Raw genomic sequence first — 114,234 nt, forward strand, 5'->3', positions numbered from 1 at the left:
CGCCCATTGTTACATGAATGCTTATGAAGAACTAAATGACCAAGCTCATGAGCCGCGTCAAAACGACTTCGTTCTGGAGTTTTCATTGTGTTCAGCAGAACAAAAGGTTTTTCGTCCATCCAAAAAGAAAAAGCATCCACCTCAACGCAATTTTCAGCAAGTGAAAAAACCCTAATACCATTGGCTTCAAGCAAGTGAACTATGTTGGATATCGATAGTTCACCTATCCCCCAAGCTTCCCTAACCGTTCTGGCGGCACGTTCAGGCTCTGAATAGCCATCGAAGCTACTGTCAGGAACGTTAGGTTTTGGTAGCTTGAATTGCCCGTCAATCCATGCCGATAATTCCTGTGCCAACTTCCCAGCCCCAAGAGCTGAATCACGTTTTTGCGCACTTAATTTTGTCATTGCGCGAAAACTGACTGCCTCGGGTGTTAACGAAGGAACATCCCGATCGAGGAAAAACTCGATGGGATATTCTAAGACAGCAGAGATTCTCTCCATGCTATCGCTTGCGATCGCATCAAAGATACCGGCTTTTTCATAGTTAGAAATTGTCTTGCTGGTTAACCCAGCCGCTTCAGCTAGTGCTCTTTGAGTCAGGCCTCTTCGTTCTCTTGCTATACATAAACGCTCTGAATTAAACATGTTGCATATTTAGCCTGTTTTCAAAATGTCGAGATCGATGTCAGGTGTAAACTGAGGAGCATCACCTTTCCGAACAATTGGATCCGGTTGATGGATATCAAGAATCAAACGAGTAGAGAAGCTGTTAACAACATTCTTGTTATTGTAAGAAACAGGTCGAGATAGCTCTGCACGAATGCCTTTCCGATCAAACTCATCCAGATCATATAACTCGTAAAGTAAAAACCATAAGTCCCTTCCGATTTTATTAGGAAGTAGGGGAATAATATCGCCTTCCGGCAGGTCTAAATCTAGCTTGATCTGACTATCGCCCAGCGTTAACTCCCCCTGACCCGGGTTGTTATTATGGATTAACCCCATAAGCTCGCGAGTAAAGTCTCCCTTCTTCATACGTGACTCAGGATAGCCATGAACAAAGCCAGTCTGGCTGCAACCACGGCAAAGGTAAATTGCCACCTTATCGCTGACAGTCAACTCTACGTTTCGCAAAGACAATCGCGAATATCCTTTGGATGCTAGAATTTCACGGGCTGCACTTACACCTTCACCGTAGAAATACTGCCCCCGAGAAGTTGCGGGGTGGTTTTGTGTCGTCGAATAGCGACCAGACAAGCCACGCTCAAGGATAAGCGCAAGATCGCTTTGGCTAAGGTTCATCGGCTGCAGGTAAGATTCGACATCATTCGGATCAGCCAATACAACGGTTTTTGCGAGATTATGCGAGTACATCGGTAAAGGCTCCATCTTCATTTTCTCTTTTTTATACCTCATTTGAGGGGTGAAAACAAGAAAATAACTGGATGAATCAACAGAGGCGCAAGGCACGTCGTTTTGAGCTACTTCCGCTTTACTATCTCTTTTGATGGTTTAGCATTCGCCTCTGGCATAAAGCTGTCTGTCAGATTTGGTATTGCCCTGAGCTACAGAAGTTTTAGATCAAATCTGAGCCAACAGAGCATAGTTCCTCTGGTGAAATTCTATCCTTCCCCATCAACGTGAGAATCCTCTTTATCCTCAGTTTACGCGCCTTTTTCTCACCAATCTCCTGATAATACTCATCACGCCGCTCCTCTACCACTTTTCGAAACTTCTTCAATAGTTGATTCAGTGTTTTCATATCTGTAGTGGCGGCTTCAGCTTGGATTTTTTTATACATAAACATAACGTGGAACTCATCAATCATCAGTTTTCTCCTATTGTCGTAAGTGTTTTTATCTGCCCCTTACGGGGTAAATATATCTTCAAAGGAAACTACAAAGATTTATGAACAAATAAATACGAATGCCTTACCAACAGATTAGAAATAACCTTAAGATCAACTTCGTCAATATTTCCATTATTTCCTTCTTTCTGTGTTAAACTCTCAAAGTTATTTTTAATATGCATTATCACGCACATGATAGTTGCACTCATAAAATCATGATCACTAATATACTCTCTTATATCCCCATCGTGATCATTTTGTAAACTGCTCCAACTTGCCTCAAACGATCTTTTAGCAAGATCAAGGAACAGTTTTGTAGATTTGTTTTTAACTTTATTATCTTTAGACATGATTAACTCTCACTTTTATATGATTATTTAATATTTAGTTTATTTTCAGACCCAAGAAGGGGCCAAATAGATTTACATATAGGCTAACACTAAGGCTTTGGTATGCAATGTCATTACCTCCATTCTCACCCCTTCGAAATCGATAAGATAGCGCTTATTTTTTGCTACACCCTTTTTAGCTCGTTCTATTACTTGGTCATAGACTGTTTCCATATGATGATTATCAGTAAGTAAATTAAATGCCTCTTTGGGCCCTTTTTTGACTATATCCCAATAAATACGGTAATACTCTTTCATCGCTGATAGTAGAAACATCTCAGTAGCGATCCTATCAAAACCATTATTTTTCTTATTCATATATTTTTCCTTTTCTTTGTTTAAAGTGTAAAATACCCTGCATTATTAATGCATAAAATATTTTAGTTTTTATTTTATAGTATTGTAAAAAACACAGCGTTTAACATTTTACATAGAACCTCCTCATCGTATTAATAGTGTATTTTCCATTAATCAGCATGTTTACGTGAAAACTGAATAATATTTTCAATCCATTCATCGATTTCACTTTCAACAAAAGCTCTGGCTCTTATTCCGATCTTTATCGGTTCGGGGAATACGCCCTTGCTAATAAGTCGATAAATCCATGCTTTACTATATCCTGTTTTATTCATCACTTCCGGCAGGCGAATAAGTCTTCTTGTTGTCATATATTTCTCCGTTGTTGTTTTGATGAATGTAGTATCTGCAGATCGCTTATGACGTTCAACCCTCGGAAAATCAGAATTGAACCTGAATTGATCGTTTTTTATACAAATCAGTATGAAATGGTGGGAGAGCTGTCACTGGGCGGGGTGTAGAGTGATTTAGCAAAAAGTGCTATTTATTTTGCTGTTTTAAAGTATTTTATAATTTTCATATTAATCAATTAGTTAATAAATGTCAGTTTAAATTCTGACTTAATTCTTATCTGCTTTAGCCAAGAAAAAGGGCTATGCCCGTTAAGACATAGCCCTTCTTTCATCAGCAGTTATCCTTACTCACGCCGATTAAACGCTCCCTGCACCACATTGCCGCCTTTCTCAAGGCTTGCCATGTAGTCAGCATACCATTGCAGCATCTCACGTCTACCATCTAGGTATTGCGCATGGTTGTAGGTGCCACGGATAGCATTCTTATCCACATGCGCCAGTTGGGTTTCAATCCATGCGGTGTTATAGCCCTGTTCATGAAGAACGGTGCTCATGGTATGACGGAAGCCGTGACCTGTAACCCGGCCTGTATAGCCAATTCGCTTAAATACCTGATTGATACTGGCTTCGCTCATGGTCTTACTTGGGTCATTGCGTCCCGGAAACAGTAAAGGAAATTGCCCCGTCATTGCTCTGATCTGTTCGATAATGGCTAACGCTTGGGTAGATAGCGGGATGATATGAGGGCGGCGCATTTTCATGCGTTCAGCAGAAATTTCCCATAGCGCTTTCTTGGTATCGATTTCTGACCATAACGCACCGCGCAATTCACCTGTTCTCAGGCCAGTAATGATCAGCAATCTTGCTGCCAGCACCATCAGTTCACTACCAGAGTAGCCAGCAAGGGCTTTAAAGAAAGCAGGAAGCTCTTCAGTGGTCAGGAACGGGTAATGTGTAGATTCATGCCCCTGCATGGCACTGGTGAGATCAGGCGCGGGATTATACTCGGCTCTGCCTGTCACGATGGCATAGCGAAACACTTCGCCGCAGCGTTGACGCACTTTCTTGGCTTTTTCGGTTGCTCCTCGGTCTTCCATCTTTTTCAGCACGTTCAGTAGTTCCAACGGCTTGATGTCTGCAACAGGACGTTGACCAATGAACGGGAAGACGTCTTTGTTGAAGGCTTCAAGAATGTCAGAGGCATACCCTGCCGACCATTTCTTCACTTTCATGTTGTGCCATTCGAGCGCAATTTGCTGAAAGGTGTTTTTGACTTCTTCGATGTGGGCTTGTTTGCTTTCTTGCTTAAACGCACTCGGATCAACGCCATTAACCAGCAGCTTTTTAGCATCATCTCTTTTACTTCTGGCATCGGCTAAGGTAATGGTCGGGTAGACACCAAACACCACACATTTTTCTTTACCTGCGATCCGGTATTTCATGCGCCAGCTTTTAGTGCCGTTCGGGAACACCTCCAGATACATGCCCCCACCGTCCGCTAACTTGTAGGGTTTATCTTTGGGCTTGGCAGTCTCTACCTGTCTGGCATTGAGCTGCATTTGGGGGCATCTCCTTTAGACCGAACACGATATGCCCCCACCGATGCCCCCAACTCACCGTAGATTTCTGTGAACGCGAGTATACGAGCAGAGACAATAAGGGCCGTAAAACCGCGTATTATAAGGGTTTAAAGGGTGTTTGAGTAGACTTTGGGAGACGTTAAAATAAGTAGGATGGTGCCGATAATAGGAGTCGAACCTACGACCTTCGCATTACGAAAGCGAGCCAACTTCAAAATGAGCACAAGCATGAGTGCATGAAAGATATGACGTTAAATAAACCAATAAATATCAATAAAATAAAACATAAGTCACGGTTCAACGTCTAAATAAAATGTGTTGTCTTTGAGATGTCAGAAAATATCATGAACTCTCAAAATCCTCTAAAATCCACGCAACTGCGTGGATTTTTCATATTATCTCAAATTGATTTTACAAACGCTTCATAAAGAGAAAGCGTAAGTAACTTCCTCCACACGATCTACATCCTCACAAGAGAAACACCGAAATCATAGCGACCATAGCAAGTTATAAGTAAGCATTTATAGAAATCCTGAAAGGAATTTTTAAGGTGCATAGTTCAATACGGTTGCTCCAATAAGTGAGGGTAGAAGTGGTATTCGCCATGCTGCTATCCTACTACGCTTAACGAATACGACTGTTTCTTCGCATTCGCAACAACCATCTGGCATTACTCAGCCTGATAAAGACGTCCCTCGCCCGACCTCGCCTTCCGCCACACTTCATCATCCGTAAGTTCAGTCTGGATGAGTTCAATCGGCACGCCAGCATCGTTGATCATCGCAACAAAAAAACCGTCGATCGGCTCATAGGGCCCAAGTATAACCTCCTCATCGCGAATGGCCTCCAGGAGATCGGCCACCTTAAATGCCACATGTGGCACAGTGCGGATCAGATGATGCAAAGGTGAATCGGCTTCAAAACGGTGCCACTGCACCCGGAACTGGCCTGGGTTATCGGCGGTGTACATGCCGGCACGTTGACTGTAACTGCCGTCTTGCAGGCCATCACTGACTGGAATCCCTAAGTGGTGAAAATCATACTGCAGGTGTTTTTTCAACGTTGTACTCCTGAGGGTTAATGTCTGTCAGACAGATAGGGTAACAAGCCAGTAATGATCAGCTGCATTTTCGCGCCATCAGACTCACCCGATGGCGCGTCAGCCCCATTTATTGAGGCAGAGCCCGAATCAAATTCCCATCACATACTGCGCGATTTTGAAATAAATGATGAGCCCTGTGCCGTCAATAAAAGTGGCAATAAAGGGCGCAGAAACCACCGCCGGATCAACACCTAACTTTTTCAGTAACATCGGTATGATTGACGACACAATCGCGCTCCACACAGTAATGGCCACCAGCGACAAACTGACAACCAGCGTGACCTCTGCGCCAACGCCCATCATCCATGCCCGTATCCATGCCGCAAGGCCGATAGTGGCCGCGATCAGCAGGGACGTGGAGATTTCTTTGCGCAGCACTGCACCTAGCCTTGCCAGACTAACCTCCCCTAACGCCATGGCCCGCACCAGGGTAGAGGTGATCTGTGTGCCGCTATTGCCGCCGGTGCCAATCAACAGAGGAATAAAAAAGGCGAGCGCAATTGCCGCCTCAAGTTGATCTTCAAAGGCTTTCAGGACATTGCCTGTATAGGCCTCAGCCACAAAAAGCATCAGCAACCAGACGGCTCTTTTTCGCCAGAGCGCCCACGGACTGGTTTCAAGATAAGGTTTGTCCAGCGGCAGACTGGCGCCCTGACGCTGTGCATCTGCGGTGTTCTCATCCGCAATCAGGCGTGCAATCTCCCGTTCACCCAGCACACCAACCAGCGTATGGTTGGCGACGACGGGCAGGATATCGATATTCTCCTCCATCAGAATATGAGCAATATCACCGCGACTGTCATCCGGCGTCACTTTCGTGAAAGCATGACGCATCATGACACCAACCGGTTTATCTTCATCATGGCATTGCAATAATGTTTTAACCGCAAGCGTGCCGCGTAAATGGTAATCGCGCGCGGTAATAAAGACTAACGAGGGGATCTCATTTGTTTTTAACTGCGACAGAAAATAAAGCTTCGCTTCTTTTACCGTCAGTGTGTAGGGGAGCGTAATAAAATTCGGGTTCATATACTGCGCAACGGAGGCGTCATTTACGCCGTCAGCATTGAGGCGCGAACCGGTAGAAAGATGCTGTATTTTTTGCATTGAAGTGTCCCTATATCGGCTAAAACGTCATCAGCGAATCGTACAGGGGCGTAACCAAAGAGGGAGTGAACGTAGGCTATCTCCGCGTCCAGGTTTTAGCACTATACAACGTATCTGATTCATTAATCAGAAGTTACCTTGGGCTGAACCTTAATCCGATAAAGCCTGTCTTAACCTTGGGCATCTCTCGATGTCGTCAGATCAGTAACCTGTGTTTGTATAGGAGCCTCGCCAAACGAGATACTGTGTACTTAAAACGCGGCTAATATAGAGGGAGAATGCTGATATAAAAAGAAACAATCGATTCTTATTGAGAATACGTTTAAGGAATTACAAAAATATAAATAAAATTACTTTACATTAATATTCTTGGTGGACAACCATAGAAATCACTCCTTTATGAATAGTTCAGCGTAATCAGTGACGCTTCCTGTGCCATTTCATTTCCCAACCCAATGAACATTCGTCAATAATCGTTGCTAAAACGTGGGAGCCTGTACCTGTGTTTACCCAGATACTGTCTTAGCCGTTTATCAGTAACGTCATTTAACGCATGCACGTCTCCATTCTGCAGGGATGAATCTTTGCTAAAAAGGCTCAGGAGAAATTTCAGGCACACAGCCAGCTTTCAGACATAGTCGCTATGTTTAAGACCGATCCCTTAACACCTGATAATGGGTACAGCCAGCCCATACCACCGCTTTTCCTTTGCACCCTTTTTACACCTCGCCATTTCTTTTTTACGCCACTTTTACACGCCGGGCGTTTTAATCAACGGCACCGGGTACTCATGGCCCATGCATAAGGAAGTCGTTGATGAAATGCGTTAATGCGCCCTTTTCTCTGCCTGTCAGTGGCAATGCCGCCTTAGTCGAGCTGGCTGAGCAGCAACGTCTTCGGCTGATGTCACCCCGTAAATGGTTCAGAGACGCAATTGAGGTCAACACCGATCCGGCCAGGCTTAACCCGCGGCTGATTGCTCAATGGCTGGGGGCGACGATCCCCGATGCGCGCCTTCTGACGCTGGCGTTGAACAGCAGTCTCTGTTTTGGCGTCTACCGCAATGCACGACAAATCGGCTTTGCACGCGTCATAACCGATATGGCCGAAACCTGGGTAATCCAGGATCTGTTTATTTCGCCAGAATATCGCTTTATCGGTCTGGGATCCTGGCTATTGCGCTGCTGTCTGTCGCATCCAGGTGCCTGCGGCTGCCATCGTATTATCGCCCTGAGTGAATCCGCCCCGGAGTTTCTTCAACACAACGGCTTCATCTGTCATCCCTCACTGCCGGGTATTTACGTGACGCCGCCTCAGTATCACGGCGTTGACTACCCAGCAGGCTCCGATATCACACGTAGACATTAAGCGACTATAACGATGAGCAGCCTGCTTCAGTTTCTCATTCGGCCTCAATTATCCAGCTGTTGGTCGTTAAGCAATGCGACTGACGAACCCCTGTCTCACAAGGAAAACACCATGTCAGGTCTTATCCTGGTATCACATAATCATTCTCAACGTTCCACGCTTACTGCGATTTATGAAGGCATTCTCGCCCATCAAGGTGGGCTCTGGGTGAGCTGGGATGGCCAGACCGCAGTTCTGCCATCGGATATGGCAAGACCTCTGTCATCTCAGCAGAAAGATCACTATGAAACCCTGACCTTTCCCCTGACACCCGGCGAGGCGAATGAGGGTTATCACAATTACGTTCATAAAGGACTCTGGCCTGTTTTCCACCAGCGCCCGGATCTGGCTCGTTTTTCCGCTGACGGCTATCGGGAATATAAAAATATTAATGAGGCTTATGCGCGTGCCATTTGTGAGCACGCCCTGCCCGAGGACAGAATCTGGATACAGGATTATCATCTGCTGGGTTGCGCCCGCTATCTTCGCGAAGCCGGTTTGACCAATCCAGTGGGCTTTTTTCTGCATCAGCCTTTCCCATCGGGCAAGATGTTTGAGGCCATTCCCGACTGGCGCTGGCTCACCGAATCCCTGCTGTGCTGTGACGTGATCGGTTTTCAGACAGTACAGGACATGAACAACTTTATTGTCTGGCTGGAAAGTGAATTCCGTACAGAGCGTTTAGCTGGCGACAGTTTTCGGGTACAAGGCCTTATTGTCCGGCTCGGCGTCTTTCCTGTGGGGATTGACCTTGACGATGCCCGCTGTCTGCGCGACAGCAATAGCTGTGCCTTCATGGAAATGCAGTGCCGCGAAAACTTGCCAGAAAATACCGTACTGAGTGGCGGCCATCTTGATGACAGTGCCGGGCTGCCTTACCGAATCAGCGCCGTGGAAGTGCTGCTGCGCAAACATGCTGTTTACCAAAAAATATCACCCTGTTGCAGTTGGCTCCGCCCTCTGCCGGGTATGCGCATCGCGCGCCGGAAATCAGTCACACCTTAGAAACCCTGTGCGGCGAGTTTAACGGCGTGCACGGCATGATGAACTGGTACCCGGTGAACTGTCTGACGCATGCTTACAGTCGGCAAGAGCAGGCGGGAATCTATCGCGCTTCCCGTGTTGCGCTGGTGACCCCACTGATGGCGGGCATGAGCCTGATGGCGAAGATGTATGTTGCACTTCAGGATCCCGATAACCCTGGCGTGCTGATCCTGTCGCAGTTTGCAGGCGCAGCAGAGCAAATGGACGGCGCGATAATCGTCAATCCTTACGATCCCGATGCGATGGCCGATGCCATTCATAGCGCACTGCTGATGCCGGTCAGGGAACGGCGTCATCTTCACGCGCGTCTGATGAAGGGATTGCATTTGCACAGCAGTCATCGCTGGTCTCAGGCATTTTTGTCCATGCTGAGCGATCAGCCCGTGATGCCCGGGCCGGTTGTCGCAACCGCCCCCTCTTTGCGTCTGAACAGTAGTCGGGCCCGATACTGACGTTACCGTCCTCAGTAAGCGGCAGGTCTGCATCGCCTCTGCTTTGCAGACCGGGCTTTTAGCTGCAAGACAACGATGAAATAGCCTGAAAACGGCTCAGCCCTGAGCCATTTTCATCAAGCTATTGAATCGCAGCCGCTGGTACAGCGTGGTGATAACGGCTGAGGCGTGCGTTAATGAGAAGCCGAAAGGGTTTGCAGCACTTTCAGCTCGGCCACCGCTTCCTGCATGGCATCCATTCCCGCTGTTAAGGTGCGCAGGCTATCCAGCTGTTTCGCCATACCTGCCCGCTCATGGCGGGTGCGGTCGCTCATCGCCGCTATGGCATCGGCTGCGTGGATACTGCGCTCTGCCATGTCCGTGGCAGTTTGCACGGTGTTTGTCGCCACATTGCGAATGCGGGAAATCGTGCTGACCGCATCGTTGATATTGCTTGCCGTGGCTTCCGCCTGCTCTTTGGAGGATTGCGCCAGACGACGCACTTCTCCGGCGACAACCGCAAACCCCCTGCCCGCCTCACCCGCACGGGCGGCTTCAACAGCCGCATTAAGCGCCAGAATATTGGTCTGGAACGCGATATTGCTAATGCCATGCGTAATGACGTTGATGCCATTGGAGATCGACTCCAGATCGTCCAACCCGTCGCCTAAGCGGCCCTGTGCCTGCTGGCTCTCTTTGGCGATATCGCTGATAGCGCGGATGCTGCTCTCGGCCATCGTCAACGCCTCGCTCTGGCTCTGGGTTGCCGCCTCAAGCACCGGCAGTGCCTGGACGATAGGCGCTAACTCCTGCTGATAATTCACCACGCGCGCCAGCACGCCGGACTGCACCCTGTTCAGCGCCTCCCAGCGACGCAGGGCGCGCTGAGCGTAGTGAGCCGCATAGCTGGCATATTCCACCGGGAATTGCGCCATCGCATTGACGCTGTGATTAAAGAACACCAGCGCAGAGAGCGTCTGGTTGATCGGCACGCCGAGAATCTCACCAAAACTGGAGAAGCCGGCGGCCGGGATCCCTTTAAAGAAATGCGCATCGTGCAGCTTATCGGCATTCCCTACGCGACGCAGTATGCAATCGTTCATCAGAATCGCTGCCGGTTTGCCGTGGCGTTGGGTAAAGGCCTGCCAGTCACGCTGCGTGGCCTGTTTAAAATCGGTTTCACGCATTAAGTAAAGCCGATCGCCAAATTCCAGGTCGCAGAAAAACTGTACACTCTGGCTGTCCATTTTCGCCACGGAACGAATAAAGAAGGCTTCGCCTACCTTGACGGCAAATGTCAGACCTTTAAGCCGCTCGCTGAGCTGCTGTTCGTTGCAGCCAAGATGTTCGGCCAGCGCCTGGGTGAATGGCTGCTGCTGTCCCTGCGCGTTGAACACCGACGTCAACGTACGCTTCACCGGATCGGCCTCTGCAATCAGCCAGCTTTTATTCAGCGGTTCGAAATTCTGGCTTTTGAAGGGTGCGAAGGATTTACCCGCTGCCATTTTGCAGAACACGATAACGGCCTTGCCCTGCAGCACACGACCGCCGACACCCATCCATGTGCCGTCAAAGGTTGCACGTCCTCCTGCGGAGCCACCAATCGCCAGGCACGGAAAGCGCCCGGTGTTATACCAGGCCTGCATCAGAAAGCCTTCTGATGCGGACAGTCCGTCGCAGTAAATCATAGCGAAGGTGCGATCGGCAGAAAGCGGCATGCGCAGCTTCAGTGCGGCCAGTTCATGCTGAATGGCGCTGATGCGATCGGTCGCCGTGTGCGCGTCGTGAAGATGCAGATCGACAATGTGCGTTTCATGCTCCGCTATCAGGTTGCGAGGCAGCCAGAGCCAGCTGCCCTCTTGTCCGTCTCCCTTGCAGTAAGTTGTCTGCTTGCCGCTGGCGCTGAGCGCCCCGTTCGAGGAGAGCGTAATGACGGTCAGATCCGCCGATGTTAAACGTTGCCATGCCTGACTGACCTTCTGAAAATCTGCCTCTGGCGGTACAAACGTCAGCAAAATACCCGCAGCACGTTTGCTAAGGCCTGCAGCAGAGAGCGATGCAGGTAAGCTTTCACAGTGAAAGATCCCGTCGGTGGGCTGAGCTGCCCCTGCAAAACGGGAACCGGTTAAGCTTCTGGTCATTGTCTTAATGACAGACATATTGTTATTTCCATTGTAATTAAAAGGAATGCACGTACTGGTGTTTTAAAAAAGAGGGCCAAATGCTGCGCCGGTATGACCAGCACGCATGAGCCCTCTTCAGCCCCAAAAATGAGCTGAGCATGCGTTATCGACTCACGCGGCCATAGCTTCAGCGATTACCGGGATTATTATTAGCGATGCGTGCGGGTAAGCGTTTGCGTTTGATGTCCGTCAGGTACAGAGAAAGTTTGCGCCAGTTTAAAAGAATGAACGTCGGCTCAGAGCGAGAAGTGGTCTTTTGTTAATTTTCCAGAAATGAAATGGGTATGCTTTGACTTTCCGCCTTGATGAACACCTTCACAACAGGATGGACAAGATGAAACAGGTCAGGATTTATACACTCAAAGACAGTCAGTCAGCAGAAATTTATTTTCACAAACACTGGCCCCGACACAGGGTTTCTCTTTCTGCTTTTGACATTTATGTCAATGATGTCTATCTGGGAGAAAGCTGTCAGGTCATTGCAACAGTGACCTATCAGGATGGAGCCGATATACAGGCTATCAATCAGAAATACATGAGCAGCGAGGCGTTCATATCAGACATGAAAGGTTTCGACATGTCTTCAATCCTCCGGGTGGACGAAATCACCATTAAAGAAACACTTTTCTGACCACGCGACGTTCTCAGTCAGCTGAGGCGTTCCCTTTTTAGCCTCTGAAATTTGTACACCGCAACTCAGTCGCCCTTATTGCGGTGTTCAGACAGAAAGCATTTGATCGGTTCACTTCTGGCTGTGAGTTCAATCAACGGATGAAACACATTGGTCGAAACGATCTCCGGGGAATTCAGAGCCTGGCGCATTTCCCGGCCTTTCGCTGAGCTGCCTGACAACAGGGTTTAATCTTTGCCAGGGGTGAACAGATGCGTCGCTTCCTTTTGGAAAGTGTTGTCTGAGCGATCTGTTCGTCATTTCATTTGAGCCACATCGCGCGGGAGCTTAGGGATCACAGACCTAAATCTGGATGTCTGTATCTACAGTAAATCGGGTGCGGCGGGTTAGTTCGGCGCTCCGATCCCGTGTTTATGTTTTATAACGCTCGAAAGCTTATTTCCGGGCTTGTTTCATGAGGGCAGATATCACCGTTAAGGTCTTGTTGTCTCTGATACAGGTGGGGATTACTAAGCGGGAGTGGCGTTATGAGAGGGTAAGAATACTGGTGGTTTTAAGCCCTCACCCATTACCTGGCCACTTGCAGCAGTGGCCAGGTACGTTAATGATTACTTAATATTGAAATCAATCCATTCACCGCCCGCATCAGCAGATTTGACGCAGTGCTCTACCCAGTTCACACCGATCTGACCGGCGTGCACATCGGGATACCAGAATGATTCCAGGAATTTCGCGTCGCCACGATCGGTTGCATCCATTGCAATCGCAAAGCGGCGATAAAGATTAGACCATGCTTCAAACAATCCTTCCGGGTGTCCACCCCCGATGCGATCGTCAGCCAGAGCCTGCGAACTGAGATAAGGCATTCCGCGTTCAAGGATCCGAACAGGCTCCCCCTGGATTTCATAGCGAAGCTGGTTAGGTTGCTCATCCCACCACTCCAAGCTTGCCTTCGAACCCACAACACGAATTTTCTGACCATGCATAGAACCGCAGTTCACCGCTGAGCACCACATAGAACCCACCGCACCGTTGTCATATTCCATCAGCACATAGGCGTTATCTTCCAGCGGTGCGCGGGATTTGACAAAGCTCTGCCGCGAGCACAGCAACCGTGTGATGCTCAATTGAGGCAGCATTGTTTCAGCCAGAAACAGCGGATGGGTAGCCAGATCGCCCAGAACATAACCTGGCCCGACATATTTAGGGTTCACGCGCCATCGGGTGGAAGGATTGTCCAGTTCTACTGCTTCTGCATGAAAACCGTGTGCGAAGGACATGTTAATGATACGGATATCACCGAGCAGCCCTTCCTCGATCATCTGCCGCGCCTGCAAAATTAATTGATGCCCTGCATATCCATATGTGACACCGATGATTTTTTTATGGGTTCTGCATAACGCCGCAAGAATGCTTGCTTCCTCGCCGGTAAAACAGAGCGGCTTTTCGCAAATCACATGCAAACCGGCTTCCAGTGCAGCTTTGCATATAGCAAAGTGTGTATTGTTTGGGGTGGCAATTGAGACAGCTTCAATGCCATCTTCACGACTCGCCTCTTCCCGGAACAGGGTTGCATAATCGGGATAGCATCGATCTTCTGCAATACCGAGTTGAACACCAAAGGCTTTACCTCGTTCAGCATCAATATCTAATACGCCTGCCAGTAAAGTGAATGCGTTGTCTCTTAAGGCTGCAGAACGATGAATATAACCAATCTGGCTTGTGCCACCTCCCCCAACCATTCCCCAACGAACAGATCTGTTAAGCGGTTTTAGTCCGTTAATCATAATGTTATCTCCGGTTAGAAGCCGACTGATTTTAGCCACTTAAGACTTTCGATCACATCGTGTAGACTGCCATCAGCCTGGCGTGGATCGCGTTCCTGCTCAATCGTGATCCAGCCTTGATAATTCAAGTCGTTAAGGAGTTTCTTAATTGCGGGATAATCAATTGCCCCTTTGCCAATGGGGCACATTACGCCTTCTGCGCATGCGGCAAAGAAATCCAGTCCACGCTTGAGTACATCTTTATGGACACTTTCGTTCACATCTTTGAAATGAATATAATCAAGGCGATCGAAATAACTCTCAAGCCAGCTTACAGGGTCCATGCCAGAATAATAAAGGTGCCCTGTATCCAGACATAACCCAGCAACTGAATGCGGTATATCCTCAGCAATTTTGATAATTTCATCTGAGAACTCAATACATCCCCCCGCATGCGGATGAATTACCGGACGAACACCGTATTCACTCCAGGCCAGAGAACTTATTTCTTTAATATGTGAGACCATGCGCTGCCAGTCATCAGCACTCAGGCGAGGTGCTTTATCTGAATGTCCGGCATAACGAGCGCGTTCTTCATTACCAAAATCAATAATCACCAAATATGGCGCGGGATAATTAGAGCTGTGATCTTTGACCGCAGTGGGTATTTTAGAAAGATTTCGACACAGATTATGCGTCAACTCAATCATGTTATCAAAATTACTGTCACTGACTAAATCATCAAAAATTGTACCCGCCACGATTGAAAGCGAGGCCTTATTTAAGGATTCCGTCAGTTTGACCGGATCCGTTGGTAAATATGTCCACGGTCCGAGTTCAATACTTTTATAACCCGCCTGATTTGCCTCACTGAGAACTTTTTGCCAGGGCGGCAGAAACGGATTTTTAGGATCATCAACTCCCCAACTGCAAGGTGCATTAGCAATATGAATAGTCATAATTACGTCCTTACTATATTAATGTTTTATATCACTGGTCGTGACGGATACAGAATTTTTATTGATAAGGGCATTCATGAGTTCTTCGACTTTCTCGAGTGCCACACCTTTTGTTTCCGGAATGTAGCGTTTTACGAACCACCAGGATATCAGGCAGGATACTGAGAACAGCAGCAGCGGGAATCCACCGTGGAATTTTTCACGCAGCCATGGATTATCATTGATAATCGGGAAAACCTGGCTAATGATAAAGTTGGATACCCACATTGAGGCATAAGCGATCCCCATGCCCATTGCGCGAAGGCGGTTAGGCAGAATTTCGCCCACCACGGTCCAGGCGATTTGCGACCATGTTAAGCCAAAGATGAACATGAAGCCTAACAGGCCGATGATTGAGGCATAGCCTTTAATACCAAAATAGAAAGTCAGGAAGGTAAGCGCGAGACAGATGAAGGTGCCGAAAGAGCCAATCAGCAGTAAAATACGGCGCCCGACACGATCAACGAAGACAATACCGACAAGCACGCCCAGGAACTGCAACGCCGCTAGCCAGGTGACCATAAACATGGCTTCTTCCATGCTGCTTGTGACATTCATCAACAAGGTTGGCCCAAAGTACTGAATAACGTTGATGCCGGTGAACTGGTTGAATACGGCAATCATTGACGCAATGATGATGAACATCTTCGCGTTACGTGTTAACCCCTTAATCGAAGGTACATTTTTTACAGATGTCGTTACTGAATCAGTATTAAAAGATGCTTTGATTTCATTAAATAAATTCGAAGCATGCGTAGGGTTGGAGATGCGAGTCAAGGTTTTCATCGCTTCGGCATCACGATTTTTCATTATATTCCAGCGAGGAGACTCCGGAATAAAAGCCATAAACATTAAATACAGGAAGCAAGGAATAACACCAAATCCAAGCATATAACGCCAGCCAACCGTCACCAGCCAGATTTCATCTGCTCCTTTGGCGATCAAATAATTGACGATCAGCACCAAAACCTGTCCACCAACGAAAAAGACCATATTCATTGCGACAACGCGGCCACGATAATCCCTTGGTGCAACTTCCGTCATATAAATAGGTGACACAACCGATGCCAGTCCAATGCCGAATCCGCCCAGAATACGGAAGATAATAAACATCGTGAAGTCGGTGGCTAATGCCATACCCGCGACAGAAACCAGCATAAAGAATACTGTGATAGTCAGGGCTTTTTTTCTGCCATAATTATCGGCAAGTTTACCGGCGAGCCATGCGCCTAATACGCAGCCGATAACGATACTTGATACCGCCCAACCGGTCTGCGATGGCGTTAAACTAAAATGTCTGTTGAGAGGCTCAATAACACCTGAAATAACGGAAGTATCATACCCTTGTAACAGGCCACCCAATGCTGCCACGGTGCAGATCGCCATAACATAGGCGAGATTATATTTCTTCTCTTTCGTACTCATACGGTTACCTTTGCGTTTAATTCACACAGTTTGACTGAGTGAAGTCATATAATGACTGTTTTGAATTTGCGTAGATAATGAAATAGAAACGTAAAAGACAAACAATGTTAAACTGTCATTCTTAATATGTAGCCTCCAGAAAATCAGGCATGGATACGCCGCACACAAAAAATCCCTCCGGCGCTGATATCATCTTTATGATTGACCTAAAAGTTCTCTTTCGATAATCCTGCGCGTTTCGACGGCCTGTGAGTTCATTTTTTCCGGATATCATAATAGTGATGCGGTAATAATGGATTCATCACCGACTTCGAATTTTCGATTTGCAAAATTCATTTCACGTAATACGCGAAAAACCCACTTCGCCTTCGCCAATGCCCCTATGCTGGTGAATTGTGGCATTAACATCTGGCGGATTAACGATGAAGGAAGAGAGTTCCATCACGTACTGATTCAGTGCACGTTTATACTCACTCATCAACGCTCTGGAAGCTCGGGGATGTTTACAGAACGGGTTGATACGCGGATGCGGGAATTGTTCAATATATTTATAACCCCACTCAGAAACCTGACGAATCATGCCGGTTATTGATAAATGCTTAATGACGTCAACATCAAAAGCGACTTTCATTATCCCTTTCTCCTTCTGAATAAATCAGTAGTGACAGGCCTGGCCATTTCTTTTCGCCAGCATATCGGCAATAGCGCGAATGCTCTCTTTTGCGATACCCGGCTTGGGCACCAACGACATGCCCTCCCCTCTCTTTTCGTGACTGACAGACAGCGATGCCCCCTCGCTCTCCTCCAGGCGCCCGACCTGAACCCAACACATATCCCTGCCCAAAAATAGCGAAAATGCCTTTAACGAATGTCTTCGCGTTGCCATCTACTTCAATGTATTGATTATCAATGAACCGAACGCATGCCTGGGCCATAGTCAATCTGATGGTTTCCATTCGATCCGCCTGCCAGTTTCAAGGTTGTTCACCAGCGAACGCAGGTAAGGAATGGCATGCAGGTAATGGGTTAATGGGATTATGAAACAAACAATCGAAACATCAACACATTTAAAATTCATCTTTCATTTTTGGGAAGACGATCTCAAAAAGGAACATTTAAGCCGTAAATGCTCTTTACATGAAATATTTATTTTTCAATCAAAAAAATTACATACGCATGATTTATAATGAATATAAACCAACAAAAAGGCAATTGCAGACGGGTAATGAGTGATTTCAATTACATGCAGCAGTAAAATTTTAAATCCATTTAATTTGAAAATGGAATTTTAAATCTCTAACATTCATGTTGAACATCGTGGTTTATCCCTCTTTTATACACAGTCGAAGGTATCCCGTTATGGTCAGGAGACCAAAAAAATCAGATGTCATTTACCCTGGCCGTATCGCTGTAGAGCCCGACGGACAGCTAACTGGCGCTTGTCTGGAAGACATAAGTACATTCTCTAACGCTTCAGGTGGCTCTTCAGGCAACGCCGCTTATGGCACAGCGATTCAAGGGCTGCGCTCAGGCATGCTGGCGATCGCCCTGCGACTCACGCGTAAGCCTGTATTTGACCCTGATCTACATTCAGGGCCATTCAGTAAAAAATCATTTTTCTGGTGAATGCCAATGCGTTTATCTACGGCTGTATTCAACGATCGCCAGTCAACCTTGCACGTGTTACGTATCAGTTTCGCCATGTTTTTTGCCTACATGACCATTGGGCTCTCCCTGACGGTCGTTCCTCTCTATGTCCATAATATTCTTGGTTACAGCGACACCCTGGTTGGATTAGTCATGGGATGCCAGTTTGTCGCAACGCTGCTGACGCGCGGGATCGCGGGACGTAATGCAGATGAACGTGGCGCAAAGCAAGTGATGCATATGGGGTTGGCGGTTAGCACACTTTCCGGCCTTATGCTGCTTGTGGCGGACAGGGTCGCTCACTTTCCTTTCCTGACGTTATTCTTCCTTTTTGCCGCCCGGATACTGTTGGGCATCAGTGAAAGCCAGATCCTGACAGGGAACCTGGCATGGGGGCTGGGTTTGAGTGGCGACAAAAAAGGGGGCCGAGTCATGTCATGGAACGGGATAGCCACATATGGTGCTCTGGCAGCAGGCGCGCCTTTTGGCCTTTATCTCTTTCACTATTATGGATTTTGGGCAATTGGCCTTTGTACCGTCATGCTGCCTGTTATTGCCTTTACGCTGAATGCTGCCGTTCCCGCTGTCATCCCCTCACATGGCGTTCGCCTGCCTCTGTGGTCCGTTGTCGGCAAAATCTGGCGTCCAGGGCTGGCTCTTGCACTTCAGGGCATTGGTTTTGCTGTTCTCGGTACGTTTGTCTCCCTTCATTTTAACCAGCAGCACTGGGCGAACGTGGGACTGGCATTAACAGCGTTTGGCGCGATGTTTATCGCTGTACGCCTCATTTTTAGTCATTTCCCGGACCGGTTTGGCGGCAAAACTGTCGCAATTTTTTCGCTTTTAACTGAAAGCCTGGGGTTGCTGACATTGGGTACAGCATCCACACAAATGCTCGCTTTGATTGGAGCAGGCATGACCGGTGCCGGATGCTCTTTAATCTTTCCCTCGCTAGGTGTTATCGCCTTGCGTCATTCTCCTCCGCAAACAAGAGGAACGGCATTAGGTGGCTATGCCGCTTTTCAGGACATCGCCTATGGGCTTAGTGGCCCCCTTGCAGGTTTCATCGCGGTTGCAGCCGGTTATCCGATGGTCTTCCTGTTGGCGGGTGGATGTAGCATTGCGGGCGTCATTTTTGTAGCCCTTTTCATCAAGAATGAATGAGAAGCATGAAAATTTTTCTCATGACAAACCTGCTGTTCAGTAAGCAAAATCCAGGAGATCGGGGCATGTTTAACCTGTAACGCCAGAAAAGGCAGATTAGGTTTGATACTTGGCATCTCAAGGCAGGACGTTAACAATGTGAATTTTTAACGTGGCAAATCATGCATAGCGGGCCTGGCCTGGACCCGCCAGAAAGTAAGTTACTTAGCTAACAGAGGAGGGACAGACGGGACTTCCGGCGCATTATCAATATCACGTTGAGTCATCCGGAAGGCTTCAGGATAATGTTCCCGCTCTGTTCTTCGGGCTGGCTCTGTATTGCGCCATGTGTACAGGCAATGCTGACACTGATGCACCGTCCATATCCCCTCAACTGGGGATGTTGCCATGATTTCAATGTGTTCATCAGCACAACGTGGACAAATCATACTTTCTCCTTAACCGCGATTTGATAACAGGGACGTTAACTTCTCAACCCAGATTGAAGTTTCTGGCAGGTCTTTTACCGGCTGACTGTAGTGGCCGCGGGTATCCGGTGCCACGGGAGTCGTCGCATCGATCACAAGTTTATCCGTGATTCCCGCAGGGCTGGAACCCGGGTCCAGTTCCAGTACGGACATGTTTGGCAGTTGAACGAGATCGCCTTGCGGATTGACCTTTGAAGACAGCGCCCACATCACCTGAGGCAGGTTAAAGGGATCGACATCCTCATCGACCATGATCACCATCTTGACGTAGCCCAGACCATGCGGGGTTGTCATCGCCCGTACGCCTACAGCACGGGCAAATCCACCATAACGTTTCTTTGTAGAAATAATGGCCAGTAATCCGTGTGTATACATTGCATTTACAGCCTGCACCTCAGGGAAATCCGCTTTCAGCTGTTGATACAAAGGGACACAGGTTGCCGGGCCCATCAGATAATCAATTTCGGTCCAGGGCATTCCCAGATACAATGACTCGAATATTGGCTTAGTGCGGTAGGAGACCTTATCAATCCGTACAACGGTCATATTGCGACCGCCGGAATAATGGCCGGTGAATTCGCCAAACGGTCCTTCAATCTCACGTTTGCGCCCTTCTATCACGCCTTCAAGAATGACTTCCGATCCCCACGGCACATCAAAGCCGGTCAGAGGCGCGGAGGCGATGGGGTACGGGCTTTCACGCAGCGCACCTGCCATCTCATATTCTGACTGGTCGTATTTCAGCGGCGTGGCGCCCATCAATGTAATAATGGGGTCATTGCCCAGCGTAATCGCCACTGGCAGATCGTCGCCGCGTTCTTCGGCCTTATGGAGATGAAGTGCAATGTCATGCATCGGCACGGGCTGTAGCCCGAGTTTACGTTTACCTTTCACCTCCATCCGGTAAATGCCGACGTTTTGCTTACCGAAATGTTCTGGATCAAGCGGGTCACGTGATACTACGCAGGCCTTATCAAGATAGAAACCGCCGTCGCCGTCGTTCAGGCGGAACAGGGGAAGGATGTCGAAGAGATTGATCTCTTCACCATCAACGGTATTTTCTGACCAGGGCGCATTGTCGCGCCGCTCTGGTGCCACAGGAAAAGTGTCCCAGCGACGAATGAATTCATCTATCTGCTGTTTCACTGGGGTATTCATTGGGAGGCCCAGTGAAATTGCATGGTTTTGCCAGGAACCAATAGTGTTCATCACAACATGAGCATGATTGAACCCCTTTATTTTGTTGAATGAGATTGCCGGTGCGCCTTCACCAATTCGGCCTGTAGCATTAGCGGCCGCGGCAATATCAGGTTCGGGTAAAACCTCTTCATCAATCTCAAGAAGCTGCCCCTGCTCGTCCAGAGCCTTAAGGAAGCTACGTAGGTCATCAAAAGCCATTATTTACTCTCCATACTCAGGGATTTCTTAGAATTGTTCAGGCCTTTCCAGCGATTTGCCTTTGGCGAGGCAATCCCAAACTGGTCGAGAACACGAGAAACGACATGATCGATCACATCATCAATTACTGCGGGGTGGTTATAAAAAGCGGGCATGGGCGGAACCATGGATACGCCAAGACGGGAAAGGGCTAGCATATTTTCCAGGTGAATGGTGCTGAGAGGCGTCTCTCTGGGGACCAGCACAAGTTTTCTGCCTTCTTTAATGACGACATCAGCAGCCCGTCCAATAAGGCCTTCCGCGTATCCCATGCGAATTCCCGCTAAGGTTTTCATACTGCAAGGAATAATGACCATCCCATCGGTGTGAAAAGAACCTGACGAGAGAGTAGCGGCCTGGTCGGACGGGCCATACACAACATCAGCCATGCTCATCACCTCACGCGATGAAAAAGGCGTTTCGAGTTCAATTGTGGTTTTAGCCCACTTGCTCAAAATCAGATGAGTTTCAACCTCTTTGATTTCCTGCAAAATGCTGAGCAGAGCCACCCCTAAAGGGGCACCTGTTGCTCCCGTCATACCGATTACAATTCTCATCTGACTTCCTTGCAAATAACGTTCGTGTACGAATGAAATTAACGGTAATCTACTCAAACCCATAAAGTCAATTGATTTCCATGGTTACTATTTTCAGTGTGACCTTTTGTATCTGGTGATAAAGAATGTTTAACGGTGGGATAATGATTTAACATTAACTAAACACGAGGATGACGGAGCCAGAGAAAAGTTAATATGAACAATGACTTGAGCAACCTTTTCTTCCATTTGACGAGGCAACTTCTACAGGAACATACCGCCCTGTGGCAGGAAGCGATGCCCTTTCTGACAAAGCAGCAGTATGCTGTTCTTTCAGCCGTTCATGCTAAACCGGGAATCGAACAACTGGAATTAACAGAGGCGGCGTTAAGTTCGAAGGCTACGCTGGCAGAATTGCTGGTTCGCATGGAACATAAAGGTCTGATACAACGTGAAGCAGGAAAAAAAGACAAACGTCGTAGATTTGTTACGCTTACCGATCAGGGCGAAGAGATGCTTAACACTGCATCACCGATTGCTGAAAGCGTTGATTCACATTTTCTGAACAGGTTAGAAGACCATGAGCAAAAGGAAATCATAAGCCTTCTTAAAATCATGTTAAAAAAACAGGCTTCCTGAAAGCATCCCGTTATTCTTCAGAAACAGATTTAATGGCAGGGTTGTGTCTTGATCGGGCATGACTCGCGCAACGCTGAATAAATCAAAGGTCGGCGGGTCACTGAAATGACAGAGAAAACAGCGCTGGTTGACGGGGCGAAGCAAGAAACCGTCTGAGTGCTCATCTTTGCCCTGACTAACACGCACTTTAAGGATTTCAGCATGACCACTTTTCATCAACTCAACGCCACCAGCCTGAATGGTCAACACATCTCGATGGCCGACTATGCTGGCAAGCTGGTTCTGGTGGTAAATACCGCCAGCCATTGTGGATTCACTCCACAATATGCAGGTCTTGAAGCACTCTACAAAAAGTACGCTGCGCAGGGGCTGGTGGTGCTGGGTTTCCCTTGCAACCAGTTCGGTAAGCAGGAACCGGGCAGTGCCGACGACATCGCGCAGACCTGTCACATTCACTACGGTGTGAGCTTCCCCATGTTCGAAAAAGTAGAGGTTAACGGCCCCGGAACGCATCCGCTATTTCGTTACCTGAAAGCGGAGTTACCCGGTGTGCTGGGTGAGCGGATTAAATGGAACTTCACTAAGTTTTTGATCGGACGCGACGGCAAACCACTCAAGCGTTTTGCACCCATCGCTACGCCGGAAAAAATGGAAGCCACCCTCCTGGCGGCACTTGAAAGCTAACCAGGGAGGTCAAATTTATCCTTGGCCATTTTCTACAAACTGATGCTATCCAGACTGGATTACCCTTTACTGATCGCTCGCAACGTCTTTTAACGCTATAACGTTGCTCATTACGCAAAGAGCCGGTCGCTTAATAAAAAGCACGCCCTTCTCTTGGGCAGGGATGGCAGGGATGTTGCTATATCCTGTCCTCAGCGCGCAATACCGGTATCCATTCATTTTTAATGCCACTATCCAGCACTGAAGCGTAATCGGCCAGGCGCGACGATTTTCGCCTTTACCACGTGTTACTTGAGGCAAGCGGATGAACATTGACTGGCACAGCGCAGAACTGACGCGCATGACGATCGTGGATAAAAACTATAAAAATACGCAAAATGTGCGCCGCTTTATGGTTGCACAGTGCGGAGAGCGTTTCCGGTTCGATCGGGAGTTTATGGCCTGGATACGCAATGACATTCCCAAAAATCTGGGAGAGGTGGTGGATGAGTGGAAGCGCAGAAAGGCTGGCTGACACTCACAATCTGTTCATCCCCTCTCCTTTTTGCTTTCGGGCATCTGTGCCGGCACCGTTTACGTCCGCATCTTGTGCCGACGCATGAAAATAACGGCCAGCAGGCGTACGCGGCGGTTATTTTATTGCGGCTTTACAGAGCCAAGCCTGACAGGGTGACAAAAAAGGCCCGATCGCCGATCGGGCCTTTGCTCATACACAGGTCATTCACCGAATGTCTGAGGCCGTTATTTCGACAGCAGTTCTTTACGGATGATTTCTGCACCGGCGCTGAGGGCACTCAGCTTGCCCCGGGCAACCTGACGGGATAACGGCGTCATGCCACAGTTGGTAGAGGGATAAAGCTTATCGGCATCCACAAACTGAAGGGCTTTACGCAGCGTATCGGCCACTTCTTCAGGGGTTTCGATCGCGTTGGTTGCCACATCAATGGCCCCGACCATCACTTTTTTACCGCGAATCAGTTCGATAAGATCCATCGGCACGCGAGAGTTTTGGCATTCCAGCGAGATGATATCGATGTTCGACTTCTGCAGTTTAGGGAAGACTTCTTCATACTGACGCCATTCAGTTCCGAGCGTCTTTTTCCAGTCGGTGTTGGCTTTGATGCCGTAACCGTAGCAAATGTGCACAGCGGTCTCGCACTTGAGCCCTTCAACGGCGCGTTCCAGGGCGGCAATGCCCCAGTCATTCACCTCATCGAAAAACACGTTAAATGCCGGTTCGTCAAACTGGATAATATCGACACCCGCCGCCTCAAGTTCCTTCGCTTCCTGGTTAAGAATTTTGGCAAATTCCCAGGCCAGTTTTTCGCGGCTCTTGTAATGGTTGTCATACAGCGTATCGATCATGGTCATGGGACCCGGCAGCGCCCATTTGATCTGTTTATTCGTTAGCTGACGTAAAAATTTGGCATCTTCAACGAAGACCGGCTTCTGACGGGCCACTTCACCCACCACACTCGGCACGCTGGCATCATAACGATTACGGATTTTAACGATCTCGCGTTTTTCAAAATCCACACCGCTGAGGTGTTCAATAAAGGTGGTCACAAAGTGTTGGCGCGTTTGCTCACCATCGCTGACGATATCAATACCGGCGCGATCCTGATCGTCCAGAATCAAACGCAGTGCGTCTTTCTTGCCATCGATTAATTCTTCATTTTCCAGTTTCCAGGGCGACCACAGTGTTTCAGGTTGCGCAAGCCAGGACGGTTTTGGCAGGCTTCCCGCCGTGGAAGTCGGTAACAAAGTTTTCATAACAGGTAACCTTATACTGAGTTAATCAAAGAACGTAATTAGCAGACCATTGCTCAAGAACATTTTTGTAGGGTTTGATGAAGTTCTTCTCGGTAAACTTCCCTTGTTCAATAGCCAGATGGCTACGCTCTTCTCGGTCGTAAACAATTTGCGTTAAAGAATAATCCCGATGGCTCAGGCTCGGTTGATATTCAATACCAGCCGGCGAGTTTGCATTATAGATCTCAGGGCGATAAATCTTCTGGAACGTTTCCATCGTACTGATGGTGCTGATGAGTTCGAGATTAGTGTAATCACGCAGCAAATCACCCGTAAAATAGAACGCCAGGGGCGCAACGCTGTTTTCAGGCATAAAATAGCGCGCATGTAATCCCATCTTGCTGAAGTATTTATCGGTCAGCGAGTATTCATCCTGCTGGTACTCAATGCCCAGTACCGGGTGACGGTTGCCGGTGCGGACATAGGTGTTTTTGCTTGAAACACTCAGGCAGATCACCGGTGACTTGCTAAAATTCGCCTTGTAAGCCTCTGATTGCAGGAAGCATTTGAAGATATTGCCATGCAGCTCGCCAAAGTTTTCCGGGATAGTAAACACCGGATTATTTTTGTTGTGCTCTGACAGCAAGACGCTGAAGTCATAGTCACGCACGTAAGAAGAGAAGTTGTTCCCCACAATGCCTTCAATACGTTCGTCGGTTTTTTTATCGACGATACTGGTTTTCAATATTTCGATAACCGGGAAAGCATCGCGATTATTTTCCACATTGATATTCATCTCTACGGAAATGATCTCAAGCTCGACAGAATAACGGTCCCCTTTCGGGTTATCCCAGTGCGCCAGGGAATTAAAACGATTATCCATCATCACCAGGGCGTTACGCAGGTTTTCCTGGCGGTTCTTGCCACGGGCCAGGTTAGCGAAGTTGGTCGTGATGCGCGTGTTTTCTGACGGATTGTAATTCTCATCAAAAACACTGCTCTTAATCGTAAAGGTGAAATTGTTATTCATCGTGTCTGGATCCTGAATTCTGATGTAAAAACTGCGTTATTTGCCAGACCGGTCTGCTTGTCTCGTCTGCTTCACAGTTTTTAACGCGCCTGCAATCAATAAGCATATTTTATGCCAGAGTCGTAACATGAGTGAAAGCGACTTAATTTCACATTAACATGAGCCTTCTTCATGGTGGTCCTTCCGTTGCTGTACGAACCCCATGCCCACACAGTGGCTGGTGGGCATGGGGAGCGCAACGTGCAGAGTAAAAAAAGGCCTGCCGGGCTGACAGAACGCGGCAAACATTCGGCAGGCCGCCTCTCTCCTGCCCTGTTCCAAACGCTGCCAGATGTCAGCACCTGCCATGGTCATGCAGAAAGACAAGACGCAACAGGATGGCCAGCGGTTATTTCTTTTTGGTGAGCATCGACTTTAGATCGGCAAAGGGATTGTAGGTGGCGGCCCCCACATCATCCTGCGCATCCTCGCCAGCCACAACGGAGGTGCCGTACTGATCGGCTTCCGTATACTTTGAGTGTTCGTGATCATGGCAGTACAGGCACAGCAGCTCCCAGTTACTGCCGTCTGGCGGATTATTGGTGTGGTCGTGATCGATGTGGTGAACCGTTAATTCCCGCAGGTTTGAATAAACAAACTCCCGCGAGCATCGCCCACAAACCCACGGATAGATTTTTAATGCTTTTTCACGATAGCCACTTTCCAGCCGCGAGTAGTTTTTGGGGATCAGAGCCATGACCGACGTTACCTGTATGATGAGAGTTTTTCACTTGTGATTGCAGCAGGCTAACCTGCTTATCGGATGACTTCAAGTTGTATGCTGGGTCCGTTTTTTGCCCGTTTTTCCCGCCGCCTACCTGTTCCGTTCAGCGCTAAAGCCAGAAGCACATTTCCTGTCTGTTGAGCAATGCCAGGGTGCGATAAGGTTATGTGTGCTGGATAAAGGGATAGAACCAGAAGCCGGTAACCAGGCCTCCTTATCGGCCTGTTAAAATGCCAGGCCTGCCCTGAATGATTTCACCTGTTCCGACACAAAACGTGCATGTTATTCTGCACAGACATGCATTGTAAGCATTTCGCTTAACGTCAGCCTTCCAGCTTTGGAGCGTCCCAGACAGAATAAAAAATTCGTTCATGATTTCAGGCCTTCTCTAAAGCCGTTTTCCCTTTGAATTTATGGAGCAGAAATGAGAACGCAGAAACGTTGCATGGGTTATATCGCCATTGTGGTTGATGACTACGATCGGGCCATTGAGTATTACACTGACAAGCTGGGCTTTATTCTTGTTGAGGACACACCGCAGCCGGGTAAACGTTGGGTGGTCGTCACGCCGAATCCGGAAAGCGATTGTCATCTCCTCCTGGCACGCGCCTCAAATGACCGTCAGGCAAGCTTTATTGGTAATCAATGCGGCGGCAGAGTGTTCCTGTTCCTGCAGAGCAATGATTTCTGGCACGACTACCAAGCCATGAAAGCGAAAGGTGTGACGTTTTGTGAGGAACCCCGAGAGGAAGAGTATGGGCTGGTTGTGGTATTTGAAGACCTCTATGGTAACCGTTGGGATCTTTACCAGAACAGGTAAACCAAAACGACGGGCCTGTAAAACAGGAAACAGAGGTTCACAGATAAGGGCTGCCATCTGCCCTTATGACGCGATTACCCATACTCAATGCGGTGGTTCAGTTTCCTTAATCGCTGGACATCGATGACAGGGGCCATAAATATGGATGTCTACCGATCCCAGAGCTTCGGCAGATAAAGGCATTATGGAAGAAAAGCTAAAATTTATGATGTTGGCGCTGGAGTACTCCCGCCAGGCATTACCTGAATGCAGACCCAATCCCCCTGTCGGATGCGTGATCGTTCATGACGGCGAGGTCGTTGCTAAGGGGTTTACACAACCGCCAGGCCAACACCATGCCGAGATCGACGCGATCGCAAAACTTACCTTCCCCATTAGCGAATGTGAAATATATGTCACGCTTGAGCCCTGCTCTTTTCAGGGCAGAACGCCTTCGTGTGCTTTGACAATTGCAGAGCTAAAGCCAAAACATATTTATATTGCCATGGACGATCCGCACCCTAAAAACAGGGGCGCGGGACGCACTATTTTAAAAAAGGCAGGCATCAGCTTTACATCAGGCATCGGAAAGCAGGCGGTCGAGAAATTTCTTTTCCCCTATCTGGACACCTCTTCGTCATAAACATCACTTTTAGCGACGCATTGGGATATCAGCGGGACGTTATCCCATCATCATCCCGACATTTTCGTCGTGATGGCACTTACCGCCCGGCCAGAACGGCCCGGCTTCGTCCGTAGCAATAATCTGTTCTGTGGGCACGCGCAGCTATTCTGGTTAGTGCATGAACGGGCAAATAAGCGGATGCCCGCACGCTTGTTAATTTTCCCGCCCCCCGCCGCTGACTGGCAGAAAAATCGCGAGATGAATGTTATGATTAACCCATTCTATTCAGTCACAAAAGACACAGGTGCTAACCCTGAGGGCAAGATATGAACAACGAAGTCTCACTGAAATACTATGACATTGCCGATGAGTATTCGTCAGAAACGGAAACGCCGGTAAGCGAATCCGAGCGTGACGCCCTGGCACACTATTTCCAGTTGCTGATTGGCCGTTTAATGAATAACGAAGAAATCAGTGAAGAAGCGCAGAAAGAGATGGCCGTTGAAGCGGGCATTAATGAACAACGCATTGATGAGATCGCCACCTTCCTGAATCAGTGGGGCAACGAAGACTAAACCCGGTAAACGCTGCCCGCTAAAGCACCTGTACCGGAGCACAGGTGCAGGCGATAAACACTATACCGCGTGTTGACTATAGGATGCGGATTCCGCTTCCTCATCGGTAATGTTGGGTTGAGAAAAGCTCGCTTTAACGCCCCAAAAGTAGCAGGCCAGAGACGCGACAATAATGAGGATCATATCGAGTGGTGCGTCAATCATACCGCTTCCGCCGTAGGTACCCAGCATAGAAACCACCATGACCGCGATGTAATAAGCCAGCAGCCACCAGGCGCACTGCAAATCCTGACTGAACTGGTTGCTCTTTTTGCCAAAGATCGCGTAAGCGACCCAGGCAACAATCAGAATCGGAATCAGGATCTCATTAACAGACCAGCCGCTCCAGTAAATCAACAGCGTACTGGCAACAAACGCCAGCGGGCTGAGAACCGCCGCAACGGGCAGAAGAAACGGACGCTGCATATCGGGCAGGTGTTGACGAAAAGCGCCCAGGGTTATCGGGCCGGGCATGTAAGTAAAAACGGTTGCCGACGTCACCGCGCCGATTAAACCGCCCCAGACCTGAAACTCGGAAGGCAATGTCCAGGCGATGGCCAGCAACAGCGACAGCCACAATGCACCGCGCGGTACGCCAGATTTTGCATCCACTTTGCCAAACACTTTAAACAGATGGCCATTACGCGCCCAGGCAAACAGCACGCGCGCGGCGCCGGCCAGGTAGATGTTGCCGGTCCCGGCCGGGGAAATCACCGCGTCGATAAGAATCAGGTTAATCAACCAGGTCAGCCCCAGGCTGCGCGCCAGGTCGGCATAGGGAGACTGGAATATCTGCTTCAGCCCTGCCCAGCCATGTTGTGACAGCAAATCGGTCGGTATCGCCCCCATGAACGCATACTGCAGGGCCAGGTAAATCACGAAGCTGACAGCAATGGCAATACCGATTGCCAGCGGCACGTTGCGCTGTGGATTTTTAGCTTCACTGGCAAAATCAACCGCCTGACGAAAGCCAAGATAGGCAAAGACGATCCCTGCCCCCGTCAGTGAGCTGAAAACGCCATGAGCCCCACCCGGCGGTGAAGGTGGAACATCAAGGTTCGGCGCATGGAAGTAAAGCAGAAGTGTCACGATGGTCAGCAACGGCACGATAAATTTGAAGGTGGTGACAATCGTGTTCACCCGCCCAAAGAAGCTGACGCTCCAGTAGTTGAGCAGAAAAAACACCACCAGCAGCCCAATCTGCACGCCAAACCCTAACCCCGTTGGGCTGCCGTCCTCATGCCCCAGTGCGGGCCACCAGTAGATCGCATACTGACGAACGGCCTCAACTTCCACCCCTGCGGTGCTGGTATAGGCCAGCAGCGAGCTGACACCAATCACGAAACCAACGATGTTGCCGTGCGAATAATTGGGATAGCGAACAAAACCGCCGGCGCGCGGTAGCGCTGAGGACAGCTCGGCGTAAACCAGGCCAATCATCAGAACGATCACGGCACCCAGTACCCATGCCCAGCCGGTATGGCTGCCCGCATAGCCGGAACTGTTAAGGGCGGCATATAACCAGCCCGAACCGATCATTGAGCCGATGCCAAGTAATGACAGATCGACCAACCCTAATTTCTTTTTAAGTCCCGTAGATGCCATGCTATGCCCCTGTCTGATTATTGGATGTTGTAGGTGGGAATAAAGCATATTGTGTGCCAGCAATATTTTGCTGTCGTAATCGTTTATGTAAGAAACATTCCAGATCACATAACCTGCCAGATAAGGGTTTCAGGAATCCGTTTCAACAGAAATATAAAATATCCGTCGGCGTGAGCAGCGATGTTAAGCATGAGATCAGGGTGCAACGCGCACTGCAATGATCCAGAAAATATATAGCGACGCTATTTGAAACATTCCGTCACCAGTGCAAAAGTTGTGACATATATTCAGGGGGCAGGTCGTTAGCAACGCCTTTCGTCAGTTGAATGACGCCACGCAAAATAACGCGACGTGAGTTTCCCCGTCATCCCTTTGCTGTCAGGGCCTGCGTTGCAGTGATGGAGGAGCATCGAGATGTCAAGCAGACTGCGTAAAAATGCGGATGAGGTTGGCCTTTTTCACCTCACACCCGATATTTCAATGCGTTTTCCCATCTGGTGTTTTATGAATAAAAAAGAAAGTTAAAAAAGAGAAGGGTCATCAGACATTCAGCGTAATGATGCTGCTGCGCCCTCTGTTAATGATTATGGCAATAAGAAATCATCGTCTGAAAAAGGTGCCCTCTGTCTCCTTGCTCTTTTTAGTTCAAGGATCAGGAAAAGCACCCTATATTCAACTTGAGGCTATCCGTTACTGTAAACGCTTTTTTATACTGCCATCAGTCCACAATAAACAGCGTCGCCCCTTCTCTGGTGGTTGATCGATGGGCTTCGGCATCGTCGGCAACCTGATAACTCACGCCCGGCGTTAATACAAACGTGCGTCCATCGTCCAGCTCTGTGACCATTTCGCCTTTCAGGCACAGAAGAATATGCCCTTTTATACACCAGTGATCGGCCACGTAGCCGGGGGAATAGTCGACCATTCTGACTCTGATATCGCCAAACTTTGCCACGCGCCAGAGCGCAAACCCGCTATCACCCGGATGCCGTTCTGCCTCTATCTGTGCCCAGTCTGTTATCCCGAAAGGGATATTTTCCATTTTCATTTTTCAGGCCTTATTGTTGCGCTTCGCTGACAGTTAGGTGCGTGGGCGAGAAACGGCACGCCAATGTATTATTCCGGATCAGTAGACGTGATTTCGTTATTTAAGGCAACGGGCAACGTAAAATCGGGAGGTGTTAATCTGCGGCGTCAAAGGCCAATGTGATATTCGGTCAGAGAAGTCAAATTTTATCCGGGTAAAACACCGGCCCTTTTTAATTACAGGTCGCACACCCGAATACCTGTCCCCGCCGCACAGTCGAGGCACAGAATGTTCAGCTGAAGATGCGTCGGATAAAGCCATCGTTTTTAACCTGCGCCCGTTTATCACAGGAGCCAGCATTCGCGTCTGTTTCAGCCACCGCGTCCCGTAACCGAAAGTAAAAGGCTTGTGGGTTACGGCTAAGGCTTTTTCATCCGTTACCTTCCCTGTTACCTCCCTCACCTGTAACTTGCCCGGATGCACTCTCGCGCATCCGGATTATTACGCGCGGCGCTTAAGACATCGCCGTCCAACGCTTTTTAAGCAGAAAAGCGGAGGCCTTAGGTTTACGGTCTCGGGTAAATACGCCCTTTTTATTTCCCCCTACCCGAATAATGCCCTGCGAGGTGGCGAAGTCGGCAAAGTTCCACACGTGCTCCCCGACGACAAAGGGTAAGCGATCAAAGACCTTATGGTACATCTCAAGGAACGCGCACTGGTACTCTTCAGACCACATTTCGTTATAGACGGAATGAAGGCCCGACAGCGTATCAGTCCCGTATTCGGTGATGATGATGGGCTTTTGATGGCGATCGTGCCAGGCGGTAAGTTCCGCTTCCAGCGTTTTCTCCGCTGCCGTCAGATCGGCGGGATTTTCATACCAGCCGTAATATCGGTTCAGGCAAAGTACGTCAAACAGATCGCTGATCTGGTCTTCATCCAGCGAGGATTTCGTAATATTAACGCAGCAAACCGGACGGCTGGGATCCCGTTGCTTTGTCGCCTCAACCAAAGGTAGAAAATAATTCCGGCTGGCGGGTTCACGTGCGTCCGGCTCATTCGCGATACTCCACATCACCACCGAAGGATGATTTTTATCCCGGTCAATCAGTTCATGTATTGCCTCAAGATGCGCCTGCTGCGTGACCTCGTTAAGCGCGTCGGCGCAAAACAGTTTTTCTGGCCGGGCAATGTTGCGAATCATCGGCAGCGAAACGTTAAATCCGACCGCCGGGGTTTCATTAATGACCACGATGCCGTGCTCATCCGCCCAATCGAGCATCTCTTCTGCATAGGGATAATGCGCGGTTCGGTAAGAGTTGGCTCCTGTCCAGGACATCAATGCATGGTCGTGCACCAGCAGCACATTGTCGAAGCCTTTGCCGCGGAGATCGGCATCTTCATGTCGGCCAAATCCCTTGAAGTAAAAGGGCTGGTTATTAATAAGAAAACGGTCGCCCTTCACCTGGACAGTCCGAATCCCCACCGGCAGTTCATAACAGTCGGTTTCGGCATTAACGATCAACCGGTACAGGTAAGCCTTACCGGGCTGCCAGAGCACGGGCCGACTCACCGCCAGACATCCTTCACGTCCCGAACCTTGCGCAACCGGCGTTCCCTCATGATCGATTAACTGACAGGTCACATTACCCGGTGCGTCAATGCGGTAATGCACCGCGCCCGAAAGGAGATCGTCGGTGAAATCCGTATGTACCTCAATGTCCCTAATAAACTCGCGCGGCGTGGTATAAAGCCAGACGTGACGATGAATGCCCGCATAGTTAAAGAAATCGTGGAAATAGTGCTGCTTCAACCGCCCGTCCTGCTCGGCAACCACGCCCGGCGGAATGGTGTGCCACGACAGCTCGTTGTTTACACACACCGTGAGACGTACGACGCGTTTCGTCGCCACATGGGCGGTAATATCGCATTCGAATGGCGTATAACCGCCCTGGTGGAACAGAATCTGTTCGTCGTCCAGCCATACCGTTCCACGATGCGTGACAGCGTCAAAACGCAGCACCACGCGCTGCTCATGCCAGCGATCGGGAATGCGGACCTCGGTCTGGTACCAGACATCGCCCACATGCGAGCGCACCTCCTCATCGGCGAACTGATCGTTATAGCTTCCGGGAACCGCCACTTTGCGGGCACCGTTAAGACGGCCTTTCCACCACTCATCGGTCAATCCGCGCCTGTCTGCATCACGTTTAAACGTCCATAAACCATCGAGTAATTTAGCTTCACGTGACGCCGTTTCAATAGGTTTTAACATCTGACCTCCCTTCTGTTCGTTAAAGCGCAAAAAATATTGGTTATTTCAACATAAAGTCGTACTGTATTCCGGCTTTGACATCCCAGTAATAGAGGTTATTACCCAGCGAACTGCCGTCCCTTTTTTCTTTAGCGACATCCGACGCCACATACATTTTCAATCCTGATAGCGGCCCTTCCTGTACGTTATAGAAAACACCGGCGAGAATGCCCCGTCCCTTCATCCGGATGGTTCGTCTTGTATCTTCATAACCGCGGGTAATCAGAGGGGCGAGCATGACGCTCAGGTTTGGCTGAAAGAAATAGTGTGCGCCGGCCTGTAGAGAAAACATATCTTCTTTATTTCTGTCGATACTCAGGGAGTTGGGATAGCCGATATCAGTATCAACATTCGAACCAATGCCGTTCATTGCATGAGTGACAATTCCTACCGCGCCAAAAAAGCTTATTTTGGGCATGCTGTAGGTAACCTGACCTGAATAAACCTGAGTATTATTGTGATAGCTCTGAGTACGTGATACGCCATTTAACAACGCATGAAACGCCAGCAGTTCGACTTTAATTACGTTGTTATTTTCAAGGGGAAATTTCTTTTCAATCATGGCCTGATACTGAGAAGAAACATCCTCCTGCCACGCGCCGCCAAGAGCATAAAGGCTGTTTTCATCACGCCAGCTGCCGGCCAGAAATGAACGTGCCCGCCGGGTGTCGTAACGACCGGTGGCGGTGTTATAGATCCCTTCATTGCGGACCCCGACTGCCGCATCCGGCCAGAGAAAAACGCGTGTGCGATACATCGCCCACAGATCGATATTGTCGTCTGGCTGATAACGGCCCAGCACGCCTTCCGATAGCGTTGGCATGGTTCGGGTGGATCCAGAGGCAATCAGGGGAATACGATATGGCAAACTGCCATAGCCGTTATCAGTACCGAAGCGACCTATTTTAAGGTGGATATTATCCTGAGGTTTTAACTTTACTGCCCCCGTCACCAGGCCAAAGCTGTCGTGGTCGGCAAGATAGCCGCGTGTACTCCATTGTTCTTTGGCACCAAGCTTATAAACATAATAAGCTCCGGCTTCGATACCAATTAAATCTGAATAATAGTGCGAGTTTGCATCAATCATGGCGCCCTGAACCCAGCCATAAATATTTTCTTCGTAATTACCTGCACTGGGTCGATCGGCGCGACGAAAATCATTTTTCAGTCGAATGCGTAACGCATCTTCATCATCGTTAATGTCTGCGGCCTGGAGTAAGGGTGAAGTGAATGCCAATAGTAATAACGCTATTGTGAGTTTTTTAGTTTTCATAATCATTTTCTTTTTAGAGAGCAGAGGTAGGGTTATGTTATTAATTAAATTATATCGGCAGGTTACTCCCGTTTATTTTTCTGTTCTGTTTACACCGGGCAGCCTCAGCAGACAACCACCCTCAGAATCTTATTTATCAGGCAAAATGTGCGTACGCATTAAACCGGTTTGCCTGCGCCCTCTTTTTCCAGCATATAAGACGCTGTATCTGCTCTTTTGAAAAAGGGATACCAGACAATTATCTGCACCGCGACCAGCGCAACCTGTAATACCGCAATTTTCCAGCTGCCTTCCATAATGCCGCTTAAGATAATGGGCATGCCCGTAATGGGTGTAATCCCGGCAACGCGAGGCACAAGACCGATATAGGTTGCTACATAGGCAATGACCAGGCTGATGGCGTTCATAAAGATAAAGGGAATAGCAAAACGGAAGTTAAATACCATCGGTGTGCCAAACACCAGGGGTTCACTGATGCCAAACAGCGCGGGAACCGTAGTGAGTTTGCCCAGCGTTTTATATTGCTGGCTTCGGGCAAAAAACAGCATGAGTAACGTCAGACCAATCGCACTGGCCGACATGGTATAGGTGCTGACAAAGGCCCGCCCGGTGATGTTCGGCAATGACTCACCGGCAGAGTATGCGGCCAGTTGCATTGCATCCATCGCGGTAAAAATTGGCAGCACGACGGAGTAGATGACCATGGTGCCGTGGATCCCGACAAACCACAGCAGCTGCGCCAGCGTCCAGAGCAGAATGATGGAGACAATATTTCCTCCCATGCCCTGAAGCGGAATTTGCAGGAAGGTATAGATAAACTGATGCATGTTTTTGAACGGCGTGGCCGTAAAAATGACCGACACGGCAGCAAACAAAATTAATGAGACGAAACCAGGGATCAGGCTACTAAAACTGCTGGACACCACCGGCGGCACGCTGGCAGGCATCTTAATAGTAAACCCTCTTTGTTTAATAAAAACGTAGACCCGGGTTGAAAGCAAGCTGACCACAATGGCGGTAAATATGCCCGTTCCACCTAACCATTGCATAGGAATAATGGGCAAGCCGGTTTCGGCGAAGGCCACCGGCGTCACGATGAAGAAATTCAGCAACGCCAGGATTCCGCAGAATAACGCATCTTCGTCATGTTGCCTGGCATAACTTCCCGCTATCGCGACCCCGAATATCACAGCAAGGAAGTTGGTGGTGAACATAATGATCGTTTTCAGTGCGGTGGCAATCCCTACACTGGCAATAAAGGCGCTATAGGCCGGAACGGGTAAATTCAGGAACAATGCGGCAAATGCACCCAGTATCGTTATCGGCATGGCACTCATCATGCCGCCTGTAATGCCGTTTACCAGTTTACTGCTCTGAATGGTATTAACTACAGGATTAATTTTATTGGTTATCGTCTTTCGGTCAAATTTAGGCATAATGATCCCCTGCCAAATTTATTTGGCTATGCACCTGATGTTTTATTCGTGGTTTACTTTAATAAAGCGATCGCGTCTGCCAGGACTTTTTCACCATTCATCATTCCGTAGTCCACCATATCGACCACGGCGACGCTAATGCCCTGAGGTTCATACTTTTCGCGCAGGTCATCTTCCAGATAGGATATTTGTGGCCCGAGAAGAAGTACGTCTGTCTTTCCGTTATGCGTTTTGAATTTTTCTTCAGGCATCGCAATAATGCTCACGTCGATTTGACGCTGTTTGGCACTTTGCTGCATTTTTGCCATCAACATAGAGGTGGACATTCCAGCCGCGCAAACTAATGTGATGTAGATCATATGTATTTCCTTATCGCTATTTATTGTGGATGAGTTTATACATTTCAATCATTTCGATGGCGATATCTCGTGTTGTCATCGCACTGATTAAATGATCCTGACCGTGGACCATAATAAGTGAAACGGCACAGGGGTTCTCTTCACGAGCCTCCGCCTGAATCATTTCCGTCTGAAAATGGTGAGCCTTTTGTAAAAATTCACTGGCTTCTTTTATCCGCAATTCTGCCATTTCAAAATCGCCCAATCTGGCCGCTTTCATGGCCTGCATGGCTTTACTTTTCGCGCTGCCGCCGTTGACAACTAACTCAGTGATAATATCCTCAAGACTAATTTCCATCACGTTACCGCTCCGTTTTCTGATGATTTACGTTCATCTTAATCCTCACCCTTTTCTCTCTCCAGCGGGAAATTTACCATATTGAACATGGTAAATTTTGCCTGTCGCTTACAGCGCGTCACTTCCTTTAAGCAGATCCATGATGACGTCAAAGGTTGGGTTATTAAGCAGTTGTTGTATCGCGGCAGAATCAAACAGCAACTTTGTTGTCAGTTGATAAAAATGGCCGACGTCGCTGTCTTCATCGGCAGAAATCGAGACAAGGAATACCACCTGTACATCGTTGTGGCCCCACCATACCGGGCGCTCTAATATTCCGATGGCGACAAAGCTATTTGGCGTCATCACCTGGAAGGGATGCGGAATGGCCACAAGATTACCAAAGTCGGTTTGCCCTAATGCTTCCCTTTTCATCACCGCATCATAAAAGCCGGCGGGCAGCGGAAAGGTTTTTTCCGTGTGCTGGCACAATATCCTCAGCACCTCTTCTTTTGTAGATGCGCTGATATTGGTCAAAAAAAGTTCGGGCCGATAGTATTTATATAAAAAAACATGATTATTGCTTTCAAATACTTCACTGCAGGTTGCGATATCTTTGCTTTCAAGAAACTGTGTGACTTCGAAGACGGGCACTGGCACCTCTGTATTCACGGGAACCGTTGTGAAAATGTAATCAATGTTCTTGCCGGCAAAGTCAAAGCTCCCCAGTTCCCAGGCGGTACATTCATAAATGTGCTCTACATAGTTTCCAAACGCCTGTCTGTATTTATACATGAATAACTGCGTTGTGCCTTTTCCCGACGCACATACGATGATGATATTTTTCTTCTCTATTTTTTTATCTTTTTTCATCCGCGCCAGTTCAAAGATGATGGCAAAATAAGCAATTTCATCGTCAGGAATCCGGGTGGCATAATGTTCAGACAGTGCAATACAGGCTGTGGCCGCCAGAGTATAGGCAAAGGCATATTCTTTTTTAATTTCATGCAGCAGTGGATTACTGAGTGGAATGTCGAACTGCATGCGGATGTCCAGCGGAACCAGATGTTGATTTAACGACATGCGCAGCTCAAGGTTATCCATGAAATCGATGTTGAAACTCTTGAGCAGAATTTCCAGCATTCGCCCGGTCAACTCGTCGATCTTGCGCGAGATAACGATATTGACGCCGGATTTTTTACCTGGTGTGGAAGAGAGCTTGGCGCCCATGTGCAGGGCAATATAAGAAAATTCGTTTTGATTCAGCGGGAGGCTTAGCGCTTCCTCAACCTGTTGCACGATCAGCCCTGTCGCCTCAATAACCTCAGGCTTGACCAACATGCCTATTCTTTGGTGATCGATGGAAACGGCATGACCGTGCTTTGTTCGGTACACCGCAATAAAAACATGTGAAACCAGATTTTCCAGTGAGACTTCGGAGATGCTTAAGCCACAGCGGTGCAGCACGGATAAAACAATTTTACCGATTATCTTCAATCCCTGCTCTTTCTCCCCCTCTACATTCATAAAATGATTAAACCGGATAAGGTTATTGGCTATACAAGTACGTTTATCAAATTCATTTCCCTGAACTGCAATACCATAGTTAGGCCGACGGTCGAGTATGAGTTGATGCAGATGAAGGATGTCCTCGACTTTTTTCAGGTCCGCAGTCATCGTATTGCGGGAAACGTAACAGGTTTCACACAGGTCATCTAATTTAATATAGTTCTCGCGGCTCAGCAGATTAGCCAGAATAAAAATCACTCTTTCATTTGAATTGGTCGGCCGCTGTGCGTTGCTGCCTTTTTCCAGCGAGGTTGTCAGGCTTTGAAAGTCTTCCTGGTTATAAACCACCAGCTGATAGCCCATGCTGGATTTGGAATGTATTGAGGCACCGCGCGAAGTCAGGATGTCATTTAACGCTTTTAACCGGGTCCGCACCGTTTTTTCACTCACATTCAGCCGACCCGCCAAATCGCGTGCTGTATGAAAATCCTGGTCAAGCATTTCATTAAAAAGGACCGATAATTTACTGTACATACCATCCCCTTTATAATAATTATCTGCATCCTGATAATTTTATCATCGCCGATTTGCCAACTCCACCCAGGTGGTCACCATTTGAATCTGGTAAGCAATTGGGTTAAAAGCCTTTTTTTTAGATGCGAGTCACACATTTGCTATGCGTGCAGCAAAACATGGCATCGGTGAAGCCTGATTCTCACGCCTGTCATTATGCGAATTCAGCCTGAATCCCGGCGACAAACACCCGGACAGAATTCAGCCCGAATACGCGAATTTGGCGTATGCTTTAATTTTGACGGACACAGAGGTTATTGTCGGAGAAGTGATAATCAGGATATTTAACCGTTTTATCTCATTATTTTTACTGCGGCCGCAACCCAATCAAGTCCGTTATTAAACAATTAAAAGAAAATAGTGCTTAAATATCGAATGCGTGCGATTTCAAATTAAAAGTCGCGTATTTCAGTCACGTACGGATACCTGTTGACGAAACTGCCAGGATTTTTTTACGCCACCGCTCCGCTGGCGACGTGCATTACTATCCTGGCCGCTATTTGCTGACAGGCACCCTTAGTCGCGCAGGGTAAGCTTATTCCTGCGCCTCGAGATTTATTACATGGCTTCGGTCACCGTCGAAAAAGCGCACCACGTTTTCGAACGCGGTGCCGAAATACAGGCTGTAGCTGTCCTTCTCGACATAGCCAATGTGCGGCGTGCAGAGCACGTTGGGCAGTGATAACAGCGGATGCGCGGGATCGTATACCGGCTCCTGCTCGTAAACGTCCAGAGCGGCAAAACCCGGGCGGCCCTGGCGCAGCGCACTCAGCAGCGCATCGGCGGCCACCAGCTCAGCCCGGCTGGTGTTGACGAACAATGCATCGGGCTTCATCTGCACCAGATCGTCGCGCGTGATATTGCCCTCGGTTGCTGCCACTAAGCGCTGATGAACGGTTATCACGTCGCTGGAGGCAAAAAATGCCTCACGGCTGGCAGGCACCATCACTCCCTCCTGCTGCGCTTCCTGCCTGGCGCGATCGCTGCCCCAGACCTGCACCCGCATACCAAATGCCTTTGCATAAGCCGCAATCCGCTTGCCAATTTTACCGTAGCCCAGGATCCCCAGCGTCTGGTTACTCACGCCCTGCCCCAGTTCTGCCTGCCAGTGACCGGCGCGCATGGCGTTAACGGCCTGAACGAACTTTCTGCGGGCTGCCATAATCAGCAGCCACGTCAGTTCAGCCGGTGCGACGGGCGAGCCGACGCCCTCGACAATCGCCACACCCGCCCGTGAGCAGGCCGCAATATCGATATTGCGGGCGACCTTACCGGTCTGACTGATGAGCTTTAGTTGCGGCGTGCGCTGTAAAAAGGCCTCGTCAATGGTGGTGCGCTCACGGATCAGGATCAAGGCCTGAGCCGTCGCCAGCGCCTGTTCTGCATCAGGATCGAGGCTGATATCCCCAACAGCGGTACAGGTAAATTGGGGATGGCATTGCAGGCAGTCGAGGCCTGCCGTGGCCTGATGATAATCGTCGGGAATACAAACCTGTATCGTCATGGGATCGCGCGCCTTAAGAATGGAGTTGGCTTGTTGCCGTCGGCTGAATAACCGCCCTACATCATTAAAACAGCCTCTCGGTTACGTCAATGTCCTTGTGCAGAATGCGCGCCATGCCGCCCGAGGCAGTGCGAAGTGTGCGCCGGACGATGTCATTCACACCTCAGCGATTGCTCGCCCTTTCCCCGTCACTTATCTCGCTCTAAAACATCGCAAAAAAGTCGAATAAAAAGTCGAATAAAAATCCGCATACGCACGTTCACTCATCATAAACCTGAAGTAGAGAACGAAAGCCATGATTCACACACAACCCAAGAAACCCCGACAGCGCTACGACGGAATGACCCTGGTGCTGCACTGGATTACCGCGGCCAGCGTCATCTTTTTGTTTGCCAGTGCGCACATCTGGGAATGGCTGGAGCGCGGGACACCGCTCCGGAAAGGCTTACAGTCAGTGCATATTTCCTGCGGGATCGTGCTGGCGCTGGTCATGGTGATCCGTCCGGTCTGGCGGCTAATGAGCCAACGTTCGCCGCGTTACGCGATGCCCGCTGCCGCCGTTTCACGTCCGGCGAAATTCCTTTCTCACTGCGTTCACGGTGCGCTCTATCTGCTGCTGTTCACGCAAATTGTGCTGGGCTTTATGTTTCGCTGGGCGCAGCAGGAACCCTTTGGCTTTTTTGGCCTGTTCGATCTGAGCGGATGGGTGCATGTCGATCCTCTGCTCAAACATGCTCTGGGTGAATTACACAACAATGTCGCCTGGGCACTGATTATTCTGGCCGCGTTCCATGCTCTGGCCGCCCTGTTCCATCACTATTTTCTCCGCGATAACGTGCTGCGCCGCATGCTGCCCGTTCGCCCCTCTCGTTAACTGGAGCACTACCATGAAAAACACCGCTTCACTGCTGCGTACCCCAGGCCGTAAGCTGCTGGTTCCGGCCCTGCTGTTCGTTATCCACGTCGCCCCGGCACTGGCCGCAGGCGATGACAGCACCAACAGTAAAATTCCGGACTGTCCGCGCGGGCAGGTTTACGACAGCAAGACCAAACAGTGTGTTTCCGACAAAACGGCGCGCCTGAGTGACGAAGACAAGACAAACTATGCCTATCATCTGGCGAAGAAAGGCGACTATCAGGCCGCGCTTACCCTGCTGGATAGTCTGAAACAGCCCGACACCGCAGAAGCCTGGAATTACCGGGGTTATGCCACCCGAAAACTCGGGCGTACCGACGAAGGGATCGGGTATTATCAACGCTCGCTGGCGCTTAACCCGCGCTATGCGAAAGTGCGCGAATACCTGGGCGAAGCGTGGCTGATTAAGGGCCGTCCCGACCTGGCAAAAGTGCAGTTGAAAACCATCGCCAGCCTGTGCGGTACAGGATGCGAAGAGTATCGTGATTTGCAGGCCGCCATTAATGGTCATCCGGAATCCTGATACCTACGATGAGGACAGTCACATCACGACCAGCGAAGTTCGCCAGCAGCTTGCTGCCCATCTGACGCGCCTGTGGCGCTACGGGCTGGTGCTGTCCCGAAACCACGACGTTGCTGAAGAACTCGTGCAGTCTACATGCGTACGCGCGCTCGAAAAGAGCGCGCAGTTTACGCCGGGTACCCGGATAGATCGCTGGCTGTTCTCGATCCTTCACTCTATCTGGATTTCCGACCTGCGCGCCCGCCGCGTGCGGTTAGGACAGGGCTTTGTTGAAAGTGAGGAACTGCTGGCGCCTGACACGCGGGAACGTGATGATGAACGCCTGCATTTTCAGAAAATCATGCAGCGCGTCAGCGCATTGCCAGAAGCCCAGCGCAATACCGTCTTTCTCGTCTATGTTGAAGGATTTACCTATCAGGAAGCCGCAGAGACGCTGGCCGTACCCATCGGCACCATTATGAGCCGGCTGGCAACCGCGCGTTCGGCGCTGGCAAAATCGTTCGATGCTCAGGCTTCTGCGCAGGAGAAACGCTCATGAACACGCTACGCTTTGCGCCCCCCTTCAGCGACGAAGCGCTGGTGGCCTGGCTGGATGGCGAAATGAACCCTGATGACGCACGCAGGCTCGAATTACTGCTGGAAACCGATGCTGAACTGGCTGAACGCATCGATGAACTGATGAAAAGCCAGCTCGACTTTGACACGGCCTTTGCGCCCTTACTGGATAAGGCCCCGGAAGCAAAAATGCAGCGCCGGCTCGACGCGTTGTTAAACGCGCCAGCGCAGGCACCCGCCGCCGATGTTGTCGCTACCGCGACATCGGGCATTAGCCGTCGTTCGCTGATTGCAGCCTCGCTGAGTTTTCTGATGATCGGTTCAGGCCTCGGCTACCTCGCCCGCCCGGCTAAAACCAGGCTGAGTGAGAGCGAGAAGATTCGCGATCTTGAAGCCCAGTACATGTCGCTCTACAGCGCAGAAACGCTGCTGGATGCGGATAACTCCCCTGCCGCGTTACAGCATGGCCTGGCCCGCACCGCGCAGGATATTGGCCTGCATCTCAATACGCAGCAGCTTTCCCTGCCGGATGCAGAGCTGAAGATGGTGCGCATGTTGCGCTATGACAGCACATCTATCGCGCAAATTGCGTGGATCCATGCGGAATATGGCCCGATGGCGCTATGCATTTCGCCGGACGCCCAGCCTGCCTCAACCGGGCTTCAGCGCGAACAGCGCCATGATATGCGCCTGGTCTGGTGGCACCACGGCGGCTATCAGTTTGTCCTGATTGGCCGCAACCCGGACGAAGCACTGGCAAGCAGCGCCAGCGCCCTGAAAAACGCCCTTAGCGCTTAACGGCGTGGGGCGCTTTCAAGGCACATGACTGGCCTCTGCCTGAATATCAATCTTGATCGTCACCGTATCATCCACCAACGCGGTGAAGCGATCCATATGGTAGGCCGAGCGGGAAATCGTGGTCATGGCATGTAGCGCGATCCGTTCATCGCGTTGCGCCGTGCGGTCGTGCTCTTCCATCGTGGCTTCCAGAATGACCGGTCGCTGAACGTCTTTTACCGACAATGAGCCAAAAATCCTGAAATTGCCGTTGCCCTGCGCCACGATCCGGCTGCTGGTAAAGACGATATTGGGATAACGGGGAGCATCAAAAAACATGCTGCTTTTTAACTGATACGTCAGCAGGTTGTTGGACGCGATAAGCGTGGTGACCGGAATAGTGACCTTCACACGATTATCCATTTCATTTGCCGGATTCAGCGCAACCTCGCCGGTTACGCCCGTTAATTTCGCATGCGAAATACCGCCAAATGCGTGCCATGACAGCCCTATCGCGGTGTCAGGTGTGGAAATCGTGTAGTAAAGTGAAGCCGCGTGGGATAACGGATTCAGCAGCAACCCAGCAACCAGAATAGATACAGCGCGCGTCATAACGGGATTCTCCAGTAAACAGACAACGCATTAACGCGCCAGGTAGCCACTTTATTCGATTAATACTTACAGTTATATAACATTTGAACGGATGTGGATCCCGCCTCATCGCTTTGATGTGGAAGCGGGTAGCTTGTGCGGCTAAGACAGACTCGGGATGCCGGGTGCTGATGATTTTTTGCGGGTGCGGCCTGATGACCGGCATTCTGCTTGTAGCGTTCTGGAAAACGGTTTTTTCTGCTGTCAACCTTGAAATAAGACTGTCTGCTTCTGGCACAAAGCAAATGAGCATGTCGGGTCCGCAATAAGTGACAAGCAGACAATCGCCGTTTTTCTACACTAGATAACGGCTTGTACCTGGTCGCGTATTGTTCAACAGGGAGCAGGTAACCTGTACGGCTGTCGCTGTGAATGGCTCATAACGACATGATTCAGACCGCACTCAGTTGTGCTTTTTCCTTAACAAATCCCATCGCACTTACCGTGAAGAAATAAATAAGCAATTTTAGATAGTTAGGTGCTCAATTTTTGCAACCAGCAGGTAATGTCATGATCTTAAGTGCTAATCACGTCGGTTTTTCAGTCAAAAATATTGAAGACGCATTATTCGTCTGGACCCATATTCTTGGAGGGAAGTTATTACGCGAAGGGAACATGTCTGGACCCATTATTGATGAAGTCACAGGCGCAAGGGGAGCGGATGTACGAATGGCTTTGCTTGAACTGGCTGGTATGAACATTGAATTACTGCAATACAATAACATTGAACAGCCAGAAGCGCCTTCAGCACCCTATATCCCAGGCTACGCGCACCTGGCGTTTATGGTTAAGGATCTTGATACGCTCCTGAGCAAAGTAACGGACTATGGCTGGAAGACGCCAGGGAAACCCCAGACAGTCTCATCAGGCCCCATGCAGGGAACCAGAGTCATATATTTACAAAGCCCTGATGGTCAGACGCTTGAGTTGATGGAACGCAATCAATGAAGTCTACATGTCATGACCCGTTACCTTCTTATCAGAGCAGTGCTGTTTGCAACGTGCGCTTGGTGGCACAGAGCGGACTGACCTGCTCCCTGTAAACTAACCTACCATGATGCAAGCAGCGTCCGCTCCTGGCACAGAGCGGACAGGCTAATTGAGCTAAGGTCCGCTATGAGCGAAAAGCGGACCTTGAGCGATTACAGCTTATTTATCGACGTACTCTATATCTGACCTGCAAGATAAAAAACCACCAAAAATATATATGTTTTCCCGAATGTATAGTTGCTCGATACCCCCTACTTAGCGATACTGCTCACTGTTTGTTAAACAGGAGTTGTAATGCTTCAGCTTAATCCTTTACAGCTTTTCAAAACTCTTTCTGACGAAACACGGCTCAGTCTGGTGCTCTTGCTGCGGGAAAAGGGAGAACTTTGCGTCTGCGAACTCACATCTACTCTCAGAGAATCTCAGCCAAAAATTTCCCGTCATCTTGCACTACTCCGGGACGCCGGTCTGCTTATCGACAGGTGTGATAGCAAGTGGATTCATTACCGGCTGTCACCTCATATGCCCGTCTGGGCGGCAGCTGTAATTGAACAGGCTTACCTGTGCCAGCGGGATGATATCCTGCAGCTCAGCCAGCAGGCTGAGCGGGACAATGTAACCACCAACGGCAAGCCAATCTGCATTTAAATTTTTTAACTATTCATATGTGTTTTCCCATATGTATATTTTTAAGTTCTCTGCGCCAGGCCTGACAGGTGCAGTATTAAAGGAGAGTATATGTTTCTGGCGGGTGCGATTTTTGTTCTGACGCTGGTACTGGTTATCTGGCAGCCGAAAGGACTGAGTATTGGCTGGAGTGCCGTTGTCGGGGGCGCTCTGGCGCTAATGACCGGCGTGGTGCATATCGGTGATATTCCTGCCGTATGGCAGATTGTCTGGAATGCGACGGCCACGTTTATTGCGGTCATCATCATCAGCCTGCTGTTAGATGAGTCCGGCTTTTTTGAGTGGGCAGCACTCCATGTTTCCCGCTGGGGAGGCGGCAGAGGAAGACTGCTGTTCACCTATATTATTCTGCTGGGCGCTGCAGTGGCATCGCTGTTCGCCAATGACGGCGCGGCGCTTATCCTGACGCCAATCGTTATTGCCATGCTCCTGGCGCTGGGCTTCAGTCCGGCTGCCACGCTGGCATTTGTAATGGCAGCGGGCTTTATCGCTGACACTTCCAGCCTGCCGCTAATCGTGTCGAACCTGGTCAACATCGTCACGGCGGACTTCTTTAAGCTGGGCTTCAGTGAGTATGCTTCCGTCATGGTGCCGGTGAATATTGCTTCCGTGGTGGCTACGCTGGTGATGCTGCATCTGTTTTTCCGCAAAGAGATCCCGGCAACCTATGACCTGGCGAAGCTGAAAGCGCCAGCGGAAGCTATACGCGACATGCGCACCTTTCGGGCCGGATGGTTTGTTTTACTTCTGCTACTGGTCGGATTTTTCGGCCTTGAGCCCCTTGGAGTACCGGTCAGCCTGGTAGCAGCGGTAGGGGCGTTTGTTCTCTGGCTGGTTGCCCAAAAAGGACAGGTTATCGACACCCGCAAAGTGCTGAAAGGCGCGCCCTGGCAGATAGTCATTTTCTCGCTGGGCATGTACCTCGTGGTATATGGCCTGCGTAACGCCGGCCTGACGGATTACCTCTCTGCTGCTTTGAACCGTTTTGCTGAGCACGGCGTCTGGGGTGCCACACTTGGCACCGGCTTCCTGACTGCGGCACTCTCTTCCGTAATGAACAACATGCCTACCGTGCTGGTTGGCGCGCTTTCGATTGACGGCAGCACGGCTCAGGGTGTGGTGAAAGAGGCAATGGTATACGCCAACATCATCGGCTGCGATCTCGGCCCGAAAATCACACCCATCGGCAGCCTGGCGACACTGCTGTGGCTGCACGTGCTGGCTCAGAAAAACATCACCATCAGCTGGGGCTACTACTTCCGCGTGGGCATTGTGATGACCCTGCCGGTACTTTTTGTGACGCTGGCGGCGCTGGCCCTGCGCCTGTCTTTTCAACCTTAACCCCGGGGCTGCGTCTGTGCAGCTCCTTAACGGAGTACCGTTTATGACTGATATCACTATTTATCACAATCCGGCCTGCGGAACGTCCCGTAATACTCTGGCGCTTATCCGTAACAGTGGCGTGGAGCCAACAGTGATTTTGTATCTGGAGATGCCACCATCCCGCGACGAGCTGAAAAAGCTGATAGCCAGTATGGGTATCAGCGCACGCGCCTTGCTGCGCAGCAATACAGAGCCGTATGAGCATCTGGGGCTGGCAGAAGACCGGTTCAGCGATGATGAACTGCTGAATGCGATGCTGGCTCACCCCATCCTCATCAACCGCCCGGTGGTGGTGACGCCACTCGGCACAAGGCTCTGTCGTCCGTCTGAGGCAGTTCTGGACATTCTGCCTGACGCGCAGCAGGGAGCATTTACGAAAGAGGACGGCGAAAAAGTCATTGATGAACACGGAAACCGTATCAGCCACTGATTTTTCAGTGCGCTGCCGGCAGGAAGGGAGTCGCAAAAAAAGAAGCCGGCATCTGCCGGCTTTTTCTCATATGCTGCGCTGATTAACCCGCTCAGACAGCTGCGCGGCACTCTCCTTCCTTTCGCTGTAGCGATCGGTCAGGTAGCCACTGCGCCCGCGCGTCAGCAGAGTGAACTTCATCAGCTCTTCCATTACGTCCACCATGCGGTCGTAGTAAGGCGAAGGCTTCATGCGACCATCTTCATCAAATTCGGCCCAGGCTTTTGCCACAGATGACTGATTCGGAATAGTGATCATACGCATCCAGCGCCCCAGAATGCGCATCTGGTTAACGGCGTTAAAAGACTGCGAGCCGCCGCTGACCTGCATGACGGCCAGGGTTTTTCCCTGCGACGGGCGAACCGCACCTGACGTCAGCGGTATCCAGTCAATCTGCGCCTTCATGATGCCGGTCATAGCGCCGTGACGCTCCGGGGAGCACCATACCATGCCTTCCGACCAGAGAACCAGTTCGCGCAGTTCCACAACTTTGGGATGCGTTTCAGGGGCATCATCAGGCAGCGGCAAACCGGACGGATTAAAAATTTTGACCTCTGCACCCATTGCCGTCAGCAGCCGGGCGGCTTCTTCCGTCGTCAGCCGGCTATAAGATCGTTCCCGCAGCGAGCCGTAGAGCATCAGAATGCGGGGCGGGTGCGCCACTTCTGCAGCCCTCAGCTTATCTTCCGTCAGCGGCACGTCCAGGAGTGAAGTATCAACATTTTTCAGGGTATCGTTCATGTTATTCACAATGAGGTCTCTTCATGAGTCGTCGCGGGTGACAGGCTGCAGCTTCTGCCTGCGCAGCATTCCTCTGTAAGAAAGGCCATCAGTTGTTCAAGCTGCGTATAGCAAGGTCTGCAAAACAAGGTACGGCTCTGCCGTTCCTGGCTGATCAGGCCCGCGGACATCAGCGCCGAAATATGATGACTGAGCGTGGAGGGCGGAATACCGAGGCGCTTCTGCAGAACACCGACTGGCAGGCCGTCATGACCCGCTCTCACCAGCTCCCGGTATACGCTAAGACGGGTCGGGTGCCCCAGCTCCCGAAGCGCATTTGCTGCTGTTTTTAAATCCATGCGCCCTCTTTAAACTATATTTCCAGAATAATAAAAATATAATCAGCGTCAAATATTTTTACCCGGAATGGATGGCTCGCCCTTATCCCGGTTCGGTCCAGCAGAGGAAGGATGACGACGCCAGATCACTATGGAAATCGCCGTGATGAACAGGGTAAGGATGGCAGATAAAAGCAGCGTGCCGGGTGTGCCGTATTGCTCCAGCAGTATGGCGTAAACTGACGGCGCGAGCGCCGCGAGCAAAAAAGCGGGTGACAGCAGTAAGCCTGTTTTACGGGCATACTGCTGCGGATCAAACAGCACAAGAGGCAGGACGGCCTTAATGATCGTACTCAGTCCGTTTACAGCCCCGTAACTCAGAATAAAGATGGCTGTAGCCACCGGGGTAACATTCCCTGCAAGGCCAACCAAAAAGCATAATGGCAGAATAATGCCGGTAAACAGGCTCAGACGGATCGCTGAAGTATGTGCACCGGAAGCCACGTCCAGCAGTCTGGCGCTCACCTGTCCCACCCCCCACAACATACCCGCTACGGCGGGCATACCATAAGCGGCCAGTATCTGAGGAAAATGAGCGGACACGCCGGTGGAAACAAAGGTTATCAGCGCTATCAACGTGGCGTACCACAGGCCGCTGATGAAGGCTTTCCGGTCTTCTGCTGGTCCGATCGCCTGAAGAGCGGGCTGCCCGGTAACGGGAGGTTGACGCCGATAACCTGCCGGAACGGTGGTCAAAAAAAGCAGGCTGACAATGCCTGCACAGCCGTAAACGATAATGGCATGCCGCCAGTCGGTAAAGTGCAGTAGCGCAGCGCCAGCAGGCCAGAACGCGACTGACGCGAGACCACCCAGCAGTGTGACCAGGGTGATTGCCCGGCGGGCCTCTGCGCCTGCAATTTCTACAAGCAGCGCAAATGCGGCATCATACAGGGCAAGTCGCATGCCAGCTCCCATCAGGAGCCAGACGGCAACCCACGATGTTGTTGAATGGGTAAAAGCCATCAGAAAACAACCGAGGACTATGACGAAGGTTCCCGCCATCATCACCGTGCGCCCGCCGGTACGTGCTATAAGGGGGCCGGTAAGTGGCGAGACAAGCCCCATAACAAGCATGGCAATAGTCAGCCCGGAGAATGTCACAACTGGTGACCAGCCTGTCTCCGACATGATGGCGGTCCCGAAGACCCCCGGCATATAGAATGTGATACCCCAGTTGATTAGCTGCGTCATGCCAATGCAGAAAATGGTGCGGCCTGTCAGATGCCCGTCAGTCAACCCGTGCTCTCCGGAAATGTGGCGTCGCCCTGCCCGAGCGTACGCTGCAGGATGACCGTATCAAGCCAGCGTCCGTGCTTGAAGCCCACAGATCTGAGCGTTCCTGTAATGCTGAAGCCTGCCGCGCGATGCAGGGCAAGAGAGGCGCTATTTTCGCTGTTTCCAACTACGGCCACGAGCTGGCGAAAGCTACGGTCCTCTGCCCATGTGACCGCACTCAATAACAACTTTTTTCCGATCCCCTGGCCCTGAAAGTTGGGGGCAATATATACAGAATTCTCCAGGGTGAATCTGTAGGCACACCGTTCCCGGTAGAGTGACAGGTAGCAGTATCCGCGGACATTGCCGTCCTCAACAGCCACAAACCAGGGCAGTCCTGCTGCACGCACCTTTTTCAGGCGGGCTGTCATTTCAGCCGGATCCGGCGGTTCAGTTTCAAAAGTGGCGGTGCCATGCAATACGTGATAAGCATAAATCTGCTGGATGGCAGGAATATGTCGTTCATCTGCTTCGGTTATTTCCATCGGTACGGCTCCTTCTGCGGTCATAAGCAGAGACTAACCGGAATGAATAATTTCAGACAGGCAGCAGGACTTATCAGCGGCATAAGGAAAATTTTGGCATGGCAAACCTGAACCTCGATCACCTGGCTACTTTCAGACTGGTCGTCAGCCGGGGCAGTTTCTCCGGAGCGGCTGAAGCACTTGGTCTGTCGCAGCCGGCAGTGAGCCTGCATATAAGACAACTGGAGCAGGCGCTTCAGGTCCGGCTTATTGAGCGAACCAGACGGGGAGTAAGGCCCACGCCAGCCGGGCTGACTCTCGTTGAGCACAGCATGAAAATTGATGCAGTGGTAAGTACAGCAGTTGAATCGGTGTGCCAGCATTCTGATGAGATAACCGGCACTGTTACTGTTGGCACAGGCGCAACGGCCTGTATTCATTTACTTCCCCCCTTACTACAGCAACTGCGGCAGGCCCATCCCCTGCTGAAGGTGGACGTACGCACAGGTAACACTTCCGATATAGTGCGGGGCGTGGAGGAAAATCGTATAGATATTGGCCTGGTGACTCTGCCAGCTACAGGTAAAAACCTGAGCATCATCCCGCTGGGTCCGGATGAGTTTGTTGTCATCATGGAAAAGGATGCATCAGAGCCGAGTGCGAAAATATGGAATCCGGGCGCTTTGCTGCCGCTGCCGCTGATTATCTTTGAACCGGGAAGCGGGACACGCGCCCTGATTGACCAGTGGTTCCGGGAGACGGGACATATTGCCTGCCCGGTCATGGAGCTTGGCAGTATCGAAGCTATTAAAAGAATGGTCCGTGCCGGTCTTGGCTACAGCATTGTTCCCAGAATGTCCGTTGCATGCATTGAGGAAAGATCGGGGCTCGATCTTTACTCTGTGACGCCCTCTCTTCACCGGACTCTCGGGACAGTCATGCGGGAAGACCGGATTGTAAGCAGAGGTATCAATGAAGTGCTGAAAAACCTAAACAGCAGTTTTGCAAAAAAAGAAATCAGATAAATATTCTTCGATATCTAAACCGGACAGGTCTACTCTCTCCGGCGAAGTATCACTACAGCTTTTACCAGCTACCAATGTCCGCTTTTGGCACAAAGCGGACGTTCTAACTTAGCTGAAGGTCCGCTGAGAGCGAGGAGCGGACATTGATATGTGGTCTGTGCTATGTGGATTGTTCTTGCTTCACTGGCGGGAGAGATATCCTCGCCTCCGAAATCAGTTTTTCCACTGCTTCCAGAGGGATATTCTCTTCGTAGCAGATCAAAAAGAATTCGTGTGTAACATCCGAATAGAAAACTTCAGCAATTTGCCGTAAAGGAGATGTCTCGCGGACAGATAATTCCAGAAACATGCCATCACGTAATATTTCGCTTCCAAAACTCAGTTCAAATTTAATTTGAGACATATTATACGAACTCCTTCTTTTCAATCACGCAAAACATTTTGCGTTAGTGATATCAAAAACAATTTGGTCAGGATACAGCGGAATAATATTTCGATCACGTTAATCTCAACTATAAAGCCATTCTATGAGTAATCCTGAAATCGTCATAACACGCCAACGTCCGCTCCTTGCACAGAGCGGACTGATATCATCTAAATATCCTCTATGAGCGAGAAGGAGACATTAGAATTTATCCCGTCGCAATGAAAATGACTACGAAAGTCTTGGATATTCATATTTCAGACATCTGAAGATGCATATTTCTTACATCTCTCAACGGACACTCTCATCCTTAAATAATCCATTAATTATTATGAATTTCTTGTCATACTCTCTGATTGCTGATGTTGTGCAGTTTTGTTCCTTTACATGAAAATATATTGCAACATCAGCATTATTCTGATTAATAATCCTGGGTTTCGATACATCATATTCAAAAGGTATTTTTTTATTACTGACTTCACTACTGGCAGATTTATCATCAGAAACAGGCTCAGTCGTACCACACAGTCCGGAACTCGGATCTTCATACCAGTCAAATAACGCATAACGGGTGTAGGGTTTTTCACTGTTACCGGCGATCAGACTTAAAATCTCGTACTTCTGATACAAGTCACTGTATCTGAAATTGGTATTTGATGAATATATCAGCGCGTAGTGTTTGTGGTTTCCACCGGTAAACTCCTGTTTGATTTCCGTATACATGCGCAATCCTGGAATATCTTTACCATAGGTGCTTCTTTTAGCATCATAAAAATAAATCCCCTCAGTGTTCTCATTAACTAAAAACTGATAATTGTTTAGTCTGAAACAGGTATCGTTCTTCTCTGGAATAGAGGCTGTCGACCCGCTTCTGGATTCAACATATTTTTTCAATAAGCTGAATCCTGGCTTATCCAACGCTTCAGCGCATGGCAGAAACCAGTTTTCCGCACATGAATATGAGCTGTAAAGACAGCAAAGAGGAAATAAAAGACGTCCTGCAATATTCATAACAGCGATCCTGTAAATGTTCACTCACTAGTGAGTTGCCTGTATCTGCTTTGCTCGTAGCCACCGGCAATATTGTTGCCACCGGGAGTAGCCATGCCGGTTAAAAAACGTCTGACACGGACTGAACCGCTGAACCGCTGAACCGCTGAACCGCTGAACCAGAATGAGTACAGCAGTGTCGCTAACCCGATGGAAATTCTTTGATGAAATCATAACTGATTATTTCAGGATAAACACCAGTGTAAGGTGGCCTGTCACACGCATCATTCAGCCCATCCTTTTGTGTTCTGTTGATGTTTACACTCAATGATATAGATGCCAAAAATCTGGTTCTGGTAGGTGATTCAGCGGGTGGTTTGATTGTCGTTACAATGATGCGTAAGGCGCGTGACGCAGTTAATCTGCTCCCCGCTGCGGCAGTGGCTATTTCAACCTGGGCAGATCTTACTCATAGCGGTTTGTCAGCCATTACCCGTGAGTGGATTGATCCTCTTTGTAACGTCGGTTTTCTCAACATATTAGCTGACCTGCTCCCCGTTGCTAAACTCAGACTATTGCTGGTTACTTCAGCTTTTAGTTCATGACGGCATCACGAACAAACCGATGTCCGCTTTGAGCGAGGAGCGGCCGTTTGGGGTGTTCACAGCAGGTGGAAATTTTACTTACACAGCCGTGTTGGGGTTAACGGGAACCGATCAAGACATAAAATTGCCCGTTCGTTCCTTACACTAACTGAACAGGTAATCGGTAAGCAGGCCGAAAGCGGTGTCGATTTTAGAGAGAAAAGGCATTGGCTAATTTTTCAGCAAGCAGATACCAGAAGCTGACCGGCATTTTTCCAGCTGATTCTGAATACCGGGGCATGATCTGATGAAGGCATATCGGATAATGTTCTCTCCACAATGGTGCCCCCGAGGCGCTGATAAAAAGCTGTTGCCTGGGTGTTATCTTCAAACACCCATAAATAGAGCGGTGACTCATCATCCCTGCTCTTGACCCATTCGGCTGCGCGACAGAGAAGTTGTTTTCCTACACCGTGACCACGTAGTGAAGAGCTTACATGCAGGCTGTCTATATAACAGCCCCACTGCGCGTCATAGTGGAGCTTAATACATATGAAGCCTTCAACCTTTCCATCATATTCAGCTACAAACACTGTTTCGCTTTCATTGCTCTGATTCAGTGCTGAGCGCCAGTGTGAAAGTCGATCTTTCTGCGCCTGATTTTCAAGGAAATCCGCAGACATCACTTTCGTGTAGGTATCTCTCCATCCGGCGGTGTGTAGATGTGCTATTGCATCGGCATCACTGTGCTGAGCCTGTCTTAAGTGAATCACTGTTACCTCTCACAAACGCAATGGCGTTTCATGTTAGCAAAATCACATTCAGTCGAAAATCAGCTTACCAGGTTCAAACCATACATCACATCTTGCGCAAGGATGAAAATGAATCTGGAAAACTCATGGTGACAGAATGCTTACCTCATACGTAAATGTCCGCTTCTGGCACAGGGCTGCTGTTGCAGCCCTGACAAACTTAGACTTCAATCGATTCAGGAATCTCTAACGCATCATCGACTTCAATACCCAGATAACGGACCGTGCTTTCCAGTTTCTTATGACCTAACAGGAGTTGAATCACACGAAGATTCTTAGTTTTCTTGTAGATCAGGTAAGGTTTTGTTCTTCTCATGGAATGTGTACTGTAAAGAGAATCTTCGAGACCAATTTTTGCTACCCACCCATGAAAAATTCGGTTGTATTGCCGGGGTGATATGTGTTGGTTAATACCGACCCGAGATCGGAACAGGTAGTCTTTACTGCGTAAATTGCCAAGCTTTATCAATGCAGAAACAGCCTCTCTTGTCCCTTTGGTTATCTCAAATTGGACAGGGCTGCCGGTTTTCTGTTGTAGCACCGTAGCTCTGCTTGAAACAGAGCTACCATATGCAACATCAGATACTTTGAGTTTTACCAGATCACAGCCTCGAAGCTTACTATCCAGGGCCATATTGAACAGAGCCAAATCGCGCGTTTTACCTTCCAGTTCAAGCCTGATTCGGATCCCCCAGATATGAGATATCTGAAGTGGTCTTTTTTGGCCGATGATACGGTCTTTGTTCCACGGTGATGTGTTCATACTCAAATCTCCTGAAATGTGGGTGATCTGAGTATGGCTGTCCCTCATGAGCGAGAAACGGTCATTCAGGCTATCCGATCAACGGCCAGAGTTTAGAGCCCATTGCCAAAAATGAGACTTCTCTCTGCAGGTGATCCATTTACGGAAACGCAGGACTTGCACCAATAAAATGAGAGTTGGATCTGAGCTGCCTGTATTATTCTTTCTGAAGTTTCCTTCTTGAGAAGGCTTCTGTTGGAGTGCACAACCCCGTGCTTGCCCTTCGCAATGAGTGGATTGCTTCCTTGATGTACTCATCTGACCTCCACCTTGCCTCATGAACCTTTTCTGAAAATTGCCGATAAAACATTCACCGCAATCAAATCATGCGGCTCTGTACACATTACTTATCTTTCCTTTAAGGGAAGTATATTTCGTCAGCACCATGCATGAATGCTGACGCCTACACCAGGAATAAATATGAACAACATTAGAATCGGAGTGCGTCTCGGTATCACCTTCGGGTTTATGGCGCTCCTTGTTATGTTTATGGTGCTCATCGGCATCGTAAAAATTAATGCTCTCGGTAATGCCAATGATGACATATCAGGAAGTCTTTACACCAAAGCCTCCACTTCTCTGTCGATCCGTTACTACACATCAGATATGAGCCGGCTTGCGCGTAATGCGATTCTCCTTAAAGACGTTGCAAAAAGGGAAAAAGCCATCAGCGATTATCGCGGCGAAAGACATGAAGTTGACAGTCTTCTCAGTCTTATTGGTAAGCAGGTGAATACGCCCCAGGGAAGCGAAATTTTCACCCGCCTCAAGGCCCGTGCAGAACTTTTTCTGCCTTTCATTGATGAGGTGGTGGCACTTGCCCAACAGGGAAAAAGCGATGATGCCACCCAACTCCTGTTTGGCCCCCGTTACCAGACTCAGGGAGACTTTATGGCGTCGCTGAAAGAGATGCAGACCTTCCAGGAGGCCCGAATGAGCTCTGCCGCTGCGCAGGCTCGCGCCGACCGTTCGGGTGCGCTGATGATGTTAGTTGTTGCCGGCGTGGTTGCGCTGTTGCTGGCCGCGGTATCTGCCTGGGTTATCACCCGGAGTATCACGCGGCCACTTAATGTGGCCGTTGAGGCCGCCCGCCGGGTGGCGCGCGGCGACCTTACTGGTACCGTCACTGCAGATCGTAAAGACGAAACAGGCATACTGCTGTCTGCCATCAGTGACATGCAGGCTTCGCTGATTAACACGGTCAGCCTCGTGAGAAGCAATGCAGAAAGCGTGGCATCCGCCAGTACCCAGATTGCCCAGGGCAACACAGACCTGTCGCAGCGTACCGAGGAGCAGGCCAGTGCCCTTGAACAAACATCAGCGACCATGACGCAGCTCGGCGTGACGGTAAAAAACAACGCAGACAATGCCCGTCAGGCCGGCCAGCTTGCTGTAAGCGTTCGGGACGTGGCAAATAAAGGCAACGAGGCCACCACGGCCATTACCGGCACAATGAAATCTATCAGCGAAAGCTCCGGCCGTATCGCTGAAATCACCGCCGTCATTGACGGCATAGCTTTTCAGACCAACATTCTGGCGCTGAACGCCGCAGTGGAAGCGGCCCGTGCCGGCGAGCACGGCCGGGGATTTGCGGTGGTGGCAAGCGAGGTCAGGTCACTGGCACAGAGAAGCGCTTCGGCTGCGGGTGAGATTCGGCAGCTGATTGCAGCCAATGCTGATACTGTGGGACAGGGTAATGCACTGGTGATTCACGCGTCTGAAACGATGTCAGGAATTCTCTCCGCCGTAGGAAAGCTCACAGACACTGTTGAAGAAATCAACTCCGCCAGTGCCGAGCAGGCTCGTGGGATTGAGCAGGTAGGCATTGCCGTTACGGAGATGGACACGACGACACAGCAGAATGCTGCACTGGTTGAAGAGTCGGCCTCCGCTGCTTCAAGCCTCAGGGAGCAGGCGGAACGGCTTCTACAGGCTGTGTCTGTGTTCAGTCTGAGTGGCCCTTCTGCGCTTTCCGTTGCTCATGTGCCCGCCACGGTTGTAAAGCCGGGTTTTAAAACCGCAGCTGTAAAAACCCGCGCGGAAGACGAAGACGGAAGCTGGACGCATTTCTGATCGGTGTACAACGCCTGCTGCTGACGTGATGCAGTTAAGACTGAATGCTTTCGATAAAATGGTTAAATTTCTCCGGCTCGCCGGAGAAATATCAGAGGCATAAAGATGTTAACCGGACAAAATTACACGTCATTAATGCATTCAGATCCCAGCTAAGTCCGCTTCTGGCACAAAGCGGACAGGCTGACTGAGCTGAAGGTCCGCTTTGAGCTGTGAATTCAACCGATGAACGCACACATGCATAACGCCTCTGATGAACAGAGCGCTGAACTGTGCTGAATTTATCAGGGTTCAGGAAGCAGACTGAAGATCACCGAAAAAGAGACGTCATTTTACTAAAAAAAGAGTCATTCGGCCTGCTCTCCCGAACTTAATCCTAATCCTAAATACGAGGTATCACATGTTCGTCAGGACGCCATGCCTTCCGCTTATTAATATTTACTTACCGTAATTAACTAAAGGCGTCATCAAACTGTCATCAAAAAATCTTTGAATAACCGAGGCGCATCTGGGTTTCACCTTCCAGGCAACCCGCTGTGTTCCTACAAGTTTTTGTGATTACGTTTCTCAATTCGCTGAGCGCTGTCAGGGCAATCAGCCTTCTGTTTTCTTAAGCTGAGAGGAATCGTTATGCCTGTATCTGTTATAAAATACGCAGTTAAAACCGCCGCGTTAGCAGCGATCGTACTGGCTGGCCTGCAGGGCGTTTCGTTCGCAAATGATCTGCCTTCTCGCACGACTTTAGGGCCCGATTCAGTTAAAGAAATGTCCGCTCAAAAAGCAAACGCCTCCACTAATGAAAGCGCTACCAAACTGGCCGCGTGGCATCACCATCTGGAGATTAATCCGGGTTGTAATGATCCCTCTTCAGGTCTTGGTTGCACCGACGATGACAATGCATAACGCGTAAAAGCTGCAGGCACCGTTTACAGATGCGGTGTCTGCACTGAGAGGAATAGATAAAAAGTACCGTCATCCAGACTGCTATTCATTCAGGCACTGGAGCATGAGGCATGTAAAGCCTCTTACAAAGTAAAGGCTGGCGTCGCGTGCTGGTTACTGCCCTGCCGACCCGGCCATTCCTACCGGTTTCTTTGCAGGGTCTTGCCAGATACCCGTTTACCTGTAGAGGGTCAGAGGCGTCGTGAGTTTGAACCTCCTCCATTCACGGGAATTCGCGGATAACAGATAAACCCGATGCGGTGTTATTCCTCTCAATATAAATATCCGGAGCTGCATAAACGAAAGGCTGACCTTATTCAATGCGCCAGTCAGTTACGTTTTTTCAGAATTTTATCTCTCAGCTGTGGGTAGCAGACCTGCAAACCTGTATCCCTCAATAAGTTCATCAAAAAGCTGAATATTGTTCCGGCTTCTGGCCATTAGCTGTGCGCCGGCGATGGCTGAAAAAATGGCACCGGCACGCATTCTGCTGTCTTCTGACGCAGTGATCCCCGCTTCCAGTAGCTGCCCTGCCAGCCAGTCTATATTGACGTCCGCAAACTTTTGCACCTCAACTTTGACAGGTTCAGGCAGATCATCATATTCCGCCGACATGAAACTTCCCATACAAAGTCGGTTTCCGCTTTCCAGCGAACGGCGAAATATTTGTGGATAGCGGCTCAGACTCCTGAGCGCATCGCCTTCCGCATCCCTCAGTACGTCCAGGTCACGCGCCGTATCCTCCCAATAACGCTGGGCCACCGCCGCACCCAGCTCGGCCTTGCTGGGGAAATGATAGTAAATGCTTGCCGCTTTAATCCCCACTTCATCTGCCAGTCCGCGGATATTCAAACCTGTATAACCATGCGCCTGCGCCGCCAGACGGGCTGCGTTCAGAATTTCGTCGCGGGATGTTTTGCTCATTATGTCACTCCTCCAGAAGCCAGAACCCCAATTCTAACATTTGTTAGGTAGGTATTGACAGCGTCATTTTACAGGACTAGAGTCCACCTACCGACCGTTAGGTAGACTATTAACCAAGAGGATTTATCATGAGCAAAGAAATTTATTACTCAGACGCGACTCACCTGGCCAGCATGATCCGTAACCGCGACGTTTCTCCCGTTGAGGTGATCCAAGCGCATCTTGATCGGATTGCCGCCACTAACCCGGACGTCAATGCTGTTGTAACCGTGGCAGAGGATGCCCTGAAGCAGGCCGCCGCTGCCGAAGCTGCCGTGATGAAGGGTGAGAAACTGGGCCCGCTTCACGGCGTTCCTTTTACCGTAAAGGACTCCATCGATACGGCAGGTGTGCTGACTCAGCGTGGTTCACCTATTTTCAAAGGCCGTCGTCCTGACGAAGACGCAACCAGCGTGGCGCGTCTTAAAAAAGCAGGCGGTATCCTGCTGGCTAAGACGAACCTGCCGGAATTTTCATACTGGATTGAAAGCGACAACCTGCTGTCCGGGCGCTCTAATAACCCATGGGACCTGACCCGGACGCCCGGCGGCTCCAGTGGCGGTGAGTCTGCCGCGATTGCCGCAGGCATGTCTCCGCTGGGACTGGGCACGGATTTGGCCATCTCGGTACGAGGCCCTGCGGCGCAGACCGGCATCACTTCCATGAAAGCCACGCACGGCAGCGTGCCCATGACAGGCATCTGGCCGCGTGCGCCCCGCCGCTTCTGGCATGTTGGCCCTATGGCCCGCTCAGTTCGCGATATTGCCCTGGCATTCTCTCAGCTTTCGGGACCGGATGGTCACGACGCATTCTCCAGCGCTGCGCCCGTTCATTCTGACGGGCTGCCGTTTGTAGCATCGCGTCCGCTGCGAATTGGCTGGATGACCGGCCCGGGCTTTGGGCCGGTTGATCCGGACGTTAACGCCATCGTGAAGGCGGCTGCGGAAGCGCTAAAAGCACCGGGCGTCGTTGTGGAGCATGTCGGCATTCCTGCACTGGAGAAGGACTTTGCGCTGGATGTGTTTAACCGGCTCCACGTCATGGAAATGAAGCCCGCCTTTGCGGCGGCCACGGCCGGTCGCCAGCCTGATGAGATCTATAAAATGGCGAAAAACATGCTGTCGTTACCTGATACACCGATGTCTGCTTATATTGATGCAGAGCAGGCCGCCGAACGATTGCGTGACGGCTTCGCGGAATACTTTTCACGCTACGATGCGCTTATCACGCATGTACTCCCCATCCCGGCGCATAAACACGGCGTGGACAGGTTTGTTATTGACGGTCAGGACGTTGATGCCACTTATCTGCAAGGTGCCACGGTGCCGCTTAACGTCACAGGGTTGCCTGGTGTAGCGTTGCCGTTTGGTAAGAGTCGTGAAGGCTTGCCGGTTAACGTGCAGATCGTCGGCAAATGGCATGATGAGCACGTCATTCTCCATATTGCCTCTCTGCTGGAAGCAGTGAGCCCTGTGAAAGGTTCTCATCCGTCACTGTAACAAGGATCGTGCCCCACGAACCCCGTGGGGCATTTAAGATCGTCGCTCACGTCTCAGCATGGAGCTTAACCCGTTGTTCCACATTTCGTTCATGGCGCAGGCAATTACCGCTAATGACCGTCGGCAACCCACCCAGAAGCACTGTCGATCAACCGCTTCAGAGCTGGCGAAATGTCTGCTGATTTCAGGCCACCCCGGTTTCGAGGTCAGGCACCTCGCCTTGTAACTGCAGGTAAAGCACGCCGTGACGTTGCAGGTTTCTTAGCGATGCAGGAACCAGCGCTATTCCCATCGCTGCTGAAACGAGGTCAGCATGGTCACTGCCTGACCATCACCGGTCGCAGCCTGGCAGAGGAGCTGGCGGATATTCCAGCACAACCGCAGCCTGATCAGAACGTCATCCTGCCGCTTCAGGCCCCCCTCTAAAAAGAAGGCCACCTGGCAATACTTAAGGGTAATCTGGCCCCTGACGGGGAGGTCGCAAAAATCAGCGGCCTGAAGATGCCCGCTATCACCGGTCCGGCACGCGTATTCGACGATGAAGCCAGCGCAAAGCAGGCGATCCTTGAGGATCGGATACAGCCTGGTGATGTGCTGGTGCTGGGATATTTAGGACCCAAAGGGGGGCCGGGGATGCCCGAAATGCTCTCCCCGACAGCGGCCCTGGTGGGCAAAGGATTGGGAGAGAGCGTTGGCCTGATCACTAACGGCCGCTTCTCTGGTGGCACCTGGGGAATGGGGGTCGGTCATATCGCACCGGAAGCTTTTGTAGACAGAACCCTTGCCTTGGTGGAGGAAGGCGACGCCATCACTATTGAGGCCCATCGGCAACTGCTGCAACTGAATATCGATGAGGCGCTACTGCAAGAAAGAAGAGACCGCTGGAGCCCACCAGCGCCACGTTACACAAGAGGTGTGCTTGCGAAGTTTGCCCAACTGGCGATGCCGGCTTCCAGGGGCGCGTGTACCGGATAAACGTATCGGATAACGCTGTTTACTGACAATGGTCGAGGTATGTCAGTAAGCAGCAGTCCGGGGAGCCATAGCCCGCCCCTACTTTGATAGCGATGTTGTCGTCGTGGTCTCTTTTACTGGGATACTTTTCTGCTTTACCTAAAGCAATGTTTTTGCGGTTGCTAAAGCCTCTTCTTTAGAAGCAGCTATCAATAAAGGATAGCCCCAAAATTTTTCATAAATAATGGCGAAAGGTCTGGCTGCAGCCCTTTTTACAGTGTTGGGCTCAATCAGGATTGACGCTTTAACAAAGGTTTTTAATTCATTTTTATGCGCTTTCATCCAGCGGGTTGTCATCTTCATCTCATCGGCGGAATGCTCATGTTTGCTTTCAGTAAAGCCTTCACCGCTAAGCAGTACGAAGGGTGTTTTGCGAGCCAGTAACGCTTCGAATTCACTAAATGCGGGGGCAGCCGAATCCTTTCCAGGAGCATTCATTTTTATCCATACAACGGGAAAATCGGCATCGTCAATTTGCATAGTCATAATCCTGTGAATCGGTTGATTAAGATTTTCAGCTCTCCTGATGCAGCGCTGAAAAATGGCCGCTTCGGCAGCATGACGCGCAACGCACCAGGCAACCTCCACCCCTGTTAAATGAAATTATCTGAATCCCTTTTAGACTGCATTGCGAATGTTGGTCATAATATTATTCAAAATTGCCAAATGCTGCTTTCAAAACCAAGGTTGAATACATGTCCCGGCTATCTTCTCTGAATGCTGTTGCTTTGCCTGATATTGACAGTATCCCTCGCCCCATCTTTGCACTGAGCGCATCCATGATTTCAAATGGCTGGGAACATGAAACACACCAACATCGTAAGTCGCAATTGCTCTATTCAGTCCGTGGTGTGCTCAATTGTGAGGTCGACGAGGGGATGTGGATTGTTCCACCTCAATGTGCAGTCTGGATACCGGGCAACATGCCACATTCTGCACGGGGTTCTGGAAATACAGAATGTTACTGTCTGTTTATTGAACCTGAGGCGATACCCGCGCTTCCAAAAACCTGCTGTACACTCTCCGTAAACCCACTCCTGCGCGAGTTGTTGCTTAAAGCTGCGGGTTTACCGCGGCTTTATCCGACAGAGGGACCGGAAAGCCGCTTGATAGCAACCCTTCTTGATGAATTATCAGCGGCACCAGTAGAAGATTTGCATCTGCCAATGCCACGCGATCGAAGGCTGCGACAGCTTGCTGAAAAGCTACTGGCCGAACCTGCTGATAAATCCTCTTTGGGCGAATGGGCCCATCGCATCGGTATGAGTGAAAGAACCATGAGCCGGCTGATGCTGCAGGAGATCGGAATGAGTTTTGGTCATTGGCGTCGGCAGTTACATGTCATCCTTTCACTTCAACGGCTAACCCGTGGGGAGAGTGTTCAGACAGTCGCGCTGGAACTTGGCTATGAGAACGCCAGCGGATTCATCACCATGTTTCGAAAAGCAGTAGGCAAGCCGCCCGCTCGCTACCTTTTCGAAAGAACAGAGAAGGCAACAGGCGGAGCTTCGGGCATTATGCCCGGCAAAATTTATTTGGATTAAAGGCACTGCCGGATCCGTCATCCATTGCACGCTCTGTTCGTAGACGGTAAAGCCGTTACCCTTATTTCTGCACTGACAGCGCTGCCTTGCGTTAACCGGTCATCCCCTGCGCGATGCTATCGGTATGAGGCGGGCGCTGACGGAAGACGCCGGGCAATAACAATCCATAATGCCAAGAAACATTCCGGCAGCATCTCTGACTTCTTTTTAAACATACCTCCCGTCGCAATTCAAGACAGTGTTGAAGCACCTGAGGGGAACGATCCTGGATGGGTATTGCTTATCATCCGGCAGCCCGTAAGACGAAAAAGATTCGCACTGTCAGCGCCATTACCTTACCGACAGTGCGTAAAAGAACCGACTTTTCTGCAGCAACGTTAATATTCCCCCCCTTTTAAGCTGCCTGTCTGACAGGCACTCATCCCTTAATTGTCCGGAACGATTGCCCGAGTGTGCCCGCGTTTTCTGTCGTTAAATCTGTCTTTACCCTGATGTAAAGAAAACAGGCAACTTTTGGCTGAAATGAAAAATTTTATGTCTGTGTTTCGCTATCGGAAAAAAGATTTTCGCTGTTAAATGAGAATGATTTTTATTTTTAATTACATGAGTCTTATGTGATTGAAATGTCGGGAGTCAGCGTACTGCAGCGGCAACAGGTGCTGAATTCACTGCAGCGCAGGGTAAGTGGCATTGACTGATAACGAAGTCATGGAAGGCGTGGATACGACCATTCGGGTACGATTTAACGTTATGAAAAGCATACTGATGTTTAAAAAAACATCGTGAGCAACCTGGCTCTTATTCGTTTCAGTGAAATGTATTTTATTAAACCTAGACGAGTACATACAGACATGAAAGTTCGAAGAGCTCTGATTCCACGTTCTTGTGCAGTAATGCTTAGTGCATTAATGAGTTCACTGTCATTCCCTGCACTGTCAGCAGACAGCGCCGTGGCTGCGACTAAACAGAATACCCTCACTGTAACAAGCGAGGGGGAGACTCCCCCGGAAGAAAATGCCTGGGGGCCAGTAGGCTCTGTGGTGGCAAAGCGAAGCGCGACAGCGACTAAAACTGACACGCCACTCCGTAAAACGCCTCAGTCCATTACCGTTGTTACGCGTGAAGAGATGGATTTGCTAGACCCACCGACGCTGAAAGATGCTTTTCGTTACGCTGCAGATGTGATGGTTGACAGTCGGGGGTCGGTAAGCGGCTTTAATTCAGTCAATATCCGGGGGTTCAGCCAGATCTCGGATAATATTTATCTGGACGGACTCAAACTTCAGGCCGACAGTTTTACTTCCTTCCAGGTCGATCCTTACATGCTTGAACGTGCTGAATTGCTGCGTGGCCCTGCATCTGTTCTGTATGGTCTGAGTGAGCCTGGCGGTGTTATCGCGCTGGTCAGTAAGCGCCCCACTCCGCAGACCATTCGCGAAGTGCAGTTTAAAACTGGCAACCATAATCTTTTCCAGACGGGCTTTGATTTTGGCGGCGCGGTTGATGATGACGAGAAATTAACCTACCGCCTGACAGGTGTAGCCAGCGATCAGGACCAGCAACAGACGGGTGAAAAAGCAAAGCGTTATTCATTAGCGCCGTCATTCACATGGCGCCCCGATGACAAAACTCAGTTTACTTTTTTAAGCAGTTTCCTCGATGAACCCAATATAGGATGGTTTGGCTATTTACCGAAAGACGGCACGGTAACCAGCGGTGCGGGTGGAAAATTACCCACAAGTTTTAATGATGGGGAACCGGGTTATAACAAAATTTCCCGTAAGCAGAAGTTAGTCGGTTATACCTTTGAGCATCAAATTAATGACAACTGGACTGTGCGTCAGAACTTGCGCTACGGAACGGTAGATATGGATTACCGAACCATCTATGGAAGCAGTGTTTCTCCGTTTGATCCTTCTTTTTTAACCCGGGGTGCACTTGCGGCCAAAGAGCATTTATCGAGCTTCGCGATGGATACTCAGGTGCAAAATAAATTTTCTACAGGTAACACAGACCATACCCTGCTTATGGGCATAGATTACCGGCGCACACGGAATGATGTCTGGCAGGCGCTCGGTCTGGCATCCAGTCTGAACCTGGTTAATCCTGTGTATGGTAATACCGCTGTACAATATTTCGGTTACAGGAGTCAGGTCGATCGTCTTGAACAGACTGGCCTCTATTTGCAGGATCAGGCTGAATGGAATCACTGGCTATTAACATTGGGTGGTCGTTATGACTGGTCTGAAGCAGACAGCGTCAATCGCCTTAATAACAATTCCGCCTCCAAACAGGACGATAATGAATTTACATGGCGAGGAGGTCTGAACTACCTGTTTGATAATGGTCTTTCACCTTTCATTAGCTACAGTGAATCCTTCCTGCCAACAGCAGGAGCGGATTATACAGGGAAAATGTTTCGGGCATCTCGCGCCAAACAGTATGAAGCCGGAATCAAATATATACCTGACGGTAAATTGATTTCCGCCACCTTATCGCTGTTCCAGATAACAAAAGATAAAAATCTGACGTCAGATCCTGAGCATATTTTATATTCAGTGCAAAATGGCGAGTTACGCTCCAGAGGCATAGAACTGGAGACGAAAGCAGCACTGACAGAAAATGTGGATATTATCGGCAGCTATTCCTACACGGATGCTGAGTATACCAAAGACACCTCATACGAAGGTAATCGCCCAGCTGAGATCCCTAAAAATATGGCGGCATTATGGGGAAACTACACTTTTCATGAAACGGCGTTAAGCGGATTGACGTTAGGGCTGGGAAGTCGCTATGTCGGGTCGACGGAAGGTGATAACGCTAACTCCTTTAAAGTGAAGCCCTACACGATCTGGAATGCCGTCATCCAGTACGATCTGAGCAGGTTCAATCTGCCGGGTTCATCAATTGGCTTAAATGTTAACAATCTTTTTGATAAGAACTACGTCGCAGGCTGTTACGCCACGACGGCGTGTTTTTACGGCGCGGAGCGACAAATTACGGCAACGGCTACGCTCAGGTTCTGATAATGCACGTACTGAAATGAATGTTTCCCAGAATCAGACTGGCTTTTATCCTGCGAGTTCCACCGATGGATGCAACACATTAATTGAATCGCTCTGCGGGTGATTCAGGGTATGGCGGATTTCCCGGCCTCTCGTCGAGCGGCCGGGCTACGCCATAAACGCTTTACTGGCGGTAACCCGGTAAACAAGTGCCTGAGGGAAAATGTTGTCTGAACACGCTGTTCGTATTTTCATTTAAGCCGCATTGCCAGGGAGATTGAGGAGCACAGAAATAAATCCGAATGTCTGTCGCTACAGTAAATTAGGTGTGACTGATCCTTTCACCTCCCCGAATCCATGTTGATATTTTATAACGCTCAGCAGCTCATTCCAGGGCTTATGTGATGAGTGGAGGCATCACCCTTAGGATCTGCTGTCCCAGACTTTAGCCAGCCTAAGCAAGCCGGAATGGCGTTCTGCAGAGTGACGATAACCCCTTTGATACCATTAAATAAGGGGTCTGACGGTGGAATATCCTTCGCCTGGTAAAGTCGTCTGGTGCGATAATGTCGATTAACCAGCCGTCGCTGCAACGGGCGGCAGGGAATCAGAACGCGCTTAAGCGTTGAAGCTGAACACATGTGGTTTATTCTGGAAAATCTGCCTCAGATGCCACCTGAGCAGCTTCATGACGCGGAGACGATGCTGACCGAAGGCCTGAAGAAATAAGGCCCGGCTGCAGTGTCACGTCACCCTCATCGGCGAATAACGCCTTCAACTCTGCTCTGGAGAAACTGAATGTTTACCGGTTTGTCTGCTTTCCCGTTAACACCTGTCACGGCGCGTGGTGTCGATGAAGAGGGATTGACTAAGATTCTGGCTCGCCTGACGGCAGCCGGTGTCGATTCGTTGGGTATTCTGGGTTCAACCGGCAGCTATGCCTATTTGAGCAGGGAACAGCGTAAACGCGTCGCAACGCTCGCCCGTCAGATTGCCGGGCAAATCCCCATGATGGTTTGCGTGGGTGCAATGAGCACCGATGCCGTGCTGCAACTGGCTGAAGATGCACAGTCTGCAGGCGCTGATGCGTTGCTGCTTCCGGCGATGAGCTACCAGCCGCTGCGTAATGAAGAGGTTTATGCGTTTTATGAGACGGTTACCCGACATGTTTCAGTCCCGGTTTGTGTTTATGACAACCCACGGACCACGCATTTCACGTTCACAGATGAACTGCACGGGCAGCTGTCGTCACTGAAGGGCATTCGCTCAGTTAAAATTCCAGGCGTATCGGATAATCCCGTTGCTGCGGCTGAACGGGTCAATGCATTACGGCAACATCTTCGTCCTGGCATGACCATTGGCATCAGCGGTGACGCCAGCGCCGGGCTGGGATTAAATGCCGGTTGTGAAGTCTGGTATTCCGTTTGCGGTGGTCTGTTTCCGGAAACCGCCAAACAAATTACGCAGGCCGCCGCAGTTAACGACCATGAACGCGTGACTGCCTTCACTACCCGTCTGGAACCTTTATGGGCGCTGTTTCGTAAACATGGGGGAAGCATCCGTGTAATCGCCGCTGCAGCAGGCATACTCGGGCTTACCGATCCAGACTGTCTGCCTCGTCCCCTGCTGCCGTTGTCTAAAGAAGATATTGCCGATGTCGCAGGTGTGATTGCAGATCTGGATCTTAAATAACGCGCCAACAGGATCGGTTATCCGCCGATCCTCAACATATCTGGCTGGAGCATAATCTTAATAATGCGCCTTATCATCATGAGCGCCGTTGGCCGGGCAGGTTTCAAGCACTCGTGCAGAGCGTGAGATCGCGATGTCCGCTGCCCGGTTTAAAGCGGGCGTTGCCTGATGGACATGTCCGGTTTGTGCCAGGCGCGGGGAGTGAAAGTCGAAAAAGGCCCCTCTTTAGCTAAGCCTTATTTCTGTAGTCTGGCTGCGGCTTTTAACGTCGCCTGTCGCCTCTTTTCAATAAATGGCGCTGTTTGTTCCCGCGCCTTTTTTAACTGCTCTTCAGATGCAGTTCGGGGCGAGCCACAGGTAAACGGCGGTGCGGGATCATATTCCATATGCAGTTGAATATTTTCAGCAATACTGCTCCCGTGCATTTCTGATACAACGGTGAGCGCAAAATCTATACCTGAAGTGACACCTGCGCCGGTTATACGGTTACGGTCACGGACGACGCGCTCATTAACCGGCTCCGCACCTAACAGAGCGAGTTGGTCCAGAGAAGCCCAGTGCGTCGTTGCTTTATATCCATCCAGAAGTCCTGCTGCGCCCAGAATCAGCGAACCAGTGCATACAGAAGTCACCAGCTTTGCTTCTTCACTTTGGAAACGGATAAATGAAAGAACGTCTTCATCATCCATTAGGTTTATCTGACCAGGCCCTCCAGGGATACAAATTACATCCAGTTGTGGGCATGTGTTAAAAGTGGTCGTTGGCTGTATAGCCATACCACGATCGGAAACAACAAGGTCCAGGTTTTTCCAGATGAGATGAACCTTTGTATTGGGTGCCCTGACGAAAACTTCATATGGCGCGGTAAGATCAAGCTGAGTAAGCGCTGGGAACAGGAGCAGCCCGATTGATTTGCTTGCAGAATCACGCATAGAAAATCCTTTAACCTAAAAAGATATAATGGCTTTTCCTTCACCAAAGGCAATCGTTGCGTAAAAAACAGACGCTCGCCGAATGGATGTCATGTTTAACCCAGCTTTATTATCGTAGCGTTAAGCAATTTATGACCCACCCAAATGTCAGGATGATTTATGGGTAAAACATCCGATTCTCGCTCATCGCAGACATCACCTACGCATAGTCGCTTTGTGCCAGGAGCAGACATTGATATTTCAGCATTGCTGTGATTATTGGGGTGCAGGCCAGGTGGCCCCCCATCCCTTCGAGCTGCTGGCCACGCTGAAGCAGCGCGGCGAAAAGGCCGCCCAAAAACGTTATAAATCAAAATACGCAACCTCAGAGCATGCCAATTAGTCTCTGAATTAATGGTATCCATCTAAGCAAGTCAACGTAAGAATCGTAGATATATGAATGGCCAACGTCCGCTTTCGCCCATGTTCTACTGATTGATACGTACAGTTTGCACAAGGATGGTCCCTCTGAAACACAACTTTGGTGTTAAAAAAGGCTATTTGTGATTAACACCTTATTTACACGATTAACATTCTCTTTTTACTGGCTTGCCCTCAGGAAATGACTTTATAGTCGATTCATTCTGTAAAACACGGTTTTACCCTGTAAACCCTGCGTTGCATTCAGCCTGGCTTCTGAGCCCTGTAAGCAACGTCAGAACAGACGCGGTTAAAAAGCATAAGGGGAAGCGATGGAGACAGTTAATGCACCGCATTTGCCTGTCAGAGAAAACTGGCTGGCACTGCATCACGAAAAAGCGTTGATGCCCGATCTGGCGATAGTCGATGCTCATCATCACTTATGGGATCGCCAGTCAGGACGTTATCTGGTTCCTGATTTCAGCCACGATATTGAGCAGTCCGGACACCGGGTTCTGTCGACGGTTTATGTGCAGTGCCGTTCCATGCTGCGCCGTAACGGACCAGAAACCTTCAGGCCAGTCGGTGAGGTTGAGTTCGCGAGCGGCGCTGCCGCTATGTTTGACAGTGGCCATTATGGCAAGGCATCAGGCTGCGAAGCGATAGTGGGTGGTGTCAGTTTGCTGGCAGAGGATGACCTGCAACCCGTCATTGAACTCATGATGGCGCGCTCTGGTGGACGTTTACGAGGGCTGCGTAATCCGCTTGCCTGGCACAGTGATCCTCGCGTTGTATCAAGCCCTGTCACACCCCCTGCTGGCCTTGCCACCACTACCGCATTTCGCAAAGGCGCAGCCTGCCTTGTCCGGAACGGACTTTCGCTGGATGTCTGGGTTTACCACACCCAGCTTGATGACATTATTGCGCTGGCAGATGCGTTGCCCGATCTTCATATCATTGTGGACCACTGCGGCGGGCCGCTCGGCACGGGGCCTTATGCCAGCAAAAGGGATACCGCCTTTCAGGCGTGGCAAAAATCCATTACCGCTCTGGCTGAACGGCCAAACGTGAGCATGAAGATCAGCGGCTTTGGTATGACTGTCATGGGCTTTCCCTTCGCACAAAGCGCCACACCGCCAGACTCGCGGGCGCTGTGTCTCGCCTGGCGGCCACTGTTTGAAACGTTGGTCGAAACGTTCGGCGTCAGGCGCTGTATGTTTGCAAGCAATTTTCCGGTCGACAAAGGCATGTTCAGCTATGGCGTTTTCTGGAACGCCTGCAAACGGTTGGCGGAGCACGCGTCCGTCGAGGAAAAAGCACATCTTTTCTGGCGCACCGCAGCGTTAAGCTATCGCTTATCTTCCCTGGAGAATGCTGATGAATATCAAATCAAGACCGCATGAGACTCATCCACTGGAACAGAATGAAGCCAACCTGACACTCTCTCAAACATCGGCAGAAAAACGAACGCTCGCGTTGGGTGGGCTCGGGTGGGCTTTTGAAAGCTATGACTCATTTTTGCTATCGCTTTTATTGCCTGTGCTTGGCGTGGTGTTTGCTGTCAGCAAAACTGAACTGGGTCTGTTTATCAGCACCACGGCTGGCGGACAGATCATTGGCGGCATTCTGTTCGGGATGGTCGCCGACAAAATCGGACGAGTCAGAACCGCTTTCATTTGTATTACGATCTATTCGCTTTTCTCAGGACTCCTGGCCTTTTCTCATCATCAACAAACCTTTGTTTTGTTGCGATTTTGCGGGGCACTGGGAATGGGTGGAATGTGGACCTCTGGCGCAGCACTCATCGCCGAAACATGGCGTCCTGAACGCCGTGCCCAGGGTGGTGCACTGATGCAAATGGGACTGCCGGTGGGGGCCATTTTAGCGATTGGGCTGACGGCACTGGTCACGGCGATGACAGGCAAACTGGAAAACGGTGGCTGGCGATACCTTTTCATGATTGGCGCCTTGCCGGTTTTTATCATGATGGTCATTGCGTATATCACGCCTGAATCGCCAGTTTGGCTGGCACGCCAGCGGGAACGGATTCACAGACCGACCCAAACGGCGCGGTCGGGCAAAACAAACCTCAAAGGACTGTTACTGGCCTTTACCTTTATCTTTTTCATTCAGTATCTGTTCTGGGGGGTTTTCACCTGGACGCCCACCTATCTTCGTGAAGTGAAGCATCTTGATTTCCTGCACAGCCTGAAATTTGTACTGGCCTTACAAACAGGTGCGATTGCCGGCTTCCTTGTGTTTTCACTCCTGGCAGATAAATGGGGACGCAGACCCATGTTTTTGCTCTACCTGTTTATCGGCGCTGTGGCAGTCGGCCTGTATCTGGCGACAACTCAGCCATTGATTCTGATGGCCGCCATCTTTATGGCGGGGTTTGGTGTAAACGGCATCTTTGCCGGCTCCGGGCCGTTCCTTGCCGAAATGATTGGCGACACACAGTCACGCGGCTTTTTAATGGGTCTGGCTTATAACGGCGGTCGCTTAGGTGGGTTTATTGCACCGCTACTCATTGGCTATGTTGCCAGCATAGGAGGATTTACCGCAGGGCTGGCGACTACCGTTGTGGCTTTTATCGCCGCGATGGTTGTCGTGTGGATGGCACCCGAAACGAAAGGCATTAAGCTGCAATAGCCCTTTTCCTTTAGCCTGATAAGGCACGGCTGTTTTGGTCGTGCTTTATTCAGTGGCGCGGAGAGACAACCGATGGTCCGTACAATGCTACCCCTCTTTCCGGGCCCACCGCTTCCGATCAATTCATCACCCTAATGACGTGCGACTCTTGCTGCCACAGGCCGACTGTCGGAAGAGCGTTAATCCGGCTTTTGCTTTTTACTTTTCTTGCTGAAAATGATGTCCGCTTTGTGCCAGAAGCGGACGTTGCTTGCATCATGGTATGTTAGTTTACAGGGAGCAGGTCACGCGGGCACGCAAAGCTGAGGCCAGTACCGTGTCGTCCAACAGGCTCCAGCGACTGTTCAATCCTGATGCTCCAGATGAGCGTTGGGTCACCGAATGCTCTTAATGAGCAGATTTTAACTGCAAAGAGCAGCAAACGGAAAGCGGGTTTAACTAAGCAGGGAGAAGTGCGCGACAGGCAGAATCTGTCATAACGTAACCGGCTTCGCCGGGTGCCGGTGCCGGGAGGCCAGTTCACCCTGCAGGCATCAGTAGGCACCTTCATGCCGCTGACGCGGCATCAACAATAGTCATTTCCTGTCTGCCATGAGGCGTATTTTTTAAATGCAAACATTGTTTGCCCCTTATGCCTCCCTTTCAACAGTGATTGAAGGGGAGGAGAGCAATGAGGCAGCTATAATCAAACCATTATCTATGGTCTTTCTTGTCCTTCCCCTTATGTTTTTTATCATTATCTTTGTGCTTTTTATGCAGTGCATGTTCATTTCGAATGAGGGCGCTTATCTCCTCCTCCTTATATGAAAGGTTCATTCTGGCTAGCTCATCCTGAACGTTTTTAGCACTATAACCTTTCTCTTTAATTAGTAAAGTAACTGAAGGTCGAAGCAACTCCAGGACTTCGGCCTCATCCATGCCGGGAGTGGGCAAGGAAGGAAGTTCATCAAGTTTTTTAATAACATCAGCCACTTCGGCTTTCGTTAAATACCTCTTCTCGCTCATGGTTTTTCCTTTGTCTGATACCACCTAAAAAAAGCATTAACAGGATTAAGACATTAATAATTTATCTCTGAATTATTACAATTAAATGTAATGCGGATTTTTTTAACTAAATTTTCAAGCAAAAGAAATCAATTTGCTATCCTTTTTCCGCTGTTGTTTTCACGCATCTGAGATAAACTGATACAGGCTTTTTTAAGTATGTATAATGTCAGATCTGAGCGTGAGGTTAAGTTAATAGCGCCATCGTTAAGACAGTTTTGAATGCCGAAATCACAAATAACGTGCCCTTATTAGCTTAAGCTGTGCATGTTTTAAAGACTATAACACTCATGCAGAATCAACTGATCCGGATAACAGTATTTCCATAATAAATTTCCACGCTCTTATGCCCATAAAGTACCTGCTTCTTCAATTTGTCAGAGCATTAATCAGTGCTGTTGGTGCCTGTTAAGCAGTCGATGAAACTTTGCTGGTAACCTGGTGAGAAGCACCCTTGATAAAGCGTCAAAACCGGACATGATAACGTCTCCTTTCAATGCCCAGAAAAGCGCCACCCAGGTCACGACTGTTGCTGCCACAATAAATGCGCCGCCCATGTCGAATGGAAAATGCACGCCCAGAAAGATACGTGACCAGGCTACCAGTAGTGAAAGCAGAGCCATGACAGAGCCAAAAACCCAGCTACGCCGGAAGAGCAATGCCAAAGCTACACTGAAAAACAGAGTGCCGTGATCGCTGGGAAATGAGGAGTTTGGCACGTGATCGATCCATAAATGACCAAGCCCCATCATAAAAGGGCGGGGGTGGAAATAGACGACTGAGCACACCATGCTAATTGACAGCGCTGTCAACCCACTAATTCCGACAAATAGGGCCGTTTCTCGCTCCCGTCTTCTTCCCGTGAACCAGTGAAGAAGCACGATCACAGGTATAAAGAAAATCAGATATTCCGCGCTGAAAACGGCAAAATCAATCAGCCAGTCAGGCGTGCCAACAGGCGCGTTAATTTTAAGAAACAGGTTTTGATTGAAAACTTCAGTAATGTTATCCATTGCGTATCTAACCTTAGAGAAATTAAGATTAGATATTGACCATAAAAGATTAATTTAACCTTAACACTCAACTTTTTTACGTCTGTCGTCTCACTGGATATTTGCCAGTCATGCTGCTCGGGAGGTGCTGTAAAATTATATGACACCGAACTGAGCCCTGCAGCAGGGACATTACACTTCCCCCACCAGGCACTGTTCTGCATCCATCCCGTCGGGCCCATTCTGTAAAACTTCGGTGCGCGCGGATTTCGCCAAATCAGAATTTGCTTTAGCGGATCTTTAGTCTTGCTTTTATAGAGACCTTACAATGGCGAGGTTCAATCCCAAAATGCCATTTCTGATATTAAACCAATGTCCGCTCCTCGCTCAAAGCGAACATCCGTTTAGGGTTTAGCCCGTTTTGTTCCAAAGCGGACGTTCAAGTAAACATAGAAAACAGCACTATCACAATAGCTGTCCATGATACCAACGCTCTCCGGTGAACCATTCATCACGAGCCTCACTCCCATAGTATTCGAGCGTAATACCCAATTCCTGCACATTAGCTGGAAGAATGAGCCCCCGCTCAGCAGCCAGGCTGCGCTCTTTAATCAAAGCGGAGGCACCATTTTCAGAACGGTTTTCAGTAATAAAGCTTTGGTAATAGTCTTCTGATCGATAGAGACAGATTTCGCTTGTAAACATATCCGGAAGGCATATAACCGCAGTAATCCGAGGGGCTGTAATTCATACCAGCAGTTGCCGTTATAAGATTTGAACAAGCATTAATCATGGCTTGGGCGCAATCTGCTTTAGTTTTAAGTGTGCTGTACTTTCCCTGAACAAGATTAATCTCTACCGGAATTTTGAAATTCCAGTAATGCTCATCTTCTGAAAACACGCTTCGTTGAGGGTTATGAAATGTATCAGCCCAACGTTTAAGAGCTTTTAAGCGGCGTGGAATATTTCTGACTTTGGTTCGATGATCTCTGTTAAGCCGTCTGCTCATGAGTATTTCAATTTTCACCCTTTCAAATGATTTAGGCTGTGTGCAGCTAACCGTTAAGCATTAATATAAATCACCTTTCTCGAGTTGAAACGCCTTATGGTCGCTTTTCGCTCATAGCGGACTTTGAGCGCCGACTGTCCACCTTGTGCCAGAGGCGAACGTTGCAAACGAACTTCTATGTTAAATATTGGACGCCGTCACTGATGAAACATTATGTTAGGTTCACTAGCTAAAAATTAATCGAGGGTATCGAATGTTTAGCATTTCAGAAGTAGATAAAAGTGATTCTGATCTGGCCTTGCTGGTCAGCGAGCTCGATGCCTTTCTGAGCGAATTGTATCCTGCAGAAAGTAATCACTGCCTTGACCTTTCAACAGTAAGTGACGAGCAGCTCCGTTGCATCATTGTGCGTGATGAAGGGGGGATTCCGTCAGGTTGTGGTGCTTTACTCTTTCTGAAAGATGGCTCAGCTGAGATCAAGCGGGTTTATATTCGACCGGAATACCGGGGCAGAAAGCTGGGAGAGCAGATAGTCAGTACAATCGAGATAATTGCTTCGGAACAAAATTTGCCCTTATTACGGCTTGAAACAGGGATTCACCAGCAACCAGCGATAGCACTGTATCGCAGATGCGGTTACGAGATATGTGATGCATTTCCGCCGTATGAAGCAGATCCGTTGAGTGTTTTTATGTTTAAAGAGCTTCCTAAAATGGCGCCAGGAAAGAACGGAATAAATCGATAGTGGTTCGCCGCCAGGTTGTTATGTTTAAAGTGGCAGAACATCTCTATCGCTATCATTTTGACGTCCGCTCCTCGCTCAAAGCGGACGAATGACCATCTCACCTTCCCCTGAACCCCTCAGGTATTGCGTAATCCATTTCTGGATTCTGCATATGGATGAAAGTTGCAATCTTCTTGTTTGTTTTGCGCTGCTTAATGGCTTTGATTTGACCAGCGATTGTGCCATAAGCTCGCGTTGCTAACTTCGGCGGGAACCAGTTTAAGGGGTAGCATGTCAAAAGAGATGCGGGTTTAAGCTGTATTACTTTCGTACGATAAAATATCGGGATAAATGAGCTAACATGATGAAAAGTAAAAACGCGATTATTACAGCCATGTTCTTTTTTGGACTTTCACCTTCGTGTTTTTCTGAAAATGGTTCGTTTATCCATCCTGGTGCATTAAACACGGCTGATGACTTCAAAAAAACAGCTCTGGAAGTAAAAGAAGGACATCAACCCTGGTCTTCAGATTTTGCGTTATTACGCAGTAATGCGCATGATTCACCTGACTATACGCCTCATCCTGTGGCTGTTCTTTACAGGGGCACGGCGGCAGGCCATCCAAAAGAAAATTACGCACTCCTCTTTAATGACGCTGCGGCCGCATATGCTCTAGCTCTGGACTGGCGGTTGAGCGGAGACGACTCACGTGCAAAGCGGGCCGTTTATATTCTCACTCAGTGGGCGGAAAAACTGCGATCCATTGACGGAACATCAGATAAATTTCTCGCGGCCGGACTCTACGGCTACCAGCTTGCTGTCGCAGCCGAAACGCTTCGGGGGTCATCCGACTTCTCAGCTTCTCAGCAAAAGGCGATCAGAAATATGCTCGTTACGGTGTTTGCACCCATGAACATCGCCTTTCTTGAGCATCATAACGGCGCAAAAACGGACCACTACTGGGCAAACTGGGACCTGTCTAGTACCGCTTCACTGATGGCTATTGGTATCTATGCAGACCGAAAAGATTTTTATGAAAAGGCCCGGCACTACTATCTTGATGGAAACGGTAACGGCGCGCTCAGAAAAGCTGCATGGAAAGTTTATCCTGACGGACTTGTCCAGTGGCAGGAGAGCGGGCGAGATCAGGCGCACACGTTGCTCGGCATTGGTCTGGCAGGAACCATCTGTCAGCTTGCCTGGAACCAGGGTGATGACCTGTTTGGTGCCTATAATAATCGCTTACTCGGGGCGGCCCGCTACGTAGCCAGATATAATTCAGGAATCAGCGTCCCTTATACTGTTTACCATAACAGTGACGTCGCACAGTCAGTTATTTCAGACAAAGGTCGTGGAGAAATAAGACCTGTGTGGGCATTGTTGTACGGACATTATGTACAGCTTATGCATCTCAGCGCACCAGAGATAAAGGTGGCGCTGGAGAAGGAGGGCCTTGAGGGTGGAGGCGGTAATTACGGCCCGAACAGTGGCGGGTATGACCAGCTGGGTTATGGCACCCTAACTTTCCTTAACTGATATTTAATTAATTTTTTGGCAATAAAGCTGGCCGTGAGAAGCGATCCTAGATACTTACATTGTCTGCAGTGACCCGCCACCTGTTAAGCAATACGCGACAATGTGACAAACTTCAGCCTGCTTCAGAATAACTGCGAACGTCCGCTTTGTGCCAAGAGCGGACGTTACTTAGCGTTTGTCTTAGTAAACGAGAGAACGGCTCAGGGTGATCCGGAGTGTATAACACGGCAGCAGAAATCAGAGCCTTGCCGTTTTACGTAACTTCATTTTTTTAATTCTCTTACGGCTAAACATAAGCCTGCCATCGCCCAGAGCATATCGCCCGGAGTGTATCGCCAGCCAGAACTGCAGCGTTATAAAATAGGGGTTAATAAGCAGTCTACACAGGCCTTTTCGGAACACACCATTCAAAGTAAGGGGTCTAAATCTCGGATAGTTAAGCGAGAAATAGCGGTATTCTCCCAGTCGCCAGCGCCAGTATGACTTCATTTCATTTTTTGCGTCCTCAATTGCATTACAGTTCCAAACCACGCCCCAGCGTCTTTCCCATGTGTCTCTTAACATCCAGCCATGCATCAGAGAAAACCGTTGTGAGTTAAAAGATGCCTGTTTTTTGCCACGAGGTAGCGTAATGACGCACTGAATAAACTGTGTTTCAGTAATTGAAAAATAAATTCCGCGTTCAGAAACCTCCATTAGTTCCTGACGTGGTATCTGGTTTAGGTTAACAATCAGCACGGACTGGTCCAGATTGACCAGCTCAATTTTCTGCTGGTAACGGATACCATGCCCTGACGCCTCAAAATAAAGCGAGAGGTTCTCCACAAGCTCCCCTTTTGCCCGGAACGCCACGCGGGATTTAACCGACTCATGATCGGCTGAATGAGCAAGCCGCACCGAGTACTCTAAATACTCACCCAGTGGTTTCCAGTATGCGCCTAACTGATAGCGCTTGAATTTATACTCATGCGATTTCTGATAGGTTTTCAGTAACCATAATCGTGTGATCTTTTCCCTGCCCCATTTGAAGAGGCGTCCAGCTAAACTCCATGGCATTGGTAAACTCATCTGTCTCTCCTGTGTTTTGATCTGACGCTATCACTTTTCTTCAGAGAGAAATAAAAGCTTTGCGTATCCTTACTAATTGTATAAATCCATTAACATTAAGGTTAAGCGGCTTAACGAAGCTCCGTCCCTGCTCGCACAGGCGGATTTCGATACCCCCCATATCCCGACGTACCCTATATCCTCGGCTTCCGTAATGTGCCAAGAGCGGTCGTTTGATCGAGAAAAATTTAACATACGGGATTGGTCATTAATGCAGGATAATATTGTATTACCATGAGTCATTAACCTTAGGTTTAGGGGGGGGAATTCACGTATAGTTGCTTGTTCACTATTGGTGGGTAAGGCCACACATTTCGGCAGCTATACTTCGCCAACCCTTCGCACATAGGCAACACCTGATTTAAGAATAGATAGCAATAGTGGTACCAAGAAGATTTATTCCTAAGCATGTAGTAGGTGATCTTTTAGCTGCCGGAGTGGTAAATTATACCTAATTTCAGTGAATGTTTTTGTTAGAGCATTAATTGCGTGGAAAACGATAAAGTGAAGATAGGAAGAAATGATAAGTGCTGGTGCAATTCAGGAATTAAGTATAAAAAATGCCATCTCGATCGAGACCGTGAAACTCCGGTATCCAAAGCCGAAGCCCTGAACTTTTCAAAGTCTAATTCCCAGAGGAAGGCGTGTTATGCGCCAGCATCCATGCATGAAGATTGTGATAAACGCATCGTTCAGGCACATACGCTGTCAAAGAGCAGCAGCCTTAAAGCGATTGCTGATTCTAGTAATCATGTCATGGGCGTAGTAATGAACCTTCCGAGCCTAATGAGAAACAAAGGAAGATGGATTCCCGAGAAGATCGGTATAAATCAGGCATCCACTTTCACCGGATTTTGTGCAGTTCACGACAGAGTCTTATTTTCATGCCTAGAGAACGAAAAATTTACAGGCACGGATGAGCAGTGTTTTGCACTAATGTTTCGTTCGTTGTCTAAAGAAATTTATGCCAAGGAGGGGGGGCGGCGGTCTTCCGATTTTGCTAGAAATGCCGATAAAGGTAAGCCACAGGCCGATCAGCTTAATATTCAGGAATATGTCAGCTTGCATCAAAGCGGTCTGAATGCAGCAATAAATGAACTTAGTAATCTTAAAACTAACCTCGACCGCATTCTTCTTAGCAGACAGTTTTCAGAAATTGAAAGTGTAATCTTCACTTTTTCAGATCCATTACCCATTGCGGTTTCGTCAATTCTGTCACCAGAGAGGGATTTCGATGGCACTAAGATTCAGGATTTGAACGATCTTAACGTGTCGGCGGAACAGGTCTGCTTCAATGCTTTTTCCGGCGAAGGTAAAGGATATATAGTATTCAGCTGGCTAGGAACTTCAGCAATTATCAGACGTTTTATACGATCACTGATTAAGATTTCAGCAGACAGGATTTTCACCACTCTCCTGTATTTTTTCTTCACAAAAGCTGAAAATACATACTCATCTCCTGACTGGTGGGACAGCCTCAGTAATAAACAGCGAGAGAATATCTGCAATATGATTATGTCGGGCGTTGAATTTTTTGGTAGCCCTATATCACGGGTCGATCATTCCGTTGATTATAATGCTGTTGTGCTTACAGAGATAAGGTGCAGCAACAGCGAGATTTCCAGCTGAATGTTTTCACGCCAATGGAAAAAGGGGGAAACTGATGTTTTGCGTCCGCTCCTCGCTCATAGCGGACCTTCAGCTCAGTCAGCCTGTCTACCTTATGCCAGAAGCGGGAAGTCTAATTCTCTTAATTGAATATAAAGAAGCTTGCAGGCTGTCAAACTGATACGTACCTGATAATAAATCTAATGGAAACGTGAACCTGAAGACGTTATAACAAAATTAAATTGTTGATTATCAGGTCTAAAATGTACATCAAATACCTTATGGATGACCCGGACTATCTTAATCAGACGACGGAGTTACTGTTTGATGAGTGGTCTCACCTGTCTTCATGGTCGGAATCCAGGCAGATACTTACGCGTCTTACCGAGCGTAATAGTTCAGACACAGAGCAGTTTACCCTGGTTGCCCTGGACGCTGAGAATAAGGTGACTGCTACTGGTAGCCTTATCCTTTATGAACTTATAGATAACCCCCAGCGCGTATACTGGTTAGGCGAAGTTGTTACCCGGTCTACGCATCGTGGCAAGGGGATAGGCTCTGCATTAATAAAACGCATCGTTGAATTAGCTACTGAAAGAAATATTTCTGAACTCTGGCTCTATACGCCTGACAAGCAGGCGCTTTACCGGAATTTAGGCTGGAAAGAACGTGAACAACGTCTCGTAGCGGGTGAATCTGTTACGGTGATGGTTCTCAGCCTGCCCTGCCCGGACGCGGCCTGAAAGCGACAGGAAATATCGCGGGACGGTTAACGTTTTATCTGACCATACATTAAACGTTAACGGCCTGTATCCCCTGCTCTTCCGGCATCCATCCAGTCTACTGTGGGCGCTTTGTGAGCGTTTCTCCACGAGTCTGTGAGCGTTGCGCCGCAAGCGAAGGTGCGCATATGCGGGTGATTTTAATGTCTGATGCACTGCTTTAAGAGGGTCATTCCTCTTTGAGAAGCCGCCTACAGCTGCTGGAGAGACCTGATGATCGCCTCATTCATCTCGCATACCGCCTGTTCGCGTCGGCGATAGTAGGTCCATTTGCCTACCTTACTGGCCTCAAGCAGACCGGCATCATGCAGCGCTTTAAGACACAGTGAGGTAGCGGGCTGTGAAAGGCCCGCTTTGTCCTGAATAAGACTGGCACAGACACCGTACTGATCGAAGGGATAGAGCTGAGAATAATCAGCAAAGGCTTCGTCAGGGCTTTTAAGCCATTTGAGCACCGCAACCCGTGTCGGGTTGGCCAGTAATTTAATGGCATTTTCGGGTGTCATGCCGTCTTCAAACCTCAAGCAGAATAAAAAGGATAGTCAGTATAGCCTTTCTGGCTTCCACCATACAGTGAGGCGCTATCGACGTCGTTCAGCGGATAGCCCATTTTGAAACGCGCCGGTAAATCGGGGTTAGCGATAAACGTGCGCCCGAAGCCAAACAGATCTCCCCATCCCTTTTCCAGCATGCGCTCGGCTTTTTCTTTGGTGTAACGGCCCGAATACATAATGGGCGAACGGAAGGCTTCGCGAAGCGCTTTGCGAAAATCTTCAGGCATATCCGGGCTGTTGTCCCAGTCAGCTTCGGCGATGGAGAGATATCCCGTTTCGAGCGCGTTCAGCATCTGGGCCGCACGGAGGTAGGTAGCCTGCGGATCGCTCTCCACCAGCCCCAGATAAACGCGCTCTTCCTCTGTGCTTGAGAACAGAGGCGCGAAACGCACGCCGACACGATGACTGCCAAACACCGAACTCACGGCCTCGGTAACTTCACGCAGGAAGCGCAGGCGGTTATCAAGCGAACCGCCATATTCATCGGTGCGGAAGTTAGTATGTTCAGAAATAAACTGATTGATCAGATAACCATTGGCGGCATGCAGTTCGATACCGTCAAAGCCCGCTTTTTTAGCATTCTCCGCCGCCGTACGGTACATCGCCACAATCGCTTTCACTTCCGATGTGGTTAACTCGCGCGGCATGCTGGGTTCCGTCAGAATACCGGCACCAGGCCCGGTTTCGATAAACACCCGTACGCCGCTGGCGGCAACGGCTGAAGGTGCAACAGGTGGCTGCTTTCCGGGCTGCAGTTCATTGTGCGATACGCGACCAACGTGCCAGAGTTGGCAAAAGAGGATCCCACCTTCTGCATGAACGGCGTCGGTTACTTTTCGCCAACCCGCGATTTGTGCTTCGCTGTGAATGCCAGGTGTCCAGGCATATCCCTGTCCGCGTGGCTCAATTTGCGTCCCTTCGGTTACCATAAATCCCGCACTGGCACGCTGGCGATAGTAGTCCACCATCATTGTGCCGGGTACGTTGCCCGGCTGCTCACTGCGGCAACGGGTTAGCGGTGGGAGCGCAATACGGTTACGCAAGCTGAGATCACCCAGCGTCAGGGGCGCGAAGAGAGACGACATAACAATTATCCTGTGAGAAGAAAGAAAGACAACATTATATTTACACATTTAAATTTGTAAATGTGTAATTTGTGCGGTCATACCGCCCTGCTCCCTGTTAATGCGTCAGTGAAGACGCCAACAAAACCGCTATCCGCATCAGGAAAACGGTGGATGTCTCCTCCTCGCGCACAGCGAACACGATCCCGCGTGCATTCTTAAGCTGATGTCGTGCGGCGCAGGCGTTGCGCCTGGTGCGAAGTGATCGCCGATGCGTTGGTATCTACGACATCCACAGAAATTGCGCCCCCTGATGCTGATTATCCCGCACTCACGCAGCGTTGCAGGGCGCGGTTGATCTCTGCCGGGCGACTTAATCCAGCAGCCTGTATTTTTCGGTAAAATTCCTATCTGGGGCAAAAGGTCAGCAAGCCTGGATTAAGCGTCTCAAACACGACAGAACATTAGGGCCGTTTGTCATCCCCCGTACATCGGCAGTGGCTGAAGATGTGTACCGGCACGGCATCCGGTATCTTCAGGGGCGGTAACAGCCGTTTGCAGAGGCTGCCCTGAACAGGCAGCCGCTCGATTTCCAGCAAACGGCTCGGGGCGAATACGACCTCAGGTACGCTACAGGTCCAACGCGAGCCAGCATCCGCGCGCATAGCGCGCCAAACCTGCCGCCTCAAAGCGCCACAGATGGAGCCAGCCGTTATCCAGCAGTTGCCGGATGACCTCATGCTTTCCGATTACCGCTTCAATGGCCGTTTGCGGTGCGTCGATAACCACTGTCAGGCGCAGCGGCTCGTGCATCCAGCGCTCGCCGTCGTGGAGCGACTGGCGTGACAAGCCGATGCGCAGATCGCCGCCGTTGCCCTCAAAGACACCGAGGCGTCCACCCACCACGTTATGCAGCACCTTGTTGCCGCTGCCCAGTCGCTGCGGATCGCAAGTGGATGCGTGATACTGCCAGTTGATCCAGTGTGTAACCAGCATCGGAGCGGTCATTAAGCCCTCCAGCAGGCTACCGTCAACATCCTGACTGGCGTCGTAATCATGCAGAAAACTGCGCCCGCTCAGTACTACGCCGCGGCTATGGTGACGCGACGCGATCAGAAAGGCAGCGTTGCCAGCGAGTCCCCATTCAGGTCGGGTTTGCGCGCCATCGTTAGCGCGACGGCGTAACTGACCCAGTAACACATCCTCACGTGCTTGCGGGTCCAGTTGCAGGCCGGGCGCTCGCTCACGGCGTACCTGATCGCAGGCTTGATGAAAAATCGGTTGTATCCTTTCACAGCGTGCACGCGCCGCCTGGGGCAGGAGGTCGAGATCGAACCACTCGATTTCATCGGTGGTCGTGTTGTGCAGCGCAGCCACGAACGCCGTTGAATCAGGAACGTCCACGCCTTGTAACTTCAGCCCCTGGCGAACCGCCGGTTCATTGAGCAACTGGGCCAGGCTGCGCGCATTCACTTCGCCGGTCTGGCCACAGCAGGCACCACAGTCCAGTGCCGCTGCGTGAGCATTGTTAGCTGACTGGCTGCCATGACCGACAAGGAGCACTGTCGGAGCCAGACGTTGCGCCAGGCCCATGGCATGAAGAACCCCCGCCGCCAGCTTAACTTTAGCCTCTGTATTCAGCCCAACCAACTGTGGACGGCAGATCGCACGGTAACGCGCAGCCAGGCCAGCCAGATCGTCCCTGGCACGTGCTTTTTTGCCCGGCAGTAACCCCTTCACCAGCTTGACGGAGTAGCCCAGTCCGACCGCTTCCACAAAGGAGAAGGCGGCACCGGGCCAGTGGCTAACGGCATTCCACTGGTCGGCCATGGCAAATCGGGCCTGACGCGATCTGCTGGCTGCGTTTTGCAGCGCTGTATCGGCCCGGGATGGCGTCGAATTCGCGCTCACAATTCGGTCGTTGACGTCGATGGAAGGCGCAAGTAAGCCGGGTAACTGGGGGCGCCGGGCTTGGGTAGCAAGAGGCGTGTACGCAACCGGAAGGCCGAAGAACCCCGCACAGCCGAGCGTCTGAACGCCAGGACTCGCGGCCTCCAGGGCGCGGCGCAACGGTTCACTGCGAACATCGATGCAGAAAGCGGCCTGGACTTCTATCGCCTCAGCGTCCACATCCTGCCCCTTAGCCGTGGCCAGCCGATGCGCCAACTCACGCTGATAGCCAATCTCCAGCGCCAGCTGCCACACTTCGTCAACCCGCATCGCGTATTCGGTCTCCTCCAGCAAGTGAGGAGCCTGAGCCCAGGCCTGCTGAAGGGAAGCAAATGCTTGCCGGGTGGCGGCATCATCTTTGCATTCTAAAAGGATGATGCCCCAGGCCAGACGAATAGCCAGTAACTCGCGCAGGTGCGCATCCTTACCGCCCGCCAACCCCGCCTGCCAGCCGAGATACGCGCACCAGGAGGCCCAGCCATTAACGGTAAGCAGCACCGACTCCAGATAATCTGCCCACACGGTTTCAGGCAGGCCAAGCCGCTCAATGACCCAGCCTCCAGCGTCCACGGCGTTATCCGGTAACGTCTTGATAGCCTGCCTGATGTTCGGTAAGCCCATTAACAGACCAATGCCATGGTCGTGCTTCAGCGTGTCGAGCCAGAAGGCATATAAGCCCTGATGACGCTCGGGCTGCCAGCTCGCCTGGTGTTCGTCGAAGTAAGCCGCACAGGTTTGGCTAACCTGATGCGTGATGGCTTGCCGCCAGGATAACCTTTTGTGGCGATGGGGATCGTTGTCGAGCACATCGATCAGCAGCGGTAACTGTACTTGCAGGCTACCTGCTTGTAGCGCCTGCGTGCACTGTTCAACCGTCAGGCCGGCCGCTTGCGCCTCAGGTAGCTGGTGCAGCGCCTGGGTGAGATCGGCAACGCTAATACGCCCCTCACGCCAGGCCTGCATCTGCCGATCGCGCGGTGGGAAAACCTGAATACCGCCGAGCGCAGCCATGCGCGCGGCCACCCTGCGCACCGGCATGCCAATACGCGCCCAATGAGGATTGACAGCGATGGCGCGATCCAGTGGCCATGCCGGTGCAATCGCCTGGCAGGCGCGGTGGCAAGCTTGCTCAATGGCGGCCTGCCGTGAATCTGCATTGCGTGCGGATTGCGTCAGGCTCGCCGACACGGATTTCTCTTTGTTGGTCAGTGTATCCATCAGGAAACGCTCCGGGTTGTCAGTGTTATTCAGCGCGGCCTGTCAGCAACAGGTGCATCAGGCATTTCAGGTTTAACGGGCGTGGCATTGCCGGATGCCCAGGTCGTTGGCCACAGGAGCAGCGTCAGGCGCGTATAGGCTTCGTCCAGGTAAAACCCCGCGTAGCTCCAGCGACGCCAGCGCGACAGGCGTTGTGGCTGCTTTTGCAGCAACACCTGGCACAGATACAAGGCCGCCATTCCTGTCAGCGCGATCAGGCCCAGACGTTCATCGGGGGCATCCTGCAGGCCGAGCGGCAGCGCATGCAGAAACAGGGCAATCATCGACAGGCCGATAACAGTGAAGAGCCCGAAAAGAAGCTGTGAGGCAGGTGAAGCGCCGTCGTCTTGCGCATCAGGCAACCACAGCAAGGGCGCCCACGCCATGCCCAACACCCCGCTCCACCACCAGGGCCAGGCGGCCAGATCTGCCAGCCTCAACACCAGAAACACCGCTGAAATCGTCAGCACTGGGGCGAGCATCACACTCACGGTGCCGGGCAACGAGGTCCGGTGCAGCGTCTGCTGGCGAGTTTGTCTTACGCTTTCTGAAGCGGACAGGAAAGCATGGGCTTTGTAGAGCGAATGGCCAATGAGATGCAGAGCTGCCAGGGTGTAAAGGCCAAGCGCGCACTCAAGCAGCATGAAGCCCATCTGCGCGACGGTGGACCAGGCCAGCCGTACTTTTACGCTGATGCGCGTCAACATGACAATGCCTGCCAGTACAGCGGTCGTCAGCGCGAAAATCAGTAACAACACGCGCGCAGCGCCTGCCTGTTCTAACATCGGGGCGAAGCGAATCAGGACAAAGCCGCCAAGATTAACGACGCCTGCATGCAAGAGCGCAGATACCGGCGTCGGGGCTTCCATCACCTGTATCAACCAGCCATGCACCGGCAGCAAGGCCGTGCGAAGAATAACAGCCATCACGAGCAAAACGGCGCTCGCCTGCAAGGGCACGGACGCCCCCAGCTGGGCAATGTGCGCCCACAAAGCTGACAGCGAGAAACTGCCCACTTCCCACCAGGCCAGCGCGGAAGCGCCGAGCAACATCACGTCTGCTATCCGGTCAGCAATATACTTTTTGTGTGCCGCAAACAGGGCAAAGGGGCGATCGGGATAGAAGCAAAGCAGCTGCTGTAGCGCCAGGCCTACAGCGGCCCAGGCGGCAATGAGTAGCAGCCAGTTATCGGCCAGCAGGAGCAGATGAACACTACCCAGTACAGCGGACAGTGCGCCAATGTAGCGCCGCTGGTTCGCTTCGCCTTCAAGGTAACGCACAGAAAATGATGCGATGACTTTGCCAAGCAGTTGTACCAGCAAAGCCAGCACCAGGCCAAACGTCGTTGCTTTTACTAAACCAGGCCATTGCGCCCCGCTGGTGCCCGCGGCGAGGGACACGCCTGCGAAGGCAATGGCGCCATATGACACAATCTGCAGCACACGCCACAGCGCCGTTGTAGACATCCCACTTAAACGTGTCAGCCCTGCTAAGCCCGCCATTAAAACAGCAGGTGCTAAAAAACAAACCAGGTATAAAACTTCAAGGATATTCATCGCATAGCCCTTATGAATGTGACTGAGCCTATGTTCCTTGACGGTTACTATTCTGTAAAATATATTTATTTGAATAAATTGATACCTAAAACAGAACAAATGAATCTTAATCAGCTGAACTTTCATCACCTTTTCTATTTTTGGCGAGTCGCCAGGCTCGGGCACCTGACGCGGGCGGCCGAAGAGCTGGCGACCTCACAATCAGCCGTTTCGGTGCAAATCCGACAGCTTGAGGACCGGCTGGGAGAAAGTTTGTTAATCCGTAAAGGCCGCCGCCTGATCCTGACGGACACAGGTCAGTTGGTCATGGCTTATGCCGATAACATCTTTGGGCTCAGTCAGGAGATGTTGGGACGCTTAAAAGGCCGGTCTGCCGGTGTTACACGGCTACGCGTGGGCAGCGTGGCAACCCTGTCGCGCAACTATCAGGAAAACTGGATTCGACCTGCACTTGCCGATCCTGGTGTGGTGCTGACGCTGGAGTCCGGATTACTGGAAGGCCTGCTGGTCAGGTTGATGCAACATCAGCTCGATGTGGTGCTGGCCAATGAAACCGTTCCCGTGGATACCGATCGCCCTTTGCACTTCGTGTTTCTGGGCAGTCAGTCCATCTCTTTGGTCGGCCCGGCGAGCAAATGGGCATCGCGCAGTCTGCGCATCCCCGAAGATTTGGATGGCGTGGAGATTGCCCTGCCCGGCCCACGCCATGCCTTGCGCGCGCAGTTTGATGCGCTGTGTTCCACAGCGGGCGTAAGGCCCAGAGTGCGCGCTGAAGTCGATGACATGGCGATGCTGCGTCTGATCGCGCGTGACAGCGGCTGGCTCACCGTATTGCCCGAGGTCGTCGTTCAGGATGAACTGCGTAGCGGATTGCTCGTCACCGTCGGCCAGTCTGCGGATCTGCAGGAGCGCTTCTACGCCATTACGACGCCTCAACGGCATCGTATCGACGTGCTTGAACAACTTCTGACGGGCCAAAAACGCCCGGCGCACGATTAAGCATCACCGCTATCGCTCTTTGCCTGCTAACGGGCAAAGAGCGGGCAAATGCCACGATCGGCAGGTCAGTCTTATCGTATTTCTCTGCTGGCAGTTGTCTGTGTCTGCGTATTTGAAGTGGGATTCCCCGCTTGCGTAACCGTTTCCTGTATTACTTTTCGTAAAGCGGATCACAAATCGGCGCGCCGGATAACCCGCTGCACAATTTCGTATTGAATATCAATTTTCCTGGTGCCAGGATAAAACGGCATCACGCTTGTTACCGATTATCGGGCAAAACCTGAATGCAGGCTGGGGGAATTTCCCTTCAACGCTGTATTTATGTTTTGCCCGATGTTGTTTCAGGAGTGAGCGATGCTGGTCAGACAAATTCTGAATAATAATGTGGTCAGTGCCGTTGATGATAACGGCCTTGAAGTTATTTTAACCGGTCGCGGCCTGGGATTTAATACACACCACGGTGCCCGTATTCACCCCAGCGAAGCAGAAAAGATATTTCGTCTGGAAGATTCGTTGATCTCTGCGCGCTTTAAAGATCTGGTCAGTGAAGTGCCCATCGATATTCTTCAGCTTACCGCCGATATTGTCAGCCTGGCGCGCGAAAAGCTAAACCATAAATTAAGCGAAGGGTTGTATGTGACGCTGGCCGACCATCTTCACTTCGCGCTGCAACGCCATAAAAATAACGCGCCGCTTACTAATCCGCTGGAGTGGGAAGTGCGCCACTTTTATACCGCCGAGTACGCGATTGGCCGTCAGGCGTTGGGCATGGTGGTGGCCCGAACCGGTATGCTCTTACCGGACAGCGAAGCCTGTAGCATTGCGCTGCATATCGTCAACGCCGGGCTTCACGATACGCTGGGAAAAACCGCGAAAATTACCCAACTCCTCTATCAGCTACAGCACATCGTAAAATACTTTTTTACCCTGTCAATGGATGAGCACAGCCTGAATTATCAGCGCTTCATTACGCACCTGAAATTTTTTGCTCAGCGGGTCATCGATGGCGAGGTGTTAAATAACAACGATGAGGAATTTTTTGCGCTGGCGCAGCAGCGTTACGCCCGCACGCTCAAATGCGTTGAGGCCATCAATGAATTTGTCAAAAAGCATTACCACCACAGCATGAGTCATTCTGAAAAACTCTATTTGACAGTACACATCGAGAATATTGTGCAGCGCAGCACGCCCAGCGTTTTACCCCCGTAAAGAGTATTAAAAACAGGTTCCGGCTTGTCACTGTTCAATCAGGCAAACCCCAGAAAACGATCCAGCCGGTTAACGCCGGTCATTGTGGATGACGTCATATTGACTTCAGTCTGGAGGGATTTATGAATTATCACAAAACCGCTCAACGCATTATTACCCTGATTGGCGGAAAAGATAACGTCCTGTCTTTATTTCACTGTATTACCCGCCTGCGTTTTTTACTTAAAGATAACAGCCTGGCTGATCGTGGTGCGCTGGACGCGCTGGAGGGCGTTATTGGCGTAAACCTCTCTGGGGATCAGTTTCAGTTGATCATCGGCAATGAGGTCGAACCCTTGTACAAGGCGCTGATGAGCCAGCTATCGCTAAAAGAAAGTCCGCCGCGCCCGACCTCGCGCCGCAATCCGGTCTCGGCAGTGCTGGAAGGGTTATCCAGCATCTTTTCGCCCATTATTCCCGCCATTGCTGGCGCAGGGATTCTCAAGGGGATCCTGGCGCTGCTGGTGGCTTTTCAGTGGCTCGAACCGCACAATCAGAGCTATCAGATCCTGCTGGCGATTAGCGATGGCGTATTTTACTTCCTGCCGTTGGCGCTGGCGTTCAGTGCGGCAACGCGGTTTGGTGCCAACCCTTACGTTGCCGTCGCGCTGGCGGCCTCGCTGTTTCACCCTGCCCTGCAAACCCTGTTCAACGCCGGTGAGCCGATCCACTTCCTGAGAATATCCGTGCCAGCGGTGAACTATGCCTCAACGGTGATTCCGGTGCTGCTGTCGATATGGCTACTGAGTTACGTGGAACGCCTGATCGATAGCGTGATGCCCGCCTCGCTGAAAACCATGTTTGTTCCTCTTCTGAGCCTGCTGATCGTCACGCCTGTCACGCTTATCGCCATCGGCCCACTGGGGATCTTTGCCGGCAACGCGCTGACCGGCGGCATTATCTGGCTGGTTGAAAACATGGGGATGGTTGCGGGCATCGTGGTGGGCGGAACCCTGTCGCTGATTATTATTACCGGCATGCACTATGTGCTGGTGCCCGTGATGATCCACAACATCAGCAAGCTGGGTTTCGATCCGTTTAAAATCCTTTTCTATGTTGCGAATCTCGGCCAGGCCGGTGCGGCATTCGGCGTGTTCCTGCGGGCCAGAGAGAAAAAGCTTAAGTCACTGGCGCTCAGCACCAGCTTCAGCGCCGCGATGGGCATTACCGAACCCGCGATGTACGGCATCAACATCCGTTACAAACGCCCGTTTGCCGCCGCTCTGCTCGGCGGGGCCTGCGGCGGCGCATTCGCGATGGCGATGGGGGTAAAAACCTATGCATTTGCGCTCAGCGGGCTGCCTGGCATCCCCGCGCTGGTCGGCCCGACCTTTATCTATGCCCTGCTCAGTCTGGCGATCGCCTTCGGCAGCGCTGCCCTGCTCACCGTGATGCTGGGCTTTGATGAATCTGCCCACTTGCCCGCCGCCGATGAGGCATCCGCATCCGGCGCCAGGCGCCACGAACCCGAGACGCTTTTTGCGCCTGCCAGTGGTGAGATCACACCGCTGAATGCGCTGGCGGACCCGGTATTTGCCGATGAGATATTTGGCAAAGGGCTGGCTATTTATCCCTCTGGTGGCGAGCTACGTTCTCCCGTGGACGGCCACGTCGAGTCGCTGTTTGAAACTCACCATGCGCTGGGGCTCAGAAGCGATACCGGCGTGGAAATCCTGATCCACATTGGCATCGACAGCGTCAAACTCGGCGGCCGCCACTTCACCAGCCATATCCAGCCCGGGCAGTGGATCAGCACGGGCGATCTGTTAGTCACCTTCGATCTGGCCGCGCTTCAGGCGGAGAACATTGATCCGAGCGTGATCGTCATTGTGACCAACAGCGAGCGCTATGACGAGATTCGTCCGGTGAAAGCTACCGGGCATATCGCCAGTCGCGAGGCCTTTCTGACACTCACCGCCGCGGCGGTTTAAGGAGCAAAGCATGACGAGTTCAACGACCTTTCCAGCAGGATTTTTGTGGGGCGGTGCCACCGCCGCGAATCAGCTTGAAGGCGCATGGGATATCGGCGGCAAAGGGTTATCGGTGTCCGATGTTTATACCTTCGACGCGGCCACACCGCCCACGCAGTGGCTGGATCAGTGGCTTAGCATGACGCATGCGCAGGTTGAAGAGGCGCAGAACCCGGACAGTAAAAAGTATTATCCCAAGCGCAAAGGCAACGGCTTTTACACCCATTTCAGGGAGGATATCGCGCTGTTCGCCGGTATGGGATTTAAATGCTTCCGGATGTCGATAGCCTGGACGCGTATCTTTCCGCGCGGCGATGAAGCCGAACCTAACGAGGCAGGCCTGCAGTTTTATGATGAGGTGCTGGATGCGCTGCTAGCGCACGGAATCGAACCCATTGTCTCGCTGTCGCATTACGAGATGCCGCTGGCGTTGGTGACGGATTACGGCGGCTGGCCAAATCGCCAGCTGGTGGATTTCTACGTGCGATTCGCCACCACGGTTTTTACCCGCTATCGCAACAAGGTGAAGTACTGGATGACCTTTAACGAGATTAACTGCGTGAAGCATCATCCTTACGTCAGCGTCGGCGTGATCGAGGAAGGTCATCCTCATCTGGAGCAGGATAAATATCAGGGCGCGCACCATCAGTTTATCGCCAGTGCGCTGGCCACTAAGGCCTGCCACGCGATAATTCCCGGTTCTCAGGTGGGCTGTATGATTAGCTATCAGATCCTCTATCCGCATACCTGTCATCCGGATGACGTACAGGCATGTGAAGAGATGCAGCGCGTTTCGCTGTTTTTTAGCGATGTGCAGGCGCGCGGCTACTATCCGGCTTATGCCCGCAGAATGCTGGCGGAGAAAGGCGTTCAGCTGACCAAAGCCGTGGGTGACGATGAGATCCTGCGGCAACATCCGGTAGACTTCGTTTCCTTCAGCTATTACATGTCCAGCACCGTCAGCGCCCATCCCGAAAAGCTGACCGGCGCGCAGGGCAACCTGATTACCGGCGGAATACGTAACCCGCACCTGGCAACCAGTGAATGGGGCTGGCAAATCGATCCTAAAGGGCTGCGGCTGGCGCTGAACCAGCTTTATGACCGTTATCAGAAGCCACTGTTTATTGCCGAAAACGGTCTGGGCGCGGTGGATACCGTTAAGGCCGACGGCAGCATTGATGATGATTACCGCATCGACTACCTGCGCCAGCATGTCGAACAGATGAAAGAAGCCATTGCCGACGGCGTCGCGCTCTTTGGCTATACCTGGTGGGGGCCGATCGACGTGGTGAGTGCCGGGACCGGTCAAATGTCTAAACGTTACGGTTTTATTTATGTGGATCAGGATGATATGGGCAACGGTAGTCAGAAACGTACCTTGAAAAAGAGCTATCACTGGTATAAAAAACTGATTGCCTCTAATGGCGAAGACCTCCGCCGCTAACCCGGTTAAACGTCACTGAGGTGACCTGCTGACAGGCGCTGTCAGCAGGTCAGTGTATTTCAATCTCTGTCGTCCATCCCGGCAGAGCGGCTCACTGCCACTTAAGCCTCAGGAGAGGAATGATTTGAACACGCTGCATTTAGTCGATCCCGAGTTACTTCCCATTCTCGCAAACAGCGCGCCGCTGGCACTTACGCCTGAAACGATTGTGGCACTGCGCCAACAGCGTCAGGATGCTGCCGTTAAGCAGGTTCAGTCTTATCGCGACCTTGGGCTTCACATCCATGAGCAGCAGATTGAATTTCCCGATCGTCCCCCCGTCAGAGTCTGTGTGATAACGCCCGTAACCGCCGCTGAAAAGCGCATGGGCATTTTGCACATTCATGGCGGCGGTCACCTGTTCGGCAGCCCGGAGCAGTCGCTTTCACTGACCAGTGCCACGGCGCTGCGCCAGAACTGCGTGGTGGTCTCGGTGGACTATCGCCTGGCCCCGGAAACGGTGTTTCCCGGATCGCTGGAGGACGGCTATGCGGTGCTGAACTGGATGGTAAGCCAGGCCGACAGGCTGGGCATCGATCCGGCACATATCGGCTTAATGGGCGACAGCGCCGGTGCCGGGCTGGCCGCCTCGCTGGCGCTGCTGGCAAGGGATCGCAATGGCCCCAAACTGGCCTTCCAGAATCTGATGTTCCCGATGCTGGACGACCGCACGGTGACGGAAACACATCCCAATCCCGTGACCGGCGAGTTTATCTGGACGCGAGAATACAATCGTATTGGCTGGACCGCCCTGCTGGGCGAGGAACCCGGCAGCGAAACGATCTCGCCTTATGCCGCACCGGCACGCGCCAGCAACCTTGCCGGGCTTCCCCCTGTCTGGATCGGCGTCGGCACGCTGGACCTGTTTCTGGATGAGAACCTCGATTATGCACAACGGCTGATCCGTGCCGGCGTTGCCGTCGAGCTGCACGTCTGGCCTGGTGCCTTTCATGGCTTCCATGCCAGCGACACGGCCGCCGTTTCGCTGCAGGCCAGGGAACTGCGTCAGTGCTGGCTGTCGCGCTTTAATCCCTGCCCGGCAGGTTGATGGGCGACGCATATCCTGCCAGGGTTGAGCAACGCCGTTAACGCACGGAGCTTCGTGATGCAAACGCTCAAAATTGTACCCCGCCTGATGACAGCGCTGCGGGCGGGGGAAAAACGCCATACGATTCGCTGGCAGGAACAGAAGATTACGCCGGGACCACTTTGCTATGTCAGTAACGAGGATCCTGCGACCTGGGTGATCGTTGATGTAGCGCAGGTGGTGACCATGCCGCTGTCATCCGTCGCGCACTATCTGGGCAAAGGTGATGAATGGCCCGATGCGGTCTTGCTGGCCGGAATGCAGGAACATTATCCTGCGATTCAGCTCGATTCACAGGTTGAGGTGATTCACCACTCCGCGCCGCGTCAGGATGAGCGTGCGCTTCACCTCGCATTGCTGGCGGCCCTGACGGTGCTGGAATGCAGTCTGCATCATGAAAAGCGCCACGATTTAGCGTGGCTTGACCAGAGACTGCATCCCGAATTTAAAGAGATCACCCTTTCAGGCACGCTGCTGAACCGTGAGCAAATCATCGCGGCGCTAATGAATGAAGAGAACGCGCAGGCCATTATCAGCAGCGACTTTCAACTGATGGAGGTCGGAACCCAGCATGCCATTTTGCTTTACCGCACCGCGCAGCCAGACGGCAGCCGTGCCGCATTACGTTCGTCCCACTGGGTTTTATCCTCAGCGCATGGCTGGCAGATGATTTTTCATCAGGGCAGCACGGCAGCCGCCTGGTCATAGTCTGGGGTTTGGGGTTTGGGGTTTGGGGTTTGGGGAAAAAGCGTGGGCTGTCCACGCAGCCGTAAAACAGACCCACAAGCTCTGACAATCATGGCCGACATGCGGCCATGAGCGTTATTTCACCACAGGGTTTTTCTGCAGCGACAGCGCATCCATAAAGGCATCATCAAGCTGCAGATGTTCTTTCACCAAATCGCGCGGCGTACCGGCCAGCCACTGATTCAGGGAAATATCAGCGTAATAATCACTTTTGAATAACTCCAGGAAACGCAGCGGCCCCTTACCGGTATTTTCAACATAGTGGCCCATCGCGAACGGCACATAGCCGACGTCCCCTGCCCGGTAGTCAAAGGTTCTGGCCTGCCCTGACGACGCAAACACGCCCATGCGCCCTTCGCCTTCCAGGTAGTATTGCCACTCGTCGTTGTTCGGATGCCAGTGCAGCTCGCGCAATCCACCAGGTTCGATCTCCACCAGCGCGGCCGCGATGGTCTTTGAAACCTTAAAGGTCGAAGAGTCAGTGATTCTGACCGTGCCGCCCGGCGCCTTGATCGGTTCCTGCGCCAGCATGTGGTGCGTAAAGGTGCGTTTGGCTTGGGTTGCCCCTTTCACCGCCACGGATGAGAGGCTGCCGGGCACCGGCGCGGCGAAGATGTATTCATCTTCAGGCGAGGGCAGTTTGGCAAAGGTTGAGACCGGCACCTTGAAATTTTTGGCCAGAATCTCGGGCGGGATGTGTTTGAACCAGTCGGACAGCAGGAAGGTACTGTCTTCATCGAATCCGCCGTCATCAAAGGCCAGCAGAAACTCGCAGCCGTCCGGCCCCAGCCCCTGAATAGAGTGCGGAATGCCCGGCGGGAAATACCATAGATCACCCGCACCAATATCGTCCACGAACCAGGTGCCATCGGTATCAAATGCCGTGACGCGGGCATTGCCATAGGTCATATAGGCCCATTCGCCCTCTTTGTGCCAGTGCAGCTCGCGAATGCCACCGGCATTGAGACGCATATCCACGCCCGCGATGGTGGTGGAGACGCCGAGCTCACGTTGGGTGACCTGACGGGTCCATCCGCCGCTGCTTTTACGCACGTGCGCGTCGCTGAAGGAAAAGCGCAGGTTTGGCAAAGTGCCGCTGTCGGTAGGCGGAGGATTTACGATGTCAGGATTTTCCGCTTCGCGGATGGGATCGTGCGGGCCGGGATCTCTGCCAGCGCCGGAAAAGGACTGAATGCTGTCATGTGCGTGAACCTGCCCGGCCGCCAGGGCGACCGTGCCGCCTGCCGCAAAGGCCATAAAGCTTCTTCGGGTTAATTTACTCATTAATAAAATACCTCGTTCCTTGCTGATAAATTCGACGACATGCGCTGTCCTAAGAAATTTATAGCGGGCTAAGTTAAATTTTATTTATGGGATATGTAAATTTTGATGACATCCGCATGGCCGATTGGGTACGGGAATTATCAACCCGTGCTACCTTTTTACCGGTGATTGAGGAAGCGTTAACTTTTCTTATTGGTTCAATCTCATAACTGGCACGAAAGGATCATTTTCACGCGTTACGGTAATATCAATGCCGATCATACTTCGTTACAGGTTCAGGCTGAGGCGTTGTCTGTTGCAAGTCAGAAACAAACCGCTCTGATGAGGATCATTCCGTCGCAGCCAGCAGCGTTCGAGGCATGACGCGCAGCGAGTGAAACGGCAGGGGTTGTAAAGGGAAAGGCCTTAATGCGCACTGTGCGCCCGGCCGGCAAACACTGAGCAGGCCAGACGACAGGGTAATGCCGCTAGAAGAACCTATGCTGACCCGGACTGGCTTCGGCCTGAGGCGCGCGGGCTGAGGCGGCGGCACCTTCAGCCTGCAGCGGACAAAACGGGTAAGCCCGGTGGCGTTCGGGCAAATTAACAATGATGATGCTCTCTTCCGGTCCATCAAGCACATCATCCATCAGACTCAGATATTCATAAGGATTTTGCATAACTTGTCTCTGTTCCGTTATCCATAGTGAAGCAGGTCATACAGTCAACTCAGGTTCGGCATGTTCGCTGCGATAGATCGATAATAGCTGTTAACTAACCTGTCACAAGCAGATTACGCCTATATGACAGCCAACAGACGGAAAATAGCGGCGCGCACAAGGCACGCCGCACAGGGTCAGAAGAAGCCAAGCGGCTGGATGCTGTAGCTTACCAGCAGATTTTTCGTCTGCTGATAGTGATCAAGCATCATCTTGTGCGTCTCGCGACCGATACCTGATTTTTTATAGCCACCGAAGGCCGCGTGAGCGGGGTAAAGGTGATAGCAGTTCGTCCAGACACGTCCGGCTTTGATTGCCCGCCCGACGCGGTAGGCCCGGTTGATATCCCGTGTCCAGACGCCCGCGCCCAGGCCGTAGATGGAGTCGTTGGCGATGGCGATGGCCTCTGCCTCATCCTTGAAGGTGGTGATGCCCACCACCGGGCCAAAGATCTCTTCCTGGAATACCCGCATGCTGTTGTTGCCTTTCAGCAGCGTCGGCTGAATGTAGTAGCCGCTGGCCAGCGTGTCATCAAGCGTCTCAACACCGCCGCCGATCAGCACCTCGGCCCCTTCCTGACGGGCGATCTCCAGATAGGAAAGAATTTTATCGAACTGCTGCTGAGAAGCCTGCGCGCCCACCATCGTTTCCGTATCCATGGGATCGCCGCGCTTGATGGTTTTAATGCGTTTAAGCACTGCCGCCATAAAGGGCTCGTAAATGGACTCCTGCACCAGCGCCCGCGACGGACAGGTACAGACTTCACCCTGATTCAGGAAGCCAAGCACAACCCCTTCCGCCGCTTTTTCAATAAAGCTTTCTTCGGCCTGCATGATATCTTCGAAAAAGATGTTCGGCGATTTCCCGCCCAGTTCGACCGTAGACGGAATCAAGCTTTTCGCCGCCAGTTCCAGGATATGGCCGCCCGTCGCCGTCGATCCCGTAAATGCCACTTTGGCAATGCCCGGATGGGAGGCCAGCGCCTCACCCGCTTCTTTACCATAACCGTGGACCACGTTGACCACGCCGGGCGGCAGCAGATCTTTAATCAGGTCAACAAACAGGGTAATCGACAGCGGCGTTTGCTCCGCGGGCTTGAGCACCACGCAGTTCCCTGCCCCCAGGGCCGGCGCCAGCTTCCATGCCGCCATCAGCAGCGGAAAGTTCCACGGGATGATCTGCGCCACCACGCCCAGGGGTTCATGAAAGTGATAGGCGGCAGTAAATTCGTCGATCTCCGCCGCGCTGCCCTCCTGCGCCCTGACACAACCGGCAAAATAGCGGAAGTGATCCACCGCCAGCGGCATATCGGCGGCCAGCGTTTCACGAACCGGTTTACCGTTGTCCCAGGTTTCATTTACCGCCAGGTATTCCAGCTTCTCTTCCAGCCGATCGGCGATTTTAAGCAGCACCAGGGCGCGCTGCTGAGGCGAGGTTTTTCCCCAGGCATCCGCCGCGGCAGCAGCGGCAGCGACCGCGTTATCGACGTCTGCCTTGTCTGAGCGGGGAAACGCCCCGGCATCTGAACCATTAACGGGCGAGGTATTGGTGAAGTAGTGGCCATTGACCGGCGCAACGAACTCCCCATTGATGAAATTACCATAGTGCTTTTGCAGCGTGATGAGAGAACCGGATTCTCCTGGAGCAGCATAGCGCATGTTGAATCTCCTTACGCAGTAAGATGTGAAACAACTATGAAACCTATTTTTAACATATTAGATCAGCGCCAGCCTGACAGGTTTGTTGTCCTTAAACTGTGACCGCGACGAAGGAAAATCCCCGCTGGGCCCACTACAGATAATTCCGACTTTTTGCCGCTTCGCCAGTTATCTGGAAACTTTTAGGCACGATGGGGTCAATATGGGGATATGTTTACTCTGGAGGTATGTCAGCATGTTAGCTTCGGCTTTCACCTTAATGCGCGCTAAAGCAGATTTCGTCCACCAGTTCATCCGTAATCCGCGCAAAATGGGCAGCATTACTCCTTCCTCTGATGCGCTGTGTCGCACCATGGTTGACTCGGTGGCGTGGAGCGGTCAGTTGCGGGTTGCCGAACTGGGCGCGGGCGATGGCGTTCTGACGCGTCGTCTGCTGGCGCAGATGGCACCGAACGCGACGCTGGACGTATTTGAAATCAGCAGCGCGCTGGCGCAAAAGTTAAGCGTGCTAAATGACGAGCGAATGACGGTGCGGACCTGTTCGGCCGAGTACCTGAACGGCAGCTACGATGCCATTTTCTCTGGCCTGCCGCTGCTGTCGCTGTCGCCGGAACTGCGGGATGCCATCCTACAGGCGGTGTACCATGCCCTGGGGCCGAACGGCGTTTTTGTGCAGTTTCAGTACACGTCGCTCACCCAGCCCGATCTGTCTCGTTACTTTACCTGGGAGCGCCAGCGGGTGTTAAAAAACGTTCCGCCGGCCTGGGTTTATCGTTGTACCCGCCACTATGCGCCCTGAGCGCTTTTAACCGCCGGGCGCGTTTGCAACCAGAAATGGTATAAGAGGCTACGCGCCCAGTCCGCCCCCTGCAGTTCCGTCCCGTCATTTTCCTCATTTTCTGGCAGGCATGCATCCATAATGCGGCGATCAAACTCCGGGTGAAACTGCACCGACAGCGCACAGGCTGAATAGCGCAAGACCTGGCAGCCGTCCATGTCCGAAACGGCCAGCACGGTGGCGTGCGCGGGCGGCGTCATCACCGACTGGCGATGCGAAAGCCAGGCCTCGAAGGTTTCCGGCAACGTGGCCAGCAGCGGATCGTGGCGGGCCTGGGAAGTGGTGGTTAACGTCATCAGACCGCGTTCCCAGCCATTAGGGTTGTCGCCTACTTTTCCCCCCAGTGCATAAGCCATCAGCTGGTGGCCGTAGCAGACGCCAAGCAGCGGCAGACGCGCCTCCATCGCGGCACGAATCCAGGCCGCCGTGCGTTCACTCCAGTCAGCATGATCGGTCACCATTGCCCAGGAACCACTTAACACCGCACCGGAAATATCAGTAAACTGCGGCAGCGTTTCGCCCAAGTGGGGACGGACAATAACGTAATCATCAGGCTGTAAATTCAGGGCATCAATAAACCATACCGGTTGTTCACCGATTTTCTCGACCACGTTGGCGGGGGGAACATCTAACTGAATCAAGGCAAGGGGCAATGCAGGCGCAGAAATCATACCGAATCGAATCCTCAAAAGGGTTGGCGTTTCGGAATATCAGTCTGACAGTAACTGTTGTAAATGTCTTATGAATTTTTTGAGCTTTATTTCCTGCTTAACTAAATAAAAAATGTTAATCATTGCCAGAACGTCGTGGGTTCGTGCCATGATTATCAGGTATCGGGTTTATTTTTAAAGGACAACATTGTGGCAGTGCGGCATTTCTTTATGGTTCTGATGGTGGTTTCTATCTGGGCCTTTAATAACGTGGCGGTAAAATGGGGTTTAGTTGAGTTACCGCCTTTGTTTCTTACGTGGATGCGTTTTGCGGTCGTGGCGATTGTGCTGGTGCCGTTTTGCCGCATTAACCGCCAGCAGTTTCCCTGGTTGCTACTGCTGGCCTTCACATTTGGGTTTATGCACTTCTCTCTCCTGTTCGTCGGTATGCGTTTTACCGATGCCGGAACGGGCGCGATTGTCGTGCAGTTGGGTACGCCGATTGCCATGCTGCTGGCGATGGTGGTGCTGAAAGAGAAGCTGCGGTTGATTCAGCTGATCGGCATTATGATCTCGCTAAGTGGTGTAGTGGTGCTGTCTGGTAGCCCCACCATTCCTGCCTGGTGGGTGCTGTGCATCCTGCTGTGCAGCGCCACGGGCTGGGCGATCAGCAACCTGATTGTGAAAAAATCGCCGCCGATTAAACCCCTGACGCTGACCGGCTGGATCGCCTTTCTGGCCCTGCCGATCGTTGGGGCCGCCAGCTTGATGCTGGAGTCTCATCAGCTCTATGCGCTGCAACATGCTGGCTGGCGCGGCTGGTTTGCCATTCTTTACAGTGCTATCGCCTCTTCCGTGGTGGCGTACACCTTATGGTATGCCCTACTGAAGAAATACAACGTTAACCTGATCATGCCATATTCCCTGCTGACGCCGGTTCTGGCGGTACTTATGGGCATCGTGGTGCTGGGCGACAGCCTGAACAGTTTCAAAATTATTGGCGCCTCGCTGGTCATTCTGGGCACGACGATTGCGGTGATTAACCTGCGCAATCTGCGCATGCACGCACGCTTTCCTCGCCTGCGACGCCGTTAAGGGCACATGCTATGCTTCAGGCATCGCCCTTATCAGGAGCCTGTTGCATGAATCATCTGGCTAACGCACTTTGGCAGCAGATGTGGCAGGGATTGCACGGCAATCATGCGCTACAAATGCTGCCTGTTTTTACCGACCACGCCACCTTTTCCTCCGCCTATGCCGTCAGTGAACTGGCGGCCACCAGCCTGGGTCTGGCAATGCAGGGCGTGGCCGACCTGCTTAATCGTCCTGACCGTCCGCAGGTTAACGTCCGACTGGCCTCACGCTGGTTTCAGCACAGTTTTATGCCGCTTAATCGCGCTGCGCCCGCGCTGTGGGATCCCTTTGCCGGCGATTATGCCTGCCGCAACGGCTGGATCCGCCTGCACACCAATGCTCCGCACCATCGGCTGGCAATGGAACGCGTGCTTGGCCGTCACCCGGATCGCGCGGCACTGGCACGGGAAGTGGCGCAGTGGCAAGGCACGGAGCTGGAACAGGCGGTAATTGAGGCAGGCGGCTGCGCGGCAGAGATGCGCAGTGCCGAGGCATGGCAGCAGCATCCACAGGGGATGGCCGTCATACATGAACCGCTCTTCGCGCGACAAACCCTGGCCGACGGCCCCGCGGTCACGTGGGCGTTGCCCGCGGCGCGTCCATTACTTGGCATCAAGGTTTTGGATCTGACCCGTATCATTGCAGGCCCGGTGGCGACGCGCTTTCTGGCCAGCCTGGGGGCAAACGTTTTACGGATCGATCCGCCCGGCTGGCAGGAACCCGGTGTGGATGAAGAGCTTGCCTGCGGCAAACGCCGTGCCGTGCTGGATTTAACACAGCCAGCCGACCGCGCCCAGTTTATCTGGTTACTGAAACAGGCCGACGTGATGGTGCACGGCTACCGCGCCGACGCACTGGAAAAGCTGGGATTTGATGCGGCATCGCTGCAGGCCCTGAGTCCCGGTCTGGTCGACGTCAGTTTAAATGCCTGGGGCTGGCAGGGACCGTGGCGCAACCGGCGCGGTTTCGACAGTCTGGTGCAGATGAGTTGCGGGATTGCCGAACAGGGAATGCGATGGAAGCAGCATGATGCGCCGGTACCGCTTCCGGTACAGGCGCTGGATCATGCCACAGGCTACCTGATGGCCGCCGCGGTTCTGGCAGGATTGCGTCAGCGCCTGCAGCACGGCTGCGGCAATCAGACGCGGCTGTCGCTGGCGCGTACCGCCTGGCTGCTTGAGCAACACCGTTATGGGTTGAATGAACAGCAGACCGGCATTACGCCACGGCTCTGCGACAACCAGCCCTGCATTGAGCTTACGCCGTGGGGCATTGGCGTCCGGTTACGATCCGCCGCCTGGCTGCCCGGCACCACATTACAGTGCGCCACGCCCGGCAACCCGCCCGGCACGCATCCGGCGCACTGGTGAATCAGGCGTCGTCGCCCTGCTCGCTGGCGCTTTCCACCAGCTCATCATACATGGCCTGAATCGCCTCACGGCTCAGCACCGCCAGCGTACGATAAAACGCCGTGTTGGCATGGGCTTCAACTTTGCCGAGAAACGTGCCGCACCACGGCATCAGGTACACGTCAAACAGCGCCAGCTGCGCGGCGCTTTCATCGGCCGCAGACTGATCTTCCAGCCAGGATGCCGCCAGCAGCAGCCCACCGAAATGGTCGGCAGGCGCCTCGCCCAGCGGCATACCGCGCGCGGTCAAAAAGGCACGAATATCAGCTTCCGGCTTTCCTTCCGGCCAGCGTGACGCAAACGGCGATACCTTGCAGTCACTGCCGACAAACAGCGCATCGTAGTCTGCCGCCAGCGCCTGCGGATCGCTGTTTTGCTGCAGGCGCGTTAACAGCTCATCCTGCTCCAGCGGCCACTGTGCCGCCAGTTTACCTTCACGAATCAGCGTAAACAGCGGGGCCAGCAGCGCATCCTGCGGATGGCGGTTAAACAGCGAGCCAATAATACGGCACAGAATGGAAAACTCATTCATGCGTCAACATTCCTTGAGGGAGATAAATTAAAAGTCAGCCAGCTCGGCGATAGGTTTGCCGGTACGCAGTTCCAGAAAATCGAGCAGGCGACGCGGCGTGACATTTAACACGCGATCCTCGGGAAAATCCACTTCTCTGGCAATCCGCAGGCAGTGCTCGAAGTTGCCGAGGGTGAAAGCGGTGTGGGAATCGGAGCCGAAGGCCAGCCGCCCGCCCGCTTTGCCGACCGCTTCCGCAATCGCCCGGCAGTTGGGCTCGCTGCCCGGACGGGAATGGGTAAAGGAGGAGTTATTCAGCTCCAGCGCCACGTCGTAGTGCGCGGCGGCTTCAGTGATAGCGGGAATATCGACGGGATATTTTGGGTTGCCGGGATGGCTAATGATGTGAACCAGCCCGCCCGCCATGGCGGCAATCATCGCCTCGGTATTCTGTGTCAGATCGCGCGGCGCATAAACCGCTTCGTGAAAGCCCGCCACAATGAGATCCAGCGATTCCAGCATCGGCCCTGAGCAGTCGATCTCGCCCTGCTGGTTCTTAATATTGGCCTCGATACCGCGCAGAATCGCCACGCCATCAATGATCCGTGGCCAGATGCGCATATTAACGAAGTGCCAGTAATGCGGTGCATCGGCCATGTCCGGACCGTGATCGGTGATAGCAAACAGCTTGAGGCCGTTCAGTTTTGCCTGCGCCACATAGTCGTGCAGCGTGCTGTAAGCGTGCGTACTGGCAACCGTGTGCATGTGAAGATCTACCGGATACATTGTCTGCTCCTGCTAAGGCCGGTTAAGGCATCAGTGATTAATAGCCGCGCTGACGATCGACGAGGCCCTGAGGATGTTCACCCCTTTCGAGCTGCCCGATAGCGTGGGCAATAAAGTCCATCGCCTCTTCTTTCAGGGTGACCGCCGCATTGTGAGGGGTAATTGTTACGCGCGGATGGAACCATAAGGGATGATCGGCAGGCAGCGGTTCAGTCTGAAACACATCCAGCGCGGCCCCCTTCAACTGTCCGCGATCAAGGGCAGCGAGTAAATCCGCTTCCACGACCTGATCGCCACGGGCGAGGTTAAGGAAAAAAGCCTCCTGCGGCAACTGCTGCAACAGTTTATGATCAATCAGATTGCGCGTTTCGGGCGTGCTGGGCAGCAGGTTAATCAGCACCCGGGTTTGGCGCAGGAAGTCATTCAGCGCCGCCGCGCCAGCGAAGCTGGTTACGCCGGGAATCTGCTTCGGAGAACGGCTCCAGACGCGCACCGGAAATCCCCGCGCCTTAAGCGTTTCGGCGACCTGCTGCCCGAGTACGCCTGCACCTAAAATGCCGATGTGAAAGGTTTCGCGCGGGTAAGAAGGCAGCGGCTGCCACTGGGCCGACTGCTGCTGCTGGAGATAGTCATCGAAGCGTCGGAACCAGCCCAGGACGCGGCACAGCGCATATTCCTGCATCTGCTGCGCCATGCCGGTGTCTTTCAGGCGATAGAGCGGAACGTTGTCCGTAAGCATATCCGGGTGCTGCGCCAGCTGCCGCAGAATTTCATCCACGCCTGCGCCCAGTGCAAATACGCCTTTTAACGCGTGGCGGCCACGAAGCATGTCAGGCGGTGGCGAACGCACCAGCGCATAGTCTGCGGGCGCGTTGTCGCCCGGTGCCCACGCGCGCACGCGGGCCTGGGGCAAACGCTGCTGCAGGCCATGTATCCAGTCCGTTGCGCTCTGCGACGGATGAAACCATACAATCTCCATACTGCTCTCCTTTTATTCCCGCCTCGGGTAAACGTGCACAAGGGCAAGCGAAGCCCTGAAAAATGCCTTTTTTCTAACATACCGCAAATAAATAATTCATGCCGCTTCACATTTCCGCCGCACTTAAGGGTGAAAATTGTGGTTAAGGTCTAAAGTTGTTGGGTGGTCAATGCGTTACACAGGGCCGCATTTCGGACAAGGAGAAACACCGATGATGAACACTGAGGTAAAAACGAAAAAACGGCCTCAACGCCATGCGCCCATCCTGCTCAGCCTGTTGCTGAGCGCGAGCGTATTCAACAGCTGGGCGGCAGAGGAATCTCGATTACTGAACAATCCACCGCAACCGCCGGATGTCCGCTTAGGGCCATTGTTTAATGCCGTTCAACAGGCGAAATTTTACCCCGATCAAAAAACGTTTGCCGATGCAGTACCAAAGTACGATCCTTCGTCAATTCTTGCCGACTGGCAGATGCAAAAAAATCAGCGCGGCTTTGATTTAAAACGGTTTGTTGCAGCGAATTTTACCCTGCCTGGCGACGGCGATAAATATGTGCCACCTGCAGGCCAGAACCTGCGCGACCATATTAACGGCCTGTGGCCGGTGTTAACCCGCACCACCAACAGTGTGGGAAAATACGACTCGCTGCTGCCGCTGCCTAAGCCTTATGTCGTGCCGGGCGGACGTTTCCGTGAGGTTTATTACTGGGACAGCTATTTCACCATGTTGGGGCTGGCAGAGAGCGGCCATTGGGACAAAGTCCAGGACATGGTTGATAACTTTGCTTCCCTGCTGGATCGCTACGGCCACATTCCTAACGGTAACCGCACCTACTACCTGAGCCGGTCACAGCCGCCGTTCTTTAGCCTGATGGTCGATCTGCTGGCAACCCATGAAGGCGACAAAGCCTATACCCGCTATCTGCCGCAGCTGCAAAAAGAATACGACTACTGGATGGCAGACAGCGACAGCGTCGCAGCGGGCAGTGCCAGCAAACGGGTGATCAAGCTGGCCGACGGTACGTTGCTGAATCGCTACTGGGATGCGCGCGACGTGCCGCGTACGGAATCCTGGATGGATGATATTACGACGGCCAGTAAAGCGCCGCAGCGTAATAAGGCCGAGATGTACCGCGAGCTGCGTGCCGGAGCCGCCTCGGGCTGGGACTTCAGTTCGCGCTGGTTCACCGACGCTCATAATCTGGCTACCATCCGTACCACCCAACTGGCCCCGGTAGATCTGAACAGCCTGATATTCCATCTGGAAAAAACCCTGTCTACCGCCTATCGCCTGAACAAACAGGACGATCGGGCAAAGGCCTTTGCAGACCGGGCAGAAAAACGTCAGGCGGCGGTTAACCGTTACCTGTGGGACAGCAAGCAGGGCTGGTACGCGGACTATGACTGGAAGAAACGCCAGATCCATCCGCAGCTCACCGCTGCCACGCTGTTTCCGCTCTATATGCAGATTGCCAGCGACAAACAGGCTGACAGCACCGCCAGCGCGGTGGAAAAACAGCTGCTCAAACCGGGCGGCCTGGTGACCACGACGGTGAACAATGGTCAACAGTGGGACGCGCCTAACGGCTGGGCACCGCTGCAGTGGGTCGCGGTAGAAGGCCTGGAGCACTACAAGAAACCTCAACTGGCGCAGCAGGTGGGCTTACGTTTCCTGCGTAACGTACAGCTGACCTACGACAAGGAGCATAAGCTGGTCGAAAAATATGTGGTAGAAGGTGCGAACCTGGGCGGCGGCGGCGGCGGTGAATACCCGCTGCAGGATGGCTTCGGCTGGACCAACGGCGTGACGCTGAAGCTGCTGGATAAATATTGCCCGAAAGAGAAAACCTGTAACAGCGCGCACGATATTCCCGAGGCGCAGAGCAGCGCACAATAACGGCAAGGTCATTGCCAATATAAAAAGGGCCCGCAGTCACCTGCGGGCCCTTTTTTTACATCATGTTCTGCGTTAACTGCGTACTTTGCGGTAGATAAACAGCACGACAAGCGCACCGATGACCGCGACAACGAAGCTACCGAAGTTGAACCCGTCCACACGGCCAAAGCCGAAGAAGGTACTGATCCAACCACCGACTACGGCACCGATAATACCCAGAATCACGGTAATGATGAAACCACCACCATCTTTACCTGGCATGATCCATTTCGCCAGGATACCGGCGATTAAACCAAAGATGATCCATGAAATAATACCCATCCGTTACTCCTTCCTTTTGGTTAGTCAATGGCGATCGCCTGATTAATCAAGCGGTTCACTGCGCCAAGTATAGTCGCGTTTTTTCAAAAATGTAGCGCAAGCAGTTAATGATAGTGGTTATTGTGTTAAAGCTTTATTATTGTGCGCCGATAACGAACGGGTAGTAACAGGATAATTACGTGAAAAAACGTTGCTCATCTGGAGCCAGCAAGTGAAAGAAACCGATAAAGAACAGTATCTGAAACGTGGCACGCTGGCCGTGCTTGGCGTGATGAAGGACCTGCTTCAGTTACAAACACCTTTGCTGGTGAATTTTTCGCGCGGGCAGTTTATTAGCCGTATGCTGGCTGCCGATGAAACGCGCATTGTGTTTGATCTGGGAAGCAATAACCTCGATAACGACTACGCGCTGCACTGCAATGAAATCACGGTCTTCGCCGAAACCCACGGTGCCAAAATCGAATTTGCCCTTGGGGCACTGGAAAAAACCGACTTTGAGGGGTTACCTGCTTTTCAGGCCGCCCTGCCGGACGTACTGTGGCAAATCCAGCGTCGGGAATTTTTCCGCATCAGCGCCCCTATGGAGCCGCAGTTCTGGTGCCATTGCCAGTGGCCTGACGGCACGGCCGCGCGCCTGCGCTTACAGGATCTCTCCCTGGGCGGCATTGGTGTTCTGGTGGAAGAAGCGATGCCGGAAGGGCTGAAAAGCGGGGACGATTTCAACAGCCTGCAGGTCGAACTTGGGGAATTTGGCCAGTTCAACGTCAGCGCTAAGCTTATGCACATTGGCGAACGCAGCATTATCACCAATAAAAATGAGACGAAAGTGACGCCTCGCCTGAGCTTCCGTTTTACCGCACTTGAGCCCCATCAGGAGCGGCAGCTGCAGCAGATTATTTTTGCCTTAGAGCGCCAGGCGCGCGACAAAGCACAACGCTTTCAGTAATCCGCCCTTCATCCTGCGCCGCGCACCGGCGGCGCATCCAGGCTATGCTTTGCCTTGCTTTCACGTTTAACCGGAACCAGCAAGGAGAATCTCCCCAATGGAAAACTGGCTCAGTTCGCGTCATTTTCAGTCCATTTTTTTCAATCAAACACTCTGGATCAACAGCGCTATTGTTATCGTTGCTACCCTTGTCATTTACTGGCTGCTACGCAGCCTGATTCGTTTTGCCTCTAACCGTATTGCCCACTACAGCGAAGTTCGCTACGCCCGGTTTACCGGTATTCTGGTCGAGATCTTGCGCAGCACCAGCCAGCTCTTGCTGCTGATTTTTTCCTTTCTAATCGCCCTGCGCTTTATCGATCTCCCTGACGCCTGGCGCGCGACCATCTCGCACAGCTGGTTCCTGGCCCTGATTGTGCAGATTACGCTGTGGATCGACGGCGGTATCCGTCTGTGGTTAAAGAGCCTGCTGCGCGATCCGCAGCATGTGCGCAATCCTGTCACCACGGTGATTATGGGCATTTTGCTGCGCGTGCTGGTTTGGGTCATGATGCTGCTGGCCATTTTATCGAACATGGGCATCGACATTACGGCGCTGATTGCCAGCCTGGGCGTGGGCGGTATTGCCATCGCCCTCGCCATTCAGACGGTGCTGAGTGATGTATTTGCCTCACTGGCGATTGGCTTTGATAAGCCTTTCGAACACGGTGATTTTATTGTCTTCGGCGACATCGCGGGGACCATCGAACATATCGGCCTGAAAACCACCCGCCTGCGCAGCCTGAGTGGTGAACAGATCGTCTGTTCCAACACCATTCTGCTGCAGCAAACGATTCACAACTACAAACGTATGCAGCAGCGCCGTATCGTGTTCAGGTTTGGTATCAGCTATGCCACCCCTTCTGAGCAGGTACGTGAGATAAGTGAACAGGTGAAAACCATCATTCAGGGCATCGAGATGACCCGCTTTGACCGCGCCCATTTTCTGGCGTTCGATGATTCGAAGCTGACGTTTGAAGTGGTCTATTTTGTGTTGAGTGCCGACTACAACCAGTACATGGATATTCAACAGGAGATTAACCTGCAGCTGATGGCGGCACTGGAAGAACGCAATATACGCTTTGCCTTCCCGATCCGTCAGGTCGAATTCAGCGGGGGCAGTTTGCCGCCGGTCGATCTTAAGCCGGTTCCCGATGACGACGCGGCCCAGCTACGCCGCGCGAATCGTTAAGCGCCGGGACGAACGGAGGATCGCGGCACGCTGCCCGATCCTCTTTCAGCCCTTATGCGGGCTGATAGCGACAGCGGGCAACGGCGTTCAGCCAGCCCTGATAGCTGTCCTGCATTTTCTGCGCCAGCTGCCTGCGCGGCATCACGACGTTGCCGCCCTGAAGAGCCTGCATATCACTCCCCTGCTGCCACCATCCCAGCTGTTTACCTGCCAGTAGTGCCGCCCCCAGCGCGGAGGCTTCAGCGGTAGGCGCGCAATGCAGCGGGCGCTGCAGGACGTCCGCCTGAAACTGCATCAGCCAGCGATTTTGTGTCGCACTGCCGTCAACGCACAGCGCAGGCAATGTGTCGCCGCTTGCCTGTTCCATGGCGAAAAAGACGTCAGCAATTTGCCAGGTAATCGACTCCAGCGCGACCCGCGCCAGCACCGCCGGGGTGGCCGCATCGGTCAGGCCGCACAGCATGCCGCGGGCTTTTAAATCCCACCAGGGCGCGCCCAGTCCGGACAGGGCCGGGACAAAATAGCAGCCCTGATTGTCATCACAGCTTTCGGCCATTGCCGTCAGCTGCCGGGGATCGGTGACGCCGAGCATTTTTCCCAGCCAGGCCGCACCTGAACCGGTGTGGGTAATATTGCCTTCAAACGCAAAGCGCGGTTGACCGTCGTGCCACGCCACGGTGGTGCTGAGGCCATTGTCGGTCAGGATCGGCGTTGCCATCGACATCATCAGCGAGGAGCCTGTGCCATAGGTAGCCTTGACCACTTCCGCCTCGTCACGGCGCTGGGCATAAAGCGCCGCATGGGAATCGCCAATGCGTGCCAGGATCGGGGTGCCAGGTGCCAGACCGGCAATATCGGTTAAGGCAACCACGCCCGCACAACCCGCTGAGGCGGTAATCTGCGGCAGCGCGGCGCGCGGCAGACTGAACAGGGACAGCAGTTCATCATCCCAGTCGTTGGTGTGCAGACTGTAAAGCTGCGTGCGTGCCGCATTGGCATGGTCGGTGACGAAGCACTCTCCCGCCGACAGTTGCCAGGTCAGCCAGCTGTCCACTGTGCCAATACATAACTCCCCCGCCGCCGCTCTGGCAAAGCCGTCAGGCAGTGACGCCAGCATGCCGGTCAGCTTGGCGGCAGGAAACATAGGATCGACCGCCAGTCCGGTTAGCGCCGTAATCTTCCCGGCCTGTCCAGACAGATGAAGATCGCGGCAAAACGATTCCGAACGGCGGTCCTGCCAGCTCACCAGCGGTGTGAGCGGCATGCCGTCCCGGCGCTGCCATATCAAAACCGATTCACGCTGATTGCTGATCGCAACCGCCGCGACCGGTGCGTCGGCGCACTGGGCAAGACAGTCGGCTATCGCCTGCCTGACGGCCAGCCAGATGGCCATGGGGGCCTGCTCGGCCAGACCGGGTTGCGGATGCTGCAGCGTCAGGCCCTGACTGGCCCGCGCCACCACTTTTCCCTGACGATTTACGGCGACCGCTTTGGCGTTGGTGGTGCCTTCATCAATAGCCAGAATCACGGACTCGTGCATCGTCAGCCTCCTGTGCAAAGGCGCAGCGCCTGGGCCGCCACGCTGCTGGCGTCAATGCCATGACAGGCCCGGGTGGAGGCGCGATCGCCGGCGATGGCGTACTCGCCATCCGCAATGCCCAGACGCAACAGCTTAACCGGCAAGCCGTTCTCGGCCAGGACCTCCGCCACCAAGCTGCCTACGCCACCATTGATGTTGTGCTCTTCAACCGTGATGACGCTACGGTAGTGACTCAGCAGATTATGCAATTGCTGAGTGTTACAGGGACGAAGAGAAGGCACGGCGATTACCGCGGCGGAAACCCCCTGCTTTTCCAGCTGCTCTGCGGCGGTAACGGCCTCATGTACCGTTGAGCCCATGGCAACAAGCGCAATGTCATGGCCTTCGCGCAGCAGATCGATCGCCCCAGGTGTAAAGCGGTATTCGTCGTCATGCAACTGCGGCAACGCCTTGCCATCCAGCCGAATATAAACCGGTCCCACATGATCAAGGGCATAGTCGATGATTTGGCGGCACTCAAGGGGACAGGAAGGCGCGTAGATTTCAATATTGCCAAATCCACGCAGGATGGCGATGTCGTCAATGCTGTGGTGCGTGCTGGCGAGCGGGCCGTAGCTGGCTCCTGCATTCAGCCCAAACAGCTTAACGTTAGTATTGTTATAACAGACGTCGATTTTCACCTGCTCGTTAGCACGGGAGATCAGAAAGGGTGCGGCGTTACAGGTTACAGCCACTTTTCCGCCCAGCGCCAGCCCGGCAGCCGTGCCCACCAGCGCCTGCTCGGCGATGCCCACGTTAATTAACCGGCCGGGAAACGCCTTAATAAACGGCGCGATTTTAGCGGTTGAGGTGGAGTCAGCCACCACCGGAACCACATCGATACCGCGATCAACCGCCGCCATCAATGCTTCTACCATGACCTCTGCCAGATGTTGTGCCTTACTCATCTTTTAACTCCTCCAGTGCCCGGTCGATTTCTTCACCCTTGGGCACCCGGTGGTGCCATTCCGCTTTGCCCTGGATAAAGGAGATACCAAATCCTTTTTCCGTGTGGGCGATAATTACCCGCGGTTTGCCGCTTACCGGCGGCTGTTCGAGTGCGCTGACCACCGATGCCATGTCATTGCCCTGGCATTCACTCACCGCCAGACCAAAGGCACGCCATTTCTCCGCCAGCGGATCGGTGTTCATAATGTCACGCGTCGATCCCGCCAGCTGGAGTTTGTTTTTGTCGTTAATCACAATCAGGTTATCCAGCCCGTAATGGGCTGCCACCAGCGCCGCTTCCCAGTTACTGCCTTCTGCCAGCTCGCCGTCGCCGGTCACGACAAAAATACGCCGCCGACTGTTGCTCTTCTTCGCCGCCAGCGCAATGCCCACCGCCACGGGCAATCCGTGCCCCAGCGCGCCCGTGTTCAGTTCGACGCCCGGCGTCTTTTGCCGCACCGGATGCCCCGGTAAAGCGGAGTGTGCATGTTGATAGGTCGCCAGCCACTCCAGCGGGAAATACCCGGCTTCCGCCAGCACACAGTAATATCCCCCCACGGCATGACCTTTTGACTGGATATAGATATCACGCTCGTCATCTGCCGTCCGGTCGGGCGCACAGTTGAGGATGCGGAAATAGAGCGCAGTCAGGATTTCAACCTGCGACAGGTCCGCGCCGGTGTGCCCTCCCGCCGGGCTGCCCGCGTTAAGCTGAATAATGCGGCGGCGCACTGACCGCGCTCGTTTTTCAAGCTCATTTACCGAAAGCATAAAAGGATTCATAGCTCACCTATTGAATTTTAAGTCCACACTGAATATATATTCAGGCTGGGTGTTATTGCCCCGCGCTGACAGGCAATGCGTGAAAGTCTCACACTTACATGTGCTGCCAGACCAAAGTCCTTTCCCTTTATGAATATATATTCAATAATGATTTTATATTCAAAACCACTATGCGCCTTGCGGGTGACGCCGTCCAGACAGGAAGTGATAAAAAGCGAAAATGATCACAAATTGCCGTGGATTGTGATTTTTACGTGGGTGGTTAACAATGGCAGGCAGAACACGAGAGGAAAAAAACCAATGGCGAAGCAGGATGAACAGCGGCTCATGGTAAAAATTGCCACACTTTACTATGTCGAAGGCAGGAAGCAGTCCGATATTGCACAGCTACTCAAGCTGTCTCAGTCGTTCGTATCGCGCATTCTGAACCGCAGTGTGAAAGAAGGCGTGGTAAAAATCAGCGTGGTGCCGCCTGCGAATGTCTTTCCGGAACTGGAAAAAGCGCTTGAGCAACGCTATCAGCTGCCGCAGGCCATTGTGGTGGATGTGCCAGAACAGGCGTCCGCTGGCGAGATCAAACAGGCGATTGGATCGGCGGCGGCGCACTATCTGGAAACCCGACTGCGCGCGGACGAACTTATTGGCATCTCCTCCTGGAGCGGTACCATTCGTGCAATGGTGGATGCCCTGCATCCTCTCAATAACGCCTGTAAAGGTGTGATTCAGCTGCTGGGCGGCGTGGGGGCCAACGGAAACGTCCAGGCTACGATACTGACGCAAAATCTTGCCGCGCTGTTGAATTGCCCCGCCTGGCTGCTGCCCTCTCAGTCCATTGAACACTCGGTCACGGATCGCCAGCGGCTGGCCGCCAATCCCGACGTCGCCGAAGTGCTGAATAAGTTTAATGAGGTGGACTTAGCCATTGTCGGCATTGGCGATCTTGAACCTTCTGCGCTGCTGCGCAATTCGGGTAACTACTACGACGCAACCATGTTACGCACCCTGGCCGGACGCGGCGCGGTGGGGGATATTTGCCTGCACTATTTTGATGAACAGGGTCAACCCGTGCTGAACGCCGATGAAGATCCGGTCATTGGCATGGAACTGGAACAGGTGCGACAGTGCGCGCAGGTGGTGGCGCTGGCAGGCGGCAAAGAGAAAGCACAGGCGATTCGCGGGGCGCTGCGGGGTGGCTATGTGAATGTGCTGATTGTGGATTATCCCACGGCAAGGCTGCTGACCACTTAACTGTTCTCTCCTCACCTGCCAAAAAGGAAGGTGAGGAGAAAACATGGGGATCAGCTGTTAGCGCGATAAGCCGTGGTGACTTTCCACAGGTAACGTGGCGCCTGGGCTGCAGGATGTTTGTTTTGTACGTGCTGATAGAACTCGTCCGGCGTCATGGCATTTATCATGGCAATGGCCCGATCGCGATTGCTGGAGAAGGTGCGCAGTAACGCGCCAGCACCGTTTGCATAGGAAACAATGGTGGCGTAACGCAGCGTGAGGGGATCGCGGATGCCCGAAAGCGCAGACTGCTGCAGAATTTTGATGTACGCGGTACCAATATCAATATTTCTGGCCGGATCGCGCAGCTCTGCGTTGCTCGGCTGACCGTGGCGCCCCTGGGTGCGATACACTTCCCGGCCCGCGGTTGAGGCTTTGATCTGCATTAATCCCACCGCATTAGAACGGCTGACCACGCCAGGGTTCCCACCGGACTCCACATTGATAATGGCGCTGATCAGTTTTTCATCCACGCCATACTGGCTGGCGGCCGTTTCGGTAAAGAGTGACCAGGTTCCGCTGATGCGTGAAGGCGGTGCCTGGGTTAACGGCGTATTCTTCTCTTTAACGTAAGTATGCGGCGGTTCACTGGCACAGCCCGTCAGCAGCAAGGCTGAAATGACAAAGTAGCGAATTTTTAGCAATTTTTTATCTCGTCGCAGAAGTGGCGGAAGCTATCATACCGAGCCGGCTGAATTGCAAAATTACCGTTTATCCTAATTACAGCAGTCTGATGACTTATTTACGGTTTTTCGTCATTATCGTGAAGTCTGTCACTGA

The 114,234-nt window shown here is 51.5% G+C and carries 106 protein-coding genes, 7 pseudogenes and 1 riboswitch (1 of these 114 only partly in view); of the genes and pseudogenes, 49 read left to right on the forward strand and 64 right to left on the reverse strand.

Translation table 11 applies throughout. The features are described 5' to 3' along the window. From PAGR_RS12725 to PAGR_RS12765, 9 genes are all read right to left on the reverse strand, one after another. Positions 1-647, reverse strand: partial view of a helix-turn-helix domain-containing protein gene (locus tag PAGR_RS12725; RefSeq protein WP_014606016.1) — the 5' portion only. The gene continues 466 nt to the left of window position 1, outside the view; only the first 647 of its 1,113 coding nucleotides appear in the window; the start codon lies at positions 645-647; its stop codon lies beyond the left edge, outside the window. Positions 648-656: 9 nt separating this feature from the next. Then, positions 657-1,391 carry a hypothetical protein gene (locus PAGR_RS12730; RefSeq protein WP_019105354.1) on the reverse strand — a complete coding sequence of 245 codons (735 nt, stop codon included), beginning with the start codon at positions 1,389-1,391 and terminating at the stop codon, positions 657-659. A gap of 187 nt (positions 1,392-1,578) precedes the next feature. Beyond that, positions 1,579-1,830: an H-NS family histone-like protein gene (locus PAGR_RS12735; protein ID WP_014606018.1), complete on the reverse strand. Its 252-nt coding sequence runs from the start codon at positions 1,828-1,830 to the stop codon at positions 1,579-1,581. A gap of 68 nt (positions 1,831-1,898) precedes the next feature. Further along, positions 1,899-2,201 carry a hypothetical protein gene (locus tag PAGR_RS12740; protein WP_014606019.1) on the reverse strand — a complete coding sequence of 101 codons (303 nt, stop codon included), beginning with the start codon at positions 2,199-2,201 and terminating at the stop codon, positions 1,899-1,901. Between the two features lie 72 nt (positions 2,202-2,273). After that, positions 2,274-2,558 (reverse strand): hypothetical protein, encoded by a 285-nt coding sequence (locus PAGR_RS12745; protein WP_019105355.1) that lies wholly within the window; start codon positions 2,556-2,558, stop codon positions 2,274-2,276. 149 nt (positions 2,559-2,707) lie between these two features. Then, the gene (locus PAGR_RS12750) at positions 2,708-2,908 is read right to left on the reverse strand and encodes a helix-turn-helix transcriptional regulator (protein ID WP_014606020.1); all 201 of its coding nucleotides are present in this window, start codon (positions 2,906-2,908) and stop codon (positions 2,708-2,710) included. A 326-nt stretch (positions 2,909-3,234) separates the two neighbouring features. Further along, complete coding sequence (locus PAGR_RS12755; RefSeq protein WP_014606021.1) at positions 3,235-4,449, reverse strand: tyrosine-type recombinase/integrase; 1,215 nt, start codon at positions 4,447-4,449, stop codon at positions 3,235-3,237. Positions 4,450-5,140: 691 nt separating this feature from the next. After that, positions 5,141-5,530: a hypothetical protein gene (locus PAGR_RS12760; RefSeq protein WP_014606022.1), complete on the reverse strand. Its 390-nt coding sequence runs from the start codon at positions 5,528-5,530 to the stop codon at positions 5,141-5,143. Positions 5,531-5,659: 129 nt separating this feature from the next. Beyond that, positions 5,660-6,679, reverse strand: coding sequence for a magnesium transporter (locus PAGR_RS12765; RefSeq protein WP_014606023.1), 1,020 nt, complete (start codon positions 6,677-6,679; stop codon positions 5,660-5,662). A 73-nt stretch (positions 6,680-6,752) separates the two neighbouring features. Continuing rightward, positions 6,753-6,926: riboswitch (M-box (ykoK) riboswitch) on the reverse strand. 569 nt (positions 6,927-7,495) lie between these two features. On the opposite strand from PAGR_RS12765, the gene PAGR_RS12770 reads away from it, so the two are divergent. After that, positions 7,496-8,047, forward strand: coding sequence for a GNAT family N-acetyltransferase (locus PAGR_RS12770; RefSeq protein WP_014606024.1), 552 nt, complete (start codon positions 7,496-7,498; stop codon positions 8,045-8,047). A gap of 111 nt (positions 8,048-8,158) precedes the next feature. Beyond that, a pseudogene (locus tag PAGR_RS12775) lies at positions 8,159-9,582 on the forward strand (alpha,alpha-trehalose-phosphate synthase (UDP-forming)). A 173-nt stretch (positions 9,583-9,755) separates the two neighbouring features. Here PAGR_RS12775 and PAGR_RS12780 read toward each other — a convergent pair. Beyond that, the gene (locus tag PAGR_RS12780) at positions 9,756-11,720 is read right to left on the reverse strand and encodes a methyl-accepting chemotaxis protein (protein WP_014606025.1); all 1,965 of its coding nucleotides are present in this window, start codon (positions 11,718-11,720) and stop codon (positions 9,756-9,758) included. Between the two features lie 358 nt (positions 11,721-12,078). Here PAGR_RS12780 and PAGR_RS12785 point away from each other — a divergent pair, with 358 nt between their 5' ends. Continuing rightward, positions 12,079-12,375 carry a hypothetical protein gene (locus tag PAGR_RS12785; protein WP_014606026.1) on the forward strand — a complete coding sequence of 99 codons (297 nt, stop codon included), beginning with the start codon at positions 12,079-12,081 and terminating at the stop codon, positions 12,373-12,375. A 129-nt stretch (positions 12,376-12,504) separates the two neighbouring features. On the opposite strand, the pseudogene PAGR_RS24370 reads toward PAGR_RS12785, so the two are convergent. From PAGR_RS24370 to PAGR_RS12805, 5 genes and pseudogenes are all read right to left on the reverse strand, one after another. Continuing rightward, positions 12,505-12,900, reverse strand: a pseudogene (locus tag PAGR_RS24370) (transposase); the annotation flags it as partial. An 83-nt stretch (positions 12,901-12,983) separates the two neighbouring features. Further along, on the reverse strand, positions 12,984-14,162 hold the full coding sequence (locus tag PAGR_RS12790; protein WP_014606027.1) for a Gfo/Idh/MocA family protein: 1,179 nt from the start codon (positions 14,160-14,162) through the stop codon (positions 12,984-12,986). Positions 14,163-14,176: 14 nt separating this feature from the next. After that, positions 14,177-15,100, reverse strand: a complete 924-nt coding sequence (locus PAGR_RS12795; RefSeq protein ID WP_014606028.1) for a sugar phosphate isomerase/epimerase family protein — start codon at positions 15,098-15,100, stop codon at positions 14,177-14,179. Positions 15,101-15,118: 18 nt separating this feature from the next. Next, positions 15,119-16,564, reverse strand: coding sequence for a sugar porter family MFS transporter (locus PAGR_RS12800; RefSeq protein ID WP_013025508.1), 1,446 nt, complete (start codon positions 16,562-16,564; stop codon positions 15,119-15,121). Positions 16,565-16,759: 195 nt separating this feature from the next. Next, a pseudogene (locus tag PAGR_RS12805) lies at positions 16,760-17,195 on the reverse strand (hypothetical protein). A gap of 728 nt (positions 17,196-17,923) precedes the next feature. On the opposite strand from PAGR_RS12805, the pseudogene PAGR_RS24145 reads away from it, so the two are divergent. Further along, positions 17,924-18,106 (forward strand): annotated as a pseudogene (locus PAGR_RS24145) (hypothetical protein); the annotation flags it as partial. Between the two features lie 90 nt (positions 18,107-18,196). Further along, on the forward strand, positions 18,197-19,375 hold the full coding sequence (locus tag PAGR_RS12815; protein WP_014606029.1) for an MFS transporter: 1,179 nt from the start codon (positions 18,197-18,199) through the stop codon (positions 19,373-19,375). A 200-nt stretch (positions 19,376-19,575) separates the two neighbouring features. On the opposite strand, the gene PAGR_RS23195 is transcribed toward PAGR_RS12815, so the two are convergent. Genes PAGR_RS23195 through PAGR_RS12825 form a run of 3 tightly spaced genes read right to left on the reverse strand, consistent with a single transcriptional unit; the run spans position 19,576 to position 21,836 of the window. Then, positions 19,576-19,803 (reverse strand): non-oxidative hydroxyarylic acid decarboxylases subunit D, encoded by a 228-nt coding sequence (locus tag PAGR_RS23195; protein ID WP_013025504.1) that lies wholly within the window; start codon positions 19,801-19,803, stop codon positions 19,576-19,578. 9 nt (positions 19,804-19,812) lie between these two features. After that, on the reverse strand, positions 19,813-21,240 hold the full coding sequence (locus PAGR_RS12820; protein ID WP_014606030.1) for a non-oxidative hydroxyarylic acid decarboxylases subunit C: 1,428 nt from the start codon (positions 21,238-21,240) through the stop codon (positions 19,813-19,815). Beyond that, entirely contained in the window at positions 21,240-21,836 is a 597-nt protein-coding gene (locus PAGR_RS12825) for a non-oxidative hydroxyarylic acid decarboxylases subunit B (protein WP_014606031.1), read from the reverse strand. The genes PAGR_RS12820 and PAGR_RS12825 overlap by 1 nt, the downstream gene beginning before the upstream one ends. 195 nt (positions 21,837-22,031) lie before the next feature. Here PAGR_RS12825 and PAGR_RS12830 point away from each other — a divergent pair, with 195 nt between their 5' ends. From PAGR_RS12830 to PAGR_RS12840, 3 genes are all read left to right on the forward strand, one after another. Continuing rightward, positions 22,032-22,454: a MarR family winged helix-turn-helix transcriptional regulator gene (locus PAGR_RS12830; protein ID WP_014606032.1), complete on the forward strand. Its 423-nt coding sequence runs from the start codon at positions 22,032-22,034 to the stop codon at positions 22,452-22,454. A 201-nt stretch (positions 22,455-22,655) separates the two neighbouring features. After that, a complete protein-coding gene (locus PAGR_RS12835; RefSeq protein ID WP_028715045.1) occupies positions 22,656-23,138 on the forward strand; it encodes a glutathione peroxidase in 483 nt (160 codons plus the stop codon). A gap of 304 nt (positions 23,139-23,442) precedes the next feature. Next, positions 23,443-23,652 (forward strand): DUF6434 domain-containing protein, encoded by a 210-nt coding sequence (locus tag PAGR_RS12840; protein WP_014606034.1) that lies wholly within the window; start codon positions 23,443-23,445, stop codon positions 23,650-23,652. 227 nt (positions 23,653-23,879) lie between these two features. On the opposite strand, the gene PAGR_RS12845 is transcribed toward PAGR_RS12840, so the two are convergent. From PAGR_RS12845 to yajD, 3 genes are all read right to left on the reverse strand, one after another. After that, a complete protein-coding gene (locus tag PAGR_RS12845) occupies positions 23,880-24,911 on the reverse strand; it encodes a methionine synthase (protein ID WP_013025498.1) in 1,032 nt (343 codons plus the stop codon). 25 nt (positions 24,912-24,936) lie between these two features. After that, positions 24,937-25,920 carry a DUF1852 domain-containing protein gene (locus PAGR_RS12850; protein ID WP_013025497.1) on the reverse strand — a complete coding sequence of 328 codons (984 nt, stop codon included), beginning with the start codon at positions 25,918-25,920 and terminating at the stop codon, positions 24,937-24,939. 388 nt (positions 25,921-26,308) lie between these two features. Then, the gene (gene yajD, locus PAGR_RS12855; RefSeq protein WP_013025496.1) at positions 26,309-26,656 is read right to left on the reverse strand and encodes an HNH nuclease YajD; all 348 of its coding nucleotides are present in this window, start codon (positions 26,654-26,656) and stop codon (positions 26,309-26,311) included. A 451-nt stretch (positions 26,657-27,107) separates the two neighbouring features. On the opposite strand from yajD, the gene PAGR_RS12860 reads away from it, so the two are divergent. The 3 genes from PAGR_RS12860 (at position 27,108) to PAGR_RS12870 (ending at position 28,682) form a co-directional block, all read left to right on the forward strand. Next, positions 27,108-27,503 (forward strand): VOC family protein, encoded by a 396-nt coding sequence (locus PAGR_RS12860; RefSeq protein ID WP_014606035.1) that lies wholly within the window; start codon positions 27,108-27,110, stop codon positions 27,501-27,503. A gap of 145 nt (positions 27,504-27,648) precedes the next feature. After that, positions 27,649-28,125 carry a bifunctional diaminohydroxyphosphoribosylaminopyrimidine deaminase/5-amino-6-(5-phosphoribosylamino)uracil reductase RibD gene (locus PAGR_RS12865; protein ID WP_049792153.1) on the forward strand — a complete coding sequence of 159 codons (477 nt, stop codon included), beginning with the start codon at positions 27,649-27,651 and terminating at the stop codon, positions 28,123-28,125. Positions 28,126-28,433: 308 nt separating this feature from the next. Next, complete coding sequence (locus PAGR_RS12870; RefSeq protein ID WP_013025493.1) at positions 28,434-28,682, forward strand: DUF2543 family protein; 249 nt, start codon at positions 28,434-28,436, stop codon at positions 28,680-28,682. Between the two features lie 60 nt (positions 28,683-28,742). Here the strand turns inward: PAGR_RS12870 and PAGR_RS12875 are convergent, their stop codons facing one another. The 9 genes from PAGR_RS12875 to PAGR_RS12915 form a co-directional block, all read right to left on the reverse strand. Then, the gene (locus tag PAGR_RS12875; RefSeq protein WP_014606037.1) at positions 28,743-30,326 is read right to left on the reverse strand and encodes an APC family permease; all 1,584 of its coding nucleotides are present in this window, start codon (positions 30,324-30,326) and stop codon (positions 28,743-28,745) included. 718 nt (positions 30,327-31,044) lie between these two features. Beyond that, positions 31,045-31,374 carry a DHCW motif cupin fold protein gene (locus PAGR_RS12880; protein WP_013025491.1) on the reverse strand — a complete coding sequence of 110 codons (330 nt, stop codon included), beginning with the start codon at positions 31,372-31,374 and terminating at the stop codon, positions 31,045-31,047. 493 nt (positions 31,375-31,867) lie between these two features. Next, entirely contained in the window at positions 31,868-33,628 is a 1,761-nt protein-coding gene (uidA, locus tag PAGR_RS12885; RefSeq protein ID WP_014606038.1) for a beta-glucuronidase, read from the reverse strand. Positions 33,629-33,668: 40 nt separating this feature from the next. After that, on the reverse strand, positions 33,669-34,940 hold the full coding sequence (uidC, locus tag PAGR_RS12890) for a glucuronide uptake porin UidC (protein WP_049792154.1): 1,272 nt from the start codon (positions 34,938-34,940) through the stop codon (positions 33,669-33,671). Between the two features lie 158 nt (positions 34,941-35,098). Then, on the reverse strand, positions 35,099-36,376 hold the full coding sequence (locus tag PAGR_RS12895) for a PTS sugar transporter subunit IIC (RefSeq protein ID WP_014606040.1): 1,278 nt from the start codon (positions 36,374-36,376) through the stop codon (positions 35,099-35,101). A gap of 53 nt (positions 36,377-36,429) precedes the next feature. After that, complete coding sequence (locus tag PAGR_RS12900; RefSeq protein WP_014606041.1) at positions 36,430-36,735, reverse strand: PTS sugar transporter subunit IIB; 306 nt, start codon at positions 36,733-36,735, stop codon at positions 36,430-36,432. A gap of 16 nt (positions 36,736-36,751) precedes the next feature. Next, positions 36,752-37,072 carry a PTS lactose/cellobiose transporter subunit IIA gene (locus PAGR_RS12905; RefSeq protein ID WP_014606042.1) on the reverse strand — a complete coding sequence of 107 codons (321 nt, stop codon included), beginning with the start codon at positions 37,070-37,072 and terminating at the stop codon, positions 36,752-36,754. A gap of 108 nt (positions 37,073-37,180) precedes the next feature. After that, entirely contained in the window at positions 37,181-39,094 is a 1,914-nt protein-coding gene (locus tag PAGR_RS12910) for a BglG family transcription antiterminator (RefSeq protein ID WP_014606043.1), read from the reverse strand. A gap of 574 nt (positions 39,095-39,668) precedes the next feature. After that, the gene (locus tag PAGR_RS12915; RefSeq protein WP_014606044.1) at positions 39,669-40,637 is read right to left on the reverse strand and encodes a D-2-hydroxyacid dehydrogenase family protein; all 969 of its coding nucleotides are present in this window, start codon (positions 40,635-40,637) and stop codon (positions 39,669-39,671) included. Positions 40,638-40,932: 295 nt separating this feature from the next. Here PAGR_RS12915 and PAGR_RS12920 point away from each other — a divergent pair, with 295 nt between their 5' ends. The 4 genes from PAGR_RS12920 to PAGR_RS12935 are packed head-to-tail and all read left to right on the forward strand — an operon-like array spanning position 40,933 to position 43,429. After that, the gene (locus PAGR_RS12920; RefSeq protein WP_014606045.1) at positions 40,933-41,511 is read left to right on the forward strand and encodes a cytochrome b; all 579 of its coding nucleotides are present in this window, start codon (positions 40,933-40,935) and stop codon (positions 41,509-41,511) included. Positions 41,512-41,524: 13 nt separating this feature from the next. After that, positions 41,525-42,076 (forward strand): tetratricopeptide repeat protein, encoded by a 552-nt coding sequence (locus tag PAGR_RS12925; protein ID WP_013025488.1) that lies wholly within the window; start codon positions 41,525-41,527, stop codon positions 42,074-42,076. Then, positions 42,057-42,614, forward strand: a complete 558-nt coding sequence (locus PAGR_RS12930) for a sigma-70 family RNA polymerase sigma factor (RefSeq protein ID WP_014606046.1) — start codon at positions 42,057-42,059, stop codon at positions 42,612-42,614. Before PAGR_RS12925 ends, PAGR_RS12930 begins: the two co-directional genes overlap by 20 nt. Then, positions 42,611-43,429 carry an anti-sigma factor family protein gene (locus PAGR_RS12935; RefSeq protein WP_014606047.1) on the forward strand — a complete coding sequence of 273 codons (819 nt, stop codon included), beginning with the start codon at positions 42,611-42,613 and terminating at the stop codon, positions 43,427-43,429. Before PAGR_RS12930 ends, PAGR_RS12935 begins: the two co-directional genes overlap by 4 nt. 15 nt (positions 43,430-43,444) lie before the next feature. On the opposite strand, the gene PAGR_RS12940 is transcribed toward PAGR_RS12935, so the two are convergent. Beyond that, on the reverse strand, positions 43,445-44,020 hold the full coding sequence (locus PAGR_RS12940; protein WP_014606048.1) for a YceI family protein: 576 nt from the start codon (positions 44,018-44,020) through the stop codon (positions 43,445-43,447). Positions 44,021-44,569: 549 nt separating this feature from the next. Here PAGR_RS12940 and PAGR_RS12945 point away from each other — a divergent pair. The 4 genes from PAGR_RS12945 (at position 44,570) to arsC (ending at position 47,549) form a co-directional block, all read left to right on the forward strand. Then, positions 44,570-45,007: a VOC family protein gene (locus tag PAGR_RS12945; protein ID WP_014606049.1), complete on the forward strand. Its 438-nt coding sequence runs from the start codon at positions 44,570-44,572 to the stop codon at positions 45,005-45,007. Between the two features lie 336 nt (positions 45,008-45,343). Beyond that, on the forward strand, positions 45,344-45,697 hold the full coding sequence (locus tag PAGR_RS12950) for a metalloregulator ArsR/SmtB family transcription factor (protein ID WP_014606050.1): 354 nt from the start codon (positions 45,344-45,346) through the stop codon (positions 45,695-45,697). A 90-nt stretch (positions 45,698-45,787) separates the two neighbouring features. Continuing rightward, entirely contained in the window at positions 45,788-47,077 is a 1,290-nt protein-coding gene (locus tag PAGR_RS12955) for an arsenic transporter (protein WP_014606051.1), read from the forward strand. A 43-nt stretch (positions 47,078-47,120) separates the two neighbouring features. After that, positions 47,121-47,549, forward strand: a complete 429-nt coding sequence (gene arsC, locus PAGR_RS12960; protein ID WP_014606052.1) for a glutaredoxin-dependent arsenate reductase — start codon at positions 47,121-47,123, stop codon at positions 47,547-47,549. A 66-nt stretch (positions 47,550-47,615) separates the two neighbouring features. On the opposite strand, the gene arsH is transcribed toward arsC, so the two are convergent. From arsH to PAGR_RS12980, 4 genes are read right to left on the reverse strand one after another with little or no spacing between them, the layout of a single operon-like run. Beyond that, entirely contained in the window at positions 47,616-48,329 is a 714-nt protein-coding gene (gene arsH, locus PAGR_RS12965; protein ID WP_026021047.1) for an arsenical resistance protein ArsH, read from the reverse strand. Between the two features lie 5 nt (positions 48,330-48,334). Then, complete coding sequence (locus PAGR_RS12970; protein WP_014606054.1) at positions 48,335-48,667, reverse strand: ArsR/SmtB family transcription factor; 333 nt, start codon at positions 48,665-48,667, stop codon at positions 48,335-48,337. Between the two features lie 48 nt (positions 48,668-48,715). After that, entirely contained in the window at positions 48,716-49,942 is a 1,227-nt protein-coding gene (locus PAGR_RS12975; protein WP_014606055.1) for an MFS transporter, read from the reverse strand. After that, positions 49,939-50,466, reverse strand: coding sequence for a GNAT family N-acetyltransferase (locus PAGR_RS12980; protein WP_014606056.1), 528 nt, complete (start codon positions 50,464-50,466; stop codon positions 49,939-49,941). The genes PAGR_RS12975 and PAGR_RS12980 overlap by 4 nt, the downstream gene beginning before the upstream one ends. A gap of 98 nt (positions 50,467-50,564) precedes the next feature. Between PAGR_RS12980 and PAGR_RS12985 the strand changes: the two genes are divergently transcribed. Further along, complete coding sequence (locus PAGR_RS12985; RefSeq protein WP_014606057.1) at positions 50,565-51,470, forward strand: LysR family transcriptional regulator; 906 nt, start codon at positions 50,565-50,567, stop codon at positions 51,468-51,470. A gap of 160 nt (positions 51,471-51,630) precedes the next feature. Here PAGR_RS12985 and PAGR_RS12990 read toward each other — a convergent pair whose 3' ends face one another. Continuing rightward, positions 51,631-51,873: a hypothetical protein gene (locus PAGR_RS12990; RefSeq protein WP_014606058.1), complete on the reverse strand. Its 243-nt coding sequence runs from the start codon at positions 51,871-51,873 to the stop codon at positions 51,631-51,633. Between the two features lie 312 nt (positions 51,874-52,185). Continuing rightward, on the reverse strand, positions 52,186-52,905 hold the full coding sequence (locus PAGR_RS12995) for a hypothetical protein (RefSeq protein ID WP_014606059.1): 720 nt from the start codon (positions 52,903-52,905) through the stop codon (positions 52,186-52,188). A 317-nt stretch (positions 52,906-53,222) separates the two neighbouring features. Between PAGR_RS12995 and PAGR_RS23200 the strand changes: the two are divergent. Further along, positions 53,223-53,429 (forward strand): annotated as a pseudogene (locus tag PAGR_RS23200) (steryl acetyl hydrolase); the annotation flags it as partial. 278 nt (positions 53,430-53,707) lie between these two features. Here PAGR_RS23200 and PAGR_RS13000 read toward each other — a convergent pair. Together PAGR_RS13000 and PAGR_RS13005 are read right to left on the reverse strand one after the other, a co-directional pair. Continuing rightward, positions 53,708-54,151, reverse strand: a complete 444-nt coding sequence (locus tag PAGR_RS13000) for a GNAT family N-acetyltransferase (RefSeq protein WP_019105543.1) — start codon at positions 54,149-54,151, stop codon at positions 53,708-53,710. A 289-nt stretch (positions 54,152-54,440) separates the two neighbouring features. Further along, the gene (locus PAGR_RS13005; protein ID WP_013025475.1) at positions 54,441-55,043 is read right to left on the reverse strand and encodes a site-specific integrase; all 603 of its coding nucleotides are present in this window, start codon (positions 55,041-55,043) and stop codon (positions 54,441-54,443) included. 459 nt (positions 55,044-55,502) lie between these two features. Between PAGR_RS13005 and PAGR_RS13010 the strand changes: the two genes are divergently transcribed. After that, on the forward strand, positions 55,503-57,155 hold the full coding sequence (locus PAGR_RS13010) for a methyl-accepting chemotaxis protein (RefSeq protein WP_014606060.1): 1,653 nt from the start codon (positions 55,503-55,505) through the stop codon (positions 57,153-57,155). A 630-nt stretch (positions 57,156-57,785) separates the two neighbouring features. Further along, complete coding sequence (locus PAGR_RS13015) at positions 57,786-58,058, forward strand: hypothetical protein (RefSeq protein WP_024471858.1); 273 nt, start codon at positions 57,786-57,788, stop codon at positions 58,056-58,058. Positions 58,059-58,448: 390 nt separating this feature from the next. Here the strand turns inward: PAGR_RS13015 and PAGR_RS13020 are convergent, their stop codons facing one another. Then, a complete protein-coding gene (locus PAGR_RS13020) occupies positions 58,449-59,021 on the reverse strand; it encodes a TetR/AcrR family transcriptional regulator (protein ID WP_014593504.1) in 573 nt (190 codons plus the stop codon). A 128-nt stretch (positions 59,022-59,149) separates the two neighbouring features. On the opposite strand from PAGR_RS13020, the gene PAGR_RS13025 reads away from it, so the two are divergent. The 3 genes from PAGR_RS13025 to PAGR_RS13030 all read left to right on the forward strand — a co-directional run bounded on the left by PAGR_RS13025 (position 59,150) and on the right by PAGR_RS13030 (position 61,534). Next, positions 59,150-60,559, forward strand: coding sequence for an amidase (locus tag PAGR_RS13025; protein ID WP_014606061.1), 1,410 nt, complete (start codon positions 59,150-59,152; stop codon positions 60,557-60,559). 267 nt (positions 60,560-60,826) lie between these two features. Beyond that, complete coding sequence (locus PAGR_RS24005) at positions 60,827-60,985, forward strand: hypothetical protein (protein ID WP_019105368.1); 159 nt, start codon at positions 60,827-60,829, stop codon at positions 60,983-60,985. A gap of 12 nt (positions 60,986-60,997) precedes the next feature. Beyond that, complete coding sequence (locus PAGR_RS13030; protein WP_258170272.1) at positions 60,998-61,534, forward strand: IlvD/Edd family dehydratase; 537 nt, start codon at positions 60,998-61,000, stop codon at positions 61,532-61,534. A gap of 138 nt (positions 61,535-61,672) precedes the next feature. Here PAGR_RS13030 and PAGR_RS13035 read toward each other — a convergent pair whose 3' ends face one another. Next, a complete protein-coding gene (locus PAGR_RS13035) occupies positions 61,673-62,053 on the reverse strand; it encodes a hypothetical protein (RefSeq protein WP_029569897.1) in 381 nt (126 codons plus the stop codon). A 215-nt stretch (positions 62,054-62,268) separates the two neighbouring features. On the opposite strand from PAGR_RS13035, the gene PAGR_RS13040 reads away from it, so the two are divergent. Both PAGR_RS13040 and fhuA read left to right on the forward strand, forming a co-directional pair. Further along, positions 62,269-63,117: an AraC family transcriptional regulator gene (locus PAGR_RS13040; RefSeq protein WP_014593501.1), complete on the forward strand. Its 849-nt coding sequence runs from the start codon at positions 62,269-62,271 to the stop codon at positions 63,115-63,117. Positions 63,118-63,968: 851 nt separating this feature from the next. Further along, positions 63,969-66,143 carry a ferrichrome porin FhuA gene (fhuA, locus tag PAGR_RS13045; protein ID WP_014606064.1) on the forward strand — a complete coding sequence of 725 codons (2,175 nt, stop codon included), beginning with the start codon at positions 63,969-63,971 and terminating at the stop codon, positions 66,141-66,143. A gap of 79 nt (positions 66,144-66,222) precedes the next feature. On the opposite strand, the pseudogene PAGR_RS24375 reads toward fhuA, so the two are convergent. Then, positions 66,223-66,504 (reverse strand): annotated as a pseudogene (locus PAGR_RS24375) (IS30 family transposase); the annotation flags it as partial. Positions 66,505-66,616: 112 nt separating this feature from the next. Here PAGR_RS24375 and PAGR_RS24155 point away from each other — a divergent pair. Both PAGR_RS24155 and PAGR_RS13050 read left to right on the forward strand, forming a co-directional pair. After that, positions 66,617-66,851 (forward strand): annotated as a pseudogene (locus PAGR_RS24155) (hypothetical protein); the annotation flags it as partial. Positions 66,852-66,920: 69 nt separating this feature from the next. Continuing rightward, entirely contained in the window at positions 66,921-67,814 is an 894-nt protein-coding gene (locus tag PAGR_RS13050; protein WP_014606065.1) for a dihydrodipicolinate synthase family protein, read from the forward strand. Positions 67,815-68,050: 236 nt separating this feature from the next. Here the strand turns inward: PAGR_RS13050 and PAGR_RS13055 are convergent, their stop codons facing one another. Then, positions 68,051-68,746 (reverse strand): DJ-1/PfpI family protein, encoded by a 696-nt coding sequence (locus tag PAGR_RS13055; RefSeq protein ID WP_013025465.1) that lies wholly within the window; start codon positions 68,744-68,746, stop codon positions 68,051-68,053. A 731-nt stretch (positions 68,747-69,477) separates the two neighbouring features. On the opposite strand from PAGR_RS13055, the gene PAGR_RS13060 reads away from it, so the two are divergent. Then, a complete protein-coding gene (locus PAGR_RS13060) occupies positions 69,478-70,548 on the forward strand; it encodes an amidohydrolase family protein (RefSeq protein WP_013025464.1) in 1,071 nt (356 codons plus the stop codon). Further along, positions 70,523-71,797, forward strand: coding sequence for an MFS transporter (locus PAGR_RS13065; RefSeq protein WP_014606066.1), 1,275 nt, complete (start codon positions 70,523-70,525; stop codon positions 71,795-71,797). The genes PAGR_RS13060 and PAGR_RS13065 overlap by 26 nt, the downstream gene beginning before the upstream one ends. A gap of 693 nt (positions 71,798-72,490) precedes the next feature. Here the strand turns inward: PAGR_RS13065 and PAGR_RS13070 are convergent. From PAGR_RS13070 to PAGR_RS23205, 4 genes are all read right to left on the reverse strand, one after another. Next, positions 72,491-72,802, reverse strand: a complete 312-nt coding sequence (locus PAGR_RS13070) for a hypothetical protein (RefSeq protein ID WP_044042375.1) — start codon at positions 72,800-72,802, stop codon at positions 72,491-72,493. Between the two features lie 428 nt (positions 72,803-73,230). Beyond that, entirely contained in the window at positions 73,231-73,854 is a 624-nt protein-coding gene (locus PAGR_RS13075) for an undecaprenyl-diphosphatase (RefSeq protein ID WP_014606067.1), read from the reverse strand. A gap of 444 nt (positions 73,855-74,298) precedes the next feature. After that, positions 74,299-74,538: a DUF3916 domain-containing protein gene (locus tag PAGR_RS24260; RefSeq protein ID WP_258165756.1), complete on the reverse strand. Its 240-nt coding sequence runs from the start codon at positions 74,536-74,538 to the stop codon at positions 74,299-74,301. Further along, positions 74,477-74,842 carry a DUF3916 domain-containing protein gene (locus PAGR_RS23205; RefSeq protein ID WP_258170243.1) on the reverse strand — a complete coding sequence of 122 codons (366 nt, stop codon included), beginning with the start codon at positions 74,840-74,842 and terminating at the stop codon, positions 74,477-74,479. Before PAGR_RS23205 ends, PAGR_RS24260 begins: the two co-directional genes overlap by 62 nt. A gap of 253 nt (positions 74,843-75,095) precedes the next feature. On the opposite strand from PAGR_RS23205, the gene PAGR_RS13080 reads away from it, so the two are divergent. Together PAGR_RS13080 and PAGR_RS13085 are read left to right on the forward strand one after the other, a co-directional pair. Further along, positions 75,096-75,587: a GNAT family N-acetyltransferase gene (locus PAGR_RS13080; protein WP_014606068.1), complete on the forward strand. Its 492-nt coding sequence runs from the start codon at positions 75,096-75,098 to the stop codon at positions 75,585-75,587. Positions 75,588-75,927: 340 nt separating this feature from the next. Next, positions 75,928-77,103 carry an alginate lyase family protein gene (locus PAGR_RS13085; RefSeq protein WP_014606069.1) on the forward strand — a complete coding sequence of 392 codons (1,176 nt, stop codon included), beginning with the start codon at positions 75,928-75,930 and terminating at the stop codon, positions 77,101-77,103. A 237-nt stretch (positions 77,104-77,340) separates the two neighbouring features. Here the strand turns inward: PAGR_RS13085 and PAGR_RS13090 are convergent, their stop codons facing one another. Beyond that, positions 77,341-78,171, reverse strand: a complete 831-nt coding sequence (locus tag PAGR_RS13090; RefSeq protein ID WP_014606070.1) for a hypothetical protein — start codon at positions 78,169-78,171, stop codon at positions 77,341-77,343. A 528-nt stretch (positions 78,172-78,699) separates the two neighbouring features. On the opposite strand from PAGR_RS13090, the gene PAGR_RS13095 reads away from it, so the two are divergent. Together PAGR_RS13095 and PAGR_RS13100 are read left to right on the forward strand one after the other, a co-directional pair. Next, positions 78,700-79,839 carry a YecA family protein gene (locus tag PAGR_RS13095; protein WP_014606071.1) on the forward strand — a complete coding sequence of 380 codons (1,140 nt, stop codon included), beginning with the start codon at positions 78,700-78,702 and terminating at the stop codon, positions 79,837-79,839. Between the two features lie 242 nt (positions 79,840-80,081). Continuing rightward, positions 80,082-80,561: a GNAT family N-acetyltransferase gene (locus PAGR_RS13100; protein WP_014593493.1), complete on the forward strand. Its 480-nt coding sequence runs from the start codon at positions 80,082-80,084 to the stop codon at positions 80,559-80,561. Positions 80,562-80,791: 230 nt separating this feature from the next. On the opposite strand, the gene PAGR_RS13105 is transcribed toward PAGR_RS13100, so the two are convergent. The 4 genes from PAGR_RS13105 to PAGR_RS13120 form a co-directional block, all read right to left on the reverse strand. Beyond that, the gene (locus PAGR_RS13105; RefSeq protein ID WP_014606072.1) at positions 80,792-81,106 is read right to left on the reverse strand and encodes an ArsR/SmtB family transcription factor; all 315 of its coding nucleotides are present in this window, start codon (positions 81,104-81,106) and stop codon (positions 80,792-80,794) included. Positions 81,107-81,120: 14 nt separating this feature from the next. Beyond that, positions 81,121-82,239: an alkene reductase gene (locus tag PAGR_RS13110; RefSeq protein ID WP_014606073.1), complete on the reverse strand. Its 1,119-nt coding sequence runs from the start codon at positions 82,237-82,239 to the stop codon at positions 81,121-81,123. A gap of 609 nt (positions 82,240-82,848) precedes the next feature. Next, complete coding sequence (locus PAGR_RS13115) at positions 82,849-85,386, reverse strand: YbcC family protein (RefSeq protein WP_014606074.1); 2,538 nt, start codon at positions 85,384-85,386, stop codon at positions 82,849-82,851. 29 nt (positions 85,387-85,415) lie between these two features. Then, positions 85,416-87,107 carry an NADH-quinone oxidoreductase subunit L gene (locus PAGR_RS13120; RefSeq protein ID WP_237711067.1) on the reverse strand — a complete coding sequence of 564 codons (1,692 nt, stop codon included), beginning with the start codon at positions 87,105-87,107 and terminating at the stop codon, positions 85,416-85,418. Here PAGR_RS13120 and PAGR_RS13125 point away from each other — a divergent pair. The 6 genes from PAGR_RS13125 to PAGR_RS13150 all read left to right on the forward strand — a co-directional run bounded on the left by PAGR_RS13125 (position 87,081) and on the right by PAGR_RS13150 (position 94,476). After that, a complete protein-coding gene (locus PAGR_RS13125; protein WP_026020934.1) occupies positions 87,081-87,980 on the forward strand; it encodes a LysR substrate-binding domain-containing protein in 900 nt (299 codons plus the stop codon). The genes PAGR_RS13120 and PAGR_RS13125 overlap by 27 nt on opposite strands. A 354-nt stretch (positions 87,981-88,334) precedes the next feature. Further along, a complete protein-coding gene (gene licT / locus PAGR_RS13130; protein WP_014606076.1) occupies positions 88,335-89,189 on the forward strand; it encodes a BglG family transcription antiterminator LicT in 855 nt (284 codons plus the stop codon). A gap of 122 nt (positions 89,190-89,311) precedes the next feature. Further along, a complete protein-coding gene (locus PAGR_RS13135) occupies positions 89,312-91,159 on the forward strand; it encodes a beta-glucoside-specific PTS transporter subunit IIABC (RefSeq protein WP_014606077.1) in 1,848 nt (615 codons plus the stop codon). A gap of 10 nt (positions 91,160-91,169) precedes the next feature. Then, positions 91,170-92,642, forward strand: coding sequence for a glycoside hydrolase family 1 protein (locus tag PAGR_RS13140; RefSeq protein WP_014593488.1), 1,473 nt, complete (start codon positions 91,170-91,172; stop codon positions 92,640-92,642). A gap of 124 nt (positions 92,643-92,766) precedes the next feature. Further along, a complete protein-coding gene (locus PAGR_RS13145) occupies positions 92,767-93,729 on the forward strand; it encodes an alpha/beta hydrolase (protein ID WP_014606078.1) in 963 nt (320 codons plus the stop codon). A 57-nt stretch (positions 93,730-93,786) separates the two neighbouring features. Then, on the forward strand, positions 93,787-94,476 hold the full coding sequence (locus PAGR_RS13150) for a DUF4440 domain-containing protein (RefSeq protein ID WP_014606079.1): 690 nt from the start codon (positions 93,787-93,789) through the stop codon (positions 94,474-94,476). A gap of 114 nt (positions 94,477-94,590) precedes the next feature. On the opposite strand, the gene PAGR_RS13155 is transcribed toward PAGR_RS13150, so the two are convergent. From PAGR_RS13155 to exaC, 3 genes are all read right to left on the reverse strand, one after another. Further along, complete coding sequence (locus PAGR_RS13155) at positions 94,591-95,799, reverse strand: cupin domain-containing protein (protein ID WP_014606080.1); 1,209 nt, start codon at positions 95,797-95,799, stop codon at positions 94,591-94,593. 467 nt (positions 95,800-96,266) lie between these two features. Then, positions 96,267-96,458: a hypothetical protein gene (locus PAGR_RS13160; protein WP_014606081.1), complete on the reverse strand. Its 192-nt coding sequence runs from the start codon at positions 96,456-96,458 to the stop codon at positions 96,267-96,269. Between the two features lie 176 nt (positions 96,459-96,634). Beyond that, the gene (gene exaC / locus PAGR_RS13165; protein WP_014606082.1) at positions 96,635-98,155 is read right to left on the reverse strand and encodes an acetaldehyde dehydrogenase ExaC; all 1,521 of its coding nucleotides are present in this window, start codon (positions 98,153-98,155) and stop codon (positions 96,635-96,637) included. Between the two features lie 235 nt (positions 98,156-98,390). On the opposite strand from exaC, the gene PAGR_RS13170 reads away from it, so the two are divergent. Beyond that, positions 98,391-98,954: a class I SAM-dependent methyltransferase gene (locus tag PAGR_RS13170; RefSeq protein WP_014606083.1), complete on the forward strand. Its 564-nt coding sequence runs from the start codon at positions 98,391-98,393 to the stop codon at positions 98,952-98,954. Here the strand turns inward: PAGR_RS13170 and PAGR_RS13175 are convergent. After that, on the reverse strand, positions 98,942-99,664 hold the full coding sequence (locus tag PAGR_RS13175) for a glutamine amidotransferase (protein ID WP_014593482.1): 723 nt from the start codon (positions 99,662-99,664) through the stop codon (positions 98,942-98,944). The two genes, PAGR_RS13170 and PAGR_RS13175, sit on opposite strands and share 13 nt — an antisense overlap. A gap of 189 nt (positions 99,665-99,853) precedes the next feature. Here PAGR_RS13175 and PAGR_RS13180 point away from each other — a divergent pair, with 189 nt between their 5' ends. Both PAGR_RS13180 and PAGR_RS13185 read left to right on the forward strand, forming a co-directional pair. Further along, the gene (locus tag PAGR_RS13180) at positions 99,854-100,738 is read left to right on the forward strand and encodes a DMT family transporter (protein WP_014606084.1); all 885 of its coding nucleotides are present in this window, start codon (positions 99,854-99,856) and stop codon (positions 100,736-100,738) included. Between the two features lie 47 nt (positions 100,739-100,785). Continuing rightward, a complete protein-coding gene (locus PAGR_RS13185; protein WP_014606085.1) occupies positions 100,786-102,147 on the forward strand; it encodes a CoA transferase in 1,362 nt (453 codons plus the stop codon). 1 nt (position 102,148) lies between these two features. Here PAGR_RS13185 and PAGR_RS13190 read toward each other — a convergent pair whose 3' ends face one another. The 3 genes from PAGR_RS13190 to ghrA are packed head-to-tail and all read right to left on the reverse strand — an operon-like array spanning position 102,149 to position 104,462. Continuing rightward, positions 102,149-102,718 carry a TorD/DmsD family molecular chaperone gene (locus tag PAGR_RS13190; protein WP_013025440.1) on the reverse strand — a complete coding sequence of 190 codons (570 nt, stop codon included), beginning with the start codon at positions 102,716-102,718 and terminating at the stop codon, positions 102,149-102,151. A 27-nt stretch (positions 102,719-102,745) separates the two neighbouring features. Then, positions 102,746-103,483: a phosphatase gene (locus tag PAGR_RS13195; protein WP_014593478.1), complete on the reverse strand. Its 738-nt coding sequence runs from the start codon at positions 103,481-103,483 to the stop codon at positions 102,746-102,748. 37 nt (positions 103,484-103,520) lie between these two features. Continuing rightward, on the reverse strand, positions 103,521-104,462 hold the full coding sequence (gene ghrA, locus PAGR_RS13200) for a glyoxylate/hydroxypyruvate reductase GhrA (protein WP_014606086.1): 942 nt from the start codon (positions 104,460-104,462) through the stop codon (positions 103,521-103,523). Positions 104,463-104,673: 211 nt separating this feature from the next. Here ghrA and treA point away from each other — a divergent pair, with 211 nt between their 5' ends. Beyond that, positions 104,674-106,359 carry an alpha,alpha-trehalase TreA gene (gene treA / locus PAGR_RS13205; protein ID WP_014606087.1) on the forward strand — a complete coding sequence of 562 codons (1,686 nt, stop codon included), beginning with the start codon at positions 104,674-104,676 and terminating at the stop codon, positions 106,357-106,359. A 72-nt stretch (positions 106,360-106,431) separates the two neighbouring features. On the opposite strand, the gene PAGR_RS13210 is transcribed toward treA, so the two are convergent. Further along, positions 106,432-106,680 carry a GlsB/YeaQ/YmgE family stress response membrane protein gene (locus tag PAGR_RS13210; RefSeq protein ID WP_013025436.1) on the reverse strand — a complete coding sequence of 83 codons (249 nt, stop codon included), beginning with the start codon at positions 106,678-106,680 and terminating at the stop codon, positions 106,432-106,434. Positions 106,681-106,891: 211 nt separating this feature from the next. Between PAGR_RS13210 and PAGR_RS13215 the strand changes: the two genes are divergently transcribed. Beyond that, entirely contained in the window at positions 106,892-107,626 is a 735-nt protein-coding gene (locus PAGR_RS13215; protein WP_014606088.1) for a flagellar brake protein, read from the forward strand. A gap of 97 nt (positions 107,627-107,723) precedes the next feature. Continuing rightward, complete coding sequence (locus PAGR_RS13220; protein ID WP_014606089.1) at positions 107,724-108,857, forward strand: mechanosensitive ion channel family protein; 1,134 nt, start codon at positions 107,724-107,726, stop codon at positions 108,855-108,857. Between the two features lie 52 nt (positions 108,858-108,909). Here PAGR_RS13220 and PAGR_RS13225 read toward each other — a convergent pair whose 3' ends face one another. From PAGR_RS13225 to PAGR_RS13235, 3 genes are read right to left on the reverse strand one after another with little or no spacing between them, the layout of a single operon-like run. Then, positions 108,910-110,397: an FGGY family carbohydrate kinase gene (locus PAGR_RS13225; protein WP_014606090.1), complete on the reverse strand. Its 1,488-nt coding sequence runs from the start codon at positions 110,395-110,397 to the stop codon at positions 108,910-108,912. A gap of 2 nt (positions 110,398-110,399) precedes the next feature. Then, positions 110,400-111,344, reverse strand: a complete 945-nt coding sequence (locus PAGR_RS13230; protein WP_013025432.1) for a transketolase family protein — start codon at positions 111,342-111,344, stop codon at positions 110,400-110,402. Next, the gene (locus PAGR_RS13235; protein ID WP_013025431.1) at positions 111,337-112,167 is read right to left on the reverse strand and encodes a transketolase; all 831 of its coding nucleotides are present in this window, start codon (positions 112,165-112,167) and stop codon (positions 111,337-111,339) included. Before PAGR_RS13235 ends, PAGR_RS13230 begins: the two co-directional genes overlap by 8 nt. Before the next feature lie 300 nt (positions 112,168-112,467). Here PAGR_RS13235 and PAGR_RS13240 point away from each other — a divergent pair, with 300 nt between their 5' ends. Next, positions 112,468-113,415 carry a sugar-binding transcriptional regulator gene (locus PAGR_RS13240; protein WP_014606091.1) on the forward strand — a complete coding sequence of 316 codons (948 nt, stop codon included), beginning with the start codon at positions 112,468-112,470 and terminating at the stop codon, positions 113,413-113,415. 50 nt (positions 113,416-113,465) lie between these two features. Here the strand turns inward: PAGR_RS13240 and emtA are convergent, their stop codons facing one another. Then, positions 113,466-114,098 (reverse strand): membrane-bound lytic murein transglycosylase EmtA, encoded by a 633-nt coding sequence (gene emtA, locus PAGR_RS13245; RefSeq protein ID WP_014606092.1) that lies wholly within the window; start codon positions 114,096-114,098, stop codon positions 113,466-113,468. Positions 114,099-114,234: the final 136 nt, after the last annotated feature.

Origin of the sequence: Pantoea ananatis PA13, from assembly GCF_000233595.1 — a bacterium.
GTDB lineage: Bacteria > Pseudomonadota > Gammaproteobacteria > Enterobacterales > Enterobacteriaceae > Pantoea > Pantoea ananatis.

Excerpts from the sequence above, each read along its gene's own strand:
- PAGR_RS12730 (WP_019105354.1), bottom strand. The coding sequence starts at position 1,391 with ATGGAGCCTTTACCGATGTACTCGCATAATCTCGCAAAAACCGTTGTA.
- PAGR_RS12735 (WP_014606018.1), bottom strand. The coding sequence starts at position 1,830 with ATGATTGATGAGTTCCACGTTATGTTTATGTATAAAAAAATCCAAGCT.
- PAGR_RS12740 (WP_014606019.1), bottom strand. The coding sequence starts at position 2,201 with ATGTCTAAAGATAATAAAGTTAAAAACAAATCTACAAAACTGTTCCTT.
- PAGR_RS12745 (WP_019105355.1), bottom strand. The coding sequence starts at position 2,558 with ATGAATAAGAAAAATAATGGTTTTGATAGGATCGCTACTGAGATGTTT.
- PAGR_RS12750 (WP_014606020.1), bottom strand. The coding sequence starts at position 2,908 with ATGACAACAAGAAGACTTATTCGCCTGCCGGAAGTGATGAATAAAACA.
- PAGR_RS12755 (WP_014606021.1), bottom strand. The coding sequence starts at position 4,449 with ATGCAGCTCAATGCCAGACAGGTAGAGACTGCCAAGCCCAAAGATAAA.
- PAGR_RS12765 (WP_014606023.1), bottom strand. The coding sequence starts at position 6,679 with ATGCAAAAAATACAGCATCTTTCTACCGGTTCGCGCCTCAATGCTGAC.
- PAGR_RS12770 (WP_014606024.1), top strand. The coding sequence starts at position 7,496 with ATGAAATGCGTTAATGCGCCCTTTTCTCTGCCTGTCAGTGGCAATGCC.
- PAGR_RS12780 (WP_014606025.1), bottom strand. The coding sequence starts at position 11,720 with ATGTCTGTCATTAAGACAATGACCAGAAGCTTAACCGGTTCCCGTTTT.
- PAGR_RS12785 (WP_014606026.1), top strand. The coding sequence starts at position 12,079 with ATGAAACAGGTCAGGATTTATACACTCAAAGACAGTCAGTCAGCAGAA.
- PAGR_RS12790 (WP_014606027.1), bottom strand. The coding sequence starts at position 14,162 with ATGATTAACGGACTAAAACCGCTTAACAGATCTGTTCGTTGGGGAATG.
- PAGR_RS12795 (WP_014606028.1), bottom strand. The coding sequence starts at position 15,100 with ATGACTATTCATATTGCTAATGCACCTTGCAGTTGGGGAGTTGATGAT.
- PAGR_RS12800 (WP_013025508.1), bottom strand. The coding sequence starts at position 16,564 with ATGAGTACGAAAGAGAAGAAATATAATCTCGCCTATGTTATGGCGATC.
- PAGR_RS12815 (WP_014606029.1), top strand. The coding sequence starts at position 18,197 with ATGCGTTTATCTACGGCTGTATTCAACGATCGCCAGTCAACCTTGCAC.
- PAGR_RS23195 (WP_013025504.1), bottom strand. The coding sequence starts at position 19,803 with ATGATTTGTCCACGTTGTGCTGATGAACACATTGAAATCATGGCAACA.
- PAGR_RS12820 (WP_014606030.1), bottom strand. The coding sequence starts at position 21,240 with ATGGCTTTTGATGACCTACGTAGCTTCCTTAAGGCTCTGGACGAGCAG.
- PAGR_RS12825 (WP_014606031.1), bottom strand. The coding sequence starts at position 21,836 with ATGAGAATTGTAATCGGTATGACGGGAGCAACAGGTGCCCCTTTAGGG.
- PAGR_RS12830 (WP_014606032.1), top strand. The coding sequence starts at position 22,032 with ATGAACAATGACTTGAGCAACCTTTTCTTCCATTTGACGAGGCAACTT.
- PAGR_RS12835 (WP_028715045.1), top strand. The coding sequence starts at position 22,656 with ATGACCACTTTTCATCAACTCAACGCCACCAGCCTGAATGGTCAACAC.
- PAGR_RS12840 (WP_014606034.1), top strand. The coding sequence starts at position 23,443 with ATGAACATTGACTGGCACAGCGCAGAACTGACGCGCATGACGATCGTG.
- PAGR_RS12845 (WP_013025498.1), bottom strand. The coding sequence starts at position 24,911 with ATGAAAACTTTGTTACCGACTTCCACGGCGGGAAGCCTGCCAAAACCG.
- PAGR_RS12850 (WP_013025497.1), bottom strand. The coding sequence starts at position 25,920 with ATGAATAACAATTTCACCTTTACGATTAAGAGCAGTGTTTTTGATGAG.
- yajD (WP_013025496.1), bottom strand. The coding sequence starts at position 26,656 with ATGGCTCTGATCCCCAAAAACTACTCGCGGCTGGAAAGTGGCTATCGT.
- PAGR_RS12860 (WP_014606035.1), top strand. The coding sequence starts at position 27,108 with ATGAGAACGCAGAAACGTTGCATGGGTTATATCGCCATTGTGGTTGAT.
- PAGR_RS12865 (WP_049792153.1), top strand. The coding sequence starts at position 27,649 with ATGTCTACCGATCCCAGAGCTTCGGCAGATAAAGGCATTATGGAAGAA.
- PAGR_RS12870 (WP_013025493.1), top strand. The coding sequence starts at position 28,434 with ATGAACAACGAAGTCTCACTGAAATACTATGACATTGCCGATGAGTAT.
- PAGR_RS12875 (WP_014606037.1), bottom strand. The coding sequence starts at position 30,326 with ATGGCATCTACGGGACTTAAAAAGAAATTAGGGTTGGTCGATCTGTCA.
- PAGR_RS12880 (WP_013025491.1), bottom strand. The coding sequence starts at position 31,374 with ATGAAAATGGAAAATATCCCTTTCGGGATAACAGACTGGGCACAGATA.
- uidA (WP_014606038.1), bottom strand. The coding sequence starts at position 33,628 with ATGTTAAAACCTATTGAAACGGCGTCACGTGAAGCTAAATTACTCGAT.
- uidC (WP_049792154.1), bottom strand. The coding sequence starts at position 34,940 with ATGAAAACTAAAAAACTCACAATAGCGTTATTACTATTGGCATTCACT.
- PAGR_RS12895 (WP_014606040.1), bottom strand. The coding sequence starts at position 36,376 with ATGCCTAAATTTGACCGAAAGACGATAACCAATAAAATTAATCCTGTA.
- PAGR_RS12900 (WP_014606041.1), bottom strand. The coding sequence starts at position 36,735 with ATGATCTACATCACATTAGTTTGCGCGGCTGGAATGTCCACCTCTATG.
- PAGR_RS12905 (WP_014606042.1), bottom strand. The coding sequence starts at position 37,072 with ATGGAAATTAGTCTTGAGGATATTATCACTGAGTTAGTTGTCAACGGC.
- PAGR_RS12910 (WP_014606043.1), bottom strand. The coding sequence starts at position 39,094 with ATGTACAGTAAATTATCGGTCCTTTTTAATGAAATGCTTGACCAGGAT.
- PAGR_RS12915 (WP_014606044.1), bottom strand. The coding sequence starts at position 40,637 with ATGACGATACAGGTTTGTATTCCCGACGATTATCATCAGGCCACGGCA.
- PAGR_RS12920 (WP_014606045.1), top strand. The coding sequence starts at position 40,933 with ATGATTCACACACAACCCAAGAAACCCCGACAGCGCTACGACGGAATG.
- PAGR_RS12925 (WP_013025488.1), top strand. The coding sequence starts at position 41,525 with ATGAAAAACACCGCTTCACTGCTGCGTACCCCAGGCCGTAAGCTGCTG.
- PAGR_RS12930 (WP_014606046.1), top strand. The coding sequence starts at position 42,057 with ATGGTCATCCGGAATCCTGATACCTACGATGAGGACAGTCACATCACG.
- PAGR_RS12935 (WP_014606047.1), top strand. The coding sequence starts at position 42,611 with ATGAACACGCTACGCTTTGCGCCCCCCTTCAGCGACGAAGCGCTGGTG.
- PAGR_RS12940 (WP_014606048.1), bottom strand. The coding sequence starts at position 44,020 with ATGACGCGCGCTGTATCTATTCTGGTTGCTGGGTTGCTGCTGAATCCG.
- PAGR_RS12945 (WP_014606049.1), top strand. The coding sequence starts at position 44,570 with ATGATCTTAAGTGCTAATCACGTCGGTTTTTCAGTCAAAAATATTGAA.
- PAGR_RS12950 (WP_014606050.1), top strand. The coding sequence starts at position 45,344 with ATGCTTCAGCTTAATCCTTTACAGCTTTTCAAAACTCTTTCTGACGAA.
- PAGR_RS12955 (WP_014606051.1), top strand. The coding sequence starts at position 45,788 with ATGTTTCTGGCGGGTGCGATTTTTGTTCTGACGCTGGTACTGGTTATC.
- arsC (WP_014606052.1), top strand. The coding sequence starts at position 47,121 with ATGACTGATATCACTATTTATCACAATCCGGCCTGCGGAACGTCCCGT.
- arsH (WP_026021047.1), bottom strand. The coding sequence starts at position 48,329 with ATGAACGATACCCTGAAAAATGTTGATACTTCACTCCTGGACGTGCCG.
- PAGR_RS12970 (WP_014606054.1), bottom strand. The coding sequence starts at position 48,667 with ATGGATTTAAAAACAGCAGCAAATGCGCTTCGGGAGCTGGGGCACCCG.
- PAGR_RS12980 (WP_014606056.1), bottom strand. The coding sequence starts at position 50,466 with ATGGAAATAACCGAAGCAGATGAACGACATATTCCTGCCATCCAGCAG.
- PAGR_RS12985 (WP_014606057.1), top strand. The coding sequence starts at position 50,565 with ATGGCAAACCTGAACCTCGATCACCTGGCTACTTTCAGACTGGTCGTC.
- PAGR_RS12990 (WP_014606058.1), bottom strand. The coding sequence starts at position 51,873 with ATGTCTCAAATTAAATTTGAACTGAGTTTTGGAAGCGAAATATTACGT.
- PAGR_RS12995 (WP_014606059.1), bottom strand. The coding sequence starts at position 52,905 with ATGAATATTGCAGGACGTCTTTTATTTCCTCTTTGCTGTCTTTACAGC.
- PAGR_RS13000 (WP_019105543.1), bottom strand. The coding sequence starts at position 54,151 with ATGTCTGCGGATTTCCTTGAAAATCAGGCGCAGAAAGATCGACTTTCA.
- PAGR_RS13005 (WP_013025475.1), bottom strand. The coding sequence starts at position 55,043 with ATGAACACATCACCGTGGAACAAAGACCGTATCATCGGCCAAAAAAGA.
- PAGR_RS13010 (WP_014606060.1), top strand. The coding sequence starts at position 55,503 with ATGAACAACATTAGAATCGGAGTGCGTCTCGGTATCACCTTCGGGTTT.
- PAGR_RS13015 (WP_024471858.1), top strand. The coding sequence starts at position 57,786 with ATGCCTGTATCTGTTATAAAATACGCAGTTAAAACCGCCGCGTTAGCA.
- PAGR_RS13020 (WP_014593504.1), bottom strand. The coding sequence starts at position 59,021 with ATGAGCAAAACATCCCGCGACGAAATTCTGAACGCAGCCCGTCTGGCG.
- PAGR_RS13025 (WP_014606061.1), top strand. The coding sequence starts at position 59,150 with ATGAGCAAAGAAATTTATTACTCAGACGCGACTCACCTGGCCAGCATG.
- PAGR_RS24005 (WP_019105368.1), top strand. The coding sequence starts at position 60,827 with ATGCAGGAACCAGCGCTATTCCCATCGCTGCTGAAACGAGGTCAGCAT.
- PAGR_RS13035 (WP_029569897.1), bottom strand. The coding sequence starts at position 62,053 with ATGCAAATTGACGATGCCGATTTTCCCGTTGTATGGATAAAAATGAAT.
- PAGR_RS13040 (WP_014593501.1), top strand. The coding sequence starts at position 62,269 with ATGTCCCGGCTATCTTCTCTGAATGCTGTTGCTTTGCCTGATATTGAC.
- fhuA (WP_014606064.1), top strand. The coding sequence starts at position 63,969 with ATGAAAGTTCGAAGAGCTCTGATTCCACGTTCTTGTGCAGTAATGCTT.
- PAGR_RS13050 (WP_014606065.1), top strand. The coding sequence starts at position 66,921 with ATGTTTACCGGTTTGTCTGCTTTCCCGTTAACACCTGTCACGGCGCGT.
- PAGR_RS13055 (WP_013025465.1), bottom strand. The coding sequence starts at position 68,746 with ATGCGTGATTCTGCAAGCAAATCAATCGGGCTGCTCCTGTTCCCAGCG.
- PAGR_RS13060 (WP_013025464.1), top strand. The coding sequence starts at position 69,478 with ATGGAGACAGTTAATGCACCGCATTTGCCTGTCAGAGAAAACTGGCTG.
- PAGR_RS13065 (WP_014606066.1), top strand. The coding sequence starts at position 70,523 with ATGAATATCAAATCAAGACCGCATGAGACTCATCCACTGGAACAGAAT.
- PAGR_RS13070 (WP_044042375.1), bottom strand. The coding sequence starts at position 72,802 with ATGAGCGAGAAGAGGTATTTAACGAAAGCCGAAGTGGCTGATGTTATT.
- PAGR_RS13075 (WP_014606067.1), bottom strand. The coding sequence starts at position 73,854 with ATGGATAACATTACTGAAGTTTTCAATCAAAACCTGTTTCTTAAAATT.
- PAGR_RS24260 (WP_258165756.1), bottom strand. The coding sequence starts at position 74,538 with ATGTTTACAAGCGAAATCTGTCTCTATCGATCAGAAGACTATTACCAA.
- PAGR_RS23205 (WP_258170243.1), bottom strand. The coding sequence starts at position 74,842 with ATGAGCAGACGGCTTAACAGAGATCATCGAACCAAAGTCAGAAATATT.
- PAGR_RS13080 (WP_014606068.1), top strand. The coding sequence starts at position 75,096 with ATGTTTAGCATTTCAGAAGTAGATAAAAGTGATTCTGATCTGGCCTTG.
- PAGR_RS13085 (WP_014606069.1), top strand. The coding sequence starts at position 75,928 with ATGATGAAAAGTAAAAACGCGATTATTACAGCCATGTTCTTTTTTGGA.
- PAGR_RS13090 (WP_014606070.1), bottom strand. The coding sequence starts at position 78,171 with ATGAGTTTACCAATGCCATGGAGTTTAGCTGGACGCCTCTTCAAATGG.
- PAGR_RS13100 (WP_014593493.1), top strand. The coding sequence starts at position 80,082 with ATGTACATCAAATACCTTATGGATGACCCGGACTATCTTAATCAGACG.
- PAGR_RS13105 (WP_014606072.1), bottom strand. The coding sequence starts at position 81,106 with ATGACACCCGAAAATGCCATTAAATTACTGGCCAACCCGACACGGGTT.
- PAGR_RS13110 (WP_014606073.1), bottom strand. The coding sequence starts at position 82,239 with ATGTCGTCTCTCTTCGCGCCCCTGACGCTGGGTGATCTCAGCTTGCGT.
- PAGR_RS13115 (WP_014606074.1), bottom strand. The coding sequence starts at position 85,386 with ATGGATACACTGACCAACAAAGAGAAATCCGTGTCGGCGAGCCTGACG.
- PAGR_RS13125 (WP_026020934.1), top strand. The coding sequence starts at position 87,081 with ATGAATCTTAATCAGCTGAACTTTCATCACCTTTTCTATTTTTGGCGA.
- PAGR_RS13120 (WP_237711067.1), bottom strand. The coding sequence starts at position 87,107 with ATGAAAGTTCAGCTGATTAAGATTCATTTGTTCTGTTTTAGGTATCAA.
- licT (WP_014606076.1), top strand. The coding sequence starts at position 88,335 with ATGCTGGTCAGACAAATTCTGAATAATAATGTGGTCAGTGCCGTTGAT.
- PAGR_RS13135 (WP_014606077.1), top strand. The coding sequence starts at position 89,312 with ATGAATTATCACAAAACCGCTCAACGCATTATTACCCTGATTGGCGGA.
- PAGR_RS13140 (WP_014593488.1), top strand. The coding sequence starts at position 91,170 with ATGACGAGTTCAACGACCTTTCCAGCAGGATTTTTGTGGGGCGGTGCC.
- PAGR_RS13150 (WP_014606079.1), top strand. The coding sequence starts at position 93,787 with ATGCAAACGCTCAAAATTGTACCCCGCCTGATGACAGCGCTGCGGGCG.
- PAGR_RS13155 (WP_014606080.1), bottom strand. The coding sequence starts at position 95,799 with ATGAGTAAATTAACCCGAAGAAGCTTTATGGCCTTTGCGGCAGGCGGC.
- PAGR_RS13160 (WP_014606081.1), bottom strand. The coding sequence starts at position 96,458 with ATGCAAAATCCTTATGAATATCTGAGTCTGATGGATGATGTGCTTGAT.
- exaC (WP_014606082.1), bottom strand. The coding sequence starts at position 98,155 with ATGCGCTATGCTGCTCCAGGAGAATCCGGTTCTCTCATCACGCTGCAA.
- PAGR_RS13170 (WP_014606083.1), top strand. The coding sequence starts at position 98,391 with ATGTTAGCTTCGGCTTTCACCTTAATGCGCGCTAAAGCAGATTTCGTC.
- PAGR_RS13175 (WP_014593482.1), bottom strand. The coding sequence starts at position 99,664 with ATGATTTCTGCGCCTGCATTGCCCCTTGCCTTGATTCAGTTAGATGTT.
- PAGR_RS13185 (WP_014606085.1), top strand. The coding sequence starts at position 100,786 with ATGAATCATCTGGCTAACGCACTTTGGCAGCAGATGTGGCAGGGATTG.
- PAGR_RS13190 (WP_013025440.1), bottom strand. The coding sequence starts at position 102,718 with ATGAATGAGTTTTCCATTCTGTGCCGTATTATTGGCTCGCTGTTTAAC.
- PAGR_RS13195 (WP_014593478.1), bottom strand. The coding sequence starts at position 103,483 with ATGTATCCGGTAGATCTTCACATGCACACGGTTGCCAGTACGCACGCT.
- ghrA (WP_014606086.1), bottom strand. The coding sequence starts at position 104,462 with ATGGAGATTGTATGGTTTCATCCGTCGCAGAGCGCAACGGACTGGATA.
- treA (WP_014606087.1), top strand. The coding sequence starts at position 104,674 with ATGATGAACACTGAGGTAAAAACGAAAAAACGGCCTCAACGCCATGCG.
- PAGR_RS13210 (WP_013025436.1), bottom strand. The coding sequence starts at position 106,680 with ATGGGTATTATTTCATGGATCATCTTTGGTTTAATCGCCGGTATCCTG.
- PAGR_RS13220 (WP_014606089.1), top strand. The coding sequence starts at position 107,724 with ATGGAAAACTGGCTCAGTTCGCGTCATTTTCAGTCCATTTTTTTCAAT.
- PAGR_RS13225 (WP_014606090.1), bottom strand. The coding sequence starts at position 110,397 with ATGCACGAGTCCGTGATTCTGGCTATTGATGAAGGCACCACCAACGCC.
- PAGR_RS13230 (WP_013025432.1), bottom strand. The coding sequence starts at position 111,344 with ATGAGTAAGGCACAACATCTGGCAGAGGTCATGGTAGAAGCATTGATG.
- PAGR_RS13235 (WP_013025431.1), bottom strand. The coding sequence starts at position 112,167 with ATGAATCCTTTTATGCTTTCGGTAAATGAGCTTGAAAAACGAGCGCGG.
- PAGR_RS13240 (WP_014606091.1), top strand. The coding sequence starts at position 112,468 with ATGGCGAAGCAGGATGAACAGCGGCTCATGGTAAAAATTGCCACACTT.